We start from the raw sequence: 115,343 nt of genomic DNA, 5'->3' as shown, positions 1-115,343 counted from the left end.
AGCCGGCCGAGGAGCAGGTAGTTGGTGTTGGAGTAGACGCCCGGCGAACCGCCCGGGGTGCCGACCGCGGGAGCGGTGACGCCCATCTCGATCAGGTCGGTCGGCTCGAACCGTGTGAAGCGGTGGTCGTCCAGGCTCTGCGGCCCGGTCTCCGCGAGGACGGGGAGCGCCCTGAGGGAGGGGTAGGCGTACGGGAGGTACTCGGCGAGGCCGCTGGTGTGGTTGATCAGCATCCGGACCGTGATCGCGGCCCCGCGTGCTCCGGGGACCAGCTCCGGAAGGTACCGGCCGATCGGTGTGTCGAGTCCGATCCGCCCGCGCTCGACCTGCTGGAGGACCGCGGCGGCGGTGAAGGTCTTGGTGATGCTGCCGACCCGGTGCCGCAGATCGGCGGTGACGGGACGACCGGTGGTCACGTCGGCCACCCCGGCGGCCGCGCGCCAGACCCGGTCGTGGTCACGCACCTCGGCGAACAGGCCCGGTATCCCCGCGCGGTGGACGTTCTCGACGGCTGCGGTCAGTGCGGCGTCCAACGCCGCGGAATCCATGGGGTTCTCCACATCGTTCAGGCTCATGTCCTCATTATGCACGCGGTGCGTGCAACACCAAGTGCATAGGTTAGGCTGGGATTTCGCGAGAGGAGCGACATGGCAGGCAGAAGGCGCTGGTCGACCGAGGAGATCCTGGACGCGGCGGCGGAGCTGCTGCGCACGGGCGACGCCGAGTCGTTCAGTGTGCGCAAGCTGGCCGCGGCCCTCGGGACCGACTCCTCCAGCCTCTACCGGCACTTCCGCAGCAAGACCGAGCTGCTGCGCGCGGTCGCCGACCGGATTCTGCTCGCGGCCATGGACGGCCATCACCCCGAGGGCGACTGGAAGCAGCGCATCACGGCTCTTGCCCTGCGGGTGCGGGAGGCCTTTGGCCGGCAGCCGCAACTCGCCGCGGTCTGGGGGCGCTACGCGTCGAGCGGCACGGGTTCGCGGCTGGTCATGGAGGAGGCGCTCCAGGCGCTGCGCGCCGCGGGACTGCCGGACGAGGACATCCCGGTGCGCTATCACCGGCTCGCGGTGCTCATCGCCGCGTTGATCGCCTCCGAGGCCGGCGTCGGCTCCGTGACCCCCGAAGAGCACGAACAGGGCCTGGAGCTGTTCCGCGTCGCGGTACTCGGCGCCGACCCCGAACGGTTCCCGGCCCTGTCCCACTTCGCCCGCGAGGTCCGCCCTCTCGGGGCGGACCGGCGCGCCGCGTTCGAGGAGATCCTCGCCTCGCACCTCGCCGACATCGAACGTGCGGTCGGGCGCGGATAGCGGTCGGGGGTTGCCGGCGGTCAGGTGTTGCCGGTGGTCAGGCGCAGGCAGCCGATGGCCCGAGCCGGCCGACGGTTCCAGCCTGCCGACGGCCCGCCGACGCGGTGTGCGGTCGGCGGGCCGAGCGGGTCCGGCGGGTGCCGTCACACCGCAACCACCGGATGGACCGGTGCCGTCACATCGCAGCCACCGGATGGACCGGTGCCGTCAGACCACGGTCACCGGGTGCTTCACCACGGCGTTGAAGAGGTAGCCCTGCGTGTTGGGGACCGCGACGTCCGGCTGGGTGTGGCCGGCCGTGTCGGTGGCGCGGGCCAGAAGGTGGGTGGCGCCCGGCGTCCGCGGCTTCCACGGGACGGACCAGCGGGTCCACGTGCCCGAGCGGGCGTCGTCGTGCAGCCGGGCCCGGCGCCAGTTCGTCCCGCCGTCCGTGCTGACGTCGACGCGGGCGATGCCGCCGGCGCCCGACCAGGAACGGCCGTGCAGCACCTGGCCCTCACCGGCCGCGAAGGTGGCGCCGGTCGCCAGCTCGAAGGCGCTCTTGATGGTCTGCCTGCCCAGCGGCGCGCTGCCCTCGGGCGGGTAGGAGGGGCCGTAGAGGCGGTAGAAGGTGGTGTTCCAGGGTGAGAAGAGGGGCTGTGCGGACACCTGGATGTCGCCGACCCACTTGATCGACGAGATCCCCACCCACGAGGGGACCAGCACCCGCACCGGGTACCCGTGGTCGTACGGCAGCGGCTCGCCGTTCATCTCGTACGCCAGCAGTACGTCGTTCAGCGCCTTGGACAGCGGCAGCGGCCGGCGTACCCGCCCGAGGTTCTCGCCACCGGTGACGTACTCGGCGTCCAGGCCGCGCGGCTGGACGTCCACGGCTTGGGAGGACAGCCGTGCCCTGCGCAGTACGTCGGACAGGCGCACCCCGCGCCAGCGGGCGACGCCGATGGCTCCGAGCGTCCACGCCGTGCCGGTGACCGGCTCGCCCTGCTGGGTGGTGTAGTGGGTGCGGCCGTTGCCGGCGCACTCGACGAACGCGGTCCGGGTCACGGAGGGCAGCGCGCGCAGATCGTCGTAGCCGAACTCGACCGGTCTGTCCTCGCCGGGCGCGCCGCGCAGTCCGTCGCCCCAGAGGCGCAGCCGCCACTCGTCGGCGTCCAGGACCGGGGTGGCGGTGTGGTTGCGCACGAAGAACAGCTCGTTGGGGGTGTGGTGGCCGGTGCCGCGCAGGGCGTCCCAGCGGGTCTCGGCGTTGGTGCCGCGCAGGATGAACCGCTCCGGCGGCACCGGCTTCACGATCGGCGAGTCGGCGGCGCGGGCCGGACTCAGCTCGGGGAGGGCGGTCGCGGCGGCGGTGGCGGCGAGCATGGTGAGCAGCCGGCGGCGGGTGACCCCGTCCGCCCTGGCCTCCCCGGCGAGCCACTGACGCAACCTGCGGCGGTCGTAGGCGGTCTCGTCGTGCGGGAAGGCGGGCTCGGCAGAAGGCATGACGGATCCTCGGCAGAAGGGTGCGGACGGACAGGCGGCGAGAACGGCTCGGGTGGTCGCGCGGGTCTGATCCGACGGGGCCGCCGGATCCAACCGGCCCGCCGGGGACGGTTGTTGGAGGCGCCTGTGACGGTGTGGTTGATCAGCCGCGCGGACGACACAGTGCGGCGGCGACGCGGACGAGGTCCACCGCGCGGCGGCGTGTCAGGGGTTCCGGAGACGACATGCCGCGATGCAAACACGTGCCGTACCGGGCGTCAACACAATGCCGTCGTGGGGAGTTTCGGCTCCGTCCGCCCTCCGTCAGGGCTCCAGCGGTGAGGCGCGCGCCGCGCCCTCAACCCTTGGCAAGCCGCCCTCGACCCTTGCCACGGCCGCCCTCGACCTTCGGCAGGCCGCCCTCGATGCTCGGCGCGGCGCCCTCGATCCTGGCCAGGGGGTGGCCCGTCGGCCATCGTGGCGCGTTTCCCTACTTTCCCTATAGATTTACTAGGAAAGCATTGACGGCCCGCCCGGCTGTTGCGCAGGATGATGCTTGTGCCCCACACACAGCAGCGGTGGAACGTCGGACGACCGTCATGACCACGGCACTTCCGGCCCGGACCGCGACATCGGCCGCGCCGGCCCCCGACATCCGCCAGGAGACGACCGCCATGGGTGTTGCCACCGCGCCGTCCGACCCCGCCGCGGAATCCGTCCGGACCGGCCCCGGTCGCGCGCACTGGCTGCGTGTGGCCCGCGAGACGGCGGACGACCTGGCCACCGACGCGGTCACCCGGGAACAGGCGGGCAAGGTCCCGCTCGACGAGGTGTCCAGGCTGCGCGAGTCGGAACTGCTGACGCTGCTCGTACCGGCCGAGCGGGGCGGCGGTGACGCGGACTGGGCCACGGCGTACGCCGTCGTCCGGGAGGTCGCCGCGGCCGACGGCGCCATCGGCCAACTGCTGGGCTGTCACTACTTCCTGTCGTGGAGCGCCGGTTTCCTCGCCGAGCCCCGCGTGGCGGCCCGCACGGAACGGCAGTCCGCGGCCGAGCAGTGGTGCTGGGGTGGTGGATTCGCCGCTCAGGAGCCGCCTCTGACGCTGGTCCGCAGAGCGGGCGGCTTTGTGCTCGACGGCCGGCAGAGCTACGCGACCGGTGTCCTGGTCGCCGACCGGCTCGCCGTACGGGCGGTGCGGGCGGACACCGGCGAACCCCTCGCCGTCACGGTCGCCCCCTCCCGGCACGGTGTGCGCGTCGACGACGACACCGACGCCTTCGGCCAGCGGCTCGCGGCCGGCGGGAGTGTGGAGTTCGACGCCGCGGTGATCGACGCCGACAGTGTGCTCGGCTCCCTGTCCGCGGACGAGGACGTCCTGTCTCCCCGAACCGCGCTGATGTCGCCCGTCGGACGGCTCGTCTCCGTGCAGCTGCGTCTCGGCATGGCCGAGGGTGTGCTCGCCGAGGCCCGTGAGTACAGCAGGACGGGGCACGCCCCCTGGCACCCGACCTGGTCGGCCGGCTCGCCCCAGGACCCGCAGGCGCTGACCACCCACGGTGAACTCACCGTCCTCACCCGTGCCGCGTCGGCCCTCGCCGACCAGGCACGGGAGGCCGTGCAGGGCGGGCTGTCCCGCGGCGACGGCATCACCTACGACGAGTACGCGGAGATCTCGGCCCTCGTGGCCATGGCCGAGGCGGCCTCCTCCCGGGCCGTGCAGGAGTGCACCAGCCGTGCGCTGGACATCGTCGGCGCCCGCGCCGCGTCCTCACGGCTGGGCTTCGACCGCTTCTGGCGCAACGCCCGCACCCACACGCTGTACGAGCCGGCCGGGCACCGACTCCGGGACGTCGGGGACTACTTCCTCAACGGGGCACACCCCCCGTTCGTCCTGCCCGGCTGACCCCGCCTCCGGCCGGCCCCGGCACCGGGTGCCCGGCCCGTACACAGTCCGGGATCTCAGAAAATGAGATCCCGTGGTCCGTCATATGGGACGCCTCTTGGGGTGCGCGCCGCCTTCTGTCACGATCCCTACCAACCAGGCAGGAAACCTAGGGATCTGTGGGGGTGGTCATGGAAAAGCACAGCCGCAGAGCCCGTCTGCTGCCGGTTCTGACCTCGCGTCGCCACATCGACCTCGGTCGCACGTCCAGTGCCACCTGTCGGCCCGTCTGAGCCCGTCCCCACGAACCGTCGGCCCCTCGGCAGCACATGACTGACCGCTGCCGCCGCATGCCGTCGGACGTCTCCCGGCGCCGTGCCGGAAAACCGGCATCCCGCGGGCCCCGCGCGTCACGCCCGGCGTTCCCGCATCGCCGCTGTCTCGCTTCATCACCACATCCCGAGAGGACACCTCCGTGTCTGCCGTCAGACCGCGCACCACCCTGCGCACCCTCGCCGCGATAGCCGCTCTTCCGCTCCTGCTCACCGCCTGCGGTTACGGCTCCGACGCCGCCGACGACGACAACAAGCAGGCGGAGGTCGCGGCGGGCGCCGAGAAGCTCTCCTCCGACGAGGTGCGGATCGGTTACTTCCCCAACCTCACGCACGCCACCGCGCTGGTCGGGGTCCAGGACGGCCTGCTCCAGAAGGAGCTCGGCGGCACCACGATCAAGCCCTCGACCTTCAACGCGGGGCCGTCGGAGATCGAGGCGCTGAACTCCGGGTCCATCGACATCGGGTTCATCGGCCCGTCCCCCGCCATCAACGGCTACACCAAGTCCGCCGGCAAGAACCTGCGCATCATCAGCGGTTCGGCCTCCGGCGGTGTGAAGCTCGTGGTCAACCCGGACAAGATCAAGACCCTGGACGACATCAAGGGCAAGAAGATCGCCACGCCGCAGCTCGGCAACACCCAGGACGTGGCGTTCCTCAACTGGATCGCGGAGAAGGGCTGGAGCGTCGACGCGCAGAGCGGCGCCGGCGACGTCTCCGTCGTCCGTACGGACAACAAGATCACGCCGGACGCCTACAAGTCCGGTTCCATCGACGGTGCCTGGGTGCCGGAGCCGACCGCGTCCAAGCTGGTCGCCGAGGGCGCGAAGGTACTGCTCGACGAGTCGACGCTGTGGCCCGACGACAAGTTCGTGATCACGAACATCATCGTGTCGCAGAAGTTCCTCAAGGATCACCCGGACGTCGTCGCGGCCGTACTGCGCGGCTCCGTGAAGACCAACGAGTGGATCAACGCCAACCCGGACGAGGCCAAGGCGTCCGCCAACGAGGCGCTGGAGAAGCTGTCCGGCAAGGCGCTGCCCGCCGAGGTCATCGACCCGGCGTGGAAGTCCATCACCTTCCTCGACGACCCGCTGGCCGCCACCCTCAACACCGAGGCGGAGCACGCGGTGAAGGCGGGTCTCCTGGAGGAGCCGGACCTGGCGGGCATCTACGACCTGGCCCCGCTCAACAAGGTCCTCAAGGCCGCGGGCAAGCCCGAGGTCGACGACGCCGGTCTCGGCGTGAAGTAACCGGGCAAAAGGCGCTCCGGCCGCTCACCGGCCGGAGCGCCTCCCCGTTTGCGCGGTCGTCCTCGGCGGTCCGGCCCACCGGCTCCATAATTGACGTATGCCCCTCGAAGAGTTCCGCGCCCTCCTTGACCGGCACGCCCGGCCCGACTGGACCACCGCCATCGACGGTGTGCTGATCTCGAAGGTCGACCGGACGGAACCGCCGACGCCCTCGATGTCCGGCACCGTGCTGGCGGTCATCGCCCAGGGCGCGAAGCGGCTGGCGCTGGGTGACCGGGTCTACGAGTACGGCGCCGGGCAGTATCTGGTGGCCTCCGTCGACCTGCCGCTGACCGGGCAGTTCACCCGTGCCGACCCCGAGCACCCGGCGCTCGGCTTCGGCCTGGTCCTCGAACCGTCCGCCGTGGCCGAACTGCTGCTGCGGGCCGAGCCCGGCGACACCCCGCGGGCCGGCGGGAGCGCGCCCTCGGGGATCGCCGTCTGTGACGCACCGGCGGAACTGCTCGACGCGGTGGTCCGGCTGCTGCGGCTGCTCGACGAACCCCGTGACCGCGCCGTACTGGCCCCGCTGATCACCCGCGAGATCCTGTGGCGGGTGATCACCGGCGAGCAGGGCGCGGCCCTGCGCCAGCTCGGTCTCGCCGACAGCAGCCTCAGCCATGTCTCCCGTGCCGTGCGCTGGATCCGCGAGCACTACGCCGAGCCGTTCCGGGTGGAGGACGTGGCCCGTCTCTCCGGTATGAGCGTCTCCGCCTTCTACCGCAACTTCCAGTCGGTGACGGCGATGAGCCCGATCCAGTTCCAGAAGCAGATCCGCCTCCAGGAGGCCCGGCTTCTGCTCACCACCCGCCCGGGCGACATCGCCGGGGTCGGGAGCCGGGTCGGCTACGACAATCCCTCGCAGTTCAGCCGGGAGTACCGCCGCCAGTTCGGCGCGCCCCCGAGCCAGGACGCCGTCCGCCTGCGGAACACCGCCCGCTCACCGGCGGTCGCACTTCCCTGAACCGGTCGGCTCGGGGCTCAACTGCTCTGCCCCGGCGCCCCGTTGCCGCCCAGCGCCAGGACAAGGGCGGCGTCGCCGTCCCGCGCCCCCCGCTGCCAGGCATGGGTGTACGAGTCCGCCCCCAGCGCGGCCCGTGCGCTCGACTCGGTCGACTCACGCACCGGCCGCAGCTCGGGTGTCCCCCGCTGCGGATGGCCGACGGCACCCCAGAACGTCTGCGCGCTGCCGGACACATAGGCAGCGTCCTCGGCCCGGCCCTGGGCCGCGTGTGCCGCCGCCAGCAGGTCGAGGCTGAGTGCCACCCCGAAGCTGTCGCCGAGCTGGTGCTTGGCCAGGAGCATGGCGCGGGCGTGGGTCTCGGCCTCGTCGGCGCGGTCCTGGAAGAGGGCCAGCAGGGCGAGCTGGTACTCGGTGTAGGAGCCGGTCCACCGGTCCTGGACCGCCTGGCTGCGGGTACGCAGGGCCTGTGCGGCGCGTTCGGCCTCGGTCTGGGCGCCGAGCGCGGTCAGCGCGAACACCCGTACCAGCTCGCACCGGACTCCCCAGGCCGAGCGGCGGGCGTGGGCGGCGAACCGGTCGAGCAGACGGTCCGTGCCGGTGAGGGCGGTCAGTGGCCGTCCGGTGAGCAGGCAGATCAGGCCCCGCAGGTAGGTGGCGGCCAGTATGTGTTCGGCGTCGTTGTGGCGCTCGGCGGTCTGGGCGCACCGCTCGGCCAGGTCGGTGGCGAGGTGGTGCTGCCCCTGGAGCAGGGTGACGAAGCCGAGGCCCCACAGCGCACGGGAGAGGTGGGGCCCCTCCTGCCCCGGCACGACCGTGGCGAGTGCCCGCTCCAGGTAACCGCGGGCCTCGTACAGATGGCCGCAGCAGCTCCAGAAGAAGGTGATCCGGCCGATCAACTCGAGTGCGGTGCCCGGCGATCGGACGAGCAGATGGTCCAGCGCGGCGCACAGGTCCGTGTGGACGGCGGAGATCCTGCGGTACCAGGTGAGTTGTTCCGTGGTCGTCCAGGCGGCGTCGGCACGGCGGCCCAGGTCGAGGAAGTGTGCCGCGTGCCGGTCGGCGGCGGCGCCCTCCTCGCCCAGCAGGGCGAGCCACATCTGCCCGTACTCACGCAGCGAGTCCAGCATCCGGTACCCCGTGGCGACCCGCGAGACGACGGAGCAGTCGGCCAGCGCCTCCAGCGTGGCCGCGATCTCGTCCGCCGGCAGGGGCCCGCCCGCGCACACCGCTTCGGCGGTCGCCGTGTCGAAGGTGTCGCGCAGCACCGACAGCCGTGCCCACAGGAGCCGTTGGCGCGGGGTGCACAGTTCGTGGCTCCAGCCGATGGTGGTGCGCAGCCGTTCGTGCCGGCGCGGCCACACCGGGTCTTCGCGCGCGAGGGCGTTGTGGTCCATGGACACGGCCTCGAACAGTTCGTCGATGGGCAGGTCCCGAAGTCGGGCCGCCGCCAGTTCGAGGGCGAGGGGAAGTCCTTCGAGCCGCCGGCAGATCGCGTCCGCGAAGTCGGCCCAATCCGGGTCGGTGCCGTCGATCCCTGCGGCGGTTTCGCCGCCCGGTGACTGCGCGGCCCGCGCGGTGAAGAGGGCCATCGCGTCGTTCTCGCCCTCGGTGGGGAGCGGCCCGACCTCCAGTGTGTGCTCCACACCCAGGTCGAGCGGAATGCGGCTGGTGACCAGCACACACAGTCCGGGCGAGGTGGTCAGCAGGTCCGCCACCAGATCACGGCAGGAGTCGGTCAGATGCTCGCACGAGTCCAGGACCAGCAACCCCTCCCGGCCGGCGAGCCCTTCACTCACGGCCTCGATCGGCATCCGGGGGGTGTGGTCCGCCAGCCCCACCGCGTCCGCCACCGTGGCGACCAGCAGCGCGTCGCCGGCGAGCGGTGAGAGCTCGGCCCACCAGGCGCCGTCACGCCACCGGTGCGCGTGCAGGGCGGCGAACCGCAACGCCAGGCGTGTCTTGCCGACCCCACCCGGACCGGTCAGCGTCACCAGCCGGTGCGCGGACGTCGCGTGCTCCAGTGCCGCCAGCTCGAATCGCCGGCCCACAAAGCTCGAACGCTCCTCGGGCAGAGTGTTGTTCACAAGAGCATCTTCACCCGCCGGGCGCCCCCACAAGCTCCTTCACGCCCTGGCCGCCGACACGCCCGGCGGATGCGCCCCTGCGCCCGGTACCTCGGGCTTCGCGGCTCGCGGGACGCGCGCGGTGACCATCACTTGATTCACTCGTTTGACGGAATGCCGTCGTCGTGAGAGCCATTCACCGGAAGGCGTCCCGCTTGATGTTCCCATCCCGTCCCCGTACCGAAGACCCCACCGCCGTGCCACCGCTCGACCAGGTCGAGGCCGCCCTGCTCGACCGGTACACACGGCTGGTCACCCTGGCGTATCTGACCCTGCCCGGCGATCTGACCAGGCATCACCGTGTCCTCGCGGCCCACGGCATCGTGCAGGGCGCGCTGCCGGGTGTCGCCCACAAACGCGCGGGCGAGGCACCTCCGGCCGTGCCGGCCCAGGGCGGTCCTGGTGCCCCGCCCGGTCTCACCTGGCTGCGGGTGCGGGTGCTGCGCGCGGCCCTCGCCTACGGACAGCGCCCCCGTGGCTGGCCCAGGCCCCTGCCACCGCCGCGGGCCCTGACCCGGTTACTGCCGGTGGTGTGGGGGCTGCGGATGTTCCCCCGGGCCGGCGGTGCCGAGGAGACCGCCCTCGCCGCCGCGCTGGCGCGGGTGCCCGCCCCGGTCAGGGCCGCGTTTGTACTCCGTCACCTGGACGGCCTTCCCGACGGCGAGGTCGCCCGTCTGCTCCGGGCCGCGGGGCACTCCGCGGCGGAGGACGCGCTGCGCGCCTCGCGTGCCCTGGACACCGCCGCGGCCGGGCCCGCCGAAGCCCTGCTGCGGTCGCGGGAGTTCGACGCGTGCTCGGTGCAGATGCGGCCCGGGGACCTGCTGCGCCGCCGGCGCAGGTTCCGGCTCGCCTGGATGGTCACGGCGGTCGCCGCGGCCGGCGCCGTACTGCTGACACTCACCCTGCACTCCGCGGAGAGCGAGCCGGTCGCGGCTCCGACGAGTACGGTCCTGGGCCCCGGCCCCGACGATCTCGTACGGGTGTCGCACGACGTGTGGGCCGACACCTCACGCGTCGACTTCACGGCCTGGCCCGTCCGGGGCGCACGCGCCGACGACCGTTCCCTGCTCGCGCGGGCCCTGTCCGTCTGGGCCGAGCCGCCCGCCGGCACCCGGGTCACCAAGGCGTACGCCACGACGGCCGAACCACCCGGCAGCACACCGCAGTTGCTGTACGCGGGAGATGTGGACGGACACACGGTCGTCGTCCTCCACCAGGCGCAGCTTCTCGTCCACTACAGCGAAACGGCCGGGCGTCCGGCGGCACTGCATTTCGCGCGGGCCGACGACGCCGACGTCACGACGGCCGCGGCCATCACGGTGAGCCGTGACGAGGGCCGCAACCGCTATCTGCTGGCGCCGTGGATCGTCGCCTCGCAGAGCCGTGACCTGCTGCGCCCCGATGATCCGGGCGACCCGCTGGCCGTGGGCGAGGACGGTGTGACCGCGCCGGTGTCCGGTCCGGCGGCGGACGGCGGGTGCGACCGTCTGCCGGTGCTCGAACTGCGTTCCTCCAGCCGCATCGTGGAGAAGCACGCCTTCCTGGTCACGGACCTCGGCGGGCTCACCCCGGCCCATCTCAGCTACACCCCGCTGCCCGGCGACGGTGTCCCGGCCCGTCAGCCGCGCGAGGCCACCGGGCCTGCCGCGCGGGCGAGTTGGCAGCGGTCCGGCTGCCGTCTCGCCGAGTTCGGCGACCACGGGGTACGTGCGGTGAACCTGTGGGACTTCGCCACCCAGGACCTTCCGCAGAACGCCGGCCAGGCGGTGTGGTCCTGCGCCAGGGCCACGACCTGGCAGGGGCCGGGCGAGGTACTCGTGCAGTTCCGGCCGCCCGGGGCACGTACTCCCGACATCGTGGTGGACCGGGCCCGGCCCACCGCCGCGTGCAGCCGCTTCGGACAGCACGTGGTCGCCTCCACGCACTGGAAGGCGCCCTCCGGCGCGACCTATCTGCTCGCGGCGGGCAGCCGGGAAGTGACCGGCATCGAGATGTCCGGCGCGGTCGAGGGGTCGGCCGAGGGGCGGACCATGGCGAAGGAGGCTCCTCAGGAGGCGGAGCCGCGGGTGCGTGCCCGCCTCTCGGACGGGTCGGAGCTGGCGCCGGTGGGCGAGGGGAGTGACTGAGCGGCTCCTACGCGGCGCCTCGGCTCTCCAGGAAGCGTGCCCGGCCCTCGGCGAGGTCGACGATCGGGGCGGGGTAGTCGTAGCGGGCGCGCTCCGCTTCGTCGAGCTGCCACGGCCGGTGTACGGCGGCGCCCGCGAGTTCGGCCAACTCCGGTACCCAGCGCCGTACGTACTCCCCCGCCGGGTCGAAGCGCTTGGCCTGGGCGAGCGGGTTGAGGACCCGGTTGGGGCGGGTGTCGGTGCCGGTGCCGGCCACCCACTGCCAGTTCAGCTGGTTGTTGGCCACGTCCCCGTCGACCAGCAGGTCCAGGAAGTGGGCCGCTCCGACCCGCCAGTCCGCGTACAGCGTCTTGGTCAGGAAGCTCGCGGTAAGCAGACGGCCGCGGTTGTGCATCCAGCCCTCGTGGGCGAGCTGGCGCATGGCCGCGTCCACGATCGGATATCCGGTACGGCCCTCGCGCCACGCCCGTACCTCCTCGTCGGCCGCCCGCCAGGCGTCGCCGCGCGGCCGGTAGTCCGCGAACGCCGCCCGGGGGCGGGCGGCCAGCACCTGGTGGTGGAAGTCGCGCCACGCGAGCTGGCGGACGAAGGCCTGCGCGCCGTCCCCGCCGGCCCGCCGCGCCCGGTGCACCGCCTCGACGGGCGACAGCGCGCCGAAGTGCAGATACGGCGAGAGTCGCGAGGTGGCGTCGCCCGCCAGGTCGTCGTGCCGGTCCTCGTAGGCGTCGACGCCGTGCCGCAGCCACGCTGTCAGCCGCGCGCGGGCCCGGGTCTCGCCCCCGGCGGCGAGGCCCGGGGAGACGCCGGACACCTGGGCGCGGACCGGGAGTTTCGCCGACGACGGCGACGACGGCACACGTACCGTGCGCGGCGGGGCCACGACGTGCCGCAGGGTGGTGTCGCTCCAGCGGCGGAGGTAGGGCGTGAACACCGCGAAGTGATCGCTCCCCTGAGGTGTGACGGCACCCGGGGCCACCGCGGTGATCACCTCGTCGTGGACGACCAACTCGCGCCGCTGGGCGTCCAGTTCGCTGCGCAGCCGGTCCTCGCGGTGGCGTGCGTACCGGCTGACTCCCCCGGCCATGTGCACGGTCCGCGCGTCGGTCTCGGCGGCCACCCGCAGAACCTCCTCGACCACCTCACCGGTACGCAGGACCAGGTGTCCGCCGCGTTGGCGCAGAGCGTCGTCGAGGTCGGTGAGGCAGTCGGCGAGGAAGGCCAGGCGGTTGGGGGCGGCGAACCCGGCCGCGTCCACACCCCGGTCGCGGACGAACAGGGGCACGACCTCGTCGGCGCCCCGGACCGCCGCGTCCAGGACGGGATTGTCGTGGACGCGCAGATCCGCGGTGAACAAGGCGATGGCTACGGTCATCAGCGGCTTTCCCTCTGTCCGGCGTGCGGCCCACCCGGTCGGCGACCACGCCGGCCGGGCTGAGCACAGGGCAGATCAGCCTAGAACGCCCGCCGCCGTGTCCGCGGGACGGTGATCCGCGCGTCTTCGCGGGCCACCCGGTCGAGTCGCGTCCGGCCTGAGCGCCGCGCGGCCGTGGCACCCGGCCGCCGTCATCACTTCTTGTACGGCTCGGACTCGATCCGCAGGACGTTCGCGAACTGGCCGAACATCCAGTAGTAGCCGACGACCTGGATCAGTTCGACGATCTGCCGGTCGCTCAGCTCGGCGCGGACCGGTGCGAAGGTGTCGTCGTCCACCGGCAGTCCGCGCGCCACCGCCGTCGCGAAGGTGAGCACCGCCAGGTCGATGCCGTCGAACCCGGAGTGGTCGCCGCGGTGGATCGCGTCGCGCTCCTCCGGCGTCATCGGGACACCCGGCGGGTTGTGCCGGACACGGAGATAGTCGGCGCCGAGCACACATGCGGTCGCGTTCGCCGCGAGTTCACGCATACGCGCGGACAGTTCCAGCTCCCTGATCTGCTGGAGGCCGATCTGCATCAGCGTCGCCGCACTCGCCTCGGAGTGGGCGACCATCATGAACAGATGCGAGTCGGGCGGCAACCTGGCGTGCCACTCCTGGAGTTCGGCGGGTAAGGCGGACACGTCTGCGTACGGGATACGGGCCATGTGCCGAGCCTATGACAGGGTGAACGGCCGCCCGGGGGGTTCGTTCTCCGTAGGCCGCCGTTCACCTGCGCGTGTGTCCGGCGCGCCTATCGGGGTGCTGCCTCGCGCTGCTGGCCCAGGGCCAGGTGGGACGTGAGCAGGTGCGCGTCGAGCAGGGCCGCGTCGGTGGTGCGGTGGGCGCGGGTGAATCCGGTGAGCATCCGTTTGGTCAGGACGAGGGCCTCGGGCGAGCGGCGCAGCAGGGGCCTGGTCCAGGCGCCCACCACACGGTCCAGCTGCTCCTCCGGGGCGACTTCGTGGAGGAGGCCCAGCCGGTGGGCGGTGTGGGCGTCGAAGGGGTTGCAGGTGAGCATGAGTTCGCGGATGCGGGCCGCGCCGGCCTCGGAGATCAGCCGGCCCATGGCTCCGCCCCAGGCGGGCGGCAGGCCGACGCCTATCTCCGGCATCCGGAAGCGGCATGTGTCGGCACCCGCGCGCAGGTCGCAGTGGGCGGCGAGGGCGAGCCCGGCGCCGACGACGCCTCCGTGGAGGCGGCCGATGGTGATGGCGTGGGTGGTCTCCAGGGCCTGGCACAGGCGGTGTGCCTTGTCGGCGACTCGTCTGAGCGCCGCGCCGGTGGGGTCGGCGGCGAGGGTGCTCTGGTACTCGTGGCGGTCGGCGCCGAGACAGAAGTCCTCGCCGAGGGAGGACAGGACGAGCACCCGGACGTCGGGGCGGTCGTGGAGGCTGTCCAGCAGGGCGGTCAGGGCGTCGAGGGCGGCGATGCCGAGGGTGTCGTCGTCGCCGTGGGGGTTGAGGCGGACGTGCAGGACGGGGCCGTCCTGCTCGATGTCCACGGCCCGGCGGGTGGCCGCGGTGTGGGGAGCGGGGGTGTGGTTCATGCGAGGGCGACGTCCAGGTTCATCAGGCGCCGGAACGCCACCCGGGGTGCCATCACGGGACGGCGGACCAGGGTCAGGCGCGGGAGGCGGGTGAGGAGTTGGCGGAGCAGGGTGTGGGCCTCCAGCCGGGCCAGCGGGGCGCCGAGGCAGTAGTGGATGCCTCCACTGAAGGCGAGGTGGCCGGGCTTGCGGTGCGGGTCGAAGCGTTCGGGGTCGGGGTGCCGGGCCGGGTCTCGGTGGGCGGCCCCCACCATCAGGTGGACCATCTCGTCGGCGCGCACCTGCATGCCTTCGAGGGTGCAGTCGGCGGCGGCGACCCGGCTGATGACGTGGGTGGGTGGGTCGTAGCGCAGGGACTCCTCGACGAAGGCGGGGACGAGGTCGGGGCGGGCGGCGAGTGCGTCCCAGCGGTCGGGTTCCTCGACCAGGTGCAGGGTGGTGGTGGACAGCAGGGTCGAGGTGGTCTCCAGGGCCGCGAGGAGCATGAACAGGGCCAGGAAGTAGACGCCCTCGTCGGCCTTGTCCCGGTCCGGTTCGATGGCGTCCCACGAGGTGATCCACCCCGACACGGGGTCGTCGCCGGGGTGGGCTCTGCGGTCACGTACCAACTCCAGGAAGTAGGTGCGCAGTTCCGTCATCGCCACGTCGGACGCCAGGAGCTGGCTCGCGGAGGGCAGCAGCTCCTGGGTGAACACCTGGTCGTGGGTCAGCTCGCGCAGGCGTGGCCAGTCGGCCGCGGGCACACCGAGCCAGTTGCCGACCGCGGCGACCGGCAGTTGTTCACCGACCAGAGCGGCGAAGTCCGCCTCGCCGTCGTGCAGTTGCTCGGCGAGTGTGTCCAGGAGCCCGTCGGTGATCCCGGTGACGGTATGGCCCAGGCGCTGGATGGTGGTGCGGTCGAACGAACCGGCGGCCCGGCGCACCCGGGTGTGGTCGGGTGCGTTGAGGGCGGGCAGGGTGTTGCTGATCTCCCTCGCCGATGGCGCGTTCCACCTCGTCCGCGGACCCTGCCGTTCACGCCATGACCGGTCGGGTTCCAGCCAAGCGGCGCTGCTGCGCAGGATCCGGTCGCACTGCTCGAACCCCGTCACCACGAACCCGCCCCAAGGAGCGGGAACGACCGGGCCCTTGGAGCGTAGTTCGGCATAGAGGGGGAAAGGATTGTCCTGGCCCCTTGCGGTGCGGAGTCGGGAGAAGAGGGTGACGGTGGTTCGGCGGTCGAACGACGGCGTCGTGACGGTCCCCACGATGACGGCCCCTTTCTGAGCACAGCCGTCATACGTACCCGGGGGGAGTTTGAGACATCCAACTCCTCAGTAGGATTATCTGGTTACCTACGTCACTCTCCGCTGGCCCATGCCAGGAAGCGGCTGAAAAGACCCCTCTTGTGCTGTGGTGCCGCATGCCCGGCCGCCGGCCGCGACGTGGACGCGGCGGCAGTGGGCCGCTGGGCGGCGGAGGACGCCACCGGGGCCTCTCCGGAGCCGGTGCGGGACTGGGCGGAGGGCGCGGGCACGGAGCGGGGCGAGAACCGGATCGGGACGGTCACCAGCGAACGGCTCCAGGGCGCCGGCACCCAGGCGAGTTCCTTGAACGCCACCCGCATCTCGACGTCCGGCAGCCGGTTCAGGAGGGACTCCACCGCGGTGGAGGCGATCATGAACGCCGGGTCCTTGGCCGGGCAGGCGTGCGGCCCGGCACCGAAGGCCAGGTGTGCCTTGGCGCTGAGCTGCTCGCGGTGCTCGGTCAGCTTCGGGTCGTTGTTGGCGGCGGCGAAGCTGATCAGTACCGGGTCACCGGCCTGGAGCACCCGCTCGCCCAACTCGACGTCCTGGGTGGGGTAGTGGGCCGCGTAGTTGGCGATCGGCGCGTACTTCCACAGCGTCTGCACCACCGCGTCCTCGACCGGCAGACCCACCGGCCAGTCCTCGCCCAGGTACAGGGCGCTGCTGGTGCCGATGGCGGCGGCCAGGGGTGCGGTGCCGCCGGAGAGCAGGGTCACCAGCTGGTGCAGGACCTCCTCGTCCGACAGTCCGGCCGGGTGCTGCATCAGCCGGGTCGTCAGGTCCTGGCCGGGACGCCGGTGCTTCGACGCGATCAGCTCGGCGAGGGCCCCGCCCAGCACCTCGTCGGCGCCCGGGGTGCCCTCGAAGATGCCGCTGATGCCGACGATGACCCGGTCACCGATCTCGGGCGGGCAGCCGAACAGGTCGCTGAAGACGAGCAGCGGCAGCGGCTGGGCGTAGGCCGACATCAGCTCGGCCTGGCCCAGGGAGTCCGAACTGAACTGGCTGATCAGGTAGTCGGCGGACTGCTGCACCTGCCGGACCAGCTGGAGTTCGTTGACGGTGGCGAGCGCGTCGGTCACGGCCTGGCGCAGCCGGGCATGTGCCGCGCCGTCGGCGAACAGCGCGTTGGGACGGTGTCCCATCATCGGCAGCGCCGGGCTGTCGGCCGGCACCCGGCCCTGGTTGAGGGCGTTCCAGCGGCGCGAGTCACGGACGAACCAGGCCGGGTTCTGAAGGATGTACAGGGCCGCGTCGTAGCTGGTGACCAGCTCGACCTCGACGCCCGGGGCGATGTCCACGGGCGCGCTCGGGCCGAGTGAGCGCAGATGGGCGTAGGTGCGCTCGGGGTCGGAGCCGAACTCCGTCCCGAACAGCTCGACGTTGCCGTGCGCCGGGCAGCCGGCCGGTATGTGCTGTGCGTCGTGTGAGTGCTGCATGCCGGGGCTCCTAGGCGAGTATGGACATCAGATGCTGCACGAGGGTGATCAGTGCCCTCGCCGAGGACTGCCCGTCCCGCACGTCGCAGTGCACGACCGGTGTGTCCGGGGAGAGGTTCAGTGCCTCACGTACTTCGTCGAGGGGGTAGTCGGGGGTGTTGTCGAAACGGTTGACGCCGATGGCGTACGTCAGACCGAACTGCTCGACGAGGTCGAGCACGGGGAAGCTCTCGTGCAGCCGCTCCGGATCGACCAGTACGAGTGCGCCCAGGGCGCCCCGCGACAGGCCCTCCCACATCTCCTTGAAGCGCTCCTGTCCCGGCGTGCCGAACAGGTAGAGCACCAGCTGGTCGTTGAGGGTGCGGCGGCCGAAGTCCATGGCGACCGTGGTGGTCGTCTTGTCCGGCGTCCCGGTCAGATCGTCGAAGCCCTCACTGGCCTCGGTGATCTCCTCCTCGGTCTGCAACGGCTCGATCTCGGAGATGCTGCCGATACACGTGGTCTTGCCCACCCCGAAGTGCCCCACAATGAGGATCTTCACGGCCTGGGAGACCTCAGGCTCCAGATACACGCTCACGCTCCGAATCGGGTCCTCAGACCGTCGATGACGGCGGACAGCAGCTCACGGTCCGGCCTCTCGGCACGGGGTATCGGGGGCCTGACCAGCAGCAGGCCGCCCTCCTCCATCTGTGCCAGCAGGATCCGCACGATGCCCAGCGGCAGCCGGGTGTGGCCCGCGACCTCCGCCACCGACAGGAAGCCGTGTGCCACCAGGTCCATGACCTGCCGGGCCTCCGGTGACAGGGTGCGGGCCGCGGCCGCGGCGTCGTCCTTCGCGGTCACCAGGGTGGTGTGGGAGTACTCGTGCGCCGGCGGCAGCGCACGCCCCTGCGTGATCACGAACAGCGGCACCAAGTCCGACGTCAGCTCCAGCTCGGCGTCGGTGTCGTCGCGCTGCTGCTCCCCCGTCCGGCCCAGGCCGTCCAGGCCCCAGTCCCGAGCCGCGGCGTCCAGTCCTCGTTCCCGGCCGGGGCCGTTCAGTTCGGGGTCGTCATGCATCGCCCACCACCCCTTGCCCGGGTGTACCGACGAGTGCGGGGACCACATCCTGGAGACGGATCGTGAACTCCTCGATGTCGCAGTCGTGTTCGGCGGCGGCGGCCAGGTAAGCGCCCTCGCCCGCCGCGATCAGGAACACCCAGCCGTGGGAGAACTCAATGACCGTCTGCCGCCACTCGGCGCCCTCGACGGCCCCGGCGAACGACGAGGTCGCGCGGCTGTAGGCGTGCAGGCCCGTCATCGCCGCCGACATGGTGTCCGCGAGGTCCTTGCCGAGCCCCGACGTGACACCTCTCGGCAGACCGTCCGCACCGAGTAACACCGCGTGCCGGGCGCCCGGCACCTCGGCGACCGCCTTGTCCAGCTCGGGGACCACAAAGCCGGTGCCGCCCTGTCCGCCGGCGCCCGACGCGGCCGCCTCGGCGCGCGCGGCGTCCCCGGCGTTCACCCGCGGCGCGGAGCTGAGGTTGTCACCGAGCCGGGCGACCAGCCGGTGCATACGGAAGGAGATCTGCTGGAGATCGACGTCCGGCCCTGCGGCGGCCGCGAGGTAGGCGCCCTGGCCGGCGCCGATCAGGAAGATCCAGCCGTGCGAGAACTCGACCACGGTCTGGTTCCAGCGCCGGTCGCTCGCCGGACCCGCGAACAGCGCGGTCGCCCGGCTGAGCGACTGCATCCCCGCCATCGCGGCCGACAGGGTGCGCACGTCCTTCTCGCTCAGGCCGTCCGTCGCGCCGCGCGCGATGCCGTCGGCGGACAGCACCACCGCGTGCCGCGCCTCGGGGACGTTCTCGACGATGTCCCTGACCATCCATGACAGATCCGCGCTCACAGCTCTTCAGACCCTTCGGGCGACGGAGCGGCAAGGTCGCGGCCGGTCATCGTGCCGCGCTGGAACGCGCCGAGGCCACGGCCGACCCGGCGCCGGGCGGGTTCGGAGATACGTGCGTCCCCGCCCCCGACCTCGCCCTCACTGTCGGACGTGGGGCCCACGACGTCGTCGCTGAGGCCGACCACGGGGGTCTGGCGGGCGCCGCGCTTGGGCAGCCCGTGCGCCGTACGCCCCGTACTGCGCTGCCGGCCGCCCTCGGCCGCGCGCCGGATGTTCGCCACCGGAGCCTCACTGACCGGCGGGGGCGTCTCCTCCATGGTCCACAACTCCTCCGGCAGCAGGACGACGGCTCGAACACCGCCGTACCGGGACACCCCGGTCACATCCACCTTGAACCCGTACTGGCGGGCCAGCAGGCCCACCACCGGGAAACCGAACTTCGGCTGGTTGCCCAGCTGGGACAGGCGCGGCACCTCGTCGCCGGAGAGCAGCTCGGTCGCCGTCTGGCGGTCCTCGTCGCTCATACCGACGCCGGCGTCGTCGATGACGATGCACACGTTGTTCTGGATCCGCTGGAAGGTCACCTCGATCGGTGCGTCGTGCTGCGAGAAGCTCGCCGCGTTGTCGAGGAGTTCCGCGACCGTCAGCGCGACCGGCGCCACCGCGGACGCCTTCAGCGCGATGCCGCTGTGCTGCATGACCTCGACCCGCTGGAAGTTGCGGATCTGGCCCTGCGCGCTGCGGACCACGTCGTAGACGCTGGCGGCCCGGTTGCGCCGGCCCAGCGGCGCACCGCACATCACGGCGATGCCCTGCGCCTTGCGCACCATCTGGGCGTTGGCGTGCTGCACGTCGAGCAGCTCGCTGAGGACGGGGTGGCCACCGTAGGTGCGCTGGATGCCGTCGAGCAGTGTGGTCTGCTCGGCCGCCTGGCTCTGGAGGAAGCGGGCGGCGCCCTTGAGCACCGCCTTCGTCCGCTCCTCGGCGGCGCGTCCCGCCTCGCCGATGACGGCGTCCTGCTCCTGCCTCAGCCGGTGCACCTCGGCACGGGCCAGCCCCAGCTCCTGCTCCAGGCCGCTGCGCTGCCGGGCCAGTTCGCCCTCCAGCTGGCGTCTCCTGGCGCCCAGACCGCGGTTGCGTACGACCAGCACCACCACCGCGGCGACGGCCAGCACCGCCACCCCGACCAGGCACCAAACGAGCACGTCACCAAACACAGAAACCTTCCCCGGCACGCAGCAGCAGACAGCAACCGACCCGACCTCGGGCGGCCCGCGCGACACACCGCATGGCCACCCACCGCACGCCCCCGTCGCACGACCAGCCAACATCCGAGTCGGCCCCCACCGACATCCGAACGAAGACGATCAAGATCGCGAACGCCGGAATGCTACCACCGCACCCGTGTTCCCCTACCACCCCCCACAAGGCCCCAACACACCCGTCACACAACACAGTTCACCCGGTCGCCCGGGGTTCACCGGAAGGCACCCGTCACCGAACCCCGGGACACCGTCGCCGACCAGCGTGCGACCGACTCCGCAACAGCTCAGCGCTGCCGCGGACTTGATCGGCGACGCGTGCGTGACCAGTACGAGCAGGACGCCGCGGTCAGTGCGCAGCCGTATACGGCGAATGCCGTGATGCCGATCCAGGCGACCAGCAGCGCGTCACCGGACGTGGGGAAGTCGCCGCGGGGCATCGTCAGCACGTCCAGGGAGACCAGGATCAGGTAGCCGAGGCCGAGGACGCCGTACGGGGCGAGGGTGGCGGCGCCGACGAGGGCCGGGGTGAGCGGGAGCCGGCGGGGTACGCGGCGGCCTCGCAGGAACGGTGTCCAGCGGGGGAAGACCTGACCCCAGGGCCTGACGAGACCCCAGATCAGGAAGACGCCGAGCACGGCGAGCAGCATCGTGGCGTCCAGGCCCCACGACTCCAGCGCGAGCCACACCCCTGACGCACCGTTGCGCTCGGACACCGCTCGCATCTCCTCGCCGGACATGCCGGCGAACGTCCCGCCGAAGACCCAGATCTGTTTCATCACAACGTACGGGAGAAACGCCAAGGTGCCGATGGCTGCGGTGAGTTGAAGCCTTCGAGGTGCTGCGGCAGGTGGCGGAAGGTCTGGTCCCGAAGGATCCGGCGGTACGGCGTGGGACCTGTTCGAGCGGGCCGTGGCCGCCAGCAGAAGTGCTCCGGTCGCAGCCAGTGCGTGGTTTGTCGCGACCGGCCAACTCTCCACCCCCTGACCGAAGATCAGGGTGATCACGTCCATGAGGAGGCCGAACGCGGCGAGTGCGGCCAGAGTGCACGCCGTCCACAGGATCGTCCGCGGTCCAGGTCTCAAGCCGAGGCGCAGAACCCCGGCGCACCCCGTCGCCGCCAGCAACCCCAAGGCGACGACCGCCCAACCGGACGCCGAGGCCACGGCGCCCGTTCCGGGGAACACCGCTGCACCACTCAGCGCACACACCAGGCCGAACCCCGCGTACCCGGTCGCCCAGGCGAGCGCCGTCCAGGCCGCCCGGCGCGGTCCCCCACCGCTCCACAACACCTTCGTCCGCACCTTCGTCATCCGCAGATCAGCCGTCATGCACCGAACATCGCACCGAACCCGCCGGCCCGGCGTCGCCCACACGTACGGCACACCTCCCCCGGTCGGCGGAGCCCCGCGTCATCCCAAAGGAGTGATCATGTTCGCGACCGCCAAGTACCCCTAGTCACCCCAGAAGGGACGTCCACGACCCCTCTGTCCCCCGCCGGACCCTCCGGTGCCCGCACTTCGCTTGCCACTATGAGCCCGTCCTGGGCCCCGGCGTCGAGAGAGTGCGAGATGGCGGATCGACCGAGAATCCTGATAGCCGGCGGCGGTATCGGCGGGCTCGCGCTCGCCCAGGCGTTGCGCCGCGACGACCAGGACGTGGTGGTGTTCGAGCGCGACCCGACCCCCGAGGTCCGCAACCAGGGGTACCGGATCCATATCGACGCGGACGCCAACGCCGCGCTCCAGGCATGCCTCGCGCCTCCGCTGCACACCACGATGTGCAGCTCCAGCGGCGTGAGCAGCAGCCTTGTGGCCTTCTACTCGCCGCAGTTGGAGCTGGTGAACTCACTGACGCTCCCCGCCACGGACGGCGAGATCACGCACATGGACCGCAGTACCTTCCGGAAGGTGCTGCTCACCGGGCTGGACGACGTGGTCCGGTTCGGCCGGACGGTGTCCGGCTTCGACGTCACCCCGGCAGGACGGGTACGTGTGTCCCTCGCCGACGGTGGCGTCGAGGAGGGCGACCTCCTGGTCGGCGCCGACGGGGCCCGGTCCGCGATCTGCCGTCAGCTGCTGCCCCACGCGAGCGTGCGGGATCTCGGCCTGCGCTGCATTTACGGGCGCATACCCCTCGACGACACCACAAGGGCGCTTCTCCCGGAGGACTTCCATCGGGGCACCATCTGGGTGGCCGACGACAACGACTGCGGCGCGGGCTTCGCCCCCATGCAGTTCCGCACCCGCCCCGAAGAGGCCTCCGACTATCTGATGGTCACCCTCTTCACCACCGCCACACGCCTGGGCATCCCCGGCGAGGACGAGTACAGGCGGCTCGCCGCGCCCGAGTTGCGGCGCATCACCGCCGACCTGACGGGACACTGGCATCCCCGACTGCGCGAGGTCTTCGACCGGACACCCGCCGACAGTCTCCTCCCCATCCCGATCCGCGCCGGCGAACGCGTCGCCCCCTGGCCGGCCGGACCGGTCACCGTCCTCGGCGACGCCATCCACCTGATGCCTCCCACCGGCGGAGTCGGCACCAGCGCCGCGATGCAGGACGCCGCGACCCTCGCGGGCGAACTCCGCAAGGCGGCGGAGCAGGGCCGCACCTTGGTCGACGCGGTCGCCGCATACGAACGGGTCATGCTCCCCCGGGGTTTCGACATCATCGACGGCGCCCTCAAGACGGCGGCGCTTATGTTCGGCAGGGAGTTCTGAGGCACGTCAGGAAAGCTGAGACACGCCCAGTAGCGAGGACGCGGACACGGTCATCACCCTTATGAAGAAGCCCCGTTGGCCGAAGCCTTCCCTCGGAACCACTCGAGTGTCGCGCGGACACCCTCGGCATGTGACGTGACCTCCACCGGCGCGAACGCCCCGCGGAAGGCAGAGTCGTCAGCGATGAACGGGCGATCGCGCTGGTACGCCGTCTCGGCGAGTTCACGGACCGTCGGATTGAACAGCCCGATGACCCGCTGGGCCCCTTTACCCAACCCCGCACTCCTGGGCTTGCCTCCCGCCTCGGCCCACACAAGATCCAGGAACGCGCGTCCGGTGACCGGTTCGGCGGCCGGGAGGTGCCAGGCGCGTCCGTCGGCTTCGGGGTGTTCACCGAGGCGGACCAGGCCGGCGGCGATGTCCGGGAGGTAGGACACGGTGTGCGGCTGGTCGAGGTCGCCGACCCAGCGGGCCGTCCTGCCCGCCAGGGCGGCGGCGAAGACGGTCGGCCCGAGAACGGTGTTGACTCCCCCGGGCCCGTAGTAGTCGGAGGCCCGCCCCAGGGTGGCCCGCACCCGCCCGGACCGGTGGGCGTCGAGGATCAGCTTGTCGACCTCGGCGCGCACCCTGCCCTTGGGGCCGGTGGCCGCATGCGGCAGGTCCTCGGTCATCGGGCCCTCGACAGGACCGTAGACGTAGAGGTTGTCGGCCATGACCAGCTTCGCGCCCGCGGCCTCGACACCCGTGAGGACCGTGCGGGTGAGGTCCGGGAACTCCTCCGCCCAGCGGGCGTACGGCGGTTGGGCGCACTGATAGACGACGGTCGAGCCTTCGCAGGCACCGAGCGCGCCCTCGGTCGTCGTCACGTCGGCGCGAACGTCGTGCGGACCGGTGGCAGGGTGCCGGCTGACCGCGCGCACCCGGTGGCCACGAGCCGTGAGTTCCGCGACGACAGCCGCACCGATCGCGCCGGTGGCACCGAGGACTGTGTGCAGGTCGGACATTCGCTACCCCTGGCTCGCAGTGATTCTGTAACGACGTTACGTAACAACGTTATGATACGGTCGCCCACATGGCAAGGCCCCGAAGCCGTGACTACGTCGAACTCCGCCGCGATCTCGTCGACGCGGGCGCCGAGCTGCTGGCCGCCGAGGGTCCGTCGGCGTTGAGCACCCGGCGGGTCGCGCAGCGGGCGGGCGTGTCGACTGCGGCCGTCTACAACCTCTTCGGCGACAAGGCCGGCCTGGTGCGGGAGATGTTCGTGAGCGGGTTCGCGCGGCTGGCCGACGCCTTCGCCGCCGTTCCCCGCACCGGTGACGCCATGGCAGACCTGCTCGCACTGGGTCACGCGTACCGGGCGAGCGCGCTCGCCAACCCCCACCTCTACGAGCTGATGTTCGGCCGACCGGTCCCCGAGTTCCGCCCCGACGCCGAGACGGCCGCCCGGATCGCGCCGACCTTCGACGCCCTGGTCACGGCCGTGGCCCGCTGCGTGGACGCAGGCACCCTCGCCCCCACCGACCCACAGGACCTCGCGGTCCGACTCAACGCCCTCGCCCACGGCTTGTGCAGCCTCGAACTCCGGGGAGCGCTCGGAACCACGGACGAGGCACGCACCCACTGGGACGCCGCCTTCGAGGCGATGCTCAGGGGAATGACCCCGCACACCACACCGTGACGCGCGGTCCGAAAGTCAGGAACACCCGCACACCGTCACAGACTTGCGCTCCTCATCGGTCAGCGGCGCCGCGGACAGTTGCGGCTTTCGGGGGCCGAAGAACATGGGGATGAGCATGTCCGGTGAGAACAGGCGCCGCCGCGACCGGGCGGGTAGCCGCGCACTGGAGACGACGGGCGGTGCAGCTGGGCGGTGACGGTGAGGCCATGCCCGTAGACGGGGTTGCACCCAGGCGGTCGGGGTCCCCATCGCCGGACGCCGACTTGATCCGTGCGCGACCCAACTGCCCTTCTAGGACGAGGCGTTCCGCTGTCGCGGCGCCAAGCCGTCGAAGATGATCGTGAGCATGCGGTCGCGTACGTTCTCGTCGAGGCGGGCGTGAGTGGATGTTCGGGATGTTGCGACCAGTAGGGCGTATACCTCGGGCAGTTCGGTGTCCTCTCGGACCTCGCCCGCGCGTTGGGCGTTTCGCAGGAGTACGCCGACTGCTTGGCGCAGTTCGGTCGATGCCTCCGTGGTGGCCGGGCTGTGGTCGCCGCCGGCGTCCATCAGTGCCTCGCCGATGGCGATCTTGCCGGCCGCGTCGGTGACCAGGTGACCGAAGAAGCCGAAGAAAGCGGCGCCCGGGTCCGTGGCGTCGGCCAATGCCTCGGCCTGTTTCCGCAGTCGGTCGAAGCGTCGGACCAGTACGGCCTCCAGCAGCGCCGCCTTGGTGGGGAAGTGCCGGAAGACGGTGGCGATGCCCACGCCGGCCAGGCGGGCCACCTCGTCGGTGGACGCCGACCGGCCGCCCGCGCCGAAGACCTCCTCGGCGACGGTCAGGATCCGCTCGCGGTTGGTTCGTGCGTCGGCGCGTTGTGGGCGCCGGTCGCCGGTGGCTCGGGCGGGGTCTCGGTCGGCTGAAGTGCTCATCGGGCTGTCACACGGACGACGTTATCCGAAGTCTCGACTCCGTATAGTCGGAGTCCGCACTCCGGACAGCGCTCCGGTGCCACCGCACGCCGGTCTCACGACAGGAGATGGTCATGACCCAAGTCCTCAGCCCCAGCGAGGTCTTCCTCGCGCTGGTGAACGGTGTCGCCGAGGGCCGGTGGAGCGAACTGCCCGGTCTGTACGCGGAACAGACCCACGTGGTGCACCCGTTCGACCCGCTGCGCGCCGCCGCACTCCGCACCCGCGACGAACTGCGCGCCCACTTCACACCGGGCGACACGGGCCCCCGGCTGAACCGCCGGGCCACCAACATCACGATCCACCAGACGACCGACCCCGAGGTGATCGTCGCCGAGTTCGAGTACCGGGGAACGGTCGAGGAGACCGGGGAGGCCTTCGCCCTGCCCGGTGTTTTTGTGCTCCGGGTGCGGGACGGCCAGATCGTCAGCTCCCGCGACTACTTCGACCATGTCACCGGCGCCCGTATCCGCGGACAGCTCCCGGCGCTGGTGGCAGCCGTGGAGGAGAAGCACGCGCGACCGTCCGCCTAGGGTTCTGTGCCGAGCTGGTGGTCCGCCCGGCGTGATCACGCCCGCCCGCCGACCACCCGCCGACCACCCGTCGACCGTCCCTCGATCGTCCGGGTGGCGGATGCCGGGTTTGGGCGAGCCGTGGCCGAGCAGGCGATCTTCCGGACGCCCGCGCTCAGCAGGAGGGACACCCATGGCGGCCAGTGAGGTCGACACAACCGAGGCAGACACCGATCCGGAGGCGCTCAAGCGCCATCCACTGCTCTTCAGGGCCCTGAAGCGCCGCAAGAACCCGCCGCTCCGGCGCACGGACATCACCGTCACCGACCAGGCGGCGGTGAAACGGGCGGTGAAGGCGGCCTCTCTCGGTAACGCCATGGAGTGGTTCGACTTCGGGATCTACAGCTATCTCGCGGTCACCCTCGGTCATGTCTTCTTCCCCTCGGGCAGCGACACCGTGCAGTTGCTGTCGTCGTTCGCGACCTTCGCCGTGGCGTTCCTGGTGCGACCGATCGGCGGCATGGTCTTCGGGCCGATGGGCGACAAGGTCGGCCGCAAGAAGGTCCTCGCCCTCACGATGATCATGATGGCGATCGGTACCTTCGCCATCGGTCTGATCCCGTCGTACGCCGCGATCGGCTTCTGGGCCCCGGTCCTGCTGATCTTCTTCCGGCTGGTCCAGGGCTTCTCCACCGGCGGCGAGTACGGCGGCGCGTCCACCTTCATCGCCGAGTACGCGCCCGACAACCGCCGTGGTTTTTTCGGCAGCTTCCTGGAGCTGGGGACGCTCGCGGGGTACGTCGGCGCCGCGGGCCTGGTCACCCTGCTGACCACACTGCTGGACAGCGGCAGCATGGAGGCGTGGGGCTGGCGGGTGCCGTTCCTGGTGGCCGGACCCATCGGGCTGGTCGGCCTCTACCTGCGGATGCGGCTGGACGAGACGCCCGCGTTCCAGCGACTGGAGGACGACTCCGTACACCGGGCCTCCGACGTCGCCTCCACGGTCGAGACGACCACCACCGGTGACGTCGCGAAGATCTTCCGGGACTACTGGCCGAGCCTGGTGCTGTGCATCTGCCTCGTCGGCGCCTACAACATCACCGACTACATGTTCCTGTCGTACATGCCGACCTATCTGTCGGACGAGATGGGCTACTCCGAGGCACACGGCCTGCTGCTGCTCATCGGCACGATGGTCCTGCTGATGCTGATCATCAACCAGGTGGGCCGGCTCTGTGACCGGTTCGGCCGCAAGCCGCTCCTGATGGCGGGGATGCTCGGCTTCCTCGTGCTCTCCCTCCCGGCGTTCCTGCTCGTCAGGCAGGGCAGTCTGCTCGCCGTTTCGGCCGCGATGCTGATGCTGGGCCTGTCCCTGGTCTGTCTGCTGGGCACCATGTCGGCGACGCTGCCCGCGCTCTTCCCGACCCAGGTTCGCTACGGCTCCCTGTCGATCGGCTACAACCTCTCCACCTCGCTCTTCGGCGGTACCACTCCGCTGGTGATCACCGCGCTGATCTCCGTCACCGGGAGCGACCTCATGCCGGCCTACTACTGCATGGGCGCCGCGCTGATCGGCGTGATCACCGTGGCCTGTATGAAGGAGACCGCGCGCCGGCCGCTGGAGGGTTCACCGCCCTCCGTCGCGACGCCGGAGGAGGCGGCCCGGATCGTGGAGAGCCGGGCGCCGGCCCCGAGGTTCTGAGGTGCTCAGCCCGCCGACTCCTCGGCGGGGCGCAGGTTCTGCCGGAGGTCGGTCGCGCCCGTGATGATCGTCGTGTAGAGGCCGGAGCAGGTCGCGAACTTCTCGCTGGTGGCCGCGTCGACGGTGATCTCGGGCACGGTGGCGCACAGTTCGGTCGTGTATTGGTCGTAGTCCGTGCCGATGGTCGTCGTGCCGTCCAGAGTGGCCTGGTACCGCGCCTTGTCCGGCCGGGCCTCGACCTCCTCGCGCAACTGCTCGGTGATCGCGTGCACGGCGGCCACATGGGTCTCGCAGGCGCCGCCCACTCCCCCTTGGCAGGCTTCCGGCTTCGCCTCGATCGCGTCACTGATCCGGCCGTGCCACTTGCTCTCCAGCTCCAGAGAGTCCCCGCCCTGGCCGTCGGAGCCACCACAGCCGGCGGCCGTCGCGACGACCCCGCAGACCACCAGCGCGACGAGTGGCTTGAGTCCCGTACCGGCTCTCATGTGTCCCCCTGTTGTCGGATTCTCCGCCGCCCTGGCGGGCGGAGCGGCGAGAGCGTAGCGCACCGGGTGGCGGGGCGAGTCCGCCTCGGTACAAGCCGGGCGAGGCTCCTCGGTACACGGTGAGTTGGGTGGTTCGGGCCTCGCGGATCGGGCCCGGGGACCGGTTGTCAGTCGTGCGTGCTTCGATGGTCGAAGACGCCGAGGGGCAGAACCGAGGGGGAGTCTCGTCATGGCACGCACAACGCCGTCACGTCCGCTGGACCTGGCCGCCGTCTTCCCGGAGCTGGCCGCGACGGCCAGGCCGGTGACGCGGCTGCATCCGCGCTCGGGGGCGCCGACGGCCGGTGACAGTTCGGTGGGCGGGCCGCTGCTGTGGCCGCGGGACGAGGCCTGGCCGATGTGCACAAAGACGCACGAGGTCTACGAGGTGGTGGAGTTCGCGGCCGTACGTGCCGCGCACCACCTCAGCGTCGCCAGATGGTCGCGGCCCGACGACCGGCGGCCCACGGCGGAAGAGGAGGAGGTGTTCGAGCGCGCCCGGCCGAAGGAGTTCGGCGACCTGTACACCGCTCCGGTGCCGCTGCTGCCCGTGGCCCAGTTGTACGCGCGTGACGTGCCCGGCCTGCCCTGTCCCGACGGCACGGACCTGCTACAGATCCTCTGGTGCCCGTTCATGGACCACCACGACGACATCCCGGCCGTCCAACTGCACTGGCGCGCGGCCGACGAGGTCACGGACGTGCTCGCCGCACCGCCCGAGCCGGACGTGATCGAACTGGAGGAGTACTGGCCGGCACCCTGTGTCCTGTATCCCGAGCAGGTCGTGGAGCATCCGGGGCTCAGCCAGTTGCCCGCCGACCTGGGGGCGCGCGTCTGCGCCTGGCAGGAGGAGACGGGCCACTACTACAACGCGTTCTCGGGGGCGCCGGGCTGGAAGACGGGCGGCTGGGGTGCGCCCGAGTGGCGCGAGGAGACACCCACGGAACCCGTCCGCTGTACGTGCGGTGCGGTCGCCCTGCCGCTCTTCACCCTGGGCGGCGCCGAATGGCACGGCAACGACGAGGGCGCGTGGCGGACCGTCGAGGACGCCGACGACCGGCGCTGCTATCCACCGGTCGGCGACCCGACGAACGTAAGACTGGGGGACGAGAAGTTGCAGATCCTCCGCTGCCCGGGCCACGCGGACCATCCACCCGTCGTCGCCCGCGTGTACTGAACCCGCAGGACGCGAGCGCCCTCGCCGCCTTGGGCGACGCCGCATCCAGGAAGGTTTCAGTCGATACGGTATCGAGTGAGCGGACGGAGGTAGTGTGACCCCATGACCGCCGACCTGCCCGCCCCGCCCCCCGCCCCCGCCATCGCGCGGGCGACCGACCGGCCCGGGGACGCGTCACCGTTCGCCCTGGGCCTGTTGCTGCGCCGTGCGCACTGGCACGCGGCCACGGTGATGTCGGAGGCGCTCCGGCCGCTCGGCATCGAGCTGCGGCACTTCGCGGTGCTGATCGTGCTGGTGAATGACGGGCCGACCGTGCAGCGGGATCTGGCCGCGGCGACGGGGTCGGACAAGGCGGGGATCATGCGGGTCGTGGACGATCTGGAGCGCAAGGGGCTGGCCGTACGCAAGGCCGTGCCCGGCGACCGGCGGGCGCGGGCCGTGGAGATCACACCCGAGGGGCTCGCGCTGTTCGACGCGGCCCACGCGGCGGCGCAGCCGCTCGCCGGGCGGCTGGCCGCCGGGCTGGAGCCGGGCGAGGTGCGGGCGCTCACCGAACTCCTGACGCGGTTCGCGCATCCCGACGACGGCGGGGCGTAGCGCCGGGATCGGGTCCCCGCCGCGTGACGTCACACGGCGGGGCCGGCGCCGGCTGCCCGGTCGGTCAGGCGGCGAGGCGTTCGGCGAGTTCCCTGGCCTTGGCGGCCGCGTCCTCGAAGGCGCGGCTGCGGGAGGCCTCGTAGAGCGGAATGAGGGCGGACATGGCGGGGTTGCGGGGTGCCATGGTGAGTTCCGGGACGATGAAGTCGACGTCCAGGCCGAGGCTGCCGCCGAGTACGGCCCGCAGGTAGTTCTGCACGAACTCGCAGTCCTCGCGCGGGGTGCCCGGCGCGTAGGAGCCGCCGCGGCTGGCGACGACGGTGACCGGGGTGCCCTTGGCGGACGGGGCCGCGCCCGAGGTACGGCCGAGCAGGATCACGTTGTCCAACCATGCCTTGAGGGTCGACGGGATCGAGAAGTTGTACATCGGGGCGCCGATCAGCACGGCGTCCGCCTGCTCCAGTTCCTCGATGAGCCGGATGCGCGCCGCGAGTGCGGCGGCCTGTCCGGCGCTGCGCCCGGCCGGGTCCGTCGCGGCGGCGGTGTGGGCGTCGGCCGTGATGTGCGGGACGGGGTGCGCGGCGAGGTCGCGGTAGATCACGGTGCCCTGCGGGTGCTGCTCCTTCCAGGTCCCGCGGAAGGCGGCCGCGACCGAGCGGGACGCGGACACCTCGCCGTCGAAGACGGACGAGTCGATGTGCAGCAGCGTGGCCATGGTTCTTCTCCCAACAACAGGGCCCGGGGCGTGCGCCGGGGGCCGCAGAAGGTGTGCCCGACGGTGGTCAAACACGAGATGGTATCGACTGATACTATCTCGCATGTAACTACAAGGTGCGCAGGGCCCCCGAAGTGCGCGGAGGGCATGCGCGGACAGGGCAGGAGGCAGACGGTCTTGGACGTCTACGAGGCGGTCACGAGCCGGCGGGCGGTACGTGGGTTCACCGACCGGGAGGTCCCCCGGGAGACGTTGGAACGGGTGCTCGCGGCGGCGGTCCGGGCGCCCTCCGGATCGAACCTCCAGCCGTGGCGCGCCTACGTGCTCACCGGCGCCCCGCTCGCCGAGGTGAAGAAGCGCGCCGGGGAGCGCCTCGCCGCCGGCGACCCCTGGGACGAGCCGCAGTACCAGCAGTACCCGCCCGCACTGAAGTCCCCGTACCGCGAACGCCGGGCCGCCTTCGGCGAGCAGCGCTACGGCTCGCTCGGCATCCCGCGCCACGACATCGAGGCCCGCCAGCGCGCCGCCTCCGCGAACTGGGACTGCTTCGGCGCGCCCGCCGCGCTGTTCTGCTACATCGACCGCGACCTGGGGCCGGCCCAGTGGTCCGACGTCGGTATGTTCCTCCAGACCGTGATGTTGCTGCTCCGCGCGGAGGGTCTGGACAGCTGCGCGCAGATGGCCTGGGCGAAGTTCCACCGGACCGTCGCGGAGGTCGTCTCGCCCCCGGACGAGCTGATCCTGTTCTGCGGTATGTCGATCGGATTCGAGGACGTCACCCTCGATCGCACACGTACGGGCCGCGCCCCACTTGAGGAGACGGTCACCTTCGTCGACGGTGGATAGGAACGGGCACCACCCGCGCGGCCCCCGAGGGACGCCCTCCGCCGCCGCGCCGCCCGGTGCCTCATATGCCACATTCCATGTGGAAGCCCCCACGCCGCTCCGGCGAAAGGAATGTCATGAAGATCGCAGTCATCGGCGGTACCGGTCTCATTGGTTCGCAGGTCGTCAGGGACCTCAACGCCGCCGGCCACCAGGCCGTACCGCACTCGCAGTCGACCGGTGTCGACGTCCTCACCGGTCAGGGGCTCGACGAGGCCGTGGCCGGGGCCGACACCGTCGTCAACCTGACCAACTCCCCCACCTTCGACGAAGCCTCCCCCGCGTTCTTCCGGACGTCGATGGACAACCTCCTGGCCGCCGCGCAGAAGGGCGGCGTCGGGCACTTCGTCATCCTGTCGATCGTCGGCGTCGACCAGGTGCCGGACCTGGACTACTACCGGGCCAAGGTCCTCCAGGAGCAGATCCTCACGGCCGGGCCGGTGCCGTACTCGATCGTCCGGGCGACGCAGTTCATGGAGTTCATCGACTCCGTCCTGTCCTGGACGGCCGACGACACCACCGTCCGGCTGCCCGCCACGCCGATCCAGCCGATCGCCGCCGCGGACGTGGCCGCCGCCGTCGCGAGGGTCGCCGTCGAAGGCCCGTTGAACGGGATTCACAACATCGCCGGTCCCGACATCTACACCCTCGACGAGCTGGGCCGGATCACCCTGTCCCACAAGGGCGACAACCGTACGGTGGTCGTCGACCCGACCGCCGGCATGTTCGCGGCGGTGCACGGTGACGTCCTCACCGACAAGGGCGCCCAACTCGCGCCGACGCACTACACCGACTGGCTCTCCTGACCGATCGGCGTCCACCTGCGCCCTCGCCCAAGCCCTGGCCCTGGACCTCGCCCAAACTCTGGACCTCGCCCAAGTCGTGGGCCTCGCCCCGATGAGAAACGCGGCCCGCCGCAGTCAATCCGTTCGAACAAACGTTTACTGAACGGAGAGCGCAGCATGCGGTTCGTCATCAGGTTGTCGGCTGCGGCGGTGGCCCTGTGCCTCGCCGCCGTCCTCACCGGTCCGGCGTACGCCGGCGACCGGCAGGACGGCAGACGCACGCACGAGGGGAGCATCGACGGCGCCCCCTACCGAATCGAGATGCCCAGGCACTGGAACGGCACCCTGGTGCTGTTCAGCCACGGGTACTACCTGAAGGACTTCCTCCCCGCCGAAGTGGCGCTGGCGGCGTACCCCAGCACGGAGAGCTGGCTGCTCCAGCACGGGTACGCGCTGGCGGCGTCGGAGTACAAGGGGCGGGGCGTCGGTTACGCGGTCGAGGACGCCATGACCGACCAACTCGCCCTGCTGAACCACTTCCGGGCGGAGATCGGTACGCCTCGGCGCACCATCAGCCACGGGATGTCGCAGGGCGCGGTGATCGCCGCGCAGCTCGCCGAGCGGCACCCGGGGCGGTTCGCGGGCACGGCGGGAATGTGCGGCGAGGTGGACACACCCGGCTCGTGGAACAGCGCGCTGGACATCCAGTTCGTGGTGAAGACGCTGCTGGCGCCGGGCGCGGACATCGATCTGGTGCGGCCGGCCGATGCGGCGACCGCGGCCGCGCACACCGAGGCGCTGGCCTCGGCCGTGCGGGAGGCGCGCGGTACGAAGGAGGGGCGCGCGCGGCTGGCGCTGGCCGGCGCGGTCGCCAACATTCCCACCTGGTACTCGCCGTTCGAGCCCGAGCCGACGCAGCTGACCGAGCGGATCGCCGCGCAGTCGGCCTGGGTCGAGTACGCCTACGGCTACGGTCTCGGCCCCACCGGCCGGCTCGACCTGGAGGCCCGCGCCGGCGGCAACCCGTCGTGGAACACGGGCGTCGACTACGAGCGCCAGCTCGCCCGGTCCGCCCTACGCGACCTGGTCCGCGAGGCGTACGCGGCCGCGGATCTCGACCTGGGTGCGGACCTGGACACCCTCGCGGGCGCCGAGCGGATCGGCGCGGACCCGGCCGCGGTCGCTTACACCAAGCGGCACGGGCTGGTCGACGGCACGGCACGTACGCCGACGCTCACCCTGCACACCACGGGTGACGGCGGGGCCCCCAACGACCAGGTGCGCTGGTGGGCGGAGCAGGTGGAGCGGCACGGCACCGGCGACTTCCGCCAGCTCTATCTCGCGCGCGGCGGGCACTGCTCGTACAGCTCGGCGGAGGAGATCGTCGCGCTGCTCACGCTGGACCGGAACATCGCGACCGGACAGTGGGGGAACCTCGGCCCGTCCGCCCTGGACGCCAGGGTCCGCGCGTTCGGTCCCGAGTACCAGACGGTGCTCGACTTCGGAACGGGCGACGTCAGGCCTGTCACGCCGGCGTTCACCGGGTACGTGCCTCCGGCATTTCTGCGGCCGACACGCTGAAAATCTTTTCCATGTTCCCTCTCGGGCATCATTCACCGGTTGAATTGATGCCCGAGGGGGAATTGCGGTGTCGGTCTATTCCTGTGGCAAATGGCAGGTGAGCGACACTGAAGTTACCCATAAGTATCTCGTGACTTCTTTCACACACCCCAGTAGAACCCGTTTCGATTGCCCAATCGAAAGGGGATCTGCGTGGACACCAGACACAGCAGCACGCTGCAAGAAAGAGGTCTGTCTCGACGTCGCTTCATTGGAGGAACTGGTTCTATTTTCGGCGCCGTCGCCCTGGGCGCACTCGACCTTCCGACCGCCTCGGCACAGCCGTTCGAGGCCAATGTGATCGAACCCGGTGCACGGGTTTCCGCACTGGTGATTGGCACGGGATACGGAGGTTCCGTCACCGCACTGCGACTCGCTCAGGCCGGTGTCGACGTCCACATGGTGGAAATGGGCATGGCCTGGGACACCCCGGGAACGGACGGGAAGATCTTCGCCAACACCACCACTCCGGACCACCGGTCCTTCTGGCTGCGCACCCGGACCAAGCAGCCCCTGAGCAACTTCCTCGGTTTCCCGATCGACAAGGACATCCCCCGGTACACGGGCATCCTGGACGCCGAGGAGATGGGCGGCATCATCGTCTACCAGGGACGGGGAGTCGGCGGCGGTTCCCTCGTCAACGGCGGTATGGCCGTGACGCCGCTGCGGTCCCGCTTCCCCGGAGTGCTCCCGTCGGTGAACGCCGACGAGATGTACGACGTCTACTACCCGCGGGCGAACACGAACCTCGGCGTCAACTCGATCGACCCGGCCTGGTTCGAGACCGCGGAGTGCTACCAGTACGCGCGTGTGGGCCGCAAGCACGCCGGCCGCTCCGGCTTCCCCTTCATGTTCGTTCCCAACGTCTACGACTGGGACTACATGAAGCGCGAGGCCGCGGGGACGGCGACCAAGTCGGCCCTGGCCGGCGAGATCCTCTACGGCAACAACCACGGCAAGAAGTCACTTCAGAAGACCTATCTCGCGCAGGCCCGCGCGACCGGCCGGGTCAGCATCTCACCGCTGCACAGGGTCGCCACGGTGACGCCCGCGACGGGCGGCTACTCCGTGACCATCGAGCAGCTCGACACGAACGGGGCCGTCACCACCACCAAGACCGTCCTGGCCGAGCGGGTGTTCTTCGCCGCCGGCAGCGTCGGCACCAGCAAGCTCCTGGTCCGGCTGAAGGCGACCGGAGCGCTGCCCGGGCTCAACGGCGAGATCGGCAGGGGCTGGGGCGAGAACGGCAACGTCATGTGCGGGCGGGCGAACCATCTGTGGGACCCGACGGGGGCCCTTCAGTCGTCGATCCCGACCGCGGGCATCGACAACTGGGCCGCGGGCGGGGCGTTCGCCGAGGTGGCGCCGCTGCCGACCGGTATCGAGACCTGGGCGTCGTTCTACCTGTCCATCACCAACAACCCGCACCGCGGCCGGTTCACCTGGAACGCGGCGACGGGAAAGGTCGAACTCGACTGGCAGACCGCCTGGAAGCAGTCCTCGATCGACATGGCGAAGACCATCTTCGACAAGATCAACGCCAAGGAAGGGACCATCTACCGCACCGACCTGTTCGGCGTCTACAAGATCTGGGGGGACCACCTCACGTACCACCCGCTCGGTGGGGCGGTGCTCAACAAGGCCACTGACAACTACGGCCGTCTGTACGGCCATGCCGGCCTCTATGTGATGGACGGTGCGCTGATCCCCGGCAACACCACCGTCAATCCGTTCGTGACCATCACCGCGCTCGCCGAGCGCAACATCGAGAAGATCATCGCCGAGGACTTCTGACCACTCCCGCGTCGCGTCCGGGCGACGTGCGGACTACCGCGGGCCGTGGGCGATACGCCCCGGCCCGCACTCCGTCGCCTGCTCCGACTTCCGATCCCGATCCCGCTCCCGCTCCTGGTGCGTCACCTGCCCTGGGCCGAGGGCAGCACACAGGCGGTGTCGAGACCCAGCACGTGGTTGAGCCGGCCGAACGCCAGCCACGAACCGATGCTCATGCTCAGCTCCACGATCTCCGCCTGGCTGTAGTGCGCCTTCATCCGGTCCCAGAACCCGTCGTCCAGGTTGTGGTGGTCGACCGCGTAGCGTTCCGCGTACTCGGCCGCGAGCCGGGTGCGGTCGTCGAAGACGTCCGTGGTCCGCCACTCGGCGACCGCGTCGAGGAACCCGTCCTCGACGGTCTCCCCGTCGCGCTCGGTACGCCAGTCCAGGCAGAACAGGCACCCGTTGATCTGCGCGATACGCAGCCGCGCGGCCTCGAACTCACGCAGTCCGAGGGTCGTGTACTCGTAGACGGACAGGGAGAAGTTGCTGGCGGCCTGGCCAATCCTGGGCACCATGTCGCCCCAGACGTACGGGATGGGCTCGGCGCCCTCGGGGATGTCGATCTGCATGATCACTTCTTTCCCAGTCTGCCCACCGCGGGGCGCAGCGGGACGTCGAGTGCGTCGAAGAGGCCCGGTTCGGCCTCGACGAGCCAGTCGATGGCGTTGACCAGCCGGCCGACCGCGGTCGCGTTGCCGCCGGCGGCCCGGTTCTCCCCCTCGTCCGTGGCCTCGACCGTGACCTCGATACGGGGGCGCCCTTCGATGATCACGCGATGGGCGCCCGCTCCCCCGTCGGGCGCGGTCGGCCAGTCCGGGGCACAGTCGGCGTGGATCCGGGTCACGTGCTCGATGACGATGCGGGGCTCGCCCTCGACCATGCCCTGCACCTCGAGGCGTACGGCTCCCTGGGTGCCGGCCGCGAACTCCCCCATCGTGCCGGTCACGACGGTCGCGTCGAGGGCGCGGCGGTCCAACGTCTCCTCGATACCGTCCAGTTCGGCACCGAGGGCCCGTGCCATCATCCGCAGCTGTCCGCCCCAGATCATGGTCGGAATGCCGTCGGCGAGCATCAGCGGCTGGTAGTCCAGCGGATGCCCCATGCCGATCAGCTGACGGACGGCTTCCTCCTGGTCGTAGGTCGAGTAGTCGAAGATCTCCTGGCAGCGGATCACGTCGATGTCGGAGCCCAGTCCGCTGACCAGGAGTGGCAGCACGTCGTTGGCCCAGCCCGGGTCGACACCCGACACGAACAGCGATCCGCCGCCGGCCTCGACGGCCTCCAGCAGTACGTCACGTATCTCCGGGGGTGCGTTTCGGCAGTCGTACATGCCGTACACGGACGGCGAGACGACCACCGCGCCGGCCCGCACGGCCCGGCCGATGTCCTCCAGGGCGCCGTCGAGACGCACGTCGCCGGAGGCCGCGTACACGACCGCGCGGGGGCCCGCCGAGAGTACGTGGTCCACGTCGTCCGTCGCCGGCACGCCGAGGTGCCGTCCCAGTCCGCTGAGCTCGCCCGCGTCCTTGCCGACCTTGGCGGGACTGGACACCAGCACGGCCACAAGGCTGAGCATCGGGTGCGCGTCGACGGCTCTGATGGCCGCACGCCCGACGTTGCCTGTGCCCCAAACCACCGTGGGAATCATGGCCGGAGGGTAACGATGCACCCCAAAACTTCCCATAGCCGTGCACGAGGAATCGCGCCCGGTGCGGGGCGATATCGCGGGTGGCCGTCGTCCGGGTGCCCGGGAGCGGACGAATTCGGTTGCGGTGGGGCCGGTGTGCCGGGTGGGGTGGACGCGTGGAGGGAGCCGGGGGGCGGGCGCGACGGTCGCCGACGAGAAGCGCGGCAGGCCGCCGAACACTCTCCCCGCACGCGGTGTCCATGTCCTCGCGCACATGTAGTTCATCATCGGGTGGGGTGCGACTCGGTGTATTGGACGAGAGTTCCCGCCGAGGTGGGCCGGGCGGACAGGGCTCGTGCCGTCAGCCTCCCGTTCCGGACGCGGCGAAGATCACGTAGAGCGTGAGCAGAAAGGCCAGGGTGCCCGGGGCCACGGTCATGGCGGCGCGCAGCATCGACGCGGTGGAGCGCGCGCCGGTCGAGTGGTGGGTCGAGACGGCCATCACGGCCAGCAGGACCGGGAGCGCGGCGAGGATGCCGCCGGTGAAGGCGCCGAGTGTGCCGGCGACGGTCACGGCGAGCAGGACCGTGGTGGCCGACACCGCCATCCGCACGGGTATGTCCCAGCCGTGCGCGCGGCGCGGCGGCCGGTCCTCGCAGGCAGGGGCGGGCCAGGTCCGCAGTCCGGCGAACGTCACGGCCAGGATCAGGGCCGCCGTGAGCCATACGTCCGTGCACACAGCCGCGAGCAGACCGGCGCCGGCCGCGCAGGCGAGGGCGGCCGCGAGGGTGCGGGACGGGCGCAGTGCGGGGGCGAGCCGCCCGTAGGCGAGGCAGAAGGACACCACGGCGAGTTGTGCGGCGATGTTGCCGTGCGCGGCGCGTGCGGCCGCGGTGCTTCCGCCGTCGCACCACATGAGGGCCAGGAACGGGCCCGACGTGGTCGGCGCGCCGAGCAGCAGCCCACCCCGGTGAGGGCCCGAACGCCGGGCGACGAGAGAGACGAGAAGGACAAGAGAGGGAGCCAGGACGGTCCGGAGGACCAGGATTTCCATACCTGCGATCCTGGTACGGATTACGCCGATTTAGGCTCGGACTTCTCGGCGCCAGGGCGGCTCTCACTGAGTAAATCTCGACCATCCGGTGGATTCGCCGAGTATCTGTAGCATGGCGTGATGGACCGTATCGACCGGCAGCTGCTCACGATCCTCCTCGCCGACGGCCGCGCGACCTATCAGGAGCTGGGTCGTCAGGTGCAGCTGTCGGCCAACACCGTCGCCGACCGGGTACGGCGGCTCCAGGCGTCCGGCGTCGTCCGCGGCTACCGGGCCGACCTGAACCTGGCGGCGTTCGGCCGCGGGCTGGAGCTGCTCAGTGACGTGCGACTGCGTGAGGGCGTGGACCGCACCGCCTTCGAGACCGAGCTGCACCAGGTGCCGCAGGTGGTCGGCGCGATGCGGCTGACCGGGGACTACGACTACCAGTTGCGGATGGCGTGCACCGACGCCCGGGAGTTCGAGACGGTCATCGACCGCCTCAAGGCCGACTTCGGCGTACGGGAGTTGCGCAGCCGGCTGCTCCTGCACGAGGTGCCACTGGGTCCGGACCGTGCACTGGAGCCCTGACGGGCCGGCGTGGGGTGGGTGGGGCTACGAGGCGCTCGGCGCGACGGAGGGACCGATGCCGGTCAGCTCCTCGATGGTGCCGCCGAGCTTGGTGCGGAACTGCTCCAGCATCTCCGGTTCCTTCGCGCTGACGATCCACCGCGTGCCGACGAGGTACTTGCCGCCGTAGACGGCCGCCGAGTCCAGCCAGGACCGCTTGTACTTCTCCTCCGGGAAGGTCGTGATGAGGTAGTCGACCTTCTCCGTGTGGCAGATGCCCTGCCGCAGTTCGTCGGCGTCGATCCGGATCTCCGGCTTGCAGCCGGTGAGGTTGGCGATCACCTCCACCTTGGCCGGCGCCACGGCCGCGGCCTCGGGGGCGGCGGTCACCTCGGAAGCATCTGACGCCTTGGACGTCTTGAGATCCGCGGCGGCGTCGTCTCCTCCGCTGCACGCCGTCACCAACGGCAGGAGCAACAGGATCCCCAACACCGCGGCCCCACGCGCCAGTTGCGCGCTGGACCGGGGACGACGGCTGCGGTCTCGGGTGTACTGCTGCGGCACGTGGCCTCTCCGTATCGGGACGTTCCGAACTCCTGCTGCCCGCACGAACGGGCCGGCTTACGCCTGGAGATACGGCTGCCCGGGAGCCACTGTTCACCGCGCGCGCCATCTTGCACGGGTCCGACGCGTTCACGACCCTGCTGTCCGAGACGTGGCCCACCACGCCTCCCCACTTCCTCGCCTGGAGGCGTTGCGCTTGGGTTTCCGCACGGGGACGACCTGGAGTCGGCGCATCCGGCCCTTACGCGTGTGTGCCGGTCGTGGCTTCGAGGTCGGTGGCGAGGGCGTGGAGCCAGACGTCCAGGTCGACCAGGGGGGCCAAGGACGCCGGTGGGACGCTGGGCGTGATCTCCCTTGAAAGCGGCGGGAGTTGGATGCGGAGTGCGTCCTGCGAGAAGTCGGCCGCGCGGGTCGCGGCCCTCGCCAGTTCGTCGGCGGCCTCAACCGCCCAGCGCAGTACGCCGGGTGACAAATGTGCCTCGCCCTCCCAGCGGGGCAGCCAGTACGCGCCGACCAGTACGCGGGAGCCGTAGTTGAGGGCGGCGAGCCAGTCCGGGGCGCCCTCGGCCGTGGGGGGTGTGGCGTCGGCGCCGTACTGGGCGTAGGCGGCCTCGGCGATGTGCAGCCGGTGCTGGATCAGCCGCAGTGATCCGTCGTCGGCCTGCGCGCGGGGGCCGGCCACGGCGTCGGCGGTGGCCCGTACCAGCGGCCCGGTGGCCCGCAGCAGCATCGCCACGCTCCGCCGGATCTCGGCCCGCGCCCCGGAGGGCCAGGCGAGCACACCGCACACCAGCCCGATCGCGCTGCCGGTCAGCACATCGGCGAGCCGGACCTCCGCGAGATGCCAAGTCACGGGTGAGAGCTGGGCGAACGCCATCGACACGACCAGGGTGAACAGCCCCTGCGCCCAGGCCGGTCCGCCGACCGGGCCGACCGAGAAGGCCACGAGCATGGTCGGCAGCAGCAGCCACTCGTACACCGCCGTGGTGTCTCCCGCAGCGATCATGAGCACACCGGCGGCGACCGCGCCGACCAGCGTCCCGGTGGCGGCCGAGCGGACCGCGGCCCAGGTGGCGCCCGCCGTGGTGCGGCCGAGGGTGAGGACGCTCAGCAACACCCAGAATCCGTGCGAGAGGTCGAGCGACCCGGCCACCAGACGGGCGAACGCCAGGCCGAGGGCGATCCGGACGGCGTTCTGGAAGACGACGGACCGCCGGGTGAGGTTGCCGGTGACGCGGACGGACCAGAGCCGGGCCGGCGACACGTCGGCGTACCAGAACTGCTCGTGGGGCAACCCGGGAACCCGCTGGTGGGAGCCGGTCGCCAGGCCGACGGCCGTACGCGCGGTCACGGCGGAGATCGCGACCGTCAGCACGGTCGACTGCCGCCGCATACGTTCGTGCGAGCCGTCCCCGCCACGGCCGGGAGCACCGCTCAGCTCGGCCAGGAACCGGTGAGTCATCTCCTCGATCAGTTCGGGACCGGCGACGGCGTGTCCACCGCGCAGGACACCCGCCGTGTCCGTGCAGGTCGCCGCCACGCCGTGCAGCAGGGTCGCCGAGGCCATGTCCCCCGGCGCGGGGGGAAGTTCGGCGACGGCGGCGAGCTGGTTCAGCAGACGGCGGGTCGCCGAACCTGCCTGGGCCAGCGCGCGGTCCGTCCGTCCCGCCCCGGTGGGCCGGCTGCCGGGCGCCTGGTGGGAGAAGCGCAGCTCCCGTCCGGCCGCCCGCAGCCGCGCGGCCCACCCTGCGTCCACGACTCCGCCGCGCGCTGCCTCGGTCGCGGCCCGGGCGGCGAGGTCCAGAGCGTCGGCCAGCCGGTCGGGATACGACGGCCGTGCCGGCTCCGGGAGCAGCCACCGCTCGCACAGGATGAGCAGCGCCGCCCCGACGGCCAGCCCGGTCAACCGGTCCGGCAGGGTGTCGGGCGCGTAGGGCGGGAAGCACGCCAGGATGTAACAGAGCTGGAGCCCGGGGACCACGGCGGCCAACCGGGGCGCACACGAGGCGGCGAAGGGCAGCACGAACCCCACAACGAACATGCCGGCGGCGGCCGACCAGGTCGCCACCGCGAGCGCCGTACCGAGGGTGACCAGTACGGCGGCGGTCGGTACGGCCCGCAGCACCGCGCCCGCACGTCGGCGGCCGGAGCCCGGCAGCGGCGAGAGAACCCCGAACGCGATGACCGCGAACAGGGCGTAGACACCGGCGACGGGCCGGTCCAGCAGGTGTACCGCCGGGTAGAAGCCGGCCGTCGACGCGACGGTGACCCGTAGCGCTCGCCGGCCCGCGCCCCGGAATTCGGCGGGCGACGGCAGCTTCGGCATGAGCGCTTCCTCTCCGGTGACCCGGCGGCCGGGCCCGTCACCACGGAGGACCGGTCACCACGGGCCCCGCACCACGGGGGTCCGCGTGGCGACACATCATGCCGAGCCGCGGCCCCGGAGCGGGTGGGCCGCACCCGGGTCCGGCACGGGACCGCCCGACCAGCCCACCACGGTCAGGTCGGGCTGGGTCCGGAGCATCATGCGCAGCCCGGCCCGCGTCAGTTCCTCGTCATCGGCCAGCAGAACACGAATCACAACGGCTCCTCCAAGCGCACGGTGGCGTCAGGGGCGCCGGCGCCGGGAGCGGTGGTGTCAGGGGCGGTGGCGCCGGGAGCGGTGGTACCACGGGTGGTCGCCTCACGGTTGGTGACCCCCATGGTCGGGATGGTCGCTACGACGCTCCAACCGCCGCCGCCCGCCACCGGCCACCCCGGCTCTCCTCCCCCCACAGCCGTGCCGTCATCCACGACCCGCACCACCACACTCCCCCCGAGGGCACCGACCTCGACGGCGGCCACCGCGTGTGTCGGCCGCGCATGGCGTACGACGTTGGTGAGTGACTCCTGCACGAGCCGCCCGACGGTCTCCGCGACCGCACCGGCGAGCCCACGCAGCAACTCCGGCTCCGGCAGCCGCAGTTCGACGGTGACGTCGGCGGGCAAGCGGCCCACCAGGCCACGCAGCCCGGCACCGAGGTCGTACGGGTCCTCGGGCCAGGGTGTGCCGGTCAGCAGGCCCAGGATCCGGTCGAGGTCGGTCATGGCGTCCCCGGCCGGCCGCGGTGGGCACGAAAACGCCTTGCTGACGCAGGTGTTGGGGCGGAACCGTTTCCTTGGGCGCCGCGTGTCCTCCTTCGCGGAAGGTGGTTCCACGCCGCGGAACCGTCGGTGAAGGGGGAAGCCGTGGGAGAGGTACGCGAGGGGGCACGGGCAGGGGCATGGGCCGTCGGCGGGATCGTCGGCCTGGCGGTGCTGTACGTGGTCGGGGTGTTCGCCTTCGGCGGCGCGGGATGGATCACCGCCCCCTTCCGCGGTGAGGCGGACGAGCGCGAGAACACCGTGGCCTCGGGCGAGTTCCGGCAGAGCACGTACGAGGAGTTCTTCGATCTGTGCGAGGCCGTGCAGAACGCCGAGGGGACGATCCAGGCGCTCCAGGACGAGCGGAAGACCGCCTCGGAGACCCGTGCCTCGCAGATCGACCAGTCGATCACCGCGCTGAAGGTGACACGGATCGAGTCGGTCAACGACTACAACTCCAAGGCCGCCCAGGAGCATCGCGCGCCCTTCCGCGACAAGGACCTTCCGTACCGGCTGGACGCCGCCGCCGAGCACACGACGTGCACCAACTGATCCCCGCCGCATTCCGGGAAGAGGGCAGCACCCATGAAGAAGTTCGCACGTATGACCATGGCCACCGTCATCGCGCTCGTTGTGGGCGTCGGCCTGACGTCCTGCACCGACTCCAGCCAGGACAAGGAGAACAAGGCCAAGCAGGCGGGCTACGACCATCTCGTGGCCCAGCAGCCCGCGGGCCGGATGGAGTACTCGCCGACTCGTGAGGCGATCAACCAGTGGGTCAAGACGTGGGGGAAGCGGGGCAAGCTCTCGTACGTCTACATACAGAACGCCAATGGCGAGTACGGGTACTTCATCATGAAGGGGCTGCCGGTGCCGCGCTGCAAGATGCTCACTCCGACGGAGCGAGTGGAGTCCACCAGCAACGGCGTGGCGGTGCTCTCCCAGCCGGGCATGGACGGCACGTACACCACGGGGTCCACCTGCAACGCGTACTACGGCTTCGACGCGACGACGAACGCGTACATGGAGTTCACCGTCGGCACCAACCAGTCGTTCTTCCTGTTCGACAAGCCCATGACGATGCCGGAGTACGCCAGCGCCAAGCAACTGGGACCGACGTCGGTGAAGGACGTCGACTAGCGGCGCCGGTCGCCAGACCGACGGCGTTGATCGCCGCCGACGGGCCCGGCACGCGGATCGTCAAAGATCGGGTGTGAAGCGGCCCGGCACCGCGCGGCCCGGCACCGCGGGCCGACAGACTGGCCGTGGACGGCAAGACGCTCCTGGAAGGAAGCAACCCATGTTCACCTACTCGGCCAATCCGGTGCGTGTGGTGTTCGGCAGCGGCACGGTGGCGTCGCTGCCGGAGGAGGTACGGCGGCTGGGGGCGCGCCGGGTGCTGCTGCTGGGCGGGCGCTCACTGGCCGCGCAGGCCGACCGGATCGCGGAGGACCTCGGTGACCTGCTGGCGGCGCGCTTCGACGGGGCCACGATGCACACGCCCGTCGCCGTGACCGAGCGCGCGCTGGAGGTCGTGGCCCGCGCGGACGCCGACTGTGTCGTCGCCCTGGGCGGCGGTTCCGCCACCGGTCTCGCGAAGGCGATCGCGCTGCGCACGGATCTGCCGCAGATCATCGTGCCGACGACGTACGCCGGGTCCGAGATGACGCCGGTGGTCGGGCAGACCGCCGACGGGCACAAGACCACGCAGTCGTCGCCGAAGGTGCTGCCCGAGGTCGTGGTGTACGACGTCGACCTCACCCTGGGTCTTCCGGTCACGGTGTCGCTCACCAGCGGGATCAACGCCATGGCGCACGCGGTGGAGGCCCTGTACTCCCCCGACGCCAATCCGGTCGTCGACCGGTTCGCGCTGGAGGCGATCCGGCTGCTGGCCTCCGCCCTGCCCCGGATCGCCGTGGAGCCGGCCGACCGGGACGCACGGACGGACGCCCTGCACGCCGCGTGGCTCGCGGGTACCTGTCTCGGCTCCGTGGGCATGGCCCTGCATCACAAGCTGTGCCACACCCTGGGCGGCAGCTTCGGTCTGCCGCACGCCGAGACGCACACGGTGGTGCTGCCGTACGCGATGGCGTACAACGCCGCGGGCGCCCCGGACGCGATGCGGCGGATCGCGGAGGCGCTGGGCGCGCCCGACGCGGCCACCGGCGTGTACGACCTGATCGCAGGGCTGCCGGTGCCGCACTCACTGGCCGGGCTGGGGCTCGCGGAGGTGGACCTCGCGAAGGCGGCCGGGCTCGCCGTCGCACAGCCCTATCCGAATCCCCGGCCCGTGACGAGGGACGGCGTCGAGGACCTGCTGCGCCGGGCACGGGCCGGCAGCCGCCCCGCCGCCGCCCACGGCACCCCGCCGGATCTGCGCCCGCTGACCACGCAGGTGGTGGAGAGCTTCGCGGCCGCCCCCGACGCCCGGCTGCGGTCGCTGATGCAGGAGTTGGTCCGCACCCTGCACTCCTACGTGGTGCGCACCGACCTCACCCAGCAGGAGTGGGAGTACGCCATTGGCTTCCTCACCCGCACCGGGCACATCACGACCGACACCCGCCAGGAGTTCATCCTGCTCTCCGACACACTCGGTGTGTCGAGCGTGGTCGACGTCCTCACCAACTCCCGTACACCCGACACCACCCCCTCGGCCGTCCTCGGCCCCTTCTACGTCCAGGGGCCGCCCGAGACCGAACAGGGCGCGGACCTCGCCGACGGCCTGCCCGGCACCCCGTTGTGGACGGACGTCCGTGTGACCGACCCGGAGGGCGTCCCCGTGGCGGACGCGGTCGTGGACGTGTGGCAGTCCAACGCGGACGGTTTCTACGACGTACAACTCCCGGACGTCGACGGCCCGGTGCTCCGCGCCCGTTTCCGTACGGACGGCGACGGCCGGCTCAGGTTCTGGACAATCCTGCCCTCGCCCTACCCGATCCCGGCCGACGGCCCGGTGGGACAGATGCTCGACGCGGTGGCGCGGCACCCGTTCCGGGCGCCGCATCTGCACTTCATGATCGCCAAGGACGGCTTCCGGACCCTTGTCACCCAGTTGTTCGTCCGCGGCGGCGACTATCTCGACTCGGACACCGTCTTCGGGGTGAAGGACGGTCTTGTCGTCGGCTTCGAGGAGCAGTCGGGCGAGGCCCCCGACGGACGCACGCCGAAGGAGGGATGGCGCCGCCTGGACTTCACCTTCCGGATCTCACCGGCCGGGTGACGGTGGTCAGTTGTCGGGCAGGGGCCAGGTCTCGCGCACCTTGTCCAGGCGTCGGTACGCGTCGTCGAACCACTTGTCGCTCAGGGGCATGGCCATCGACACGGTCGTCAGCGGCCCCTGGTCCTCCCTGACGCTGACCCGGCAGCCGTGGTTGTGCTCGTCGAGATCGATGAACAGGGTGGGCATGGGCGACTTCTCGCACCAGGCGATGTCGTACCCGGCGTCGAGCGCGTCGAGTGCCTGCTGCCATTCGTCCAGGTCGTGGCCGTCGATCAGGGAGGTGATCGTGCCGCCGACGAATCGGCCCTCGACCCGGAACTCCGCGTTGAGGTAGTCCCTCCCGCCGGAGTTCTGGGCCACGTCCCTGCCGGTGATCCGGAGGGTGATGGCATTGCCGCCACCCTCGATACGGATCAGTTCCATCGGCTCCTCGGCCATCGGGTCCCCTCCCGGCTCACGCGTGTTCTCGAAACACTATCCGGCGACAGGCGCGGAGGGGGACGGAGGGCCGCCCGCCCTCTTCGGAGACCCGCCCTCTTCAGGGACCCGCCCTCTTCGGGGACCGCCCTCTTCGGGGACCGCCCTCTTCGGGAACCCGCTCTCGTCAGGGAACCCGCCAGAGTCGGATCACCCGGTCCTGCCCGCCGCTGGCCAGCGTTCGGCCGTCGGGGGCGAAGGCCAGGCCGTGGGCCGGGCCCACATGCCCCTCCAGGGCGAGGAGTCGCGCACCCGTGCCGGTGTCCCAGAGGCAGATCGCGCCGTCCATGGCACCGGTGGCGAGGATCCGGCCGTCGGGGCTGAAGGCCAGGCCCGCCGAACCCTGCGGCGGCCCCTCCAGGACCCGTAGATCCTCGCCGTCGCGGGCGTCCTTGAGCCGCGCCACGCCGTCACCGCGGACGGTCGCCAGCAGACGGCCGTCGGGACTGAACGCGACGCTCGTGTACGGGGTCCGGCCGGGAATCTTCCACCGGGGCTGTCCGGTCGGAACGTGCCACATCCGGGTGGTCCTGGACTGGCCGCCCCCGACGACGTCGCGCCCGTCGGGGCTGAACGCCACCGAAGTGACCCAGCCCCCGGGCCACTTCATGACATGGCCGGGTTCGCCGGTGCCCGCGTCCCACAACCGGATCGCGCCGTCGCTGCCGCCGGTGGCGACCGTGCCGCCGTCGGGGCTGAACGCGACGCAGCCGACCGAGGAGGCCCATCCCGGGTACTTCACCGAGAGGCGTTCGTCGCCCGTCCGCGCGTCCCACAGCCGCAGGTACCTGCCGCACCCGGTGGCGATGGTGGCGCCGTCGGGGGCGAAGGCGACGGCCGCCCGGAGGCTGGTGCCCATGGGCAGCGGGCTGCGCGGTTCTCCGCTGTCCGTGTCCCAGAGCCGTACGACCTTGTCCCAGCTCCCTGTCACGAGGGTGCGGCCGTCGGGGCTGAAGTCGAGGAAGTACACCTCGCTGCGGTGGCCGTCGAGCGTGCGGTACGGGTCGCTCCGGAGGGGCCGGGTCGCGGGGCGGGAGGTCACAACTGCCGTGTCGGCGAAGGCCGTTGAGTCGACAGGCGTCGGCGCGGGGTCTGGGTCGGCCGGCGGCGGCGCGTCGGCCGGGAGCCCGGCGGTCGTCCCGCTCAGCTCGTCCGCGACGGTCCTCGCGTCCGGCCGCTCCGCCGGGTCCTTCGCGAGCAACGCGGCTACCAGGTCCGTGAGTTGCTCCGGCAGGTCGGGGCGCAGCTCGCGCAGCGGCCGGGGCTCCTCCTCCAGGTGCTGGTGCATCAGGGCGAACACCGGTGCGTCCGCCGGGAACGGTGGGTGGCCGGCAAGGAGTTCGTACAGGACGCAGCCCAGGGCGTACAGGTCGGCGCGGGCGTCGACGTCCTGGGCGCGCCACTGCTCGGGCGCCATGTAGAGCGGGGTGCCGATGATGCCTCCGGTCGTGGTCAGGGCCACGGAGGCGTGGGTCGAGCGGGCGATGCCGAAGTCACAGATCTTCACGTGGTCGCCGGGCTGCACAAAGAGGTTGCCCGGCTTGAGGTCGCGGTGGACGACTCCGGACCGGTGCGCGGCGTCCAGTGCCCGAGCGGTCTGGGCGACCAGGTTCAGGGTCCGCTCGACCGGCAGGGTGCCGGGGTGGGCGGCCAGCAGGTGGGCGAGATCCTGACCGCGCAGGAGTTCCATGACGATGAACAGGAACGAGTTGTGCTCGCCGGCGTCGTGCACGACGGTGATGCCCGGGTGCTGGAGTCCGGCGAGGGTGGACGCCTCGCGGTGGAACCGGCGTACCGCCGCCGGGCCGACCGGTGTCGGCAGCACCTTCACCGCCACGTCACGGCGGAGGACGGAGGAGTCGCGGCCCATCCAGACCTCGCCCATGCCGCCGCGGCCGAGCAGTTCCGTCAGGTGGTAGCGGCCCGCGAGTGTCAGACCGGACAGCTCCATGCCCACTCCTCGTCGGCGCCTGCGCTCAGGTGTCGCGACGCTCCTCCGCCGCTGCGGGCCACGCTACAACTCCCCCGGCGGCCCCCGCCCGTCCCGGTGTCAGCGCACCACGTCGTCGAGTTGGGGCACCACCTGCGTCAGCCGGACCACACCCCACAGGATCAGTCCCGCGCCGATCGTCTCGGGGAGGAGCCACCAGCCCGTGCGGATGGTCTCGTCGAACAGGGCGACGCCCAGGAGCAGGCTCACCGCCGCGTCGCCGACGGTCAGCGCGGGCTGTGACGCGGCGAGGGGACCGGCCTGTAGGGCGTTCTCCAGCAGCAGGAGTGCGGCGATCCCGGTGAGCGCGAAGCCGTAGGTCTGCCAGGCGGTGAGGAAGCCCGTCAGGCCCGCGTCCGTGTAGCGGCCGGTGGCCGACTTGAGGAGGGCGGCGGTGAGTGCGTTGCCGATCGCGGCACTGGCCGCCAGGGCCGCGGCCCGGAACAGCGGCGAGGGCACGGTCCGTACGAGCAGCACCGCGGCGGCCATCGCGCCGAGGGTGAGGGCCAGGGCGGGGACCCAGCGTTCCATGGAGGCCTGCTGCTTGGTGCCGGCCGGGGCCGCCGCGGCGAGCAGGAGCACCAGGCCGGCGACCACACCGGTGACCGCCCACCATCCGTCGACGCCGAGCCGCCGGCCCAGGAGGGGCACCGCGATGACCAGCGCGATCGGCAGTTCCAGGATGAAGACGGGCTGGACGAGCGCCATCGGGCCGTTGACCAGGGCGAGGGCCTGGAACAGTGCCGCCGCGGTGACACCGACGATGCCGATGGCCCAGGCGGGCCGGCGCACTAGCGCGAGCAGCAGACGTACCCCGCCGCCCTGGGAGACCGTGGCCGCGGCCTTGCGCTGGTACGCCGTGCCCGCCGCGTTGCTCACGGCGCCGAGGACGGCGAAGAGCACGGCCAGCAGCATCATGTGTCCACCATGCCTCCCGCGGGCCCGGGGCTCACTTCGGCCGGGGCACCCGCCGGATCACGGCCGATCACGGCCGATCACGCCCGGGAATGCTCCGTGAAGCGTTTCCGCCACAGGTCGCGCAGCAGGGCGATCTCCGCCATGTGGTGGATGAACTCCAGGTTGGCGCCCCACAGCACCCCGGAGAAGGGTTCGTCGGGGTCGGAGCCGTAGGGGTACTGCGAGAAGCCGACCGTGTCGAGCTGCTCGTCGGTGACCGTGGCGACGCTGTCGCGCCAGCGGTCCATCAGCGCCCAGAAGTGCTCGACCGCCTCGGCCGCGGAGGGTGTGAAGTCGACCAGCTGCTTCGGTTCGTGCCGTCGCTCGCCGAAGGTCCACTCCCAGCCGCCGGCGAAGCAGAAGTGCAGATGTCCCAGGCGCCAGGCGATGGTGGTGACCGGCGAGTCGTCGGGCTCCGTCGGGCCGCTGTGGGCGAGGACCTCCTCGACCCGTGCGACGCTGACGCTCCAGTCCTCGGCCACCTTGGCGACGGTCATACCGCCGGCCACCTGGCGGGCGACCTCGGCGTACTCGCTCGCGGGAATCTCCGGGGCGCCCTGGTCGAGCACCCACTCCCCCGGCCCGAACGCCCGGGGCGTCACAGCCTCGGCCCGGCGCCGGACCGACCAGCAGCCGGCCACCGGCTCCCAGAGGAACTCCTCGTCGCCGAGTCCCGCCAGCCGTACCTCGGCCGTCTCCCTCGCGCAGTCAAACTGGTCGAGCAGCAGCCCCAACCGGCCGCTGCCCACACGCTCAGTCCCCATACCCGGCCCCCGTCATACCCGGCCCCCGTCATACCCGGCCCCGTCGCGGTCGTGTCCCTCGTACTGCTGGGGCGGAGGCTAGCGGCTGCCGCACGGCCGGCGCGACGGATTTCCGAGGCGCCGCGCCGCGCCGGGCCCGGCGCGGGCGACCGGGGCCTGCCCCGTCAGGGGCGCAGTGCCTTGCGGCGGGCCGCCGCGCGGGCGCGGCTCCAGGCTTCGGGGAGCTGCCGTTCACGGGCCCGGGACTCGGTGCGCTCCTGGCCGTACAGGAGACCCCAGGTGAAGCCGGCCTCGCCCGAGACCTGGGCGGAGACCGCCAGGTCGCGCAGGGTGTCGCGGGCCACGACGCTGTCGTGCTGGGCGCCGCTGACCTCCTGTAGGGCCTTGACGCGCTTGCCGAGGCGGCGGGCGGGCTTGCCGAGGGCCGGGCGGGCGGCCTCGGCGCCGTAGCGGAGCCGCTTGGCGGCCTTGCGGGCGTGGTGGATCGCGGCGTCACGCTCGGGTCCCGCGGGCTTGTCGAGCGCGGGTTCCATCCGCCGCACAAGCCGGTCGCGTTCCTTCAGGAGCGCCTTGAGCAGGACCTTCTTGGGCTTCCCCGCCGCCTTGGCACGCAGCGGCGGGGCGTCGGTGAGCGCCTTCAGCCCCTCCAGGAGGTTCAGGTAGCGGGGTGAGGCGAGCGCGTCGAGGGTGCGGCGCCTGCCTTCGGCCGACTGTGCCGCGTCCCAGGCCTGGAGCCGGGCGCCGACGGGGCCGAGGACCAGTTCGGCGGGGAGTTCCCGGACGCCGGACGTCAGCCGTTCCCGCAGCACCTCGTGGTCGCGTTCGGCGCCCAGCTCGCGGGCGAGCCACCGCAGGTCCGCGCGGATCGGGTCGGTGACCTTGCGGTCGAGTACGGAGCGGTAGGTGCGCAGGCTGCCGCGGAGCCGGCGGGACGTGGTGCGCATGCGGTGCACGGCGTCGGGCGCGTCCCGGCGGACGGCCGGGTCGAGGTCCCTGAGGTCGTCGGCGAGCCGGGCCACATGGGCCAGCACGTGCTCACCGGCGGACCCCGCGGCGGTCCGGGCGCTGCGGCCGGGTGTGCGCTCCAGCCTGGGTGTGGTCTCCCGCAGGGCGCGGACCACCTTGGCGGGGCTGTGCGTGCGGGCGATGCCGTTCTTGCGGAGCACCTTCTCGATGCCGTCCAGGAGCGCGGGGTCGCCGGCGTCGGCGAGCTCGATCTCCATCTCCGTCCAGAGCGTCTGTCCGCCGTCGTCGAGCAGTGAGTCGGCGTGCGCCGCGTCCAGGCTCAGCTCGGCCAGGACGTCGCCGTCGGCGTCGAGGAGCCGGCGCAGGGAGCGGGTGGAGCGGATGCGCACCACCGGGCGCAGCGGCGCCCCGCGGGTCCGGGAGAGGGTGAGCTCGCGGAGTTCGTCGGGTACGTCGTCCGAGGCCGGCGGCGCCTGGATCTCCTCCCGGCTGTCGTCCGACAGAGGCAGCTTCAGATGCCAGCCGGCGTCGGTACCGCCGGTCCTGCGGCGCAGGGACGCGCTGCTGCGGGTCAGCCGCAGGTCGTCGGTGTCGTAGTAGACCGCGTCCAGATCCTGCGTTCCGCCCTCTGCCAGCGAGGCGATGGGGGCGACGCCGGTCAGGTCGGGCAGCCAGGAGATGTCGTCGGCCGCGGGCGCCGCGTACTTGCGTTCGGTCTCTTGAGTCGACTTGGCCATACATGGCCCGTAGGCGTATTCGCCGAGCTCAAACCCGTACGGACCACACTTTCCGTGCGGGGGTACGACGTGACCCCGGGCCCCGCTGTGTGCGGGGCCCGGGGTCGGGGTCGGTCTGGGGACGTCACATGTAGCGGCGCCGGGTGCGGACGAGGAGGATGCCGCCGCCGACCAGCAGCGCGGAGCCGGCCGCGGCGGGCCACAGCTTGGCGCCGGTGTCGGCGAGGCCGCCCTGGTTGCCCTGCGGGACGGTGGCCTGCTGCTGGGAGGAGGATCCACCGGCGGTGCCGCCCGCCTCCACGGCGTCGTCGGGCGCACGGGACGTGGCCGCCGGGGACGGGGCGTCGGGCGTGCCGGCCGCCCTGGGCTCTACGGGGTTGGACGCGGTGGCCGCCGGGTCGTCGGGGGTGTTGGTGGGCTCGGCGCCGTTGTCGTCGCCGCCGTTGTTCCCGCCGTTGTTGTTCGCGCCGTCGTCGCCGCCGTTGTCGTTGCCACCGTTGCCGTTGTTGTTGCCGCCGTTGCCCGGCTGCTCGCCGCCGTTGCCGGGCTCACTCGGCTCGGCGGTCTCGCTGGGCTCACCGGCACCACCGTCGGCGCCGCCCTGCGGGTCCTCGGGCGTGGCCGTGGGCGTCGGCTCCTCCTCGCCGCCACCACCGTTGCCGCCGCCGTTGTCACCGCCGCCGTTGTCGCCACCGCCGTTGTCGCCACCGCCGTTGTCGCCGCCGTCGCCGGGGCCGCAGTCACGGCCGCCGTTGATGCAGTCGACCATCTCCGACATCAGGTCCTCGTCGAAGACGTTGATGAAGTCGCCGTGGTCGGTGACCGGCTTGTGCAGCTGCTCCGGGAAGGAGTCCAGCGCGAACAGCGGTGTCGTCTTGCCGCCGTCGTTCAGGCTCGGCGCGTCGACGTCGTAGACGATGCGCTGGACCAGCTGCGGGATCGCCTTGAAGCCGGCGGGGCAGTTGCCGGCCGCGTCGGCGAACGCCACGTGCGTGCGGTGGTTGGCGCTGTCGATGTTGGAGCCGTCCCAGCAGCTCTGGAAGTCGAAGGTGCGCACGACGTCACTGCCGGACGGGCACAGCGGGTACTTGTCCTTGAGCTGCCGGTCCTCGAAGCCGGTGCAGCTCCAGGAGGCGTTCGCGTTGTTCGGACCGTTGACGAAGGCCTTGGCGTCGCCGGTGATGATGCGCAGCAGCCGCGGCATCGCGGTGACCTCGCCCTGCGGGCTGCCGGTGAAGGTCAGGGTGACTTCCTTCGGCGTGACGATCTCGCCGGCGTTGCCCTCGACGCCGCCGCCGGGCGACTGGGCGTCCTGCTCCTGCGTGCCGTTCTGGAGGCGCACCACGGGCCAAAAGTACGTGGACTTGTCGCCCTGGTCCACGCAGCTGGTCTCGGCGTTGGCGAGGTCGTCGTCGCTCGCGAACGCGTCGTTGGACTGGTTGCCGACGTAGTCGTGGAAGTGGTGGGCGCCGTTGGTGACACCGGGAGCCACGATCACGTTGTCCGAGTTGAACAGGCCGTTGGCGTTGACGCCGCAGCTGGTCGTGAACGTGCCGTTCGAGGCGTCGCCCGACTTCTCCGGGGCGGCCACGTTGGGCTGGACGGTGGTGATGTCGGCGTAGTCCGCGGCGACCGGTCCGTTGCCGCCCTGGCCGCCGATTCCGCCCTGGCCGTCGCCCTCCTGGGCGCCGTCGTCGGCCTGTCCGTCACCCTCGGCCTGGCCGTCCCCCTGCTCGCCGGAGCCGTCCCCGCCCTGCTCCTCCGCCGGCGCGACCTCGGCCTCGCGCAGGGTGCACGCCGCCAGTGCCTCCAGCCCTTCGGGCCGCTCGCCCGCGTTGCCGAGCGCGACGGAGATGCGCTCGATCGTCGCCGCGCGCTCCTCGGACAGCGGCTTCACGACCGCCTCCTCGGCGCCGTCGGCCGGCTGCTGTTGCAGCTTGGCGTAGGCGTCCGCGATCTGCTGGTCCAGCAGGGCGAGTTCCTTGTCGACGTCGGCCCGCGCGGCGTCCGGCACCGCGGTCAGCTTCTCGCCCACGTCGGGGCAGTCGATGGTGGCCACACCCGCCGCGCTCGTCGTCTCCCCGACGTTTCCGTCCGAGCCGTCGTCGGTCGCCGAGGCGTACACGTTCACCCCGACGAGCCCTCCGCCACCCAGCATCAGCGCGACGGCGGCGAACGTCGCGCGTCGCGCACCGGTTGGACGTCTGCGCGTGTTGCGTCCCACGGTTGTACTCCTAGGCCTTGGTCGGACTCGGGCATGAGTTCCCCCGCGTGCCATACGCAAGGCGCGGCCGATGTGTTCAACCGGCTCAGAAATTCACAGAAGTCTCTTGGTTTACATCCGCGGAAAGCCGTCAAGCGGGCGCCCCGACGGGGACGCCCGCGAGTACGGGGCGAGGTGTGTGCGGCCAGGTCAGGGAGCGGTGGCGGCGGCCCGGACCTGTCATGCCGGCCCTGTGACAGCCCGTTGGTGGGGCGTTCAACTCCCGGCGATACCAAGGGAGAAGACGCGATCGGCGCGGGACTCCGCCCGCGTCGGGGCCGGGACTCACGGGGGTTTGGATGCGGGGGCGTCAGAGATACGTGCTAGGTGCGGCGGCGGTGGTGGCGGGGGTGCTGCTGCTGACCGGATGCGCCGACAAGAGCGAGGTCGTCACCTGGACCGACGAGCACGGCAGGGCCTGCACGGGGGTCGCCGTCGTCGACTCGGACGACGGCGACCGCGAGGTCGGCAGCATCGACTGCGACTATCCGCCGGCGGGCCGGCAGCCCGGCGACACCACGTGGCAGCCGCTGCCGGGCTAGCCGCGAGGGGTCTCACGGAGGCTAGGCGTCCGTCCTGGTGGTGAGCAGGTCGGAGAGCCCGATCCGGGCGTAGAAGTCGGTACGCACCCGGTCGGCCACGTCGCTGACGGATTCCGAGCCGTCGTCGGAGGGGTCGATCGTGGTGCGGAACGGCCGGCTCCCCTTGGGGGTGTCGACGATCCGCACGATGGCGCGGGCGACCTCGGCGACGTCCGCGTCCGGCGGTGCGAGGGCGGCGAGCCGCTTGCCGACCTCGTCCATCAGACCCGCGTACAGCTCGTCGTACGCCTCCGCGGTGGCCGTGTCCTGCGGTTGCATGGCGTGCGCGAAGTGGTTGGTGCCGGAGGTGAAGGCGCCGGGGATCACCACGGCCGTGTCGACGCCGTAGCGGGACAGCTCGACCGCGTAGCTCTTCGCCAGGTGGTCCATGGCCGCCTTGGCGCCGAAGTACGGGCCGAGGTAGGGCGGGGTGCCGCCGAAGGTGCTGGTGGAGCCGACCCACACCAGCAGACCGTCGCGGCGCTCGCGCATCTGCGGCAGCACGGCGCGGTTGACGCGCTGGGTCGAGAGCACGTTGGTGTCGTAGATCTCGGCGAGCTGCTCCGGTGTGAAGGACTCGGTCGGGCCGAGAACCATGTGCCCGGCGTTGTGGATCACGACGTCGATGCGGCCCGCCTCGGCCGTGACCGTGCGCACGGCGGCGTCGACCGACGGCTGTGCGGAGACGTCGAGTTCGACCGTGCGCAGCCGCACGGCGTGCTCTTCGGAGTAGGCGCGGGCCTCGGCGACGGCAGGGGCGTTGCGGCCGGCGGTCTGGCGTATTCCGGCGTAGACGGTGTGCCCGGCGTCGGCGAGGGCGCGCGCGGTGAGCGCGCCGAAGCCGCTGGAGGCACCGGTGACAAGGACGACGTACGGCATCTCGTGCTCCTGGGGAGGGGGTGGTGGGTGGGGGTCAGGCGAAGGTGATGACGCTGCGGCCCCGCGAGGTGCCGGCCGCCATCGCGTCGAGGACGGTCGGGGCCCGGTCCAGCGTGATCGGGGTGACGTCGGGCACGATGTTGTGCGCGGCGGAGAAGGCGAGGGTGTCGCGGGCGTCGTGCGGCGAGCCGGACGGGGACGCCATCACCCGCAGCCGGTTGAGGACCATCGGCTGGGTGGGCAGGACGAGCGGTTCGGTGCCGTAGCCGCACAGCAGCAGGGTGCCGTCGGGGGCGAGTCCGCCGAGGGTGGCCACGGCGGCCTCGGTCGACGGGGCGGCGTTCAGGACCAGGTTGGCGCCGCCGTCCCAGGCCTTGAGGGCCTCGGCCGGGTCGGACTCCTGGGTGGCGACGAAGAGTTCGGCGCCCAGCTCCTTGGCCTGGTCCTCGCCGCGGCGCGAGCGGCCCACGACGGCGACCCGCGCGCCCATGGCGACGGCGTAGCGGATCGCGAGGCCGCCGACCCCGCCCGCGCCGACGACCGCGACCCGGGAGCCGGCCTTCACACCGCCCTGGCGCAGTCCGTTGAAGGCGGTCAGGCCCGCGCACATCAGCGGGGCCGCGGCGACGGGGTCGAGCCCGGCCGGCAGCGGCGTGACGTAGTCGGCCTTCAGCAGCGCGTACTCGGCGTAGCCGCCGTCGGTCACGATGCCGGTGATGCGCTTGCGCGGGCACAGGATCTGGTCGCCGCGCACGCAGTAGTCGCAGTGGCCGCAGGAGTCGTACAGGAACTGGGCGCCGACCGCCGTGCCGACCTCGGGCCAGGTCACACCCTCGCCGACGGCGGCGACCACACCGGTGATCTCGTGGCCCGGCACGACCGGGAAGCGGGCGAACGGATAGTGGCCGCGGAGCAGGTTCACGTCCGAGAAACAGACACCGCAGGCGGTGACCTTGACCAGGACCTCGCCGAAGCCCGGCTGCGGGACTTCCAGGTCACTGAGGACGACGGGGGCGTTCACGCCTCGGGCAACAGCAGCACGCATCGGGGGCTCCCAGGATGGTCGGACGGGTGGCGGTGGACCGGGGTGGTCCCGCCGCCGGGGGATACGATGAGCGGGATTTCCCGGAGCGGGATTTCCCTTTCCTCTCGGAAAGTCCTCGTGGAAAGTCCTCGCAGAACGTTCCGTACGGAAAGCGGCTCCCACACCGGGCGCTCACCCATTGGGGTACGTCACGTAAGTCTTCCGCCGCGTCCGGCACGGGTCCAATGCCTCTTGTGACGACCGGTGATAACCACAGCGCATCGGCGCAGGAGAGGCCGGGAATCAGTGCACGGCGGACCGATGGATCTGGATCTGCGCAAGCTGCGTTATTTCGTGGCGGTGGCCGAGCGGCTGCACTTCGGGCAGGCCGCGGCCGCCCTGCACGTCACCCAGCCGGCGCTCTCCCGCCAGATCCAGCAGTTGGAGCACGACCTGGGTGTCGCGCTGTTCACCCGCAACAGCCGCGAGGTGGCCCTCACACCGTCGGGCACGCAGTTCCTGAAGGACTCCCGGACACTGCTGGCCGTGGCCCGCGAGGCGCAGGAGCGTGCCCGCCGCATCGAGGCCGGCCAGGACTCGCTGAAGATCGGTTTTATGCTCGGCACGGACATCACCGCGGTGGTGCACGCCTTCAGTGAACGGCATCCGGGCGTCCGGCTGGAACTGGTCCGGCTGCGCTGGTGGGAGCGGACCCGGGCCATCCTGGACGGCGAGGTCGACGTCGGTTTCGTCCGGCTCCCGGTGGACACCACGGCGCTCACGGTCCTGCCGCTCTACCAGGAGCGGCTCAGTGTCGTCCTGCCGATCGGCCACGCCCTGGCGGGCGAGGACTCCGTCGAGGTGACCGCGCTGGCCGGCGAGACGCTGCTCCAGTACGCGGACGCCGGACCCGACTGGTCCGCGGTGTGGAACGCCGACCCGCTGCCCGACGGCACCCGGCTCGGGCGCGGCCCCACCGTCCACGACATGGAGGAGATCCTGGCCTACGTCCGCGCGGGACAGGGCGTGGTCCTGGTGCCCGCCCCGGTGGCCGCCTTCTTCCCGCGGCCGGACATCGCCTACGTCCCCGCCGCCGACGTACCTCCGGGCCAGGTCGCCGTGGCCTGGAACGCCGGCCGGCACTCCCCGCTCGCCACGGCCTTCGCGGACGCGGCCGGCACGGTACGGCGGGACGTGCCCTGAGCGCGCCCCGGGGCGGGCCGGAGGGGCGCGCGGCCCGGACGGTCGCACCCCATTACGGAAAGAGTCGTTCCCGTATGATCGGTTCATGCCGCGCCTCAGTGAAGCGACCAGAGCAAAGCGCCGCGAGCATGTGCTGAGGAGCGCGATGCTCTGTTTCGCACGGGACGGATTCCACGCCACGTCGATGGACGATGTCATCGCGGCCACCGGAATGTCCTCCAGCGCGGTATATCGCTACTTCCGCAGCAAGGAAGAACTCATCGACGCCACGGTCGACGTGGGCATCGGTCTGGTGCGGGACGTGTTCGCGCACATCCTGGAAAAGGATCCGACGCCCGGTCCCGCCCAGACCTTCGCCCTGCTCGGCGGCGAACTGGAAAAGCGTACGGGGAATCCCGGAGACGACTTGTCCAGGCTGGCTCTCCAGACCTGGGCCGAAACGCTGCGCCGCCCGGCGCTGAGCGAGCGGACCCGCACCCTGTACGCGGAGACCCGGACGCAGCTGACCGAGCTGGCGTCCCGCTGGAAGGCGGGTGGGCAACTCGCCGCCGACGCCGATCCCGAGGCGACGGCGGCGGTGGTCTTCACGCTGATGCAGGGCCTCATCGTCACCCACCACGTGGCCACCGACGTCCCCACGGCGCAGCTCGTGCGCGGACTCGCCGCCCTCGGGCCGGCGCTGGTGGGCGGCGCCTGACTCCCGCCGGCTGGCGGTCAGTTCGCGCGCCGTGCGGCGATCAGCCGGCAGAGCGGGGTGTCGAAGGTGCTCAGCGGCCTTGCGCGGGGCCGGTCTTCGATCACCGTGAACCGAGGCTCGGTGGTCTCGCAGGCGGGCCACGGGGTGCCGTCCGGGTCGGTCGGTACTCCGGTGCGGGCGAACGTGGTCCAGGCGTGCCGCATCGCGTCGGCCACCTCGGCGTCGGTCCCGTCGTAGAAGTCCCCGGCGGCGACGGTGCCGAAGACGTACGCGATGTCGGCCGTGTGCTGGGCCAGCAGTCCCGACGTGACGGATCCCGGGGAGTGGCGGGCGAACTCGTAGAAGTACGCGGTGCGGTCGGGTGCGGCGAAGCGGTGGTACGTGGCGAGGGCCGGCTCGTGCCAGACGGCGGCGGTGGTCAGCTCCGCGAGGGCCTCGTACGGGGACAGCCGTCGCTCCTGGAAATGGGCGACGATGTCGGCCGCCCGGGTCCCGCCGAGTCTGCGGGCCATGGCGGCGAGCGTCCGCGGGGTGTAGATGTCGGCCGGGCGCTCCCTGCGGGGCGGGAGGACACCGTCGGGGCCGTGGAAGAAGCGGGCCTCGTCACGGGTGACGCCGAACATGACCTCCACGTCGGCGGGCCGGCCCGTGAAGTCGTCGGTGACGGTCTCGCTGTCCGGTGCCGGGCACCAGACCAGGTTCGCGGGTGTGTGGAGTTCGCCGGGTGGCGGGAAGGTGCCCTGCCACCTGCTCGCCGCCGCGGCCACGTCCTCGATCGGCAGCTTGCGCAGGTCGCCGATGTCGCGGTGCCCCAGGTCGGCGACGAACCGTTCGGTCACACCGGCGGCACGGGCCCGGTCGGGTGTTTCGACGGCCGCGAAGTCCTCGAAGCCGGCGCTCATGAAGATGGCCCGGTGGAACAGGCCGTGGGCGGACGGGGTCTGGAGCAGGGCGCGGCAGGCGGCGGCACCGGCGGACTGGCCGAAGACGGTGACGTTGCCGGGATCGCCTCCGAAGTCGGCGATGTTCCGCCGGACCCAGGTGAGGGCGGCCACCCAGTCCTGCACGGCGAGGTTCGGGCTCACGTGGGGGTGCGCGAGGAAACCCAGTGGGCCCAGGCGGTAGTTGACAGTCACGAGGACGACGCCGTGTCGCGCCAGGGGGCCGCCCGGGGTGCCGGGCTCGGAGGCGGCACCCCGTACGAAGCCGCCGCCGTGGATCCAGACCATCACGGGCCTGCGGGCGGCGGGATCCGGGGTGGTCGTGAAGACGTTGAGGTAGAGACAGTCCTCGCTCTGCCCGGCGCCCAGGGGGATGCCGCCGGCCGGCTGGATCGCCGCGTTCCCGAACCGGGTCGCGTCACGGACCCCGCTCCAGGAGGCCGGTTCGGCGGGCGGCGCCCAGCGCAGCTCGCCCACGGGAGGCGCGGCGAACGGCAGGCCCAGACAGCTCAGCACCCCGCCGTCCTCGCTGCCCCTGATCAAACCCTGTGCGGTGCGTACGGTGTCCACGGCGGCTCCTGACGTCTTTCGACCCAGCCTAGGAACACACCGACCCAAACGCAAGTGAACGTTTTCGTTTGGAGCGTTGGTGCAGGCTACGCCGCCTCGTAGCCGATCCAGTGCACGACGGACCGGACGTACCCCGCGTGACCCTTGTCGGCCGGCAGAGAGGGCAGCAGCGTCAGCAGCAACTCGGCGAGTTCACGGGCGGTCCGCGGGCTCTCCAGCGTGAGGTGCATCCACACCGCGTGCGCGTTCCTGATGGTCCGGTGGGTCTCGTCCTCGGGCGCGCCGGCCGCCTGGCGGCGCTGGGTCGTCTCGATGAGGCGGGCGGCCGTCTCCGCCCATTCGTCGGTGTCCGACGCCACGAAGAGACTGAGCCAGGCACGGACGGTCAGGACGTTGACGGTGTGGGGGTGCAGCCATCCGTACTGCCGGCCGAGCGCGGTCTCGATGTAGTCGGCGGTCGCGATGGCCTCGTTGTACTCACCGGCGTTGATGTGGGCGGTGAGTTCCGTCCACAGGAAGCCGTACTCGGCGGGCAGGGGCGCCGCCCAGGCGTCGGTGTGGGTCTCCGTCGCGAGCTGGAGGTCCAGGAGGCTGACGACGAGGGTGGGTTCGGGGTCGTCGGACATCGGGGCGCTGCGGAGCGCGGGGGTGGACGACGCGACGGCTGGGGCGGGCGCAGGCTCCGGGGCCGGTACGCGGGTGTGCAGCTGGTCGAGCGTGATGACGCTGCCGGCCACGTCGAGGAAGAGGGGCCAGGCCCGCCCGTCCGGTTCGTGGGTGGTGATGCGGACGAGGCGGCCCCGGGCGGCGGCCTCGCCGCGGATCTCGTCGATTCCGTCGGGCATTGCGAGCACTCTCCGATCCGTCCGCCCCTGAGGGAAGCGGGGCGGCGCCCTCCATCGGCTCCTACGGTCGCCCGGACGCCGGGCGCGTTGCCGTCGCGCCGCCGGCGCACCCCATGGTGGGCCGCGGCGCGCGCCCGCGGACCGGTCCCCGTGGCCGGTGTGCCCGTTGGACCAGACTTTCTGAACGTCCGGGCAAGGTGACGGTTTGTCCGGGTACCTTCCGCGCCGGCGCTGCTGAAGTCGGTCCACGCACACGCTCCGTCCGCTCGGCCCACCCGGTCACGGTGGCTCCGCCGGGCCGGCGGGGCGTGCCGGACCCAGCGAAAGGACTCACCGCGGATGAGCGCCGAAGACACAGCCGACTCCCCTCTCGCGGACCCCGAACGCCCCGCGGGCCGCGAGGACTTCACCGGCCGCCGGGTCCTGCTGGCGTCCCCGCGCGGATTCTGCGCCGGCGTGGAACGCGCCGTCGCGACCGTGGAGAAGGCACTGGAGCAGTACGGGGCCCCGGTCTACGTCCGACGACAGATCGTCCACAACCACTACGTGGTGCGCGCGCTGGAGCAACGGGGCGCGGTCTTCGTCGAGGAGGTCTCCGAGGTGCCCGCGGGGAGCGTTGTGGTGTTCTCCGCGCACGGTGTCGCCCCGGGTGTGCGCGAGGAGGCGGCGCGCGGCGGGCTCGCGGCCATCGACGCCACCTGCCCCCTGGTGGCAAAGGTGCACAGTGAGGCACGGCGGTTCGCGAGCGAGGGCTACGACATCCTGCTCGTCGGCCAGGACGGCCACGACGAGGTGGTCGGCACGGTCGGCGAGGCGCCCGGGCGGATCCATGTCGTCGCCGACGCGGAGTCCGTGGCCCGCACGGAGGTCCAGGACGCGGGCAAGGTGGCGTGGCTGTCGCAGACCACCCTCTCGGTCGACGAGACCACGACCACGGTCGCACTGCTCAAGGAGCGGTTCCCGTGGCTGGTCGGCCCGCCGAGCGACGACATCTGCTACGCGGCCCAGAACCGTCAGACGGCCGTCAGGGCGCTGGCTCAGCGGGCCGATCTGGTGGTCGTGGTCGGCTCCGGAACCTCGCACAACTCCGCGCAACTGGTGAAGGTCGCACTGGAACACGGCGCGAAGGCGGCCCACTTGATCGACGACGAGGGCGGACTCGACGAGGACTGGCTGCGCGGCGCCGGGACCGTCGGGGTCACCGGCGGCGCGTCCGTGCCCGAGATTCTGGTCGAGGGTGTGCTGCGGCGGCTGGCCCGGCTCGGGTACGACGACGTGCGGACCGTGCACACCGGCAGTGAGACCCAGCAGTTCGCCCTGCCGCGGGAACTCATGCTGAGCCGGGCGGAGTTGCTCGCCCGTCCGGGTGCGGCGCCGGAGTCGCCCGCTCGTCCGGGTGCAGCGCGTCGAGGATGAGGGTGAGCCCGAAGGTGAACTCGTCGCCGTAGTCGTAGCCGGGCTTGAGGGCGTGCTCGACGGCCAGTTCCGTGAGGTGCGGGTAGGCGTCTTCCGGCATGTCGCCGAGCACGGCGCCCGCGACCTCCTCCAGCTCCGTGGGGCCGCTGAACGGCAGGCTCAGCTCCTGGACCACAAAGCCGTAGAGATAGCTGTCGATCAGCGAGAAGGCGTGTGCGGTCATCGGGACGGAGAAGCCGCCCGCGCGCAGTGCGCCGATGACGGCGTCGTGGTGGCGCAGGGTCGCCGGGCCGGGGCTTCTGCGGGAGTCCATCAGGCCGACGGCCCACGGGTGGCGCCGCAGGACCGCGCGGGCGGAGTCCGCGCGGTGGCGCATCGCGCTCTTCCAGTCGCCGCCGCCCGGCAGCTCGATCTCCCCGAACACCACGTCCACCATGCCGTCGAGCAGGCCCTCCCGGCCGGGGACGTGGTGGTAGAGCGACATCGCCTCGACGCCGAGCCGCTCGGCGACGGCCCGCATGGTCAGCGCGGCCAGGCCCTTCTCGTCCGCCACCGCGACCGCTGTACGGATCACGCGCTCGCGGCTGAGCGGCGTGCGCGCCGCGCCCTTGCGCCGGCCGCCCCTGCCTCCCTCGGGCATCCGCCCCTCCTCACCCTCGCTTGACTGCCTTACAGCATAAGGTTACCTTGCCTTACAACATAAGGTTGATACTCGGACAGGGGGCCGCGCCATGGGCACGGATCGTGTGAAGAAGGTCTGCATCGTCGGAGCCTCGGGGAAGCTCGGGCAGTACATGGTCCGGCAGTCGCTGGAGCGCGGGTACGAGGTCGTGGGGGTGTGCCGGGAGAGCAGCGTGCCGAAACTCGCCGAGTTCGAGGGGCGGATCACCGTCGTCCCCGGTGCGACCAACGACCCCGAGGTGATCCGGCGGGCGGTCGAGGGGTGCGGCGGAGTGCTGACGGTGCTGGTGCCGTGGGGTGTGCGGCAGTACTCGTCGGGCACGGCCCAGGCGGTGCTCGATCACGCACGGCCCGGTGCGCGGCTGGTCTTCTCGTGCGGCTGGCACATCACACGCGACGGCAAGGACCACTACGCCTGGTACTTCACCCTGGGCCTGCGGATCGCCACGTTCCTCGCGAAGCTGGTCCGTGTCGGCGAGATCGACGACCAGGTGGAGGCGTGCCGCCGGGTGTTCGCCAGCGACACACGGTGGACGGTGGTGCGGGGCAGCACCCTCAAGGAGGGCGAGAGCCAGGGCCTGCCGGTGTGGAGCCGGCACGTCGGTGACCCAATCCTCGCGAGCAATCTGACCCACCGTGAGGACTACGCCCTGTTCATGGTGGAGGCGCTCACCGACGACACCCTCGTCCAAGAGGCTCCGGCGATCAACGGGCGCCTGACACCCAGCGCGCTCGCGCACACCGAGGTGTCGCCCGAGCGCGCGTAGGCGGGCGGTTCCGGCGGCTCCCGCCGCGCCGTGCGGCCTCTCGCCGCGCCGTGCGGCCTCTCGCCGTACAGCTTCCCGTCGCAGGACTTCCCGTTGTCGCGCTCGGTCCGGGGTGTCCCCTCAGGCCGTCTTGACCGAGCCGCCGTCGATGACGTGGTCGGCTCCGGTGGTTCCGGCGGCGACCGGTGAGGCGAGGTAGGTGACAAGTCCGGCGACCTCGTCAGGCTCGACGAGACGGCCGATGAGCATGCCGGTCGCGCTCGGCAGCCCCGCCAGGAACGCGGAGTGGGGCACACCCACGGACGCGGCCAGTTCGGCCCCGTATCCGGTCGGGCTCTCCCATATGTCGGTACGGACCGGGCCCGGTGAGACCGTGTTCACACGTACGCCCTGCGGACCGACCTCGTCCGCCAGCGCCTTGCCGAACGCGGTGAGCGCCGCCTTGGCCGTGGTGTAGGGCATCGGTCCGTCGTGCGGGACGCGGGCGCCCACGGAGGACACGTTGACGATGGCGCCGCGTGCGGACAGAAGTGCGGGCAGGGCGGCACGGGTGACCCGGACCGTGGCGAAGAAGTTGAGGTCGACGACCTGTGCCCACTGGGCGTCGGTGAGGTCGAGCAGGCCGCCGTTCAGACCGCCGTCGCCGCCGCCCACGTTGTTGACCAGGATGTCGATGCCGCCCAGTTCGGTCACGGCCTCGGTGACCAGGCGCTCGGCGCCGGCCGGGTCGGACAGGTCCACCGCGACGGCGGTGGCACCGGTCGCCACCAGTTCCCCCTTGGGATGGCGGGCGCCCGCGACGACGCGCACGCCCTCGGCGACCAGCGCCCGGACCACCGCGAGGCCGATACCCCGGCTCGCCCCCGTGACCAGCGCGGTCTTGCCGTTCAAGTGCATGTCCATGATGCGTCTCCTTCGACATTCGCGTCTGTGGTGATGCAGATAAGCTAGAACATGCGACACATATGATGCAAGTAGGTATCGAGTTGCCACAGCGCCGCATCCTCTAAGGGTCACCTCGTTGATCCGGAAGGACCGCATCCCATGGCGCTGCCCACCTCCGCGAAACCGCTGCGCGCCGATGCCGAGCGGACCGTACGCACGATCCTCGAAGCGGCGGAGCGGCTGCTGTCCGTGAACCCGGGGGCGACGATGGAGCAGATCGCGGAGGCCGCCGGGGTCGCGCGGACCACGGTCCACCGGCGGTTCGCGTCACGGGAGGCGCTGATCACGGCGCTGGCGGCGTGGGCGACCCAGCGGTTCTACGAGGCGGTCGACTCCGCCCGCCCGGAGACCTCGCCGCCCGCCGTCGCGCTCTACCAGGTCACGGCGAACGTGCTCCGCGTGAAGATCGGCTGGGCCTTCGCCATGGACGCCCTGCCCGCCGACGCCCCCGAGATCGCCCGGGTGCACGCCGAGGTGCTGTCCCGCTGCGGGGACCTGTTCGAGCGGGCCCGTGACGCCGGCCTGCTCAGGCCGGACACCGATCTGGAGTGGGCACGGGGCGTGTACTACGCGCTCATCCACGAGGCCGCGTCCCAGGCCCCGGACACCGACGCGGCCGTGGACACCCTCGCGACACGGGTGATCGACACCCTGCTGCACGGCGTCGGCGCCTGACGCGGACGCCGGTTCCCAGCGACCCCCGGCACCTGATCGACCGTCAGGCCGGGATGCCCCGGCTCGCGTTCGGCCGGCTTCTCCGGACAAGTGGACACGGAATGTTCTTCGAACGGTTCCCGGCCTCCGCGTCCGGCCGGTTCCCGCCCTGGCCCAACAGGCCTGCACCGACGGCGCTCCGACACCGAAACGCGCTGGCAGACCTACTGTTTTCGGCCGTGGATCACTCCCCCGTCCCGGACTGGAACTTGGCGCATTGTGGCCGGTCGGGGCCACGACCGGCCACTACGCCACGGCGAGGGCGGCCGCAAGCGGCCTTGAGAGTGAGAGTCGGATCAGGCAATGATGGTTGCCCGAACGGGCATGTGAAGCGCTTTCCCGTGACTGATATCACGATTCGTGCCGCCCGCTCCCTTTCCTTAACCGTCCGGTAAATCAAAGGACCGTAAAAGGACGTGTCGGCGGACGATCCGGAGCGTAGGCAAGAGGCATCGGCCAAGCGGCAGTTGACAACGATGACCTTGACAGATAGCCTTTCACTCTGTTATGAGCGCCTATTCTTTCCTGACGATCGATCAGCAAAGTCGACGACGACTGGAATCGAAGTCAGCCAAGAATTGTCCGGAACCATTCGATCCATGGAATTCGGGCCACCTCACGCCGGTGTCGACGGTAAGAATTCGGCACATCGAAGCGACGAGAGTTTGAGCCCGCACGGGTACGCGGCCGACTGGGAGCCAACAGGATGCGACGCCTCTTTCGCGAGACGGGCGGGAACATCGGCAGACGGACGGAGGGGCACGGGACGTCGGCGCCGCGATGTTTCCGTAAAACCTCCCCCGGCATGTGCCCGGGGCAGGCCGGACGGCCTGACCAGCCGGTTCCATCCCCACTTCGCACCCTGTCGGACACCCTTCACCCACGCCCGAACAGGCCCTGATCGTCGCTTTTGTAACACAGTGTCGTCGCCCCCCACGCGCTCTCTTTTCCCAACGTCGCAGGACGCCGCTTCGTCACGCGGGAAACGGGGGGCACGACAGCACTTGCACAACCAATCAAGGGGGACTTGAGATGCACCTATTCGGCCGTTCGAGAGAACTACAGGCCCTCGGTGAGGCGTTCACCGACAGCGGCCGGGGACATGGCCGACTCGTGATCATCACGGGCGGCCCCGGCTCCGGCAAGACCCAGTTGGTGCACGAATTCCTCACCACCCTGAACAGCGCCGACACTCGAATACTCACCGGCACGGCCAGTGCCGGTGAGCACGAACTCCCGATGAGCCTCGTACGGCAATTACTGCGTAACGCCGAGGCGGAGTGCGCAATATCACATCGCGTTACCTCCGCGGTGTCGTCTCATGTTAAAAGCACATGTCTTTCAGATGCCGTTGAACTCGGCCGCGGCGCGGCGGGCGACCAGTTGGCGGAAGATCTGCTACGCCTCGCCGACGACGGGCGTTCCCTGGTCATCGCCGTGGACGACGCCCACACCATGGATCTGGCCTCGCTGGAGACGCTCGTCCATCTGCTGCGCCGCAGCCGTTCCCGGCGGGTGCTCGTGGTGTGCGCGACCTCCGGCCACTTCGGCGAACTGCGCTCCCCCGCACACACCCAGCTGCTCCGCCAGCCCCATCGACGGGTCCGGCTGGCCCCGTTGTCGGAGGAGACCGTCGGTGAACTCCTCGCCGCCCAGGCCGGACTGAACCTGCCGCAGAGCGTCAGCGGCGCCTACCACCGGGCGACCGCGGGCAGCCCCCTCCTGGTGCACGCGATGCTGGACGACAGCACCCGCTTCGGTCCCGAGATCGACCGGCCCGTCGCCGGCGCCGCCTACCGCCAGGCCGTGCTGTCCCTGCTGCACCGCGGCGAGGCCGGCCATGTCCGCGTGGCACGTGCCCTGGCCGCGCTCGGCGCCCTGTCCGGGACCGTCTTCGTCGGTGAGCTGACCGGCACCACCCCGTCGCGCACCCAGGACGCCGTCGACGTCCTCAACTCCTCCGGGCTGCTGGACGGCACCGCCTTCCGGCACCCGACCGCCGCCGCCGCGGTCCTGGAGGACATGGACCCGGCCGAGCGCGTCGAACTGCACGGCCGTATCGCGCACATCCTGTACCGATCCGGCGCCCCGGCCGGTGAGGTGGCCCGGCATCTGCACGCCGCGGACCTCGTGCCCGAGGGCTGGGGCGCGCGTATCCTGCGCGCGGCGGCGGAACAGGCGCTGGCCGCGGACGACGTCGAGCGCTGCACCGACTACCTCGGTCTGGTCCTGCGGGACTGCACCGACGAACGAGAACGCCACGCCCTGTCCGCGGCGCTGGCACGGGCGGAGTGGCGCACCAACCCGGCGGCCGCCAGCCCGCACCTGGAACCGCTGCGCCGCCCGGCGCTGGCCGGCCAGCTGAACATGCGGGACACCTCCACCGTCCTGCGGTACATGCTGTGGCAGGGCGACACCGAACTCGCCGCCCAGGCCGTGGCCAGCCTCGTCCACGCGCAGTCCCCGGCCGACGCCCAGATCGTCGCCGAGGTGGAGTTCGTACGGCAGTGGTTCTACGGGGTGGCGCTCCCCGGCAGGACCGTTCCGCCCCAGGTCGTCGACGGGCGGCGGCGTGCGGTGCACCCCGGGACCGGACTGGCCGCCCGGGTGGCGGCGCTCATCGGCGGCGAGGCGACCGACGAGTCGGCGGCGGCCGTCGCGCAGGCCCTCCAGGGACACCAGCTGGACCATCTCAACCTCGAACTGGTCGCGATGTCGCTCCTGGCGATCGCCCACGCGGACCGGTCCGGGATCGCCGCCGAGGCCTGTGACGTACTGCTGGAGTCCGCGGCGGAACGCCGGGCGACGACCTGGCAGGCCGTGCTCGGTGCCATCCGCGCCGAAATAGCGCTGCTCCGGGGCGACATGGCGACCGCCGCCCAGGGCGCGCTCGCCGCGCTCGACATCATGCGCGCCCAGAGCTGGGGTGTCCTCATCGGACTGCCGCTGTCGACGGCGATCTACGCGCAGACCGCCATGGGCGCCTACGCCGAGGTCGAGGAGCTCCTCAAGCACGACGTGCCCGAGCTGATGTTCCGTACCGTCTTCGGCATCCAGTACCTGCGGGCCCGCGGCCACCACTACATCGCCACCGACCGGCCCTTCGCGGCGCTCAACGACTTCGAGACCTGCGGCCGGCTGCTGCGCGAGGGCAACCCCAGCCTTCAGAAGGGCATCCCGTGGCGGTCCGACCTGGCCCTGGCCAATCTGCGGATCGGCAAGGCCCGTACCGCACGCGAGTGGGCCGAGAAGCAGCTGCGGCTGCCCGGCGGTCACAGCTCGCGGGCCCGTGCGATGGCACTACGGCTGATGGCGGCGACCGGCAAGCCGCACCGCCGCGCCTCGCTCCTGCACGAGTCGATCGACCTGCTCAAGACCTGCGGCGACCGGTACGCGCTGGCGCAGGCCTACGCCGATCTGTCCGCCGCGCACTACGAGCTGGGCGAGTACGCGCGCGCCCGGCTGGTGGCGCAGCAGGCCGCGAGGGAGGCCGAGGCCTGCCGGATCGAGTCGCCGGTCGACGCGCATCTGCTGGAGGAGCCGGTACGGCCCGAGAGCGCGGAGTCCAAAGTTGGCCCGGCCATTCTCAGTGACGCGGAGTGCCGGGTCGCCGGTCTGGCCGCGCTCGGCTACACCAACCGTGAGATCAGCGCCCGGCTCCATGTCACCGTCAGCACGGTGGAGCAGCACCTCACCCGGGTCTACCGGAAGCTGAACGTGGCCAGCCGTTCCGAACTGCCGACGCAGATGCTGGAACAGCGCATTCCGAAGCTCTCCGACCGCTGGGCCAGCACCCACTCGTCCACGGGCTGAGAGCGCTCCCTCACCGGCTGACAGAGCGCGGTCCCGCAGGCCGGGGCCGCGCTCTGCCGTGTCGACGGGGGGAAGCGGGCCGACGACCGAGGGCCCGGGGCATCTGGCGGGATGCTCCGGGCCCTCGGTCGTGCCGGACGGACGGTCAACGGTCAGTTGAAGGTGCCGAGTTCGTCGTCGAGGATCCCGAAGAGCTCGTCGGCCGTGGCCGTCTCCAGTGTCCTGCCACCGTCGGCCGGTGCGGTGTCGCCGTCCTGCCACGCGTCGGTGCCGTCCCAGCGGGCGCTGAGCGTGCGCAGCCGCGCGGCGACCCGGGCCCGCTGTTCCTCGTCCAGTGCGGTCGAGTCCAGCGCGTCGCCCAGCACCGTCTCCAGGCGCATCACTTCGGCCTCGACGTCGAGGCCGTCGGCGGAGGTGTCGCCGCCGAGCTCCTCGAAGAGATGCCGGGCGAGCGCCTCGGAGGTCGGGTAGTCGAAGGTGAGGGTGGTGGACAGCCGCAGGCCGGTGTCGGCGCTGAGCCGGTTGCGCAGTTCCAGCGCGGCCAGCGAGTCGACACCCAGGTCACCGAGGGAGCGCTGGGGGTCGACGGCGCTGCCTGAGCCGTGGCCGAGGACGTCGGCGACGTGTCCGCACACCGTGTCCACCAGCAGCCGCAGGGCGTCGGCGCCGGTCAACCGGGCGAGCCGCTGCGGGAGTTCCTCGGCCGAGGCCGCGGCCGGTGTGTCCGTCGCCGCCCGTGCCGTGCGGCGCGTGGCCGCCGGGGCGAGGGCACGGACCAGCGCCGGGGCGTCGTCGGTGACCTGGACCCCTACCGGCAGCAGCAGCGCGCTGCCGGGGGTGGTCAGTGCCCGGTCGAAGAGGGCGAGCGCCCGGTCGGCGGGCAACGGCAGGATGCCGTCGCGGGCCAGCCGGCGCAGCTCGGTCTCGCCGAGTCCGGCCGCCATGCCCTCGCCGGTGTCCCACAGTCCCCAGCCGAGTGACAGCGCCGGGAGCCCTTCGGAGCGGCGCCGCGCGGCGAGGGCGTCGAGGAAGGCGTTGCCGGCCGCGTAGTTGGCCTGGCCCGCAGCGCCCAGGGTGCCGGCCGCGGAGGAGAACAGGACGAACGCGGCGAGGCCGAGGTCGCGGGTCAGTTCGTGGAGGTGCCAGGCGGCGTCGGTCTTGGGCCGCATGACCGCGTCCAGCCGCTCCGCCGTGAGGTCGGTGAGCAGCCCGTCGTCCAAGACGCCCGCCGCGTGCACCACGCCGGTCAGCGGATGCCCGGCCGGTACCGAGGCGAGCAGCTTCTCCAGCGCGGCCCGGTCCGTGGCGTCGCAGGCGGCGACGGTCACCGTCGCGCCCAGGGCGGTCAGGTCGTCGAGGGTGTCGGTCGCCGGGAGGTGTCCGGAGCGGCCGGCCAGCAGCAGATGGCGTACGCCGTGCCGGGTGACCAGGTGCCGGGCCAGGAGCCGGCCGAGGCTGCCGGTGCCGCCGGTGACGAGGACGGTGCCCCGCGGATCGAGCACGGTGTCCCGCTGCTCGGCGTCGGCGCTCTTCGTCAGCTCCGGCACGTACACCGTGCCCGTCCGCAAGGCGAGTTCGGGTGCGCCCGTGGCGACGGCCGCGGCGAGGGCGGCGTCCGATGCGGGGTCGCCGTCGGTGTCGGCGAGCACGAACCGGCCGGGGTGTTCGACGGCTGCCGCGCGCACCATGCCCCAGATCACGGCCTGCGCCGGATCGGGAGAGCCGTCGGCGTCGACGGCGACGGCGGAGCGGGTCAGCACCACGAGCGGTGTGCCGTCCGGGGTGCCGGCGAGGTGCTGCCGCAGGGCGGTGAGGGCCTGGGCGGCCGTGTCGCGGGCCAGGGCGGGCAATTCGGCGCCCGGGTCGGCCGCGGTCACGGTGAGGGTGCGGGGTGCGGGCGCGGAGCCGCCGGCCGTGACGGACAGCGGGGTCCAGCGCACGCGGAACAGGTCGCCGGGGGCCGGCCGGGCCGCGCCCAGCTGCTCGGCGGTCACCTGGCGGATCCGCAGGGCGGCCACCTCGGCCACGGGCGCCCCGGTGCCGTCGTAGAGGCGCAGGGTCATGTGGTCGGTGCCGTGCGGGGTGAGGCGCAGGCGCAGCGCGGTGGCGCCGGTCGCGTAAAGGGTGACGCCCTCCCAGGAGAAGGGCAGGGTCATCACGGTCGGGTCCTGGCCGTCGAGCAGGTCGATGGCGTGCAGGGTGGAGTCGAGCAGCGCCGGGTGGATGCCGAAGCCGTCGGCCGCGTCGGGGTGCGGCAGGGCGAGTTCGGCCCAGACCTCGTCGCCGTGCCGCCATGCGCCGGTGAGGCAGCGGAACAACGGCCCGTAGTGGTAGCCCTGTCCGGCCAGGTGGTCGTAGGTGCCGGTGACGTCGACCGGTTCGGCTCCGGCGGGCGGCCAGGCCTCCAGGGCGGCCGGTTCGGGCGTGGTGGCGGTGGCGGGGGCGAGGACGCCGGTGGCGTGCCGGGTCCAGTCGCCGTCGCCGCCCTCCGGACGGGCGTGCACGGTGAGCTGCCGGCGCCCGTCGGTGCCGGGGGCGGCGGCGGACACCTGGAGCTGGACGGCGCCGTGTTCGGGCAGGACCAGGGGCCGTTCCAGAGTGAGTTCCTCGACGAGCCCGCAGTGGGTGCGGTCTCCGGCCTGGACGGCCAGTTCGACGAAGGCGCTGCCCGGTACGAGGACGACGCCCGCGACGGCGTGGTCCGCGAGCCACGGATGTGTGGTCAGGGAGAGGCGGCCGGTGAGGGCCACCCGGTCGTCGTCGGCGAGGTCGAGGGCCGCGCCGAGCAGCGGGTGCCCGGTCGGCGCCTGGCCGAGGCCGCCCGCGTCGCCGGCCGCGCCGATCTCGTCGTCCAGCCAGAGGCGTTGGCGCTGGAAGGCGTAGGTCGGCAGGTCGGTGCGGCGGGCGCCGGTGCCGGCGAAGACGCGCTCCCAGTCGATCGTCAGTCCGCGGACGTGGGCGGTGCCGAGCAGGGTCGCGTAGGTCTGCTCCTCGTCGCGGTCGCGGCGCAGGGCCGGTGCGAACGCCGACTGCGCGGGGTCGGTGACGGCGTGGGCGCCCATGGCCGACAGGACGGCGTCCGGGCCGAGTTCGAGGAAGGTGCGTACGCCGTCGGCCTCCAGGGTGCGGACGCCGGCGCCGAAGCGGACCGCTTCACGGACGTGCCGGACCCAGTACGCGGGCGAGCACAGCTCGTCCTCGCCGGCCCGCTCTCCGGTGACGTTGGAGACGACGGCGATCGTGGGCGGCGCGTACCGCAGTTCGCGGGCCGCCTTCTCGAACTCCGCCAGCATCGGGTCCATCAGCGGGGAGTGGAAGGCGTGGCTGACCTTGAGCCGCTTGGTGCGCCGGCCGGCGAAGGCCTCGGCGACGGCGGTCACCGCGGCCCCGGTGCCGGAGACCACCACGGCACGGGGGCCGTTGACCGCGGCGATCGACACGTCCGGGCCGAGGTGCGGGAGGACCTCCTCCTCGGTGGCGTCGACGGCGAGCATCGCGCCTCCGGCGGGCAGCGCCTGCATCAGCCGGCCGCGTGCGGTGACCAGCCGGGCGGCGTCGTCCAGGTCCCAGACGCCGGCGACGTGCGCGGCGGTGAGTTCGCCGATCGAGTGGCCGGCCAGCCAGTCCGGGCGTATCCCGTGGGACTCCAGCAGCCGGTACAGGGCCGTCTCCACGGCGAACAGGGCGCTCTGCGTGTAGAGGGTGTGGTCGAGCAGTGCGGCGTCCTCGGTGCCGGGCTCGGCCCACATCACGTCCTTGAGCGGACGGTCGAGGTGGGTGTCGAGGGCCCGGCAGGCCGCGTCGAGCGCGTCGCGGAACGCGGGGTGGGCGGCGTACAGGCCGCGTCCCATGCCCGCGCGCTGGGCGCCCTGTCCGGTGAAGAGGAAGGCTGTCCTGCCGCCGGCGGGCCGGCCGCGGACTACGGTGTCGGCGGCGGTGCCCGCGGCCAACGCGGCGAGCCCGGCGAGGAGTTCGTCCTGGTCGCGGGCGACGACCGCGCCCCGGTGGGTGAGGGCGGCGCGGCCCGTGGCGAGGGAGCGAGCGAGGTCCGGCAGCGGCAGATCGGCGACCGTGTGGAGCCGTGCGGCCTGGGCGGCGAGTGCCTCGGCGGTGGCGCCGGAGATCACGAGGGGCAGCAGCGGCGTGTCCGCCGGTCCGGTGTCCGGTGCGGTTTCGGTGGCCGGTGCCTCTTCGATGATCGTGTGGACGTTGGTGCCGCTGATGCCGAAGGAGGAGATGCCGGCCCGGCGGGGGCGGTCGGTGGCCGCCCAGGGCTGCTCTTCCGTGAGGAGCCGTACATGACCGGCGTCCCAGTCGACCTTCGTCGACGGCTCGTTCACGTGCAGGGTCTTCGGCAGGACCCCGTGCCGCATGGCCATCACCATCTTGATGACACCCGCGACGCCTGCGGCGGCCTGCGTGTGGCCGAGGTTGGACTTCACCGAGCCCAGCCACAGCGGCAGTTCACGGTCCTGGCCGTAAGTCGCCAGGAGGGCCTGTGCCTCGATCGGGTCGCCCAGGGTGGTGCCCGTGCCGTGCGCCTCGACCGCGTCCACGTCGGCCGCGGACAGCCGGGCCGAGGCGAGTGCCTGGCGGATCACCCGCTGCTGGGAGGGCCCGTTCGGGGCGGTGAGGCCGTTGGACGCGCCGTCCTGGTTGACGGCCGAGCCGCGCACCACGGCGAGGACCGGGTGCCCGTTGCGCCGGGCGTCCGAGAGCCGCTCCAGGACGAGCATGCCGGCGCCCTCGGACAGGGCCGTGCCGTCCGCCGCGTCGGCGAAGGACCTGGCGTGGCCGTCGGCGGAGAGATTGCGCTGCCTGCTGAAGTCGACGAACGTGTCGACGGTCGACATCACCGACACACCGCCGGCGAGCGCCATGCCGCACTCGCCCTGCCGCAGCGCCTGCGCGGCCAGGTGCAGCGCCACAAGCGACGACGAACAGGCCGTGTCGACGGTGAGCGTCGGGCCCTCCAGGCCGAGGGCGTAGGCGACGCGGCCGGAGGCGACACTGCCGAGGCTGCCGTTGCCGAGGTAGTCGCGCACGGACTCGGGGACGTGGTGCAGCCGGCTTCCGTAGTCGTGGTACATGACGCCCGCGAAGACGCCGGTGCGGCTGCCGCGTACGGAGTGCGGGTCGATGCCGCCCCGCTCCAGCGCCTCCCAGGCCGTTTCGAGGAGCAGCCGCTGCTGCGGGTCCATGGCGAGGGCCTCGCGGGGGCCGATGCCGAAGAAGTCGGGGTCGAAGTCGGCGGCGTCGTAGAGGAATCCGCCGGCGCGGGTGGAGCAGTGGCCCGCCTTGCCGGGCTCCGGGTCGTAGAGGTCGTCCAGGGGCCAGCCGCGGTCGGCGGGGAAGGCGCCGATGCCGTCACCGCCGGCGGCCAGCAGCTGCCACAGGTCCTCGGGGGTGGTGACACCACCGGGGTAGCGGCAGGCCATGGCGACGATGGCGATGGGCTCGTCCGCCTCGCGCACGGCGGTGACCTCGGCGACGGACTCGGCCTCCGCGCCGAGGAGTTCCGTCCTCAGGTAGCCCACGAGGGCGCCCGCGTCCGGGTAGTCGAAGACCAGGGTGGCGGGCAGGCGCAGATCGACGGCGTTGCCGAGCCGGTTGCGCAGTTCGACCGCGGTGAGCGAGTCGAAGCCCAGCTCGCGGAAGGAGCGCCGCTGGTCCAGTGCCATGTCGTTGCCGTGTCCGAGGACGGCGGCGGCGTGGGTGCGGACCAGCTCCACCAGGGCCGCCTCGCGGTCGGCGGTGGACAGGGCGGCGAGGCGGTCGGCGAAGGACTGCGAGGCCGCGCGGGAGGCGGCGGTGCGCCGGGCGCGTGCGGGGACGAGTCCGCGCAGTACGGCCGGGACGTCGCCGGCGCGGCGCAGTGCGGCCAGGTCCAGGCCGACCGGGATCAGCAGCGGCTCGGCGGCGCCGAGGGCCGCGTCGAGCAGGCTGAGCCCCTCGGCGGTGGACAGGGGGCGGACGCCCGCGCGGGCCATCCGGTCCACGTCGGCGTCGGTGAGGTGGGCGGTGAGTCCGGTGCGCTGCTCCCAGAAGCCCCAGGCGAGGGAGTGCGCGGGCAGCCCGTGGTGCCTGCGGTGGGCGGCGAGCGCGTCGAGGTAGGCGTTGGCGGCGGCGTAGCCGGACTGTCCGGCGCCGTCGACCGTGCCGGCCGCGGAGGAGAAGAGCACAAACGCGGCGAGGCCGAGGTCGCGGGTCAGTTCGTGCAGATGCCGGGCCGCGTCGGCCTTGGGCCGCAGTACGGCGTCCAGGCGCTCGGGCGTCTGGTCGGTGACGAGCCCGTCGTCGAGGACGCCGGCGAGGTGGACGACGGCGGTCAGCGGCCGGTCGGCGGGGGTCTCCGCGAGGAGCGCGGCCAGTTGAGCGCGGTCGCCCGCGTCGCAGCGGGCCACGACGATCTCGGCGTCGACCCCCTCGAAGTCGTCGGTGGCGGTGCCACTGCGTCCGGCGAGGACCAGGCGGCGCACCCCGTGTTCGGCGACCAGGTGGCGGGCGACCAGGGCGCCGAGCACTCCGGTGCCCCCGGTGATCAGTACGGTGCCGTCCGGGTCGAGGGAGGGCGCCTGGCCCTGCGGGGTGGCGCGGGCGAGGCGGGGGGTGTGTACGGTGCCGTCGCGCAGGGCGAGTTGGGGCTCGTCGCTCGCCGCGGCGGCGGCCACCGCGGCGCCCGGGTCGCCGTCGGCGGAGTCGACCAGCGCGAACCGGCCGGGCTCCTCGCCCTGGGCGGCCCGCACCAGGCCCCACACGGCGGCGCCGGCCAGATCGGTAACGTCCTCCTCCCCCACCGCGACCGCACCCCGCGTCAGCACCAGCAGCCGTGACGTCGCGGTGCGTTCGTCGGACAGCCAGTTCTGTACGGCGGTCAGGGCCCGCACGGTCGCGAGGCGCGGGTCGGTGTCCTGGTCGTCGGACCCGAGGTGCAGCACAACCCAGTCGGGGACGGTGTCCAGGGCCGCAAGGCCCCCTTCGCCGAGGACCGCGTACTCGGGTGTGGTCGTCCCGGGCACGGGGAGCGCGGGCCAGTCGAGGCGGTACAGGTCGTCGACGCGGGTGCCCGGGGTGAGCGCGGCCGGGTCGACGGGCCGGGAGACCAGCGCCTCGACCTCGGCGACCGGGGCGCCCGTCGGGTCGGCCAGCTGGAGGGAGAGCGTCTCACCGCCGTGCAGGCGGACCCGCAGGGCGGTGGCTCCGGCCGCGTACAGCGACACGCCGGTCCATGCGAAGGGCAGCCGGGCGCCGCCGTCCTGGTCGTCCCCGCCCAGTCCGTCGGCGTGCAGGGCGGCGTCGAACAGGGCCGGGTGCAGGGCGAACGACTCGGCCTCCACGGGCAGTTCGACCTCGGCGAAGGTCTCCTCGCCGTGCCGCCAGGCGGCGCGCAGGCCGTGGAAGGCGGGGCCGTAGTCGTAGCCGAGGGCGGCGAGCCGCTCGTAGGCGTCGTCGACGGGGACCGGCTCGGCGCCCGGGGGCGGCCAGGCCGTCAGGTCGAAGCCGGGGCCGGTGGTCTCGGGGGCGAGCAGGCCGGTGGCGTGCCGGGTCCACGAGGAGTCGCCGGTGGCCTCGGAGCTGTCGGTGTGCTCGGGCCGGGAGTGCACGGTCAGGGCGCGGTGGCCGGTGTCGTCGGCGGCGGCCACGTGCAGCTGGACCTGGAGCGCGCCCCGGTCGGGCAGCACCACCGGTGCCTGGAGGGTGAGTTCGGCGAGGTGGCCGCAGCCGAGGTCGTGTCCGGCGCCGAGCGCCAGCTCGACGAGGGCGGTGCCGGGCAGCAGGGTGGTGCCGGAGACGGCGTGGTCGGCGAGCCAGGGGGCGGTGGCGGTGGAGAGGCGGCCGGTGAAGACGGTGCCGCCCTCGGCGACCGGGACGGCGGCGCCGAGCAGCGGGTGGCCGGTGGTCTGGAGGCCCGCGGCGGTGACGTCTCCGGCGGTGGCGGAGCGGCCGAGCCAGTAGCGCTCGCGCTGGAAGGCGTAGGTCGGCAGGTCGGCGGGGCGGACCGGGAGGTCGCCGAAGACGGCCGACCAGTCGACCGGCACGCCGGACACGAAGGCCTCGCCGAGGGCGGCCAGGACCCGCTCGGCGCCGCCGTTGTCACGGTGCAGCGAGCCGAGTGCGATGATGCCGGTGCCGGCCGCGTCGGCGGTCTCCTCAATGCTGTGCAGCAGCACCGGGTGGGGGCTGCACTCGACGAACACGCCGTACCCGGCGTCCAGCAGGGTGCGGGTGGTCGGCTCGAAGAGCACACTCTGCCGCAGGTTGGTGAACCAGTACTCGGCGTCCATGACCGTGGTGTCGAGCCGGGCGCCGGTCACCGTGGAGTAGAACGGCACGTCGGCGGGGCGGCCCTTGACGCCCGCGAGGTCGGCGAGGAGCCGCTCACGCAGGGACTCGACGTGTGCGGAGTGGGAGGCGTAGTCGACGGGGAGCCGCTTGGCGCGGTCGCCGCCGGCCACGATGGTGTCGCGGAGCGCGTCGAGGGCGTCGGCGTCGCCGGACAGCACGACCGAGGAGGTGCCGTTGACGGCGGCGACCGAGACCCGGCCGTCGTAGGGGGCGACGAGTTCGCGGGCCCGCGCCTCGGGCAGGGCGACGGACATCATGCCGCCGCCGAGGCCGGAGAGTTCGCGGGAGATGGCCTGGCTGCGCAGGGCGACGACGCGGGCGCCGTCGGCGAGGGAGAGCGCGCCGGCCACGCAGGCGGCGGCGATCTCGCCCTGGGAGTGCCCGATGACGGCGGCGGGCCGCACCCCGTGGGCGCGCCACACCTCGGCGAGGGACACCATGATCGCCCACAGCACGGGCTGCACGACGTCCACCCGCTCGATGGGCTGCCGTGCCCGCACGGTCTCGATGAGGTCCCAGTCGGTGACGGGGGCGAGGGCGGCGGCGCAGTCGGCCATGGTGGCGGCGAACACCGGTGAGGTGTCGAGCAGATCGGCGGCCATGCCGGGCCACTGTGAGCCCTGGCCGGGGAAGACGAAGGCGGTCCGGGACTCCGCCGCCGGCCGGCCGCGCACCACGTTCGGTGCGCTGTCGCCGTCGGCGAGGGCGGTCAGGCCCGCGGTGAGGGCGGGCAGGTCGGCGCCGGTGACGACGGCCCGCTCGTCGAGGGCGGCGCGCCCGGTGGCGAGTGTGTGGGCGATGTCGGGGACCGGCGCGGTGGCGTCGGTGAGGTGGTCGAGCAGGCGCCGGGCCTGGGCGGCGAGGCCGGGTCCGTCGTGTCCGGAGAGGACCAGCGGAAGCGGGCCGGTCCACGCGGGCTCCCCGTCACGGGGCTCCAGTTCGGGGGCGGCTTCGACGATGACGTGGGCGTTGGTGCCGCTGATGCCGAAGGAGGAGACCGCGCCGCGGCGGGGCTCGCCGTCGGTGGTCCACTCGCGGGCCTCGCTGAGCAGTTCGACGGCGCCCGCCTCCCAGTCGACCTGGGCGGTGGCGCGGTCGGCGTGCAGGGTCTTGGGGAGGCGGCCGTGCCGTGCGGCCATGACCATCTTGATGACACCGGCGACACCGGCGGCGGCCTGGGTGTGCCCGATGTTGGACTTCACGGAGCCGAGCCAGAGCGGCTCGTCGCGGTCCTGGCCGTAGGTCGCGAGCAGGGCCTGGGCCTCGATCGGGTCGCCGAGCGGGGTGCCGGTGCCGTGTGCCTCGACGGCGTGCACCTGGCGTGGTTCCAGGCGGGCGTTGGCGAGGGCGGCGCGGATGACGCGCTGCTGGGAGGGCCCGTTGGGGGCGGTGAGGCCGTTGGAGGCGCCGTCCTGGTTGACGGCCGTGCCGCGGACGACTCCGAGGACGCGGTGGCCGTTGCGGCGGGCGTCGCTGAGCCGCTCCAGGAGCAGCAGGCCGACGCCCTCGCCCCAGCCGGTGCCGTCGGCGCCCTCGGCGAAGGACTTGCAGCGCCCGTCGAGCGCGAGGCCGCGCTGGCGGGAGAAGTCGATGAACGTGTCCGGCGTCGACATCACCGTGACACCGCCCGCGAGGGCGAGGGTGCACTCGCCGGTGCGCAGCGCCTGCACCGCGAGGTGCAGGGCGACCAGCGAGGAGGAGCAGGCGGTGTCGACGGTGACGGCGGGCCCTTCCAGGCCGAGGATGTAGGAGACGCGCCCGGAGGCGACGCTGCCCAGGTTGCCGTTGCCGAGGTAGCCCTCGACGCCCTCCGGGACCTCGGTGAGCCAGCTGCCGTAGTCGTGGTACATCACACCGGCGTAGATGCCGGTGCGGCTGCCGCGCAGGGTGTGCGGGTCGATACCGGCGCGTTCGAACGCCTCCCAGGCGGTCTCCAGGAGGAGCCGCTGCTGGGGGTCCATGGCGACGGCCTCGCGCGGGCTGATCCCGAAGAACGCGGGGTCGAACTGCGGGGCGTCGTAGAGGAATCCGCCCTCGCGGACATGGGTCCTGCCGGGGGCGTCGGGGTCGGGGTCGTAGATGCCCTCGACGTCCCAGCCGCGGTCGGCGGGGAAGTCGCCGACCGCGTCCGTGCCGGAGTCGACGAGCTGCCACAGCTGCTCGGGGGTGCTGACGCCGCCGGGGTAGCGGCAGCTCATCGCGACGATCGCGACGGGCTCCTGGGCCGCTTCGGTGATCTCGGTGTTCTGCCGGCGCAGCCGCTCGTTCTCGAGCAATGACTCGCGCAGCGCCTCGACGATCTGCTCGACGGATGTGTCCACGGTCGGTGTCGCTCCCTGCTGGCTCGGCGGCGCTGGTGACGCGATGGGGGATGCGCCTGGAGGGGTGGCCCGGTGCCCGACGCGGCGCGTGGCCGGGCACCGGGGCTGGGTCACTGGGTGCCGCTGCGGTCGAGTGCGGCGCGCACGAGGTCGGCCACGGCCATGGACTTGATGTCCACGACCCGCTCGGCCGGTTCGGGTGCCGGGGCCGGCTCGGACAGCTTCAGCAGACTGTCGAGGAGTCCGGCGGCGCGGATGCGGTCGACGGGGATGCGGGAGATCAGGGTGCGCATCTCGTCGTCGCCGTGCGCGTCGGCGGCGGGCACGGTGTCCGGGGCGTCCGCGGGGTCGGGGAGGAGCCTTTCGAGGAGGTGGGCGGCGAGGGCCGCCGGGGTGGCGTAGTCGAAGATCAGGGTGGACGGCAGTTTGAGCCCGCTGACGGCGTTGAGGCGGTTGCGCAGTTCGACGGCGGCGAGTGAGTCGAAGCCCAGCTCGGTGAAGGCGCGGCGGGGTTCTACGGCGGCGGGTCCGGCGTGGCCGAGGACGGCGGCGACCTCGGTGCGGACCGCTTCGAGGACGGTGTGTTCGTGGTCGGCGGCGGGCAGTTCGGCGAGCTGCTCGCCGAGGGTGCGGGCCCGCTCGGCGACGCCGGCCCGGGCCGTGACACCGGCCAGGGTGCGCAGCACGGCCGGGAGGTCGTCGCCGCGGCGGCGCAGGGCCGCGGTGTCCAGGCGTACGGGGACCAGGGCGGGGCTGCCGGAGGCCACGGCGGCGTCGAACAGGTCGAAGCCCTCGTCCGGGTCGAGTGCGCCGATGCCGGAGCGTTCGATGCGCTGGACCTCGGCCGCGTCGAGGGCGGCGCCCATACCGCCGCCGGACCACAGGCCCCAGGCGAGGGAGGTGGCGGGCAGGCCCAGGTCGGCGCGGTGGGCGGCCAGGGTGTCGAGGAAGACGTTGGCGGCGGCGTAGTTGCCCTGTCCGGAGGCGTCGATGGTGCCGGCCGCCGAGGAGAACAGCACGAAGTGGGCGAGGGGCCGGTCGAGGGTGAGTTCGTGCAGGTGCCAGGCGGCGTCCGCCTTGGGCCGCAGCACGGTGTCCAGGCGGGCCGGGGTCAGCGAGGTGACGAGACCGTCGTCGAGGACACCGGCGGTGTGCACGACGCTGTCGACGGGGTGCTCGGCGAGCAGCGCGGCGAGCGCGGCCCGGTCGGCGACGTCGCAGGCGATGATCTCGGCGTCCGCGCCCAACTCCTTGAGCTCGGTGCGGAGTCGGTCGGCGCCGGGCGCGTCAGGTCCGCGGCGGCTGGTCAGCACCAGGCGGTGCACGCCGTACCGGGTGACGAGATGGCGGGCGACGAGCGCGCCGAGGCCGCCGGTGCCGCCGGTGACGAGGACGGTGCCCCAGTCCCGCGCGGTGGAGCCGGGCTCCTCGGCGCGTACCAGACGCGGCACGTGCGCCCGGCCGTCGCGCCAGCGGGCCTCCGGCTCCGCGGAGTCGAGCAGGGCGGCCAGCGCGGCCCGGTCCGGGACGGGCGCGTCCGGTGCGGTCCGGCCGACGAGGACGATGTGGCCGGGGTCCTCGGCCTGCGCGGCGCGCACCAGTCCGTGCACGGCGGCGTCGGCGAGCGAGCCCCCGGTGAGGACGACGAGGGTCGATCCGGCGTACCGGGCCTGCGTCGACCAGGCCTTGAGGGTCTCCAGTGTGCCGTCCAGGGCGGTCCGTACGGCGGCGGGCACCTGGTCGCCCTCGGCGTGCGGCGCGGTGACGGGCAGGATCACCACGTCGGGCACGGTGGCGCCGAGTGCGTCGAGGCCGGTGTGCAGCGGGGCGCCGAGGCCGAGGTCGTTGCCGCCGAGGACGGCCCAGGTGTGCCGGTCGGGCCGTCCGGCGGCCTCGGGCAGCGCCTCGTCGACGACGGTGTAGAGGTGGCGCTGCTGCCGGGTGAGCCGGTCGGCGCCGACGGGCCGGGTGACGTAGGACTCGACGGTGGCGAGGGGGTTGCCGTCGGTGTCGGCGAGTTCGATCCGGGTGCCGTCGGCGCCGGGGGTGACGCGGACCCGGGCGGTGAGGGCGCCCTGGGCGTGCAGCGAGACCCCGGTCCAGGCGAAGGGCAGTTGGACCCCTTCGGACGGTTCGCCGGAGCCGGTGTCGAGGAGGGACGTGGTGTGCAGGGCGGAGTCCAGCAGCGCCGGGTGCAGGGGGTGCCGGGCGGCGTCCTGCCGTGCCCCGTCGGGCAGTTCGACCTCGGCGAGGAGGGTGTCGCCGTGCCGCCAGGCGGCGCGTACACCGCGGAAGACGGGGCCGTAGTCGTAGCCCTCGGTGTGCATCCGCGGGTAGAGGCCGGTGACGTCGAGCGGGGTGGCGCCCGGCGGTGGCCAGGCGCCGGCCGCGGTCGGGGGCGCGACCGCGGAGTCGGTGAGGGTGCCGGTGGCGTGCCGCGTCCAGCCCTCGTCCGCGGGGGCGTGCTCGGCGCGCGAGTGGATCTCGACGGTGCCGTCGGGGCCGGTGGCGACCTGGATGCGTACGGCGGTGTCGGCGGGCAGCACCAGCGGGGCCTGGAGGGTGAGTTCCTCGACGGCCGGGCGGCCGGTGAGGCGGCCGGCGTACAGGGCGAGGTCGACCAGGGCGGCGCCGGGCACCAGGACCGTGCCGAGGACGGCGTGCTCGGCGAGGACCGGGTGGGTGGCGGTGGAGATCCGGCCGGTGAGCAGCACGCCGGCGTCTCCGGGCAGGTCCAGTCGGGCGCTGACCAGGGGGTGGTCGGTGGCGGCGAGCCCGTGGCCCTCGGCGTCGCCGACGGCGACCGCGGGCGTGGGCAGCCAGTACCGCTGGTGGTCGAAGGCGTAGGTCGGCAGCTCGACCGGGCGGCCCGGGTAGGTCTCGTACAGCACGGCCCAGTCGACGTCCGAGCCGCGGGTGTGTACGGCGGCCAGGGCGGCGAGCAGACCGGGCAGCTGGGCGGTGTCCTTGCGGGCGGTGGAGACGAACGCGGTGTCGTCGGCGTCGGGCAGGCAGTCGGGGCCCATGGCGGTGAGGGCGGGCGCGGCGCCGAGTTCGAGGAAGGTGTCGGCGCCCTTGGCGGCCAGGGTGGCGACGGCGTCGGCGAAGCGCACGGTCCCGCGCACGTGCCGTACCCAGTAGTCGGCGGAGCCGAGTTCGGCCGCGGTGGCCGGGTCGCCGGTGAGGGTGGAGACGATCGGTACGGTCGGTTCGGCGGCCACGATGCCGTTCATGACCGCCTCGAAGTCGCCGAGCATGGGTGCCATGCGCGGCGAGTGGAAGGCGTGCGAGACGCGCAGTCTGCGTGTGGTCCTGAAATGGGCGGCGACGGCGGTGACGGCGTCCTCGTCGCCGGAGACGACGACCGCGCGGGGGCCGTTGACGGCGGCGATCCCGCACCGCTCGTCCAGCAGCGGTGTCACCTCGTCCTCGGCTGCCTGTACGGCGATCATGGCGCCGCCCTCGGGCAGTGCCTGCATGAGCCGGCCCCGGGCGGCGACCGCGGTGACGGCGTCCTGGAGCGACCACACGCCCGCGGCATGGGCGGCGGCGAACTCGCCGACGGAGTGCCCGGCGAGCCAGTCGGGGCGCAGCCCGAAGGACTCCAGGAGCCGGTAGAGGGCGACCTGGGTGGTGAACAGGGCGGCCTGGGTGTAGGCGGTCTGTTCCAGGACTTCGGCGTCCTCGCCGAACACGACCTCGGCCAGGGGCCGTTCGAGGTGTTTGTCGAAGAGCGCGGCGGCCTTGTCGAAGTGGTCGGCGTAGACGGGGAAGGCGTCGTACCAGTCGCGGCCCATGCCGGGTCGCTGGGCGCCCTGGCCGGAGAAGAGGTAGGCGAGGGAGCCGTCGGTGGCGGAGCCGGTGACGAGCAGTCCGGGTGCGTCGGCGCCGCGGGACAGGGCGTCCAGGGCGGCTGCGGCCTGTTCGTCGCCGGTGGCGAGGAGCACGGCCCGGTGGGTGTGGTTGCCGCGGGTGGTGGCGAGGGCCAGACCGAGGTCGGCGGGGGTGGTGCCGGTGAGGTCGAGCAGGCGGCGGGCCTGGCCGCGCAGGGCCTCGGGCGACCGGGCGGCGACGGGGAGGGCGAGCACCGGCGGGGCGGTGGCGGGGTCCGCCTCCGGCGGCTCGGGCGCGGTGAACTCCTCAAGGATCACATGGGCGTTGGTGCCGCTGATCCCGAACGAGGAGACGGCGGCGCGGCGCGGGCGGTCCGGTGTCCGCCAGGGGCGCTGTTCGGTGAGCAGCCGGACGGCGCCGGCCTCCCAGTCGACCTGGTCGGAGGGGGCGTCGACGTGCAGCGTCTTGGGCAGGGTGCCGTGCCGCATCGCCATCACCATCTTGATGACGCCGGCGACTCCGGCGGCGGCCTGGGTGTGGCCCATGTTGGACTTCACCGAGCCCAGCCACAGGGGCTCTTCCCGGTCCTGGCCGTAGGCGGCGAGCAGGGCCTGGGCCTCGATGGGGTCACCGAGGGTGGTGCCGGTGCCGTGCGCCTCGACGGCGTCGACGTCGGCCGGGGCCAGTCCGGCGGCGTTCAACGCGGCCCGGATGACGCGCTGTTGGGACGGTCCGTTGGGGGCGGTGAGGCCGTTGGAGGCGCCGTCGGAGTTGACGGCGGAGCCGCGGAGCACGGCGAGCACGTGGTGGCCGTTGCGGCGGGCGTCGGAGAGCCGCTCGACGACGACCATGCCGGCGCCCTCGCCCCACCCGGTGCCGTCGGCCGCGGCGGCGAAGGACTTGCAGCGGCCGTCGGCGGCGAGGCCGCGCTGGCGGGCGAAGTCGACGAAGGTGTCCGGCGTCGACATCACGGTGACCCCGCCGACGAGCGCGAGGTCGCACTCGCCCTGCCGCAGCGCCTGGGCGGCGAGGTGCAGGGTGACCAGGGAGGAGGAGCAGGCGGTGTCGACGGTGACCGCCGGTCCCTCCAGGCCGAGGGCGTAGGCGACCCGGCCGGAGACGACACTGCCGAGGCTGCCGTTGCCGAGGTAGGCGGCGAGGTCCTCGGGGACGTCGGCGAGCCAGGTGCCGTAGTCGTGGTACATGACGCCCGCGAAGACGCCCGTGCGGGAGCCGCGCAGCCGGTGCGGGTCGATCGCGGAGCGCTCCAGGGCCTCCCAGGACACTTCGAGCAGCAGCCGCTGCTGCGGGTCCATGGCGGTGGCCTCGCGGGGGCTGATGCCGAAGAAGCCGGGGTCGAACTCGGCCGCGTCGTACAGGAAGGCGCCCTCGCGGGTGTAGGTGCGGCCGGGCGTGCCGGGCTCGGGGTCGTAGAGGGCGTCGGTGTCCCAGCCGCGGTCGGCCGGGAAGTCGCCGACCGCGTCGACGCCGTCGGCGACGAGCCGCCAGAGGTCCTCCGGGGAGCGGACCCCGCCGGGGTAGCGGCAGCTCATGCCGACGATGACGATCGGGTCGTCGTCGGTGGCGGTGCGGGTGGCGACCGCCGCGCTCTCCGGCGCCGCGGTGCCGAAGAGGGTGTCGCGGATGTGGTCGGCGAGGACGCGCGAGGTGGGGTGGTCGAAGACGAGGGTCGCGGGCAGGCGCAGGCCGGTGGTGGTGTTGAGCCGGTTGCGCAGTTCCACGGCGGCGAGGGAGTCGAAGCCGAGGTCGGTGAAGGCGCGGCCGGGGTCGATCGCGGACGGTCCGTCGTGCCGCAGGACGGCGGCGACCTCGGTCCGTACGAGCTCCAGCAGGGCGCGGTCGCGGTCGGCGGCGGGCAGCGCGGCCAGTCCGCCGTCGGTGGCGGCGGGCGCGGTGTTCGCCGTGGCGCGCCGGGTGACGGGGCGGACGAGGCCGGACAGCAGCGGCGGTATGCCGTCGGGGCGGCGGCGTACGGCGGCGGCGTCGACCTCGACCGGGACGAGGCGGGGTGCGGTGGTGCGCAGGGCGACGTCGAACAGTTCCAGGGAACGGGCGGCGGTCAGGCCCGGCAGGCCGTAGGCGGCGATGCGTTCGCGGGCCGGCGCGTCGAGCGCCGCGCCCATACCGCTGCTGGTGTCCCACAGGCCCCAGGCGAGAGCGGTGGCGGGCAGGCCGAGGGTGGCGCGGTGCTCGGCGAGGGCGTCGAGGTAGGCGTTGGCGGCGGCGTAGTTGCCCTGGCCGGGTCCGTCGAGGACGGCGGCGAGGGACGAGAACAGCACGAACCGGGTGAGGCCGCGGTCGCGGGTCAGCTCGTGCAGATGCCAGGCGCCCTGCGCCTTGGCCCGGAACACCTCGTCGACCATCTCGTCGGTGAGGGTGTCCACGATGCCGTCGCGGACGGTGCCCGCGGCGTGCACGACGGAGTCGACGGGGTGCTCCTGGAGCAGCCGGCGCAGTGCCTCGCGGTCGCCGACGTCACACGCGGCCACGGTCACCCGGGCGCCCGACTCGGCGAGTTCGGCGGCGAGTTCGGGCGCGGTGCCGCGCCTTCCGACGAGCAGCAGGTCGCGTACGCCGTGGGTGTGGACGAGGTGACGGGCAACGAGCGCGCCGAGTCCGCCGGTGCCGCCGGTGACGAGGACGGTGCCCCAGTCGGCGGCGGGCGCGGGGTCTCCGGTGGGCCGCACGGTCAGCCGGGGTACGTCGAACCGGCCGTCGGTGAGGGTGACCTCGGGCTCGCCGGTGGCGAGGACCGCGCGCAGGTCGGTGTCGTCGGGCCGCGCCGCGTGCTCGACGAGGACGTACCGGCCGGGGTTCTCCGCCTGCGCGGAGCGGACCAGCCCGCGTACGGCGGCGTGGGCCGGGCTGTCGGGCGGGGTGACGACGACGAGCCGGGTGCCGGTGAGGCGTTCGTCGGTCTGCCAGGTGCGCAGCAGCCGCAGCACCTGGTGGACGAGGCCGCGGGCCACGGTGGCGTCGGCGTCGACCGGGCCGGGGACGCGGTGCACCACGGCGTCCGGGGCGGGACCGTCGAACAGGTCGTCGACCGGGCCTTCCAGGGGGACGATCCGCGGCGGGGCCGTGGTGTCCGTCCCGGGGCGTGGGTACGGCGTCCACCGCACGGAGTGCAGGACGTCCGCGTCCGGTACGGGGCGGGAGGTCAGGCCCTCGATGTCGGCGACCGGGGCGCCGGTGGCGTCGGCGAGGTGCAGGGCGATGGTGTCGCCGCCGGCGCGGGTGATCCGGACGCGGACGGCCGGGGCGCCGGTGGCGTGCAGGGTGACGCCGGTCCAGGCGAACGGCACCAGTACCTCGTCGCGGGGCGGCGCGTCGAGGTCGGCGGCGTGCAGGGCGGCGTCCAGGAGCGCCGGGTGGAGGCCGAAGTCGCGGGCTTCCGCGGCGGTTTCCTCGGGCAGGGCGACCTCGGCGTAGACGTCGTCGCCGTGCCGCCAGGCGGCCCGCAGCCCCTGGAAGGCGGGGCCGTAGCCGTAGCCCTGGTCGGCGAGATCGGTGTAGACACCGGAGGTGTCGAGGGGCTCGGCGTCCTTCGGGGGCCACACGCTCAGGTCGGCGGTCGCTGCGGCGGCCGTGGTGGTGAGGACGCCGGTGGCGTGCTGGGTCCAGGGGGCCGCGTCGTCGGCACGGGTGTGGACGGTGACCGTACGGCGCCCGGTGTCGTCGGGTTCGCCGACGGCGACCTGGACGGCGACGTCGTCGTCGGCGCGCAGCACGAGCGGGGCGCCGTGGGTCAGCTCCTCCAGGGTGACCGCGCCGACGTGGTCGCCCGCGCGCAGGGCGAGTTCGACGAAGGCGGTGCCGGGGAACAGGATCCGTCCGGCAATGACGTGGTCGGCGAGCCAGGGCTGGGCCCGGGTGGACAGCCGCCCGGTGAGGACGACTCCTTCGGCGCCGACGGCGACCACGGCCGCGAGCAGCGGGTGCCCGGCGGGGAGCTGGCCGAGGCCTGCGGCGTTGACGGCGGTGCTCTGCTCCAGCCAGAACCGGCGCCGCTGGAAGGGGTAGTGGGGCACGTCGACGCGGTGTCCGCCGAGCGCCGAGAAGTGGCGGCGCCAGTCGACGGGGACGCCCCTCGCGTGGGCGGCGGCGAGCGCGCCGACGGCCTCGCGGGGCTCGGGCCGGTCGCGGCGCAGCACCGGCAGGAAGGCGGCGCCGGGCGCGTCGACGGAGTCGGGGCCCATGGCGGAGAGCACCGCGTCGGGGCCGATCTCCAGGAACGTACGGACTCCCCCGTCGGCGAGGTTCCGGACGGCGTCGTGGAAGCGGACGCGGGCGCGGACGTGCTCGACCCAGTACTCGGGGTCGCACAGTTCGTCGGTGACGGACTCGCCGGTGACGGTCGACACGACCGGGAGCTTCGGCTGTGCGTAGTCGAGGACGTGGGCCACGCGGCGGAAGTCGTCGAGCATCGGTTCCATGAGCGGCGAGTGGAAGGCGTGGCTGACGCGCAGGCGCTTGGTGTCGTGGCCGCGGGCGGCGAGCTCGGCGGCGATGGACTCCACGTCGGCCGCGTCGCCCGAAATCACCACGGCGGCGGGCCCGTTGACGGCGGCGATGCCGGTGGCCGGGGTGAGCAGCGGTGTCACCTCGTCCTCGGTGGCGCGTACGGCGACCATGGCGCCGCCCCCGGGCAGTCGCTGCATGAGCCGGCCGCGGGCGGCGACCAGGATCGTGGCGTCCTGGAGGGTGAGGACACCGGCGACGTGTGCGGCGGCGATCTCGCCGACGGAGTGGCCGGCGAGCTGGTCCGGGGTGAGGCCCCAGCTCTCCAGGAGCCGGAAGAGGGCGACCTCGACGGCGAACAGGGCGGGCTGCGCGTACTCGGTGCGGTGCAGCAGCTCGGCGTCGGGGGTGCCGGGCTCGGCGAACAGGATCTCCTTCAGCGGACGCGCGAGCTGGAGGTCGAAGTGCGCGCAGGCGTCTTCGAGGGCGTCGTCGAACACGGGGTGGGCGGCGGCGAGTTCGCGGCCCATGCCGACGCGCTGGCTGCCCTGGCCGGTGAAGAGGAAGGCCAGTTCGCCGTCGGCCCGCCCGCTCGTCGGTGTGGTGCCGTCGGCCAACTCTCGCAGTGCGGTGCGGAGTTCGTCGCGGTCGGCGGCGACGAGGACGGCCCGGTCGGACAGGGCGGCCCGCGTGGTGGCCAGGGAGTGCGCGAGGTCGAGCGGTTCCACCGCGTCGACGAGGGGCAGCAGGTCGGCCGCGCGGGCCCGCAGCGCGGCCTCGCCCCGGGCGGAGAGGGCGAAGGGCAGCGGTGTGCCGGCGGACGGGACGGGACGGGCGTCACCCTCGGAGCCCTCGGAGCCCTCGGAGCCCTCGGCGCCCTTGGAGCCCTCGGTGTCCTCGGTGAACTCGGGCTCCGGCTGTTCCAGGATGATGTGCGCGTTGGTGCCGCTGACGCCGAACGACGACACGCCCGCGCGGCGCACCCGGTCGCTGTGCGGCCACGGACGCTGCTCGGTGACGAGTTCCACGGCCCCGGACGCCCAGTTGACGTGCGCGGTGGGTGTGTCGACGTGCAGGGTCGCCGGGACCTGGCCGTGCTCCATGGCGAGGATCGTCTTGATCATGCCGGCGACACCGGCGGCGGCCTGGGTGTGCCCGAGGTTGGACTTCACCGAGCCGAGCAGCAGGGGCGCGTCGGCGGGCCGGCCCTGACCGTAGGTGGCGAGCAGTGCGGTGGCCTCGATCGGGTCGCCGAGCCGGGTGCCGGTGCCGTGCGCCTCGACCACGTCGACGTCGGCCGCGGTGAGCCCGGCGTCGGTCAGGGCGCGGCGGATCAGCCGCTGCTGGGACATGCCGTTGGGCGCGGTCAGTCCGTTGGAGGCGCCGTCCTGGTTGACGGCGGAGCCGCGGACGACGGCCAGCACCCGGTGGCCGTTGCGGCGGGCCTCGCTCAGCCGCTCCAGGACCAGCACGCCGACGCCCTCGGCGAATCCGGTGCCGTCGGCGGCGTCCGCGAAGGCCTTGCAGCGGCCGTCGGGCGCGAGGCCCCGCTGGCGGCTGAAGGCGGTGAACACACCGGGTCCGCCCATGACGGCGACGCCGCCCGCGAGCGCCAGCGACGACTCGCCCTGGCGCAGCGAACGGCACGCGAGGTGCACGGCGACGAGGGAGGCGGAGCAGGCGGTGTCGACGGTGACCGCCGGTCCCTCGGCGCCCAGCACGTAGGCGACCCGGCCGGAGATGACGCTGGAGGCGTTCCCGGCGAGCAGGTAGGCGTCCATGCCGTCGGGGGCGTCGTGCAGACGCGGCCCGTACTCCTGGACCTCGGCGCCGAAGAACATGCCGGCGGCGCTGCCGCGCAGGCCGGTCGGGTCGATGCTGGCGTCCTCCAGGGCCTGCCAGGACGTCTCCAGGACAAGCCGCTGCTGCGGGTCCATACCGAGCGCCTCGCGCGGGCTGATGCCGAAGAACTCGGCGTCGAACCCGGTGGCCGTGTCGAGGAAGCCGCCGCTGCGCACATACGCGCTGCCGGGGACCTCGGGGTCCTCGTCGAAGAGGGCGGCCAGGTCCCAGCCGCGGTCCTCGGGGAAGCCCGAGAGCACTTCGCCGCCGTCGGTGAGCAGTCGCCACAGGTCGGCGGGCGAGGAGACACCGCCGGGGAAGCGGCAGCCGATGCCGACGACGGCGATCGGCTCGTCGGCGGACGACTCACCGAGCGTGTCGACGTGCTCTGCCGCCGTTGTGCCGCTGACCTCGGCGAGCAGCCGGGCGGCCAGGTCGTGGACGGTCGGGCAGTCGTAGGCGAGGCCGACCGGCAGCTCCAGGCCGGTCCGCTCGACCAGCCGCCGGTGCAGGTCGACCGCGGCGAGCGAGTCGAGCCCCAGTTCGGCGAACGGCGTGGCCGCCTCGATCACGTCCACCGTGCCCGGGCGGGCCGCATCGATGGCCTCGGCGACCGCCGTGCGCACGAGTTCGGTCACCAGCCTGCGGTGCTGGGACGGCACGGCCGTCGCGAGCCGGCGCGCCAGAGCTGAGTCGGATCCGGGCCCGTTCATCCACGCATCTCCACTTTCGGCCGACACGGCTACCTCACCTTTTTCCTCACCGTAGTGACGGCCCCGGAAAGGCCACACCCTTAAGCACCCCTAGGGGCGGGCACGTTCGAAGCGCTCCGCGTCCTCGGGGTCGTGCCGGTCGTACGAACGGCGCACATAGGACAGGGAATCGAGCAGATCCGCGGAGGTGATGGCCTGCGCGGGCCGGACGTCGGCGATACCGTTCAGCGGCATCTTCCCGATGTCGGACCAGCACAGCCGGCCGTCCGCGGCGATATAACTCCGGCTGAATCCGGCGTTGTCCGGATGCAGACAGTAGGGAACGTCGAGACATCCCTCGGCGAATGCCGTGAGGATCGCCCTGCCGAGATCGTCGTCCAGCGCCAGCACCGCGTTGACCAGCGCCGACGCCTCGGCGTACGTCTGGGTGCCGGTGCCTTCCAGCGGGGCGCGCGGAGTGCGCTCGGCGACCGATGCCGCGTATTCGAGGGCGGCGACGTTCTCGGCCACCGTCGGAATGCGGCGGGATTCCGCGACGGTTTTCACGATGATCCGTTCCGAGCCGCTGACGACGGCGAGTTCGGCCGCCTTCCCGAGCAGCCGGTAGGCGCCCTGCTCGGTTTCCGGAAACAGCCCCATGTACGCGTAGATGACGACGTGCCATTCGGTGTCCGGCAGAAATCGCGCGCACAGCGTGCGCAGCGCGGCCACCGCTTCGGCGTCCTGGCCCGGGTCGGTCTGCTGCGCGTAACTCAGGGAAATGCTCCGGATGCCGTGGCGGCGGAAGAAAATCGCCTCCAGGACACTGACGGCGACCAGCAGGCTGGGCGGGCAGAGCTGGCCGAGGACACAGCCGCCGAAGGTCTCCAGGTGTGGTTCGGCGCCCTGTTCGCGCAGGGTGGCGAACACCTCGCACGACTCCGCCCAGTGGGCGACGGAGTCCCGCAGCGGGACCCGCCCGTAGGGCAGGCAGTAGGAGACCGGTCCGCCCTCGGAGGCGTCGAGCCCGACGTCGGTCAGTGCCCGGAAGATGTCCTGCGGCGCGGCCGAGCCGTGCCGGACCTGGACGGGGAAGTCGGGACCGTGGATGCCGTCGAGCACGTTCAGGGTGGTGGCCTTCTCGTGGCTCACGATCGGGTAGCCGTTGAGGGCGACGTCCTCCAGGACGGCCAGCTTGGCCGACTCCAGGTCGCCGACCCGGGTGTAGCTGTCCAGGGTGATCGTGCCGACGGTGGTCGCCGCGGTGTCGCGGGTGGCGAGCAGCCCGGCCCGCATACGTTCCGGGCTGCTCATTCCCATCCGGGGCTGGACCACCAGACGGCCGGCGTCGTGAGCCCGGCGCACGAACGCGCCGAACCCGACGCCGGTCACACCAGGGCCCGCTGCGGCAGCGCGTCGAGCATCCGCACGAAGGTGGCGACGCCCGCGGCGCTGTCGTCGAAGACCGCGTCGTAGCCGGCGGCGCGCAGTGCGGCCACCTCGTCCTCGCCGCAGGGTCCGGCGATGCCGAGCTTGCCGCCGATGACGGCGGGCACGTCGGCGAGGTCGGTGTGCTCGCGCAGCCGGGTGACGGTCCGCATGCCGTCGTGGTAGCCGTGGCCGTTGACGCTGCTGACCACGATGAGGGCCGGGCGGTGGGCCAGTGCCTCCGCGATGAGCAGTTCCTCGGGGACGCAGGGGCCGAGGTTGACGACGCGGCGGCCGTGCTCCTCCAGGAGGAGCTGGAGGTAAACCAGGTTCCAGGTATGGGAGTCGGAGATGCCGCCGGCCACGATCACGGGCTGGTCGCCGGGGGTGGGGGTGGTAGTGAGGGGGCTCATCACAGGGCCTGTCCGTGTTCGTAGGTACGTATGTGCTGGATGCGGGAGACGGAGACGACGGTGTCTGCGCGCACGACGACCTCGGCGGGCGCGGGCCTGCCGAGGAACATCAGGAGGCTGGCCGTGGGGCCGTAGGAGCCGGCGTTGGGCACGGTCAGCAGGTCGCCGGCCTCCGACGGCAGGAAGACGTTGCGGGCCAGCAGGTCGCCGGGGGTGCACAGGGGCCCGGCGAGGCTCGCGGGGGTGCCGTCGGTGCCGACGGACTCGTGGGGCTCGACGTTCACCGGCATGATGCGCCCGAGGCCGGACATGCCGCCGAAGGTGTTGATGCCGGCGTCCAGGACCAGGTAGCGCTGGCCGCGGCTGTCCTTGACGTTGACGACGGTGGTGAGCAGGGTGCCGCTGTCGGCGACCAGGTAGCGGCCGGACTCGCAGGCGATACGGGGCGCGCCGTCGCGCCAGCCGGGGAAGTGCTCGTCGAGCGTCTCGCCGAGGGCGGCGCGCAGGGTGCCGTAGACCGGGCGTTCGCCCTGGACCGCGTAGGGCGCGGCGAATCCGCCGCCGATGTCGACGAGGCGGAAGGTGACGCCGAGGGCCTTCTGGAGGCCGGCCGCCATGGCGATGGTGTGGCGGAACTCGGCGATGAGGCTCGCCTCGTCCTTGGCGTTGCTCAGCGGGAAGAAGTGCAGTCCGGCGATGTTCGTGCCGGGCACCTCGCGCAGGTCGGCGGCGAGGTCGGGCAGGGTCTCGCTGTCGAAGCCGAACTGCGAGGGCACGCCGGTCATGCGGATGCTGGTGGCGGCGGCGCCGGTGGCGTTGTTGACGCGGATCAGGCAGTCGGCGGTGACGCCGAGCCTGAGGGCCGTCTCGCCGACGCGGCGCAGGTCGCCGAGGGACTCGGTGGAGAAGAGCCGCACACCCCGGGTGAGGGCCTCGGTGAGTTCCTCGGTGGTCTTGCCGGGGCCGGTGTAGAGGATCTGCTCGCCGGCGAAGCCGGCCTGGAGGACGGCGTCGAGTTCGCCGACGGAGCTGATCTCGGCACGGCAGCCGCCGGTGCGCAGTTCGTTCAGCAGCTCGGGGTGCGGGTTCGCCTTCGCGGCGTAGAACACCTCGAACTCGGCGGGCAGCGCGGCGAACAGGTCGTCGCGGGCCCGCGCCACCCGGTCCAGGTCGTAGACGAAGGACGGGGTGCCGAAGCGCTCGGCGAGCTCGTTGGGGGCGGTCACGGGGTGTTCCCTTCCAGAAGGCGGGCGAGCCGCTTGCGGTCGTGCTTGCCGTGCGGGGTCAGCGGCAGCTCGGCCACGACGCGGCTCACCCCGGGCACCTTGGCGGGTTCAAGGCGCAGCGAGAGTTCCTTGAGCAGGGCGTGCGGGTCGATGTCGCCCTCGGCGAACACCGCGAGGTCGCGGCCCGGGGCCGGCGGGACCACGGCGGCGGCGCGGACGCCGGGGATGTCGGTGGCGGCGCTCTCGATCTCCGTGGTGCTCATCCGCACGCCCTTGTGCTTGAACATGTCGTCGCGGCGGCCCTCGTAGTAGAGGAAGCCGTCCTCGTCGACGTGGCCGAAGTCGCCGGTGTGCAGCCGCAGTCCGCCGTCGGGGGCGGGGCGGAAGGCGCGTGCGGTCTGCTCGGGTGCGCGCCAGTAGCCGGGCATGACGTGCGGTCCCTCGACGACGATCTCGCCGGTCTCCCAGGGCTCCAGCGCGTTGCCGTCCTCGTCCACGACGAAGGCGCGGGTGCCGGGCAGCGGGCGGCCGACCGAGTCGGGCTTGGCGTCCTGCTGGGCGGCCGGGAGTACGGAGACGCGCTTGCACTCCGTCTGGCCGAACTGGACGATCACGTCGGCGCCGGGGAACGCCGAACGCAGGCCGTCGGCGGTCGACTTGGGCAGCGCGGCGCCGGTGTTGGTGAACATCCGCACCCGGGAGACCTGCTTGGGCTCGCGTTCGGCGAGGGCGCAGATCATGGCCGCGAGGGACGGCACGATCGGTACGACGGTGGCGCCGGTCTCACGGATGCGGCGCAGCAGGACCAGGTCGGACTCGCCGTCGGCGAGGACGAGTTCGCTGTGACCGGCAGCGGTGAGCAGCACCTTGTACAGGCCGTAGTCCCAGGAGATCGGGAAGCGGCAGAACACCACGTCGTCGGGGCGGTAGCCGAGTTCGAGGTTGATGGCCTCGGTGGCGAAGACCATCCGGCCGTGCGGGCAGATGACGCCCTTGGGGGTGGCGGTGGAACCGGAGGTGTAGACGAGTACGGCGATGTCGTCGGGGCCGATCTCGGCGCCGCCGGAGCGGGCGTCCCGCACCCGCAGCGCGGTGACGGCCTGCCACATGCCGCCGAGTCCGAGGACGGGCACGCCGTCGGCGAGGGCGGCGATCCGCTCCACCGCGGGGTCGGTGACGACGATCAGGGACGGCTCGGCGTTGGCGACGACCGCCCGCAGCTGGTAGTCCTTCATGCCGGTGTTGACGGGCACCAGGACGGCGCCGCGGCGGGCGGCGCCGTACATCAGCGCCACCAGTTCGCGGGTGCTGGGCAGTTGGACGAGGACGCGGTCGCCGTGGCCGATGCCGCGCCCTTCGAGCCAGGCGTCGACGGCGTGGCTGTGGGCGGTCAGTTCGCGGTAGGTCCAGCGGCCCGATCGGTCGGAGACCGCGGGGGCGTCGGGGCGCTCGGCGGTGGCCTCGTCGAGCAGGTCGTGCACCCGGGCGTCGGTGCGGGCCGCCCGCGCCGCCGGTTGACCGTCCGCCGGCCGGCCGGCTGCCGCTTGACCGTGTGTCGGTTGACCGTTCACTTCGACGTCTGCCGCCTTTCGTGAGTGCTCCGAATGCTCCGAGTGCTCCGAGTGCACGGGGTGCGCCGGCTGCCCCGAGCGCTCCGAGGTCCCCGCCGCTTCCGCGTCGGCGGACTGGCGCATGGCCGTGGCCCGGGTGGTGAGCTGTCTGCGGTCGGTCTTGCGGTTGGAGTTGAGCGGGAGGGCGTCCAGGTGGTGGTAGGCGCGCGGCACGACCGCGGCCGGCAGCAGCTCGCGCAGATGGCGGGCGAGCCGGGTCGGCGGCACGGGTTCGCCGGTGTGGAAGACGGCCAGCTCCACCGTGCCGTCCACGGGCACCGCCACGGACACGGCGTCCTCGACGCCCGGGCAGGTGCGGGCGGCGGCGTCCACCTCGGCGAGTTCGATGCGGATGCCGTGCACCTGGACCTGGGCGTCCTGGCGGCCGAGGTACAGCCAGCCGCCGTCGTCGGCGCGCCGGACGCGGTCGCCGGTGCGGTAGAAGCGGTGGCCGTCCCGCTCCAGGAACCGCCCGTTGTCGTCCGCCGGGTTGAGATAGCCGGGTGTCAACTGGGGCCCCGCGATGCACAGTTCGCCCTCGGGCCCGTCGCTCGGCGTACCGGTGGCGTCGAGCAGCAGCGTCCGGTGGCCGGGGTGGACGGAACCGATGGGCACCATGTCGTTCAGATACCGGCCCGGCGTCCAGCGGTGCCCGGTGACGGTGATGGTGAGTTCGGTCGGACCGTAGAGGTTCTCCAGCGTCGAGCCGGCCGCGGCGGCGGCCCAGTCCTCGGCGTCCTTGCAGCTGAGCGCCTCCCCCGCGAAGAAGCTCCACCGCAGCGACGGCAGCGCGCCCGGCCCGAGCCCGCCGGTGCGGCGCACCAGGGTGATCGCGCTGGGTGTGGAGAACCAGACGGTCATCCCCTGCTCGTCGACGAACTCCGGGAGGCGCGCGTACGCCCTGGCCGGGACCGGGACGACGGCGGCGCCGGCACCCCACGCGCAGAACAGGTCGAACATCGCGCAGTCGAAGTTCAGGTCGAAGGTCTGCGAGAAGACGTCCTCGGGCCCGAAGTCGTAGCGCTCGTCGAGCAGCCGGAAGTAGTGCGCGGTGTTGGCGTGGGTGACGGGCACGCCCTTGGGCCGGCCTGTGGAGCCGGACGTGAACAGGACGTACGCGACGTCCGTGGGGCGGGCGGGCATCGGCTCCGTCAGGGCCGCGCCCGGATCGACGGGGACAGCCGGCATGGGCTGCCCGCCGGGCGCGAACAGCGTCGGCAGGCTGACGCCGCCGGCGTGCAGGGCGCTCAGCGCGGGCAGGGCGTCGTCGTCGGCGAGGAGCGCGCCGACGCCGGCGGCCTCGATCATCTGCCGGGTGCGGGCCGCGGGGAAGGCGGGCTGGAGCGGGACGACGGTGGCGCCGCTGTAGAGGCCGGCCAGCAGGGCGGCGTACGCCGTGGGTCCCTTGCCGGCCAGCACGCCCACGGCGGGCGGCCGGCCGGGCAGTCCGGCTCTGAGGGAGCCGGCCAGGACCAGGGCGCGTTCGTGCAGTTCGCGGTAGGTGGTCTCGACGCCGTCGACACGCAGCGCGGGCCGGTCGGGTGCGAGGGCCAGGCCGCGTGCGAACCGGCCGGACAGCGTGCTGTCCATGGTGGGATCCACGGTGGCCGCCCCGTCAGCTCGCGGTGCTGTGCAGCATGCTCTGCACGGTGTCCCACAGGACGCGGCCGGTGCGGAAGGTGTCCATGGTCAGCGCGCTGTCGCGGAAGCGGACCTGGTAGGCGTCCTCCAGGGTGCCCAGGAGCTGGACGGTGCCGAGCGAGTCCAGGCCGAGGTCGAGCAGGTCGGCGTCCGGCGTCAGCTCCTCCTGCGGCGGCAGGAACGGCAGGAAGGGGCGGATGATCTGTTCGAACTGGTCGTCCCACATGGGGGCCTCCAAGGAGAGGGCGGGTCAGACGGCGGCGCGGGTGCGGCGCCGCGGGATCATCGCCAGCCGCGGCTGTGCGGCGACGACGTCGAAGTGGCGGGTCGTACAGGGCACCCGGCCGAAGAGGCTGTCGGGTCCGGCGACGCACATCCGGCTGACGCCGGCGTCCTTGAGGGCCGTGGTGACGCTCGGCCACTTCATGGGGTGGTCGAAGCCGTCGAGGAGCATGGTGCGCAGTTCCTCGCCGGTGTGCAGCAGCCTGCCGTCCTGGTCGGCGACCACGGGCAGCTTGGGGTCGGCGAAGGAGTAGCGGGAGACCACCTCGCGTTCCGCCTTGTCGCGCAGCGACCGGAAGGCGGAGGCGTGCATGGGCGGGCGCATGGTGTAGAGCGGCAGGCTGCCGATGGCGCGCAGCCGCTGTTCCATCCACTCCACGCGGTCCTCGGCCAGCGAGATCATGTAGAAGCCGTCGTCGATGTGGCAGGAGATCTCGTGCCACTGGCCTGCCTCGTCGAGTTCGGCGAGGATCGCGTCGAGCCCTTCGCGCGGGGCGCGTACGAAGGACAGGGTGACGATGTCCCGGTGCTCCTCGGCGAAGTACTCCTCCAGGCAGCGGGCGATCTCCGCGGTCAGGCGGACCGCGTCGGGCAGCTCCAGGGCGCCGGTGTAGGCGAGGGCCGCCTTCTCGCCGAAGCTGGGTCCGGCCACCACGTCGGGTTCCACGTCGAGGTGGTCGCGGGCCCAGTGGGCGCAGGCCAGGCAGTTCACGAAGAACGCGACCTGGGCGGCCTCGGAGTAGTCGCCCGCGGAGAGCCGGAAGGCGTCCACGAGGGAGTAGCCGAGGGCCTCGTCGGCGACGGCGACCAGTTCGCGGGCGTAGGGGCTGGCGACCATGAACCTGCCCACGTCGGCGAACGGGACGGGTCCCATGCCGGGGAAGACGAGAGCGGTGTGGAGTGCCATGGCGGGTTCCCCGCCCCCTTTCTCGGTGGTCAGGCTCGTGGGTGCCGCGGGCGTGCGGACAGCGGCGCTCCGGCGTCGTCGCCTGAAGCGTCGGGAGGAACGGTGGGTCGAGTGGCCCGGTGGGACCGGTGGTTCGGTGGGACCGGTGGTTCGGTGGGTCAGAGGCTCTTCAGGAAGTCGGTCATGACCTCGAAGAACCGCTCGGGCTCCTCCAGGTGGGGAAGGTGGCTCGACTCCTCGAAGATCTCCCAGCGCGCGCCGGGGATGTGGTCCTGGTACGGCTGGACGACGGCCGGGGTGGCCTCGTCGTGGCGGCCGCTGATCAGCAGGGTGGGGGTGGTGATCCGGTGCAGTTCGTCGACGATCGACCAGTCCTTGAGGGACCCGATGACATGGAACTCGTTGGGTCCGTTCATCGCGTAGTAGACGGTCGGGTCGTTGTAGATCTCCATGAAGGAGGAGAGGAAGTCGCGGGGCCAGGGCGTCACGCGGCACACATGGCGGTCGTAGAAGACCCGCATGGCGGCGAGGTACTCCTGGCTGTCGAAGGTGCCGGCCGCCTCGTGCCGCCGCAGCGTCGCGTCGACCTCCGGCGGGAGTTCGGCCCGCAGCCGTGCCATCTCCCGGAGCCAGATCGGGTACGACGCGGGCGCGTTGGCGACGACCAGTCCGCGCAGGCCCGGCGGGTCGGTCATGGCGTGCGCGGCGCACAGCGGGCCGCCCCAGGACTGGCCGAACAGCACGTAGTCGTCGGCGATGCCCAACCGCTCGACCAGGTTGGCGAGTTCCTCGAGGAACAGGTCGACGGTCCAGAACCCGGCGTCCTTGCCGGGCAGATGGGTCGAGCCGCCGTTGCCCAGCTGGTCGTAGTGGACGACGGGCCAGCCGTCGTCGGCGAGGCGGGCCAGCGGCAGCAGGTAGTCGTGGGTGCTGCCGGGCCCGCCGTGCACGGCGACGACCGCGGGCCGACCCGCACCGAGCTCACCGGTCACCCGGTACCAGGTCCGGTACTCCCCGAAGGGGACGGTGCCCTTCGCGCTGGGATCCGGGGACACGCTGATCTCCTCTGCTCGGCTGCGAACGCAGCAGCGACCGGGGGGCAAGGACACGGGCGGGGACCGGAGGACCGGAGCGGTGGGCGATGCGTACCCTGCCGGGCCGTACCCCTGGCGGGCCGTGCCCGCGCCGGGCCGTACCCCTGCCGGGCCGTACCTGCGCCGGGCCGTTCATCCGCCGTGGTTCGTTGCCGACGCTAACCGGCCCCGCCCCGCCACCAGACCCCTAACCGCCCCTAGGTGGTACGGGCAGGCATCAGGGGTACCCGTTCGACCTGCACAGGCAGGCGGGAAGGGGGGTTCAGGTGATAGCCGTCACGGTCGTTCGAACACCCCGTCACCCCGTCGGACCGGGTGTTTCCGGCCCTTCGCCGGCCGCGGCGCACCCCTCGGCCGGGACCGTGGCGGCGGGCGGGCACGGTACCCCTTCCACCGGCCCGGGTCCTAGGGGCACCTAGGGGTTGGAGGCCCCGACCACGGCTGCCTAGCGTGCGATTGACGCCGACAGCGCCCCGCCGGGCGCCGACCGGACCCGCTCCGACGCCGGCGCTCCCGTTCCCTCCCGCGCGAAGAGGACATGATGACTGCACCTGCCGAACAGGCCGACGGGGCCGCGCTGCCGGACTTCCCCATGCGGCGGGCCTGCCCCTTCAGCCCGCCCGCCGAGTACACGGAACTGCGCGAGGCCGAGCCGGTCTCCCGCGCCCAGCTGAAGGTCAACGGCAAGCCCACCTGGCTGATCACCCGGCACGACCTGTACAAGAAGCTGCTCGGCGACGAGCGGGTCAGCGCGAACCTCAAGCTCCCCGGCTACCCCCTCCAGGTGCCGGTGCCGGAGGAGATGCTCCAGGCGGTGCCGCTGACCTTCCTGTCCATGGACCCGCCGGACCACACGGTGCAACGCCGCATGCTGGCACCCGAGTTCAGTGTCCGCCGGATGCGCGAGCTGCGCGAGCGGGTGCAGCAGATCGTGGACGAGCAGATCGACCGGATGCTCGCCAAGGGCGCGGACGCGCCGGTCGACCTGGTCACCGAACTGGCGCTGCCGGTGCCGTCGTACGTCATCTGCGAACTGCTGGGGGTCCCCTACGATGACCACGGCCGGTTCGAGGAGTGGGCGTGGGCCATCATGAACCACGACATCAGCGACGAGGACCGCGGGCGCGCGCACTACGAGCTCGACCGGTACGTGGACGGGCTGGTCACCGCCAAGGAGAGCGAACCCGGCGACGACATGATCAGCCGGCTGATCGCGTTCAACCGGGAGACTCCGGCGGTCGAGCACTCCGACATCGTCAGCATGGCGCGGCTGATGCTGGTCACCGGGCACGAGACCACCGCCAACATGATCGCGCTCGGCATGCTGGCCCTCCTTGAGCACCCCGGGCAGCTCGACACCCTGCGCGAGGAGCCGGAGCTGATGCCGAAGGCGGTGGAGGAGCTGCTGCGCTTCTTCTCCATCTCGGACGCGGGCACCGCGCGGGTCGCCCTGGAGGACATCGAGCTGGGCGACGTCACCATCCGGGCCGGCGAGGGCATCCTGCCGCTGAACAACGCCGCCAACCACGACGAGCGGGTCTTCCCCGACCCCGACCGGCTCGACGTGCGCCGCGAGGCCCGCAGCCACCTGGCGTTCGGCTACGGCGTCCACCAGTGCATCGGCCAGAACCTCGCCCGCATGGAACTCGACGTCGTCTACACGACGCTGCTGCGACGCATCCCGACCCTGCGCCTGGCCTCCCCGGTCGACGAACTGCGCTTCAAGGACGACGCAATCGTCTACGGCCTGTACGAGCTGCCCGTCACCTGGTGACGGCGGACCCCGCACCCCACCGCCGCCCGCCCCCGTCACCGCCATCGCCCCTGCTCGAAAGGCAGCCATGAGCCAGTCCACCGACGCCGCGCCCGGGACCGGGTCCGAGTCGCCGCTTCCGCAGTTCCCGATGCGCCGCACCTGCCCGTTCAGCGAGCCCGGCGAGTACGCCGGCATGCGGGAGAACGAGCCCGTCTCGCGGGCCTCGCTGAAGGTGAACGGCAAGCCGACCTGGCTCGTCACCCGGCACGAGGACGTCCGCCAGGTGCTCGGCGACGGCAACGCCAGCTCCAACCTCAAGCTGCCCGGCTACCCGCACCAGTTCCACATCCCCGAGGAGATGCTGGCGGCGGCGCGGCTGATGCTGCTGTCCATGGACCCGCCCGAGCACACCGCCCAGCGGCGCATGCTCATCCCCGAGTTCACCGCGCGCCGGGTGAAGGAGATGCGCCCGCACATCCAGAAGATCGTCGACGAGCACATCGACGCGATGCTGGCGAAGGGCGGCCCGGTCGACCTGGTCACCGCGCTCGCCCTCCCGGTGCCCTCGCTGGTGATCTGCGAACTGCTCGGTGTGCCCTACGAGGACCACCCGCAGTTCGAGGAGTGGTCGGCGGCGATGATGAACCACGACCTGAGCCCGGCGGAGTACGGCGCCGCGGTACAGGCCCTGGACATGTACCTCGACAAGCTCGTCACGCTCAAGGAGAACGAGCCGGGCGACGACCTGATCAGCCGCTTCCTGGAGAAGAACGAGACCGAGCAGGTCGCCGACCACGTCGACGTGGTGACGATGGCGCGGCTGATGCTGGTCGGCGGCCACGAGACCACCGCCAACATGATCGCCCTGGGTGTGCTGGCCCTGCTCGAGCACCCGGAGCTGATGGCCGAGCTCCAGCAGGACCCGGCGCTTCTCCCCAACGCCATCGAGGAGTTGCTCCGCGTCTTCTCCATCTCCGACTCCGGCACCGCCCGGGTCGCCGTCGGCGACATCGAGGTCGGCGGGGTCACCATCAGGGCCGGCGAGGGCATCCTCGCGCTCAACAACGCGGCCAACCACGACGAGTCGGTCTTCAAGGACGCGGGCACCCTCGACATCCACCGCAAGGAGGCCCGCAGCCACCTCGCGTTCGGCTACGGCATCCACCAGTGCATCGGCGCCAACCTGGCCCGCGTCGAGCTGGAGGCCGTCTACGGCACGCTGCTGCGCCGCATCCCCGGCCTGAAGCTGGCGGCCCCGGCGGACGAGCTGCGCTTCAAGGACGACGCCATGGTCTACGGCGTCTACGAACTCCCCGTCACCTGGTGACGGCCGACCCGATCGGAGTCCCTCTCATGCGTGTCACCACGGAACGCGACCGGTGCGTGGGGTCCGGGCAGTGCGCGATGCTCAGCCCGGACGTCTTCGACCAGGACGACGCCGGTCTGGTGATCGTGCTGCGGGAGGAGCCGTCGGAGGGCGACCGCGCGGAGGTCCTCCAGGCCGCCGACCTGTGCCCGTCGCGTTCCATCCAGGTCCACGGCTGACGAGCCGCCGTGCCGGACGGACTTCGCTCCCCCACGACGACGTACCCCGGCCGCCGCCCCCGGCCCCCGCGCCCGTACACCGGCTTCGGCACGGCGCGGGAGGCGGGGGCCCACCACCGCCGGCTGATCGCCGGCGGCACCACCACCCTGCCCCTCGTCTTCGACCTGCCGACCCGGCTCGGCCTCGACTCCGACGCGCCACTCGCGCGGGGTGAGGTCGGCCGGTCCGGCGTGGCGGTCGACTCCCTCGACGACATGCGGGTGCTGCTCGACGGCGTCCCGCTCGACGAGGTCACCACGTCGATGGCGGTCAACGCGCCGGCCGCGCCCCTCCTGCTGCTGTACCAACTGGTCGCGGAGGAGCGTGGCGTCCCGGCCGGCCGCCTCACCGGCGCGGTCCACAACGACGTCCTCGGCGACCTCGTCGTGCGCGGGGCGTGTGTCCTCCCGCCGCGTCCCGCGCTCCGGCTGACCGCGGACGTCCTCGCCTACAGCGCGGCCGAACTCCCCGCGTGGCAGCCGATCTCGATCTCCGGCCGCCCCCTGGCGGAGGCCGGTGCCTCGCCGGCGCAGGAACTCGCCTTCACCCTCGCCAACGGCATCGCCTACGTCCGCGCAGCCGTCGCGGCGGGGGTCGACGCCGCCGCGCTCGCACCGGTCCTGGACGAGATCGCGAAGTTCCACACCGCGTCGCCCGACGACCGGGTCGAAGCACACGCACGGGAGCTGATGCGCGAGATCGAGGAGCGCGGCGGCGCGGTCGCCGCGCTCGAACAGGGCTTCCAACAGCGGCAGATCGACCGCCACGCCTTCCGTGCCGCCCAGGAGGGTTACTTCGGCCGGCGGGCCGTGCTGGGCTCCGGCCAACTCCCCCTGGACGAGTGGGAGTTCCATGAGCCGCCGGGTGCCGACCCCGCCGTGGCGGCCCGGCAGGCCGAGCGCCTCGCCAAGCTCCGCGCCTGGCGCGACCCGGACCGGATCGACGTCCACGTCACCGCGCTGCGGGAGGCGGCCCGCGGGCGGGACAACGTGCTGTACCCGATGAAGGAGGCGCTCGCCGCGGGCGCGACGGTGGGCGAGATCTGCGACGCACTGCGCGAGACCTGGGGCTCCTTCCCCTCCCCCGACCCCACGGACTCCGCGGCGCCCGGCCCCGCCCAGCCGGACTCCGCCGCAAACCACCCCCGAGTGTTCGAGGAACCCAGATGAAGGTGAACCGGGTCGTCGTCGTCGGCGCTTCGGCAGGTGGCCTGAGCGCCGCCGAGGCGCTGCGCCGCGCGGGACACGAGGGCACGATCACCCTCGTCGGTGACGAGCCGCAGACGCCCTACGACCGTCCCCCGCTGTCCAAGCAACTGCTCGGCGGCGACTGGGAACCGGACCGGCTCGCACTGCGCTCGGGCCCCGATCTGGACGCGCTGGCACTGGAGTTGCGGCTCGGCGTCCCGGCGACCGCACTGGATCCGGCCGCCAGGTCGGTGACGCTGGCCGACGGGGTCCGGCTGGAGTACGACGCGCTGGTCGTCGCCACCGGTGTCCGCGCCCGGCGGCTGCCCGGCACCGACGGTGTCGCCGGGGTGCACACCCTGCGCACGCTCCAGGACGCGCTCGCGCTGCGGGCCCGATTGCGCGCGGGCCGCCGGCTGGTGGTCGTCGGCGGCGGGTTCCTCGGCACCGAGGTGGCCGCCGTGGCACGGGGTCTCGGCGTCGAGGTGACGCTGGTCGAGCCAGCGCCGGTGCCGCTGGCGCCGGCGATCGGCGAGCAGGCCGGACGGTTCCTGACCCGGCTCCACCAGGAGAACGGCGTGCGGGTGCGGGTGGAGACCGCGGTCGGCGAGGTGCTGAGCGCGGAGGGCGCGGTGACCGGTGTCCGGCTCACCGACGCGTCCGTGCTGCCCGCCGACGAGGTGCTGGTGGCCATCGGCTGTGTGCCCAACACCGAGTGGCTCGCGGACAGCGGGCTCACCGTGCGGGACGGACTGTTCTGCGACGAGTACTGCGGCGCCGCGCCCGGCGTGTACGGGGTCGGTGACGTGGCCCGCTGGTACAACCCGCTGTTCGGCACGGACATGCGTGTCGAGCACCGCACCAACGCGTCCGAGCAGGCCATGGCCGTCGCCCGCACGCTGGTCGGCCCCGGGGAGCGGCGGCCGTTCGCCCCGGTGCCGTACTTCTGGTCGGACCAGTACGGCACCAGGTTCCAGGCGTACGGCCATCTGCGCGGCCACGACGAGGCGCGGGTCCTCGACAGTGACTTCGCCGGGCGGCGGCTGCTCGTCGCCTACCGCACCGGCGACCGGATCGCGGGGGTGCTCGCCGCGGGAGTGGCACCGAGGCCGCTGCGCGCGCTGCGGGCCCTGGTGGCGGCCCGCACTCCGTGGGAGGCCGCCCTGGCCGATCCGAACGCCGGTTGACCCAGGCCCGGTTCAGGCCGGGGAGGGGCGCGGGCCCACGAGGGACTCGGCCTGTTCCAGGAAGCGGGGCAGCCACTGCTCGTAGGTGACGCCCGCGAGGAACCGAAGTGCCGCCTCCGCGTCCTTGCCGACCGGGGTGTGCAGCGCGGTGCCGGGGTTGTCGGTGGCGGCCAGTTCGGTGACGTGGAGGGTGAGCCCTTCGGCGTCGGCGCGTGCGAGCAGGTCCCGTGCGCCGGCGGGGTTGCGCAGCCCGGCGTGCACCCGGTCGCCGCGCCGGGCGAAGGCCAACGCGGTTTCGAGGCCGATGCCGGTGCTGCAACCGGTGACGAGGACCGACGTCATGTCCGCGCCGCCTGCGCCGCCAGCACGTCGAGTACCTGCTGCTGGTGGGCCGTCAGGTAGAAGTGGCCGCCCTTGAACTCGTGGAACTCGAACGGGCCGTCGGTGTGGCGCTCCCAGGCGCGTGCCTCTTCCACGGTCACCTTGGGGTCGTCGTCGCCGACCAGCGCGACGACCGGGCAGGTGAGGTCGGGGCCCGGCGTGTAGACGTAGGTCTCGGCGGCGCGGTAGTCCGCGCGGATCGCGGGCAGGGCCATGCGGACCAGTTCCTCGTTCTCCAGGATCGCCGCGTCGGTGCCGCTCAACTGCCGCATCTCCGCGAGGAGTCCGTCGTCGTCGCGGAGGTGGAACGCCTCGTCGCGGTGGCAGGAGGGGGCCCGGCGGGCGGAGGCGACCAGTGCCCGCAGGACGACTCCGTGGTCGCTCTCGAGGCGGCGGGCGACCTCGAAGCCGAGGGTGGCGCCCATGCTGTGGCCGAAGAAGACCAGCGGGCGGTCCGTCCACGGCAGCAGTACGGAGGTGACGTGGTCGGCGAGTTCGGCGATGCTCTCGGCGCACGGCTCGTTGCGGCGGTCCTGGCGGCCCGGGTACTGGAGGGCCAGCACGTCCACGGAGGCGGGCAGGCCCGCGGAGACCGGGCGGTAGAAGGAGGCCGAACCGCCCGCGTGCGGCAGGCAGACCAGCCTGGCCGCCGCGTCCGGTCGGGGGTGGTAGCGGCGGATCCAGAGTCGGTCCTGCTCGGCGAGGGTGGTCATGGGGCGGACGTTTCCTTCCTGGCGGTGGCCGCGGGTGTGCCCCAGCAGTCTCACGGCCGGGCGGCCGGGCGGCCACCCCTACCCGCCCCAACCGGGCAGCTCAGGCGGGGAGACAAGGCTCACGTGCGGGCACGATGCTCACGCGTTGAGATAGGCCAGTACCGCGAGCACCCGCCGGTTGCTGTCGCTCGACGGTGGCAGCAGCAGCTTGGTGAAGATGTTGGAGATGTGCTTCGCGGCGGCGCCCTCGGTGACCGTCAGCCGCTGCGCGATCGCCGTGTTGGAGCAGCCTTCCGCCATCAGCCCGAGCACCTCGCGCTCGCGTCCGCTGAGCGCGGCCAGCGGCTCGTCCCGGGAGTGGCTGGTCATCAGCTGGGCGACGACGGCCGGGTCCATGGCCGTACCGCCGGCGGCGACCCGTCGTACCGAGTCGATGAACTGCTCGTCGTCCAGGACGCTGTCCTTGAGCAGATAGCCGATCCCGCCGGTGCCGTCGGCGAGCAGCTCGCGGGCGTACATCTGCTCGACGTGCTGGGAGAGGACGAGGATCGGCAGTCCCGGCTGTTCGCGGCGGGCGCGCAGGGCGGCCTGGAGGCCTTCGGTGGTGAAGGTGGGCGGCAGGCGTACGTCGACGATGGCGACGTCGGGGCGGTGCTCGGCGAGCGCGGCGGCGAGGTCGGTGCCGTTGTCGACGGCGGCGACCACTTCGAAGCCGTATGCCTCAAGCAGCTGGATGATCCCCTGCCTCAGGAGGAAGAGGTCTTCTGCGAGGACAACGCGCACGGTAGCTCCAGCTTCATCACGGTCGGACCGCCCCGGGGGCTGTCGATCTCCAGGACCCCGTCAAAGGATGCCAGTCGGCGTCGGATGCCCTCCAGGCCGGTACCGGCCGACAGGTCGGCGCCGCCGCGGCCGTCGTCGGTGACGTGGGCGTGCAGGACCCCGTCCTCGTACCGGGCGACGACCTGCACGGTCTGTGCGTCGGCGTGCTTGAGGGCGTTGGTGAGCAGTTCCGAGACGGCGAAGTAGACGGCGGACTCGACGGGGTCGGGCAGCCGGCCGGGCAGGTCGGCCTCGACACTGACGCCGAGCGGGCTGGCGAGGCCCAGGGCGCGCAGGGCGTCGGCGAGGCCGCGTTCGGCGAGGACCGGCGGGTGGATGCCGCGGACCAGGTCGCGCAGTTCGCGCAGGGCCTGTACGGAGGAGGCGCGCGCCTGGCGCAGCATCTGCCGGGCCTCCTCGGTGTCTTCGGGATTCTGGGCCATCTTGCGGTCGACGGCGCCGAGTTGGAGGCCGAGGCTGACGAGGCGGGCCTGGGCTCCGTCGTGCAGGTCGCGTTCGATGCGGCGTAGTTCGGCGGCCTGGATGTCGAGGGCGCCCGAGCGGGTCTCCGCCAGGTGCTGCACCCGGATGGCCAGTCGGGAACCCCGGGTCGGGCCGAGGAGGTAGCGCACGAAGTACGCGTAGCCCTTGAGGACCAGCGGGCCGAGCAGGACCCAGGCGCCGAGGATCACCACGGCGAGCAGGCCCGCGGCGAGCGCGGCCGGCCAGCTGTCGACGGTGACGGACGCGTACCAGCGGCCCTCTCCGTCGTCGGCGAGCGGTTGCCACAGACCGAGGGCGAGGAACAGCCCCTCCCCCACGTAGTAGAGCAGCGCGGCCGGGACGAAACCGACCAGTCCCACGACGCAGTTGAGGAGCAGCCACAGCATGTCCCGCCAGGTGGCGGGGTCGGCGAGGATCCACTTGCAGGTGCGCATCCAGCCGACGATGTCCCTCTCGACCTCCTGCGGCTCGGGCCGGTAGGGCCGCTCCACGGGGACGCCGGAGCGTGCGGCGGCCCGCCGGTTGAGGTCGGCCAGCCACCGCACCGCCCGGGTGCAGTACGGCAGGGCGACGAAGCCGATGCCGATGACGCACAGGACGACGAAGTAGGCGGTGGTGAGGAAGAGGGCGATGGACAGCAGGGCCCCGGTGGCGATCGCGACGCCGACCAGGGTGTCCAGGGAGGCACGGACGAGTCGGCCGCGCCATGTGACCGGCACAGTCTCAGTCTCCATGGCCTCATGCTCCCATCCCCGGCCCGCCGTTGCGGAAGGGCCGCCCCCGCCCGGGGGGAGCGGGGACGGCCCGGCCAGGGGGTGGCTCACGCGGCCTTCACCGTGTCCACGGCGGGGGTGCGCATGCCGCGCCACGAGGGCAGCAGGGTGGCGCCGAACACGAGGAGCAGGGATCCGCCGACGATGGCGAGGTAGATGCCGATGGATCCGGAGGGCAGATACGAGTCGCTCTTGACGAGGCTGTACGGGACGATGGTGGTCGCCGAGGCGATGGTGCCGAGGACCGTGGCGACGACTCCGATCAGCACCCCCTCGACGGTGAGCATGCCGATCACCTGGCGGCGGGTGGCGCCGGTGAGCCGCTGGAGGCCGAACTCGGCGCGGCGCTTGCGGGTCACCGACACCAGGGTGTTGACGACCGTGATCGAGGCGTATCCGACGATCATCGCGACGATGGTGTAGTTCGCGGAGACCAGGATCTGCTGGATCTGGTTGTTGCGGCCGGCCAGTGAGGAGCTGTCGTCGAGTTCGCTGCCGGGCAGTTGGGCGGCGAGCGCGGCGAGGCCTTCGTGTGCCTGGTCGCCGCTGCCGGAGTCGGCCCGGACCAGGATCTGCTGCGGCAGTCCGTCGCCGGCGTGCGGGGCGAGCAGCGACGCGGGCAGGGTCAGGTAGGGCTGCTTGGGGTTGTCGGCGTAGAGGGCCACGACGGTGGGGCTGATCTCGGTGCCGTCGCCGAGGTGCATGGGCAGCTTGTCGCCGACCTTCACCCCGTACTCCTCGGCCTTCTTGTCGGACAGGGCGACCGTGTCGCCGTTCAGTGTGGTGAGGTCACCGGCCACCTTGGGCAGGTCGAGGCTCTGCACGACTCCGTCGGCGGAGACTCCGCGCAGGTCGACCTCGGCCGGGCCGTCGGGGCCGTCGACGAAGCCGCGGCTGGTGACGAACTCGGAGGCCGCGGCCACGCCGGGCGTCTCGCGCACCCGGTCGACGACGTCGGGGTCGAATCCGCCGGTCGTGGAGTCGAGGACGTAGTCGGCGAGGACGTTCTGGTCGTAGGAGCTGCGCGAGACGTCGTTCTCGGTGGACTGCATGTAGAGGGTGCCGGTGGCGATGCCGATCAGCAGGACGATCGGGGCGACGGCGCCCGCCATCCGGACGTTGGCGGTGGCCGCGTTGCGCAGGGCGAGCCGGCCGGAGAGCCCGGAGAAGGCGCGCACCGGCAGCTTCAGCAGCGCCACCATGAACTTGGTGATGCCGGGGGCGAGCAGGGCGAGGCCGATGCAGAAGAGCACGGAGGCCGGTCCGGCGGTGCTGGCGAGGGTGGGGCCGTCCTCCATGACGGTGGCGGTGGCGACGGCCAGGCCGATGCCGTTGGCGAGGAAGAACAGCGCGAGCAGCAGGCGCGGCACGTTGAACCACTGGGTGCCGACGGTGGATTCGGCCAGGGCGGCGACCGGTTCGGTGCGGGCGGCCCGCCGTCCGGCGAAGCGGGTGGCGCCCGCCGCGGCGAGGACGGTGACGATCGCGCCGACGGCCATGGGGATCCAGCCGGCGTGGTAGGCGATCGACGACGAGACGACACCGCTGGAGGTCAGGACCGCGAACAGGCCACGGCCGATGGCGTATCCGGGCAGCAGGGCGAGCAGCACGGAGCCGACCGACAGGACGGCCGTCTCGGTGAGGATCATGCGGCGCAACTGCTGGGGGGTGGAGCCGACGGCCCGCAGCAGCGCCATCTCCCGGGCGCGCTGCTGGAGGGAGAGGCTCAGGGTGGAGGCGACACCGAACATGACGATCAGCACGACCGACGAGCCGAAGACCGCGGCGAGGATGACGACGGTGCGCTGGCTGGCCAGGGTGCCGGGCAGTTCGGCGAGGCCGCGGCGCTCGCCGGTGAGCACCTCGGCGCGGTCGCCGACGGCGGTGCTCACCGCGTCGGCGACGGTGGTGACGCTGCTGCCGGCGGCGGGCAGGACACCGATCGAGTCGATCCGGCCGCCCGCGAGGGTGCGGGCCTCGTCGTCCGTGAAGAACACCGCCGCGTCCGGGTTGTGGCCGCCGCTCTGGTCGGCGATGCCGCTGACCCGGAACTGCCGGGTGGTGCCGTCGACGACGACGGCGACCGTGGAGCCCGTGCGGGCACTGGCCTGTTCGGCCAGTTCCGCGTCGAGGACGACCTCGCCGCCGGCGACGGGGGATTTGCCGGCGGCGAGGGTATAGGGGGTGAGCCGGGCACTGGCCCAGCCGTGGCCGTACGAGGTCGAGTCGTCGGTGACCGGCTTGCCGTCCTTGAGGACGGTGGCCGGGAACGAGACGTCGGCGACGGCCTTGTCGACGCCCTTGACCCTGGCCACGTCGCCGACCAGTGCGGGGTCGATGCGGTGGCGCTCGGTCAGGGCGGCGGAGTCGTAGGTCTGTTCACCGGTGACGACGACCGGCGCCTCCTGGAGGCGCTGCGGGTCGGCCGCCATCCGGACGCCGGTCTCCATGAGTCCGCCGCAGCCGATGACGATGGCGGCGCCGAGGAACATGGCGAAGAAGGTCGCGATGAAGCTGGTCCTGCGGAACTTCAGGGTGCGCAGTGCGAGACGCCACATCAGAACCGACCCCCGGAGGGCTGCGGCGCGGCCTGGCGGTGGTTGTCGTCCTCCCAGGCACCGAGCCTGGTCATCCGGGCGGCGACGGCGTCGGCCGTCGGCCGGAGCAGTTCGCCGGCGAAGGCGCCGTCGGCGAGGAACACCACGCGGTCCGCGTAGGAGGCGGCGACCGGGTCGTGGGTGACCATGACGAGTGTCTGGCGGGCGTTGTCGACGGACTCGCGCAGCAGGCCGAGGACGGATGCCGCGGTGCGGGTGTCCAGGGCGCCGGTGGGCTCGTCCGCGAAGACCACCGCGGGGCGGGTGACCAGGGCGCGGGCGATGGCGACGCGCTGCTGCTGGCCGCCGGAGAGTTCGGCGGGCAGGTGGCCGAGGCGCTCGGCCAGTCCGACGCGCTGTACGACGTTGCGGATGAGGGCCTTGTCGGGGCGCTGTCCGGCCAACTGGAGGGGGAGGGTGATGTTCTGCATGACCGTCAGCGCCGGGAGCAGGTTGAAGGCCTGGAAGATGAAGCCGATCCGGTCCCGGCGCAGCTTGGTCAGCTGGTTGTCGTCCAGGCCCGCGAGGTCCGTGCCGCCGACGACGACCTTGCCGGAGGTGGGCTGGACGAGTCCCGCGGCACAGTGCAGGAAGGTGCTCTTGCCCGATCCGGACGGACCCATGACGGCGGTGAAGGTGCCGTCGGCGAAGCTCATGGAGAGCCCGCGGAGCGCGGCCACCTGGCTGTCGCCTCGGCCGTAGGTCTTCGACACGGCGTCCAGCCGTACCGCCTCCGTCTGACGGAGGTCCTGTGAAGTGTGCACTGGGGGCTCCCCTATGAGATATCGCGCTTCTCACGCGGTGTCTGTGAACCAGCCTAGAAACGGTGCGGCCGCGGCACATTGGCATTGACAGGCCGGTTCGAGGTAGAGGTTTCTCTACCTCGGCACACCAGGTTCGGGCGGACGGCGTGTGAAATCTGTGGTCTTCCTGTCAAGGTCGAGGAAACTTCCCCCGCATCGATAACTGCCTGCACTTTGACGGAATATCTCCCTCCCCTTCGAAGGGTTCGCTTATCACCAGTGTTGTCGGGCCCTTTGTGCGGGTACCGTCGGAACGACAGAAGAAGCTGCGATGGATGGGACGTCCAATGGCCAGGACAACCGACCGCCCCAAGGCGACGGGAAAGCACCGCGTGGGGCGCGGAGGATCGCGACGTGATGCGACCTGACCTCGAACTGACCGCGCAGGTCAGGCCCGACGGATTTCTGGAGCTGGTCTCCCGGCGGACCGGGAGGCGGCACCGTTGCGGCCCGCGCGGTACCACGATGTGGCTGGCGCTCCAGTGGAGCGACTGGCAGCCCGAATTGGCCGCGGAGGGAATCGCCATGCAATTGGGTGTGGATCCGGACAGTATCCGCTGCGATATCGAGGCATGGTTGGCGCATTTCCGCGAGGCCGGCGAGTGAAGAAGCCGCGGAGCGCGAACGGTCATTGGACCGTCACGCTCCGCGGTGTGACCGGCCTCCGTCGCACAGTCGGAGGCCGTCGTCTTTTTCCCGGCGGCGTCGAAACTATTCCGGTGATTTCGCGTCATGGGATGCCACATCGGTCAGCCAGGTCTCGACCGCTCCGGCCGTGGCGTCGGCGAATTCCTCCAGAATCGTGAAGTGGGTGCCGGGCACGTCGACCGGCCGGTGCTCGGCGGACCAGGTGGCCCGCCAGTCGTCGGCGCCGGTCGCGAACGACTCCGTGGGCCGCACGAACAGCACGGGTGCGGTGAGTGCGCCCGGCAGACAGTGCTGGATCAGGTCGCTGTAGCGGCTCATGGCGGCGAGCCGGGCCGTGCCGAAGCCGCCGACGTGCGACTCCCGGTCGAGCATGCCGTCGAACATCTGCCGCCAGAGGTCGTCCTTGCCCTCGTCGCCCGGCAGATAGGTGTCGAGCAGCACCACACCGGCGGCGGGCCGGCCGGTCTTCTCCATGATCTCGGCGGCAGCGTGGGCGAACTGGCCGCCGGAGGAGTAGCCGACGAGGACGTATGGCCGCTCGTCCGGGCAGGACCGGCGGATGCCCTCGACGACCACCTCCACCACCGCCTCCACGGTCCGCGGCAGCGCCTCGCGCGGCCCGAAGCCCGGGACCGTGGGCACCACGACGTCACGGCGGCCCTGGAAGTACCGGGCGAACCGGGCGTACTGGTGGGCGCCGCCGAGTGCCATCGGCGAGGGCAGGCAGATGAGCCGGGGTCCGGTGTCGCCGGTGGCGAGCCGCACCGGGTCGGTGACGTCGTCGAGTTCGGCGAGCGACGAGAAACCGGGGAGAATCTCGGCCACAGTTCGCAGCAGCTGGATGGCCTGCTCCATCCGCCCGTCGGCCGCGGCGCGCCGCACGAGCCCGCTGATCGACTCGAGTCCGGCGTCACCGGCGGCCCGCGGCGGCCCGCCCTCGGCGAGGTGTTCGCGCACGGCGACGGCGAGGGCGGCGGGTGTGCGGTGGTCGAAGACGACTCCGGCGGGCAGTGTGCTGCCCAGGCCGGCGCCGAGGGCGTTGCGCAGTTCGGCGGCGGACACCGAGTCGAGGCCGATCTCCAGGAACACGGCGTCCGGTTCGACGGCCTCGGCTCCCGCGTGACCGAGGATCGCGGCGGTCTGCGCGCGGATCACCTCGGTCAGCAGTGCCTCCTGCTCGTCGGGCGAGGCACCGGCGAGGCGCTGCCGGAACGGGCTCGCGTCATGAGTTCCGGAAGTCCCGGCGATCCCGGCGGTCCCAGCCGTCGCCGGGATCTCCGCGATCCCGGTGATCCCAGTGGTCCCGGTGGTCCCGGTGATCCCCGCGATGTCGGCGGGCGGTACCGGCTCGGTGAGCGCCCCGGTGGTGAGGGGCACCTCCGCGTTCAGCCAGTACCGCTCGTGCCGGAACGCGTAGGTGGGGAGTTCCGCGCGGGTCGTGCCGGGGAAGAGCGCCGCCCAGTCGGGGGCGAGTCCGTCGGTGAACAGCCGGGCGAGGCCCGCCATGAGGGCCGTCGGCTCACTGCCGTTACGGCGGCCGAGCGCGACGAAGACCGTACCGTCGCCCTCCGCGCAGGAACGGGCGAGACCGGTCAGTACGGCGTCGGGTCCGAGCTCGACGAAGCGGCCGGCGCCCGCGGCGGTGAGGGAGCCCACGGCGTCGGCGAACCGGACCGTCTCCCGCACGTGCCGTACCCAGTAGCCGGGGTCGCGCAGCAACTCGCCGTCGGCGAGGCGGCCCGTGAGGGTCGACACGATCGGGATCACCGGCTCGCGGAAGGTCAACTTCTCGGCCACGGACCGGAACTCGTCGAGCATGCCGTCCATCAGGGGCGAGTGGAAGGCGTGCGAGACGGCGAGCCGTTTGGTCTTGCCGAAGCCCTCGGCGGCGGCGAGCACCGCCTCCTCCTCGCCCGAGAGCACCACGGCGTTCGGGCCGTTGACCGCGGCGAGCCCGACCCGGCCGTCGAGGCGCGGCCGCACCTGCTCCTCGGTGGCCTGTACGGCGACCATCGCGCCGCCCTCCGGCAGCGCCTGCATCAGCCGGCCGCGGGCGGCGACCAGTGTGCAGGCGTCGTCCAGGTCGAGCACGCCGGCCACATGGGCTGCCGCCAGTTCCCCGACGGAGTGCCCGGCGAGCAGGTCGGGCCGGACGCCGAGCGACTCCAGCAGCCGGAACATGGCCACCTCGAAGGCGAACAGCGCGGTCTGCGCGTACTGCGTGCGGTGCACCACGCCGGCGTCGTCGCCCGCGAGCAGGTCGACGAGGTGCAGTCCGAGCCGGGTGTCGACCGCGTCGAAGGCCTCGGCGAACACCGGGTAGTGGGCCCGCAGTTCAAGGCCCATTCCGAGCCGCTGGGCGCCCTGGCCGGTGAACAGGAACGCCGTGCGCGTCCCGCTCCTGGACCTGCCGGTGGTGGCCGTGGAGGCGGGTGTGCCGTCGGCGAGGGCACACAGGCCGGCCAGCAACTGCTCCCGGTCGGCGCCGGTGACGGCGGCCCGGTGGTCGAAGGTGGTGCGCCTGGTGCCGAGGGCGCGGGCGATCGCGGCGGGGTGCAGAGCGGGCCGGTCGCTCAGGTAGCCGTAGAGCCGCTCGGCCTGGGCCGGGATCCCCTGTGCGGAGCGGGCGGACAGGGGCCAGACGGTCACCGGGGTCCCGGCCTCGGCCTCCGCCGGGGCCGCGTCCTCGGCGGACGGCTCCTCGATGATCGTGTGGGCGTTGGTGCCGCTGATGCCGAAGGAGGAGATGCCGGCCCGGCGGGGGCGGTCGCTCGCGGCCCAGGGCTGCTCCTCGGTGAGGAGCCGTACGCGGCCCGCGTCCCAGTCCACCTTCGACGACGGCCGGTCGGCATGCAGGGTCTTCGGGAGCAC

The 115,343-nt window shown here is 72.4% G+C and carries 86 protein-coding genes and 1 pseudogene (2 of these 87 only partly in view); 33 read left to right on the top strand and 54 right to left on the bottom strand.

The features are described from left to right. Positions 1-575, bottom strand: partial view of a serine hydrolase domain-containing protein gene (locus tag ACIQAC_RS19210; RefSeq protein ID WP_402192556.1) — the 5' portion only. The gene continues 571 nt to the left of window position 1, outside the view; only the first 575 of its 1,146 coding nucleotides appear in the window; it begins with the start codon at positions 573-575; the stop codon falls past the left edge of the window. 72 nt (positions 576-647) lie between these two features. On the opposite strand from ACIQAC_RS19210, the gene ACIQAC_RS19205 reads away from it, so the two are divergent. Beyond that, the gene (locus tag ACIQAC_RS19205) at positions 648-1,307 is read left to right on the top strand and encodes a TetR/AcrR family transcriptional regulator (protein ID WP_402192554.1); all 660 of its coding nucleotides are present in this window, start codon (positions 648-650) and stop codon (positions 1,305-1,307) included. 207 nt (positions 1,308-1,514) lie between these two features. On the opposite strand, the gene ACIQAC_RS19200 is transcribed toward ACIQAC_RS19205, so the two are convergent. Further along, positions 1,515-2,789 carry a sulfite oxidase gene (locus ACIQAC_RS19200; protein WP_402192553.1) on the bottom strand — a complete coding sequence of 425 codons (1,275 nt, stop codon included), beginning with the start codon at positions 2,787-2,789 and terminating at the stop codon, positions 1,515-1,517. A 142-nt stretch (positions 2,790-2,931) separates the two neighbouring features. Then, entirely contained in the window at positions 2,932-3,015 is an 84-nt protein-coding gene (locus ACIQAC_RS19195) for a putative leader peptide (RefSeq protein ID WP_402192699.1), read from the bottom strand. A 427-nt stretch (positions 3,016-3,442) separates the two neighbouring features. Here ACIQAC_RS19195 and ACIQAC_RS19190 point away from each other — a divergent pair, with 427 nt between their 5' ends. From ACIQAC_RS19190 to ACIQAC_RS19175, 4 genes are all read left to right on the top strand, one after another. Continuing rightward, positions 3,443-4,672, top strand: coding sequence for an acyl-CoA dehydrogenase family protein (locus ACIQAC_RS19190; RefSeq protein ID WP_402192698.1), 1,230 nt, complete (start codon positions 3,443-3,445; stop codon positions 4,670-4,672). Positions 4,673-4,842: 170 nt separating this feature from the next. Beyond that, positions 4,843-4,944, top strand: coding sequence for a putative leader peptide (locus tag ACIQAC_RS19185; protein ID WP_402192551.1), 102 nt, complete (start codon positions 4,843-4,845; stop codon positions 4,942-4,944). Between the two features lie 182 nt (positions 4,945-5,126). Then, positions 5,127-6,236 (top strand): ABC transporter substrate-binding protein, encoded by a 1,110-nt coding sequence (locus ACIQAC_RS19180; RefSeq protein ID WP_402192548.1) that lies wholly within the window; start codon positions 5,127-5,129, stop codon positions 6,234-6,236. A gap of 97 nt (positions 6,237-6,333) precedes the next feature. Beyond that, positions 6,334-7,239, top strand: coding sequence for an AraC family transcriptional regulator N-terminal domain-containing protein (locus ACIQAC_RS19175; protein ID WP_402192546.1), 906 nt, complete (start codon positions 6,334-6,336; stop codon positions 7,237-7,239). Between the two features lie 17 nt (positions 7,240-7,256). On the opposite strand, the gene ACIQAC_RS19170 is transcribed toward ACIQAC_RS19175, so the two are convergent. After that, entirely contained in the window at positions 7,257-9,323 is a 2,067-nt protein-coding gene (locus tag ACIQAC_RS19170; protein ID WP_402192543.1) for an ATP-binding protein, read from the bottom strand. Positions 9,324-9,520: 197 nt separating this feature from the next. Here ACIQAC_RS19170 and ACIQAC_RS19165 point away from each other — a divergent pair, with 197 nt between their 5' ends. Further along, entirely contained in the window at positions 9,521-11,488 is a 1,968-nt protein-coding gene (locus ACIQAC_RS19165) for a hypothetical protein (protein ID WP_402192541.1), read from the top strand. A 7-nt stretch (positions 11,489-11,495) separates the two neighbouring features. Here ACIQAC_RS19165 and ACIQAC_RS19160 read toward each other — a convergent pair whose 3' ends face one another. The 10 genes from ACIQAC_RS19160 to ACIQAC_RS19115 all read right to left on the bottom strand — a co-directional run bounded on the left by ACIQAC_RS19160 (position 11,496) and on the right by ACIQAC_RS19115 (position 21,105). Continuing rightward, complete coding sequence (locus ACIQAC_RS19160) at positions 11,496-12,860, bottom strand: cryptochrome/photolyase family protein (RefSeq protein WP_402192539.1); 1,365 nt, start codon at positions 12,858-12,860, stop codon at positions 11,496-11,498. A gap of 194 nt (positions 12,861-13,054) precedes the next feature. Continuing rightward, entirely contained in the window at positions 13,055-13,567 is a 513-nt protein-coding gene (locus ACIQAC_RS19155) for a carboxymuconolactone decarboxylase family protein (RefSeq protein ID WP_402192537.1), read from the bottom strand. 86 nt (positions 13,568-13,653) lie between these two features. Then, a complete protein-coding gene (locus ACIQAC_RS19150; protein ID WP_402192534.1) occupies positions 13,654-14,448 on the bottom strand; it encodes an enoyl-CoA hydratase/isomerase family protein in 795 nt (264 codons plus the stop codon). Then, on the bottom strand, positions 14,445-15,695 hold the full coding sequence (locus ACIQAC_RS19145; protein ID WP_402192531.1) for a cytochrome P450: 1,251 nt from the start codon (positions 15,693-15,695) through the stop codon (positions 14,445-14,447). The genes ACIQAC_RS19150 and ACIQAC_RS19145 overlap by 4 nt, the downstream gene beginning before the upstream one ends. Before the next feature lie 92 nt (positions 15,696-15,787). Beyond that, positions 15,788-17,173, bottom strand: coding sequence for a cytochrome P450 (locus ACIQAC_RS19140; RefSeq protein ID WP_402192529.1), 1,386 nt, complete (start codon positions 17,171-17,173; stop codon positions 15,788-15,790). A 10-nt stretch (positions 17,174-17,183) separates the two neighbouring features. Beyond that, complete coding sequence (locus tag ACIQAC_RS19135) at positions 17,184-17,744, bottom strand: GTP-binding protein (protein ID WP_402192695.1); 561 nt, start codon at positions 17,742-17,744, stop codon at positions 17,184-17,186. Between the two features lie 2 nt (positions 17,745-17,746). After that, positions 17,747-18,151: a DUF742 domain-containing protein gene (locus ACIQAC_RS19130; protein ID WP_402192693.1), complete on the bottom strand. Its 405-nt coding sequence runs from the start codon at positions 18,149-18,151 to the stop codon at positions 17,747-17,749. 73 nt (positions 18,152-18,224) lie between these two features. Beyond that, positions 18,225-19,043: a roadblock/LC7 domain-containing protein gene (locus tag ACIQAC_RS19125; protein ID WP_402192690.1), complete on the bottom strand. Its 819-nt coding sequence runs from the start codon at positions 19,041-19,043 to the stop codon at positions 18,225-18,227. A gap of 17 nt (positions 19,044-19,060) precedes the next feature. Further along, on the bottom strand, positions 19,061-20,269 hold the full coding sequence (locus ACIQAC_RS19120) for an ATP-binding protein (RefSeq protein ID WP_402192526.1): 1,209 nt from the start codon (positions 20,267-20,269) through the stop codon (positions 19,061-19,063). 344 nt (positions 20,270-20,613) lie between these two features. Next, positions 20,614-21,105, bottom strand: coding sequence for a hypothetical protein (locus tag ACIQAC_RS19115; RefSeq protein WP_402192523.1), 492 nt, complete (start codon positions 21,103-21,105; stop codon positions 20,614-20,616). A 792-nt stretch (positions 21,106-21,897) separates the two neighbouring features. Between ACIQAC_RS19115 and ACIQAC_RS19110 the strand changes: the two genes are divergently transcribed. Continuing rightward, the gene (locus ACIQAC_RS19110; RefSeq protein WP_402192520.1) at positions 21,898-23,049 is read left to right on the top strand and encodes an FAD-dependent oxidoreductase; all 1,152 of its coding nucleotides are present in this window, start codon (positions 21,898-21,900) and stop codon (positions 23,047-23,049) included. Positions 23,050-23,108: 59 nt separating this feature from the next. On the opposite strand, the gene ACIQAC_RS19105 is transcribed toward ACIQAC_RS19110, so the two are convergent. Next, a complete protein-coding gene (locus ACIQAC_RS19105) occupies positions 23,109-24,053 on the bottom strand; it encodes an NAD-dependent epimerase/dehydratase family protein (RefSeq protein WP_402192518.1) in 945 nt (314 codons plus the stop codon). A gap of 68 nt (positions 24,054-24,121) precedes the next feature. Here ACIQAC_RS19105 and ACIQAC_RS19100 point away from each other — a divergent pair, with 68 nt between their 5' ends. Next, on the top strand, positions 24,122-24,727 hold the full coding sequence (locus tag ACIQAC_RS19100; protein ID WP_402192516.1) for a TetR/AcrR family transcriptional regulator: 606 nt from the start codon (positions 24,122-24,124) through the stop codon (positions 24,725-24,727). Positions 24,728-25,018: 291 nt separating this feature from the next. Here the strand turns inward: ACIQAC_RS19100 and ACIQAC_RS19095 are convergent, their stop codons facing one another. Continuing rightward, positions 25,019-25,639: a TetR/AcrR family transcriptional regulator gene (locus ACIQAC_RS19095; RefSeq protein WP_402192514.1), complete on the bottom strand. Its 621-nt coding sequence runs from the start codon at positions 25,637-25,639 to the stop codon at positions 25,019-25,021. 113 nt (positions 25,640-25,752) lie between these two features. On the opposite strand from ACIQAC_RS19095, the gene ACIQAC_RS19090 reads away from it, so the two are divergent. After that, positions 25,753-26,211, top strand: a complete 459-nt coding sequence (locus ACIQAC_RS19090; protein WP_402192512.1) for a nuclear transport factor 2 family protein — start codon at positions 25,753-25,755, stop codon at positions 26,209-26,211. A gap of 172 nt (positions 26,212-26,383) precedes the next feature. Continuing rightward, positions 26,384-27,892 carry a glycine betaine/L-proline transporter ProP gene (gene proP / locus ACIQAC_RS19085; RefSeq protein WP_402192510.1) on the top strand — a complete coding sequence of 503 codons (1,509 nt, stop codon included), beginning with the start codon at positions 26,384-26,386 and terminating at the stop codon, positions 27,890-27,892. Between the two features lie 5 nt (positions 27,893-27,897). Here the strand turns inward: proP and ACIQAC_RS19080 are convergent, their stop codons facing one another. After that, positions 27,898-28,377 carry a hypothetical protein gene (locus tag ACIQAC_RS19080; RefSeq protein ID WP_402192508.1) on the bottom strand — a complete coding sequence of 160 codons (480 nt, stop codon included), beginning with the start codon at positions 28,375-28,377 and terminating at the stop codon, positions 27,898-27,900. 229 nt (positions 28,378-28,606) lie between these two features. Between ACIQAC_RS19080 and ACIQAC_RS19075 the strand changes: the two genes are divergently transcribed. Then, positions 28,607-29,593, top strand: a complete 987-nt coding sequence (locus ACIQAC_RS19075) for a hypothetical protein (RefSeq protein ID WP_402192506.1) — start codon at positions 28,607-28,609, stop codon at positions 29,591-29,593. A 102-nt stretch (positions 29,594-29,695) separates the two neighbouring features. Further along, entirely contained in the window at positions 29,696-30,190 is a 495-nt protein-coding gene (locus ACIQAC_RS19070; protein ID WP_402192503.1) for a MarR family winged helix-turn-helix transcriptional regulator, read from the top strand. A 64-nt stretch (positions 30,191-30,254) separates the two neighbouring features. Here ACIQAC_RS19070 and ACIQAC_RS19065 read toward each other — a convergent pair whose 3' ends face one another. Then, positions 30,255-30,905 (bottom strand): FMN-dependent NADH-azoreductase, encoded by a 651-nt coding sequence (locus ACIQAC_RS19065; RefSeq protein ID WP_402192500.1) that lies wholly within the window; start codon positions 30,903-30,905, stop codon positions 30,255-30,257. A gap of 177 nt (positions 30,906-31,082) precedes the next feature. On the opposite strand from ACIQAC_RS19065, the gene ACIQAC_RS19060 reads away from it, so the two are divergent. The 4 genes from ACIQAC_RS19060 to ACIQAC_RS19045 all read left to right on the top strand — a co-directional run bounded on the left by ACIQAC_RS19060 (position 31,083) and on the right by ACIQAC_RS19045 (position 35,989). Then, complete coding sequence (locus ACIQAC_RS19060) at positions 31,083-31,751, top strand: nitroreductase (protein WP_402192498.1); 669 nt, start codon at positions 31,083-31,085, stop codon at positions 31,749-31,751. Between the two features lie 116 nt (positions 31,752-31,867). Then, positions 31,868-32,596: an SDR family oxidoreductase gene (locus ACIQAC_RS19055; protein ID WP_402192495.1), complete on the top strand. Its 729-nt coding sequence runs from the start codon at positions 31,868-31,870 to the stop codon at positions 32,594-32,596. Between the two features lie 156 nt (positions 32,597-32,752). Further along, entirely contained in the window at positions 32,753-34,156 is a 1,404-nt protein-coding gene (locus tag ACIQAC_RS19050; protein WP_402192493.1) for a hypothetical protein, read from the top strand. A 453-nt stretch (positions 34,157-34,609) separates the two neighbouring features. Further along, complete coding sequence (locus tag ACIQAC_RS19045) at positions 34,610-35,989, top strand: GMC oxidoreductase (protein ID WP_402192491.1); 1,380 nt, start codon at positions 34,610-34,612, stop codon at positions 35,987-35,989. A 122-nt stretch (positions 35,990-36,111) separates the two neighbouring features. Here ACIQAC_RS19045 and ACIQAC_RS19040 read toward each other — a convergent pair whose 3' ends face one another. The 3 genes from ACIQAC_RS19040 to ACIQAC_RS19030 form a co-directional block, all read right to left on the bottom strand. Continuing rightward, positions 36,112-36,600 (bottom strand): carboxymuconolactone decarboxylase family protein, encoded by a 489-nt coding sequence (locus ACIQAC_RS19040; RefSeq protein WP_402192489.1) that lies wholly within the window; start codon positions 36,598-36,600, stop codon positions 36,112-36,114. Between the two features lie 2 nt (positions 36,601-36,602). After that, entirely contained in the window at positions 36,603-37,679 is a 1,077-nt protein-coding gene (locus ACIQAC_RS19035) for a dihydrodipicolinate reductase (RefSeq protein ID WP_402192488.1), read from the bottom strand. Positions 37,680-38,019: 340 nt separating this feature from the next. Further along, entirely contained in the window at positions 38,020-38,712 is a 693-nt protein-coding gene (locus tag ACIQAC_RS19030) for a hypothetical protein (RefSeq protein WP_402192486.1), read from the bottom strand. A gap of 120 nt (positions 38,713-38,832) precedes the next feature. Between ACIQAC_RS19030 and ACIQAC_RS19025 the strand changes: the two genes are divergently transcribed. After that, on the top strand, positions 38,833-39,282 hold the full coding sequence (locus ACIQAC_RS19025; protein WP_402192483.1) for an Lrp/AsnC family transcriptional regulator: 450 nt from the start codon (positions 38,833-38,835) through the stop codon (positions 39,280-39,282). 24 nt (positions 39,283-39,306) lie between these two features. Here the strand turns inward: ACIQAC_RS19025 and ACIQAC_RS19020 are convergent, their stop codons facing one another. From ACIQAC_RS19020 to ACIQAC_RS19005, 4 genes are all read right to left on the bottom strand, one after another. Continuing rightward, positions 39,307-39,651: a hypothetical protein gene (locus ACIQAC_RS19020; RefSeq protein WP_402192481.1), complete on the bottom strand. Its 345-nt coding sequence runs from the start codon at positions 39,649-39,651 to the stop codon at positions 39,307-39,309. 415 nt (positions 39,652-40,066) lie between these two features. Then, the gene (locus ACIQAC_RS19015; RefSeq protein WP_402192478.1) at positions 40,067-42,151 is read right to left on the bottom strand and encodes an FUSC family protein; all 2,085 of its coding nucleotides are present in this window, start codon (positions 42,149-42,151) and stop codon (positions 40,067-40,069) included. 96 nt (positions 42,152-42,247) lie between these two features. Continuing rightward, positions 42,248-42,406 (bottom strand): hypothetical protein, encoded by a 159-nt coding sequence (locus tag ACIQAC_RS19010; protein WP_402192476.1) that lies wholly within the window; start codon positions 42,404-42,406, stop codon positions 42,248-42,250. Next, positions 42,403-42,912 carry a sensor histidine kinase gene (locus tag ACIQAC_RS19005; protein ID WP_402192474.1) on the bottom strand — a complete coding sequence of 170 codons (510 nt, stop codon included), beginning with the start codon at positions 42,910-42,912 and terminating at the stop codon, positions 42,403-42,405. The genes ACIQAC_RS19010 and ACIQAC_RS19005 overlap by 4 nt, the downstream gene beginning before the upstream one ends. Positions 42,913-43,053: 141 nt before the next feature. Here ACIQAC_RS19005 and ACIQAC_RS19000 point away from each other — a divergent pair, with 141 nt between their 5' ends. From ACIQAC_RS19000 to ACIQAC_RS18990, 3 genes are all read left to right on the top strand, one after another. Then, a complete protein-coding gene (locus tag ACIQAC_RS19000) occupies positions 43,054-43,500 on the top strand; it encodes a hypothetical protein (protein WP_402192472.1) in 447 nt (148 codons plus the stop codon). Positions 43,501-43,533: 33 nt separating this feature from the next. Further along, on the top strand, positions 43,534-44,088 hold the full coding sequence (locus ACIQAC_RS18995) for a hypothetical protein (protein ID WP_402192470.1): 555 nt from the start codon (positions 43,534-43,536) through the stop codon (positions 44,086-44,088). Positions 44,089-44,248: 160 nt separating this feature from the next. Next, positions 44,249-46,168: a maleylacetate reductase and hydroxyquinol 1,2-dioxygenase domain-containing protein gene (locus ACIQAC_RS18990; protein ID WP_402192468.1), complete on the top strand. Its 1,920-nt coding sequence runs from the start codon at positions 44,249-44,251 to the stop codon at positions 46,166-46,168. 6 nt (positions 46,169-46,174) lie between these two features. Here the strand turns inward: ACIQAC_RS18990 and ACIQAC_RS18985 are convergent, their stop codons facing one another. From ACIQAC_RS18985 to ACIQAC_RS18960, 6 genes are all read right to left on the bottom strand, one after another. Continuing rightward, a complete protein-coding gene (locus tag ACIQAC_RS18985; protein WP_402192465.1) occupies positions 46,175-46,606 on the bottom strand; it encodes a DUF5959 family protein in 432 nt (143 codons plus the stop codon). A gap of 166 nt (positions 46,607-46,772) precedes the next feature. Continuing rightward, complete coding sequence (locus ACIQAC_RS18980; RefSeq protein ID WP_402192463.1) at positions 46,773-48,596, bottom strand: WD40 repeat domain-containing serine/threonine protein kinase; 1,824 nt, start codon at positions 48,594-48,596, stop codon at positions 46,773-46,775. A gap of 99 nt (positions 48,597-48,695) precedes the next feature. Next, positions 48,696-49,553, bottom strand: coding sequence for a DMT family transporter (locus tag ACIQAC_RS18975; RefSeq protein ID WP_402192461.1), 858 nt, complete (start codon positions 49,551-49,553; stop codon positions 48,696-48,698). A gap of 77 nt (positions 49,554-49,630) precedes the next feature. Continuing rightward, positions 49,631-50,356: a DinB family protein gene (locus ACIQAC_RS18970; protein WP_402192459.1), complete on the bottom strand. Its 726-nt coding sequence runs from the start codon at positions 50,354-50,356 to the stop codon at positions 49,631-49,633. A gap of 164 nt (positions 50,357-50,520) precedes the next feature. After that, positions 50,521-52,059 carry a CHAD domain-containing protein gene (locus tag ACIQAC_RS18965; RefSeq protein ID WP_402192458.1) on the bottom strand — a complete coding sequence of 513 codons (1,539 nt, stop codon included), beginning with the start codon at positions 52,057-52,059 and terminating at the stop codon, positions 50,521-50,523. Positions 52,060-52,183: 124 nt separating this feature from the next. Continuing rightward, positions 52,184-54,217, bottom strand: coding sequence for a DUF1996 domain-containing protein (locus ACIQAC_RS18960; protein WP_402192688.1), 2,034 nt, complete (start codon positions 54,215-54,217; stop codon positions 52,184-52,186). Positions 54,218-54,621: 404 nt separating this feature from the next. Between ACIQAC_RS18960 and ACIQAC_RS18955 the strand changes: the two genes are divergently transcribed. After that, a complete protein-coding gene (locus ACIQAC_RS18955; protein WP_402192456.1) occupies positions 54,622-54,864 on the top strand; it encodes a hypothetical protein in 243 nt (80 codons plus the stop codon). A 21-nt stretch (positions 54,865-54,885) separates the two neighbouring features. Here the strand turns inward: ACIQAC_RS18955 and ACIQAC_RS18950 are convergent, their stop codons facing one another. Together ACIQAC_RS18950 and ACIQAC_RS18945 are read right to left on the bottom strand one after the other, a co-directional pair. Continuing rightward, positions 54,886-55,782 (bottom strand): SDR family oxidoreductase, encoded by an 897-nt coding sequence (locus ACIQAC_RS18950; RefSeq protein ID WP_402192453.1) that lies wholly within the window; start codon positions 55,780-55,782, stop codon positions 54,886-54,888. Between the two features lie 34 nt (positions 55,783-55,816). After that, positions 55,817-56,827 (bottom strand): alcohol dehydrogenase catalytic domain-containing protein, encoded by a 1,011-nt coding sequence (locus ACIQAC_RS18945; protein WP_402192451.1) that lies wholly within the window; start codon positions 56,825-56,827, stop codon positions 55,817-55,819. A gap of 300 nt (positions 56,828-57,127) precedes the next feature. Between ACIQAC_RS18945 and ACIQAC_RS18940 the strand changes: the two genes are divergently transcribed. Beyond that, positions 57,128-58,009 carry a LysR family transcriptional regulator gene (locus ACIQAC_RS18940; protein WP_402192449.1) on the top strand — a complete coding sequence of 294 codons (882 nt, stop codon included), beginning with the start codon at positions 57,128-57,130 and terminating at the stop codon, positions 58,007-58,009. An 85-nt stretch (positions 58,010-58,094) separates the two neighbouring features. Next, the gene (locus ACIQAC_RS18935; RefSeq protein ID WP_402192447.1) at positions 58,095-58,706 is read left to right on the top strand and encodes a TetR/AcrR family transcriptional regulator; all 612 of its coding nucleotides are present in this window, start codon (positions 58,095-58,097) and stop codon (positions 58,704-58,706) included. Between the two features lie 17 nt (positions 58,707-58,723). Here ACIQAC_RS18935 and ACIQAC_RS18930 read toward each other — a convergent pair whose 3' ends face one another. Together ACIQAC_RS18930 and ACIQAC_RS18925 are read right to left on the bottom strand one after the other, a co-directional pair. Next, a complete protein-coding gene (locus ACIQAC_RS18930) occupies positions 58,724-60,217 on the bottom strand; it encodes a carboxylesterase/lipase family protein (RefSeq protein WP_402192444.1) in 1,494 nt (497 codons plus the stop codon). A gap of 86 nt (positions 60,218-60,303) precedes the next feature. After that, positions 60,304-61,062, bottom strand: a complete 759-nt coding sequence (locus tag ACIQAC_RS18925; RefSeq protein WP_402192442.1) for a hypothetical protein — start codon at positions 61,060-61,062, stop codon at positions 60,304-60,306. A gap of 339 nt (positions 61,063-61,401) precedes the next feature. On the opposite strand from ACIQAC_RS18925, the gene ACIQAC_RS18920 reads away from it, so the two are divergent. Continuing rightward, the gene (locus tag ACIQAC_RS18920; RefSeq protein WP_402192441.1) at positions 61,402-62,478 is read left to right on the top strand and encodes a 4-hydroxy-3-methylbut-2-enyl diphosphate reductase; all 1,077 of its coding nucleotides are present in this window, start codon (positions 61,402-61,404) and stop codon (positions 62,476-62,478) included. On the opposite strand, the gene ACIQAC_RS18915 is transcribed toward ACIQAC_RS18920, so the two are convergent. Continuing rightward, the gene (locus ACIQAC_RS18915; RefSeq protein WP_402192438.1) at positions 62,393-63,118 is read right to left on the bottom strand and encodes a TetR/AcrR family transcriptional regulator; all 726 of its coding nucleotides are present in this window, start codon (positions 63,116-63,118) and stop codon (positions 62,393-62,395) included. The two genes, ACIQAC_RS18920 and ACIQAC_RS18915, sit on opposite strands and share 86 nt — an antisense overlap. A 91-nt stretch (positions 63,119-63,209) precedes the next feature. On the opposite strand from ACIQAC_RS18915, the gene ACIQAC_RS18910 reads away from it, so the two are divergent. After that, entirely contained in the window at positions 63,210-63,926 is a 717-nt protein-coding gene (locus tag ACIQAC_RS18910) for an NAD(P)-dependent oxidoreductase (protein ID WP_402192436.1), read from the top strand. A gap of 120 nt (positions 63,927-64,046) precedes the next feature. Here the strand turns inward: ACIQAC_RS18910 and ACIQAC_RS18905 are convergent, their stop codons facing one another. Beyond that, positions 64,047-64,829: an SDR family oxidoreductase gene (locus ACIQAC_RS18905; RefSeq protein WP_402192433.1), complete on the bottom strand. Its 783-nt coding sequence runs from the start codon at positions 64,827-64,829 to the stop codon at positions 64,047-64,049. Between the two features lie 141 nt (positions 64,830-64,970). On the opposite strand from ACIQAC_RS18905, the gene ACIQAC_RS18900 reads away from it, so the two are divergent. Both ACIQAC_RS18900 and ACIQAC_RS18895 read left to right on the top strand, forming a co-directional pair. Further along, positions 64,971-65,546 (top strand): TetR/AcrR family transcriptional regulator, encoded by a 576-nt coding sequence (locus tag ACIQAC_RS18900; RefSeq protein WP_402192431.1) that lies wholly within the window; start codon positions 64,971-64,973, stop codon positions 65,544-65,546. 1,071 nt (positions 65,547-66,617) lie between these two features. Then, positions 66,618-69,398 carry an AAA family ATPase gene (locus ACIQAC_RS18895; RefSeq protein WP_402192430.1) on the top strand — a complete coding sequence of 927 codons (2,781 nt, stop codon included), beginning with the start codon at positions 66,618-66,620 and terminating at the stop codon, positions 69,396-69,398. Between the two features lie 152 nt (positions 69,399-69,550). On the opposite strand, the gene ACIQAC_RS18890 is transcribed toward ACIQAC_RS18895, so the two are convergent. From ACIQAC_RS18890 to ACIQAC_RS18845, 10 genes and pseudogenes are all read right to left on the bottom strand, one after another. Continuing rightward, a complete protein-coding gene (locus ACIQAC_RS18890; protein ID WP_402192428.1) occupies positions 69,551-80,065 on the bottom strand; it encodes an SDR family NAD(P)-dependent oxidoreductase in 10,515 nt (3,504 codons plus the stop codon). Positions 80,066-80,175: 110 nt separating this feature from the next. Beyond that, a complete protein-coding gene (locus tag ACIQAC_RS18885) occupies positions 80,176-90,936 on the bottom strand; it encodes an SDR family NAD(P)-dependent oxidoreductase (RefSeq protein ID WP_402192425.1) in 10,761 nt (3,586 codons plus the stop codon). A 90-nt stretch (positions 90,937-91,026) separates the two neighbouring features. After that, positions 91,027-92,307, bottom strand: a complete 1,281-nt coding sequence (locus ACIQAC_RS18880; protein ID WP_402192424.1) for a methylaspartate mutase — start codon at positions 92,305-92,307, stop codon at positions 91,027-91,029. Beyond that, the gene (locus tag ACIQAC_RS18875; RefSeq protein WP_402192422.1) at positions 92,304-92,756 is read right to left on the bottom strand and encodes a cobalamin B12-binding domain-containing protein; all 453 of its coding nucleotides are present in this window, start codon (positions 92,754-92,756) and stop codon (positions 92,304-92,306) included. The genes ACIQAC_RS18880 and ACIQAC_RS18875 overlap by 4 nt, the downstream gene beginning before the upstream one ends. After that, positions 92,756-93,982 (bottom strand): type III PLP-dependent enzyme, encoded by a 1,227-nt coding sequence (locus ACIQAC_RS18870; RefSeq protein WP_402192419.1) that lies wholly within the window; start codon positions 93,980-93,982, stop codon positions 92,756-92,758. The genes ACIQAC_RS18875 and ACIQAC_RS18870 overlap by 1 nt, the downstream gene beginning before the upstream one ends. Further along, positions 93,979-95,463, bottom strand: a complete 1,485-nt coding sequence (locus tag ACIQAC_RS18865) for an AMP-binding protein (RefSeq protein ID WP_402192686.1) — start codon at positions 95,461-95,463, stop codon at positions 93,979-93,981. Before ACIQAC_RS18865 ends, ACIQAC_RS18870 begins: the two co-directional genes overlap by 4 nt. Before the next feature lie 429 nt (positions 95,464-95,892). Beyond that, positions 95,893-97,182: pseudogene (locus ACIQAC_RS18860) on the bottom strand (amino acid adenylation domain-containing protein); the annotation flags it as partial. 25 nt (positions 97,183-97,207) lie between these two features. Beyond that, a complete protein-coding gene (locus tag ACIQAC_RS18855) occupies positions 97,208-97,459 on the bottom strand; it encodes a phosphopantetheine-binding protein (RefSeq protein WP_402192417.1) in 252 nt (83 codons plus the stop codon). A 24-nt stretch (positions 97,460-97,483) separates the two neighbouring features. Then, on the bottom strand, positions 97,484-98,422 hold the full coding sequence (locus ACIQAC_RS18850) for an ACP S-malonyltransferase (RefSeq protein WP_402192415.1): 939 nt from the start codon (positions 98,420-98,422) through the stop codon (positions 97,484-97,486). Positions 98,423-98,580: 158 nt separating this feature from the next. Next, positions 98,581-99,477: a proline iminopeptidase-family hydrolase gene (locus ACIQAC_RS18845; protein ID WP_402192412.1), complete on the bottom strand. Its 897-nt coding sequence runs from the start codon at positions 99,475-99,477 to the stop codon at positions 98,581-98,583. A gap of 580 nt (positions 99,478-100,057) precedes the next feature. Here ACIQAC_RS18845 and ACIQAC_RS18840 point away from each other — a divergent pair. From ACIQAC_RS18840 to ACIQAC_RS18820, 5 genes are all read left to right on the top strand, one after another. Beyond that, positions 100,058-101,290 (top strand): cytochrome P450, encoded by a 1,233-nt coding sequence (locus ACIQAC_RS18840; protein WP_402192684.1) that lies wholly within the window; start codon positions 100,058-100,060, stop codon positions 101,288-101,290. 67 nt (positions 101,291-101,357) lie between these two features. Beyond that, the gene (locus ACIQAC_RS18835; protein ID WP_402192411.1) at positions 101,358-102,599 is read left to right on the top strand and encodes a cytochrome P450; all 1,242 of its coding nucleotides are present in this window, start codon (positions 101,358-101,360) and stop codon (positions 102,597-102,599) included. Positions 102,600-102,625: 26 nt separating this feature from the next. Next, positions 102,626-102,817: a ferredoxin gene (locus ACIQAC_RS18830; protein WP_402192408.1), complete on the top strand. Its 192-nt coding sequence runs from the start codon at positions 102,626-102,628 to the stop codon at positions 102,815-102,817. A gap of 9 nt (positions 102,818-102,826) precedes the next feature. Further along, the gene (locus ACIQAC_RS18825) at positions 102,827-104,026 is read left to right on the top strand and encodes a methylmalonyl-CoA mutase family protein (RefSeq protein WP_402192405.1); all 1,200 of its coding nucleotides are present in this window, start codon (positions 102,827-102,829) and stop codon (positions 104,024-104,026) included. A gap of 2 nt (positions 104,027-104,028) precedes the next feature. Beyond that, positions 104,029-105,231: an NAD(P)/FAD-dependent oxidoreductase gene (locus ACIQAC_RS18820; protein ID WP_402192682.1), complete on the top strand. Its 1,203-nt coding sequence runs from the start codon at positions 104,029-104,031 to the stop codon at positions 105,229-105,231. A gap of 12 nt (positions 105,232-105,243) precedes the next feature. On the opposite strand, the gene ACIQAC_RS18815 is transcribed toward ACIQAC_RS18820, so the two are convergent. The 6 genes from ACIQAC_RS18815 to ACIQAC_RS18790 form a co-directional block, all read right to left on the bottom strand. Further along, positions 105,244-105,573, bottom strand: coding sequence for an SDR family NAD(P)-dependent oxidoreductase (locus ACIQAC_RS18815; protein ID WP_402192403.1), 330 nt, complete (start codon positions 105,571-105,573; stop codon positions 105,244-105,246). Beyond that, a complete protein-coding gene (locus ACIQAC_RS18810; RefSeq protein ID WP_402192400.1) occupies positions 105,570-106,325 on the bottom strand; it encodes a thioesterase II family protein in 756 nt (251 codons plus the stop codon). Before ACIQAC_RS18810 ends, ACIQAC_RS18815 begins: the two co-directional genes overlap by 4 nt. A 138-nt stretch (positions 106,326-106,463) precedes the next feature. Beyond that, positions 106,464-107,108, bottom strand: a complete 645-nt coding sequence (locus ACIQAC_RS18805) for a response regulator (RefSeq protein ID WP_402192399.1) — start codon at positions 107,106-107,108, stop codon at positions 106,464-106,466. Next, a complete protein-coding gene (locus ACIQAC_RS18800; RefSeq protein ID WP_402192396.1) occupies positions 107,072-108,385 on the bottom strand; it encodes a sensor histidine kinase in 1,314 nt (437 codons plus the stop codon). The genes ACIQAC_RS18805 and ACIQAC_RS18800 overlap by 37 nt, the downstream gene beginning before the upstream one ends. Before the next feature lie 86 nt (positions 108,386-108,471). Then, the gene (locus ACIQAC_RS18795) at positions 108,472-110,982 is read right to left on the bottom strand and encodes an FtsX-like permease family protein (RefSeq protein ID WP_402192394.1); all 2,511 of its coding nucleotides are present in this window, start codon (positions 110,980-110,982) and stop codon (positions 108,472-108,474) included. Then, complete coding sequence (locus ACIQAC_RS18790) at positions 110,982-111,785, bottom strand: ABC transporter ATP-binding protein (RefSeq protein ID WP_402192391.1); 804 nt, start codon at positions 111,783-111,785, stop codon at positions 110,982-110,984. Before ACIQAC_RS18790 ends, ACIQAC_RS18795 begins: the two co-directional genes overlap by 1 nt. 396 nt (positions 111,786-112,181) lie before the next feature. Here ACIQAC_RS18790 and ACIQAC_RS18785 point away from each other — a divergent pair, with 396 nt between their 5' ends. Beyond that, positions 112,182-112,430: a hypothetical protein gene (locus ACIQAC_RS18785; RefSeq protein WP_402192680.1), complete on the top strand. Its 249-nt coding sequence runs from the start codon at positions 112,182-112,184 to the stop codon at positions 112,428-112,430. Positions 112,431-112,535: 105 nt separating this feature from the next. Here the strand turns inward: ACIQAC_RS18785 and ACIQAC_RS18780 are convergent, their stop codons facing one another. Beyond that, on the bottom strand, positions 112,536-115,343 hold the 3' portion of the coding sequence (locus ACIQAC_RS18780) for a type I polyketide synthase (protein WP_402192389.1). Its footprint extends 1,164 nt past the window's final position; the window shows 2,808 of its 3,972 coding nt (coding positions 1,165-3,972); its start codon lies beyond the right edge, outside the window; its stop codon occupies positions 112,536-112,538.

This window comes from Streptomyces sp. NPDC088387 (genome assembly GCF_044753385.1).
GTDB lineage: Bacteria > Actinomycetota > Actinomycetes > Streptomycetales > Streptomycetaceae > Streptomyces.
This window is presented reverse-complemented; position numbering and strand designations above follow the sequence as displayed.

Excerpts from the sequence above, each read along its gene's own strand:
- ACIQAC_RS19205 (WP_402192554.1), top strand. The coding sequence starts at position 648 with ATGGCAGGCAGAAGGCGCTGGTCGACCGAGGAGATCCTGGACGCGGCG.
- ACIQAC_RS19200 (WP_402192553.1), bottom strand. The coding sequence starts at position 2,789 with ATGCCTTCTGCCGAGCCCGCCTTCCCGCACGACGAGACCGCCTACGAC.
- ACIQAC_RS19195 (WP_402192699.1), bottom strand. The coding sequence starts at position 3,015 with ATGTCGTCTCCGGAACCCCTGACACGCCGCCGCGCGGTGGACCTCGTC.
- ACIQAC_RS19190 (WP_402192698.1), top strand. The coding sequence starts at position 3,443 with ATGGGTGTTGCCACCGCGCCGTCCGACCCCGCCGCGGAATCCGTCCGG.
- ACIQAC_RS19185 (WP_402192551.1), top strand. The coding sequence starts at position 4,843 with ATGGAAAAGCACAGCCGCAGAGCCCGTCTGCTGCCGGTTCTGACCTCG.
- ACIQAC_RS19175 (WP_402192546.1), top strand. The coding sequence starts at position 6,334 with ATGCCCCTCGAAGAGTTCCGCGCCCTCCTTGACCGGCACGCCCGGCCC.
- ACIQAC_RS19165 (WP_402192541.1), top strand. The coding sequence starts at position 9,521 with ATGTTCCCATCCCGTCCCCGTACCGAAGACCCCACCGCCGTGCCACCG.
- ACIQAC_RS19160 (WP_402192539.1), bottom strand. The coding sequence starts at position 12,860 with ATGACCGTAGCCATCGCCTTGTTCACCGCGGATCTGCGCGTCCACGAC.
- ACIQAC_RS19155 (WP_402192537.1), bottom strand. The coding sequence starts at position 13,567 with ATGGCCCGTATCCCGTACGCAGACGTGTCCGCCTTACCCGCCGAACTC.
- ACIQAC_RS19150 (WP_402192534.1), bottom strand. The coding sequence starts at position 14,448 with ATGAACCACACCCCCGCTCCCCACACCGCGGCCACCCGCCGGGCCGTG.
- ACIQAC_RS19140 (WP_402192529.1), bottom strand. The coding sequence starts at position 17,173 with ATGCAGCACTCACACGACGCACAGCACATACCGGCCGGCTGCCCGGCG.
- ACIQAC_RS19125 (WP_402192690.1), bottom strand. The coding sequence starts at position 19,043 with ATGGTCAGGGACATCGTCGAGAACGTCCCCGAGGCGCGGCACGCGGTG.
- ACIQAC_RS19115 (WP_402192523.1), bottom strand. The coding sequence starts at position 21,105 with ATGAAACAGATCTGGGTCTTCGGCGGGACGTTCGCCGGCATGTCCGGC.
- ACIQAC_RS19110 (WP_402192520.1), top strand. The coding sequence starts at position 21,898 with ATGGCGGATCGACCGAGAATCCTGATAGCCGGCGGCGGTATCGGCGGG.
- ACIQAC_RS19105 (WP_402192518.1), bottom strand. The coding sequence starts at position 24,053 with ATGTCCGACCTGCACACAGTCCTCGGTGCCACCGGCGCGATCGGTGCG.
- ACIQAC_RS19100 (WP_402192516.1), top strand. The coding sequence starts at position 24,122 with ATGGCAAGGCCCCGAAGCCGTGACTACGTCGAACTCCGCCGCGATCTC.
- ACIQAC_RS19095 (WP_402192514.1), bottom strand. The coding sequence starts at position 25,639 with ATGAGCACTTCAGCCGACCGAGACCCCGCCCGAGCCACCGGCGACCGG.
- ACIQAC_RS19090 (WP_402192512.1), top strand. The coding sequence starts at position 25,753 with ATGACCCAAGTCCTCAGCCCCAGCGAGGTCTTCCTCGCGCTGGTGAAC.
- proP (WP_402192510.1), top strand. The coding sequence starts at position 26,384 with ATGGCGGCCAGTGAGGTCGACACAACCGAGGCAGACACCGATCCGGAG.
- ACIQAC_RS19080 (WP_402192508.1), bottom strand. The coding sequence starts at position 28,377 with ATGAGAGCCGGTACGGGACTCAAGCCACTCGTCGCGCTGGTGGTCTGC.
- ACIQAC_RS19075 (WP_402192506.1), top strand. The coding sequence starts at position 28,607 with ATGGCACGCACAACGCCGTCACGTCCGCTGGACCTGGCCGCCGTCTTC.
- ACIQAC_RS19070 (WP_402192503.1), top strand. The coding sequence starts at position 29,696 with ATGACCGCCGACCTGCCCGCCCCGCCCCCCGCCCCCGCCATCGCGCGG.
- ACIQAC_RS19065 (WP_402192500.1), bottom strand. The coding sequence starts at position 30,905 with ATGGCCACGCTGCTGCACATCGACTCGTCCGTCTTCGACGGCGAGGTG.
- ACIQAC_RS19055 (WP_402192495.1), top strand. The coding sequence starts at position 31,868 with ATGAAGATCGCAGTCATCGGCGGTACCGGTCTCATTGGTTCGCAGGTC.
- ACIQAC_RS19050 (WP_402192493.1), top strand. The coding sequence starts at position 32,753 with ATGCGGTTCGTCATCAGGTTGTCGGCTGCGGCGGTGGCCCTGTGCCTC.
- ACIQAC_RS19045 (WP_402192491.1), top strand. The coding sequence starts at position 34,610 with ATGGCCTGGGACACCCCGGGAACGGACGGGAAGATCTTCGCCAACACC.
- ACIQAC_RS19040 (WP_402192489.1), bottom strand. The coding sequence starts at position 36,600 with ATGCAGATCGACATCCCCGAGGGCGCCGAGCCCATCCCGTACGTCTGG.
- ACIQAC_RS19035 (WP_402192488.1), bottom strand. The coding sequence starts at position 37,679 with ATGATTCCCACGGTGGTTTGGGGCACAGGCAACGTCGGGCGTGCGGCC.
- ACIQAC_RS19030 (WP_402192486.1), bottom strand. The coding sequence starts at position 38,712 with ATGGAAATCCTGGTCCTCCGGACCGTCCTGGCTCCCTCTCTTGTCCTT.
- ACIQAC_RS19025 (WP_402192483.1), top strand. The coding sequence starts at position 38,833 with ATGGACCGTATCGACCGGCAGCTGCTCACGATCCTCCTCGCCGACGGC.
- ACIQAC_RS19015 (WP_402192478.1), bottom strand. The coding sequence starts at position 42,151 with ATGCCGAAGCTGCCGTCGCCCGCCGAATTCCGGGGCGCGGGCCGGCGA.
- ACIQAC_RS19005 (WP_402192474.1), bottom strand. The coding sequence starts at position 42,912 with ATGACCGACCTCGACCGGATCCTGGGCCTGCTGACCGGCACACCCTGG.
- ACIQAC_RS18995 (WP_402192470.1), top strand. The coding sequence starts at position 43,534 with ATGAAGAAGTTCGCACGTATGACCATGGCCACCGTCATCGCGCTCGTT.
- ACIQAC_RS18990 (WP_402192468.1), top strand. The coding sequence starts at position 44,249 with ATGTTCACCTACTCGGCCAATCCGGTGCGTGTGGTGTTCGGCAGCGGC.
- ACIQAC_RS18985 (WP_402192465.1), bottom strand. The coding sequence starts at position 46,606 with ATGGCCGAGGAGCCGATGGAACTGATCCGTATCGAGGGTGGCGGCAAT.
- ACIQAC_RS18980 (WP_402192463.1), bottom strand. The coding sequence starts at position 48,596 with ATGGAGCTGTCCGGTCTGACACTCGCGGGCCGCTACCACCTGACGGAA.
- ACIQAC_RS18975 (WP_402192461.1), bottom strand. The coding sequence starts at position 49,553 with ATGATGCTGCTGGCCGTGCTCTTCGCCGTCCTCGGCGCCGTGAGCAAC.
- ACIQAC_RS18970 (WP_402192459.1), bottom strand. The coding sequence starts at position 50,356 with ATGGGGACTGAGCGTGTGGGCAGCGGCCGGTTGGGGCTGCTGCTCGAC.
- ACIQAC_RS18965 (WP_402192458.1), bottom strand. The coding sequence starts at position 52,059 with ATGGCCAAGTCGACTCAAGAGACCGAACGCAAGTACGCGGCGCCCGCG.
- ACIQAC_RS18960 (WP_402192688.1), bottom strand. The coding sequence starts at position 54,217 with ATGCTGGGTGGCGGAGGGCTCGTCGGGGTGAACGTGTACGCCTCGGCG.
- ACIQAC_RS18955 (WP_402192456.1), top strand. The coding sequence starts at position 54,622 with ATGCGGGGGCGTCAGAGATACGTGCTAGGTGCGGCGGCGGTGGTGGCG.
- ACIQAC_RS18950 (WP_402192453.1), bottom strand. The coding sequence starts at position 55,782 with ATGCCGTACGTCGTCCTTGTCACCGGTGCCTCCAGCGGCTTCGGCGCG.
- ACIQAC_RS18945 (WP_402192451.1), bottom strand. The coding sequence starts at position 56,827 with ATGCGTGCTGCTGTTGCCCGAGGCGTGAACGCCCCCGTCGTCCTCAGT.
- ACIQAC_RS18940 (WP_402192449.1), top strand. The coding sequence starts at position 57,128 with ATGGATCTGGATCTGCGCAAGCTGCGTTATTTCGTGGCGGTGGCCGAG.
- ACIQAC_RS18935 (WP_402192447.1), top strand. The coding sequence starts at position 58,095 with ATGCCGCGCCTCAGTGAAGCGACCAGAGCAAAGCGCCGCGAGCATGTG.
- ACIQAC_RS18925 (WP_402192442.1), bottom strand. The coding sequence starts at position 61,062 with ATGCCCGACGGAATCGACGAGATCCGCGGCGAGGCCGCCGCCCGGGGC.
- ACIQAC_RS18920 (WP_402192441.1), top strand. The coding sequence starts at position 61,402 with ATGAGCGCCGAAGACACAGCCGACTCCCCTCTCGCGGACCCCGAACGC.
- ACIQAC_RS18915 (WP_402192438.1), bottom strand. The coding sequence starts at position 63,118 with ATGCCCGAGGGAGGCAGGGGCGGCCGGCGCAAGGGCGCGGCGCGCACG.
- ACIQAC_RS18910 (WP_402192436.1), top strand. The coding sequence starts at position 63,210 with ATGGGCACGGATCGTGTGAAGAAGGTCTGCATCGTCGGAGCCTCGGGG.
- ACIQAC_RS18905 (WP_402192433.1), bottom strand. The coding sequence starts at position 64,829 with ATGGACATGCACTTGAACGGCAAGACCGCGCTGGTCACGGGGGCGAGC.
- ACIQAC_RS18900 (WP_402192431.1), top strand. The coding sequence starts at position 64,971 with ATGGCGCTGCCCACCTCCGCGAAACCGCTGCGCGCCGATGCCGAGCGG.
- ACIQAC_RS18895 (WP_402192430.1), top strand. The coding sequence starts at position 66,618 with ATGCACCTATTCGGCCGTTCGAGAGAACTACAGGCCCTCGGTGAGGCG.
- ACIQAC_RS18885 (WP_402192425.1), bottom strand. The coding sequence starts at position 90,936 with ATGAACGGGCCCGGATCCGACTCAGCTCTGGCGCGCCGGCTCGCGACG.
- ACIQAC_RS18875 (WP_402192422.1), bottom strand. The coding sequence starts at position 92,756 with ATGAGCCCCCTCACTACCACCCCCACCCCCGGCGACCAGCCCGTGATC.
- ACIQAC_RS18855 (WP_402192417.1), bottom strand. The coding sequence starts at position 97,459 with ATGTGGGACGACCAGTTCGAACAGATCATCCGCCCCTTCCTGCCGTTC.
- ACIQAC_RS18850 (WP_402192415.1), bottom strand. The coding sequence starts at position 98,422 with ATGGCACTCCACACCGCTCTCGTCTTCCCCGGCATGGGACCCGTCCCG.
- ACIQAC_RS18840 (WP_402192684.1), top strand. The coding sequence starts at position 100,058 with ATGACTGCACCTGCCGAACAGGCCGACGGGGCCGCGCTGCCGGACTTC.
- ACIQAC_RS18835 (WP_402192411.1), top strand. The coding sequence starts at position 101,358 with ATGAGCCAGTCCACCGACGCCGCGCCCGGGACCGGGTCCGAGTCGCCG.
- ACIQAC_RS18830 (WP_402192408.1), top strand. The coding sequence starts at position 102,626 with ATGCGTGTCACCACGGAACGCGACCGGTGCGTGGGGTCCGGGCAGTGC.
- ACIQAC_RS18815 (WP_402192403.1), bottom strand. The coding sequence starts at position 105,573 with ATGACGTCGGTCCTCGTCACCGGTTGCAGCACCGGCATCGGCCTCGAA.
- ACIQAC_RS18810 (WP_402192400.1), bottom strand. The coding sequence starts at position 106,325 with ATGACCACCCTCGCCGAGCAGGACCGACTCTGGATCCGCCGCTACCAC.
- ACIQAC_RS18800 (WP_402192396.1), bottom strand. The coding sequence starts at position 108,385 with ATGGAGACTGAGACTGTGCCGGTCACATGGCGCGGCCGACTCGTCCGT.
- ACIQAC_RS18795 (WP_402192394.1), bottom strand. The coding sequence starts at position 110,982 with ATGTGGCGTCTCGCACTGCGCACCCTGAAGTTCCGCAGGACCAGCTTC.
- ACIQAC_RS18785 (WP_402192680.1), top strand. The coding sequence starts at position 112,182 with ATGCGACCTGACCTCGAACTGACCGCGCAGGTCAGGCCCGACGGATTT.